General features: G+C 40.8%; 108 protein-coding genes (2 of these 108 only partly in view). 94 read left to right on the top strand and 14 right to left on the bottom strand.

Going from position 1 to position 115,343, the window contains the following annotated elements; translation table 11 throughout:
- The 20 genes from rfbH to FR7_RS04420 form a co-directional block, all read left to right on the top strand.
- Positions 1-364 carry the 3' end of a lipopolysaccharide biosynthesis protein RfbH gene (rfbH, locus tag FR7_RS04320; protein ID WP_007952266.1) on the top strand. It extends 986 nt beyond the left edge of the window, so only the last 364 of its 1,350 coding nucleotides appear in the window; its start codon lies off the left edge, out of view; the stop codon is at positions 362-364.
- A complete protein-coding gene (locus FR7_RS04325) occupies positions 361-1,251 on the top strand; it encodes an NAD-dependent epimerase/dehydratase family protein (protein WP_007952267.1) in 891 nt (296 codons plus the stop codon). The genes rfbH and FR7_RS04325 overlap by 4 nt, the downstream gene beginning before the upstream one ends.
- 101 nt (positions 1,252-1,352) lie before the next feature.
- Positions 1,353-2,552 carry a glycosyltransferase family 2 protein gene (locus FR7_RS04330; protein ID WP_007952268.1) on the top strand — a complete coding sequence of 400 codons (1,200 nt, stop codon included), beginning with the start codon at positions 1,353-1,355 and terminating at the stop codon, positions 2,550-2,552.
- 465 nt (positions 2,553-3,017) lie between these two features.
- Positions 3,018-4,154 (top strand): glycosyltransferase family 8 protein, encoded by a 1,137-nt coding sequence (locus FR7_RS04340; RefSeq protein WP_007952271.1) that lies wholly within the window; start codon positions 3,018-3,020, stop codon positions 4,152-4,154.
- A 53-nt stretch (positions 4,155-4,207) separates the two neighbouring features.
- Positions 4,208-5,287: a glycosyltransferase gene (locus FR7_RS04345; protein ID WP_007952272.1), complete on the top strand. Its 1,080-nt coding sequence runs from the start codon at positions 4,208-4,210 to the stop codon at positions 5,285-5,287.
- A gap of 78 nt (positions 5,288-5,365) precedes the next feature.
- Entirely contained in the window at positions 5,366-6,430 is a 1,065-nt protein-coding gene (locus FR7_RS04350; protein ID WP_007952274.1) for a glycosyltransferase family 2 protein, read from the top strand.
- 4 nt (positions 6,431-6,434) lie between these two features.
- Complete coding sequence (locus tag FR7_RS04355) at positions 6,435-8,378, top strand: radical SAM protein (RefSeq protein ID WP_007952275.1); 1,944 nt, start codon at positions 6,435-6,437, stop codon at positions 8,376-8,378.
- A 30-nt stretch (positions 8,379-8,408) separates the two neighbouring features.
- Entirely contained in the window at positions 8,409-9,731 is a 1,323-nt protein-coding gene (locus FR7_RS04360) for a UDP-glucose dehydrogenase family protein (RefSeq protein WP_007952276.1), read from the top strand.
- Positions 9,732-9,735: 4 nt separating this feature from the next.
- Positions 9,736-10,911 carry a glycosyltransferase family A protein gene (locus tag FR7_RS04365; RefSeq protein WP_007952278.1) on the top strand — a complete coding sequence of 392 codons (1,176 nt, stop codon included), beginning with the start codon at positions 9,736-9,738 and terminating at the stop codon, positions 10,909-10,911.
- A 17-nt stretch (positions 10,912-10,928) separates the two neighbouring features.
- A complete protein-coding gene (locus FR7_RS04370) occupies positions 10,929-11,867 on the top strand; it encodes a UDP-glucuronic acid decarboxylase family protein (RefSeq protein ID WP_007952280.1) in 939 nt (312 codons plus the stop codon).
- On the top strand, positions 11,868-12,164 hold the full coding sequence (locus FR7_RS04375) for a hypothetical protein (RefSeq protein WP_007952282.1): 297 nt from the start codon (positions 11,868-11,870) through the stop codon (positions 12,162-12,164).
- Positions 12,164-12,874, top strand: coding sequence for an SDR family NAD(P)-dependent oxidoreductase (locus FR7_RS04380; protein WP_007952284.1), 711 nt, complete (start codon positions 12,164-12,166; stop codon positions 12,872-12,874). Before FR7_RS04375 ends, FR7_RS04380 begins: the two co-directional genes overlap by 1 nt.
- Positions 12,875-14,215, top strand: coding sequence for an ANL family adenylate-forming protein (locus FR7_RS04385; protein ID WP_007952286.1), 1,341 nt, complete (start codon positions 12,875-12,877; stop codon positions 14,213-14,215).
- Positions 14,216-14,235: 20 nt separating this feature from the next.
- Positions 14,236-14,772 (top strand): UDP-4-amino-4,6-dideoxy-N-acetyl-beta-L-altrosamine N-acetyltransferase, encoded by a 537-nt coding sequence (gene pseH / locus FR7_RS04390; RefSeq protein ID WP_007952287.1) that lies wholly within the window; start codon positions 14,236-14,238, stop codon positions 14,770-14,772.
- A gap of 27 nt (positions 14,773-14,799) precedes the next feature.
- On the top strand, positions 14,800-15,492 hold the full coding sequence (locus FR7_RS04395; RefSeq protein ID WP_007952289.1) for a formyl transferase: 693 nt from the start codon (positions 14,800-14,802) through the stop codon (positions 15,490-15,492).
- A complete protein-coding gene (locus FR7_RS04400; RefSeq protein ID WP_007952290.1) occupies positions 15,485-16,168 on the top strand; it encodes a PIG-L deacetylase family protein in 684 nt (227 codons plus the stop codon). The genes FR7_RS04395 and FR7_RS04400 overlap by 8 nt, the downstream gene beginning before the upstream one ends.
- Position 16,169: 1 nt before the next feature.
- The gene (gene pseG, locus FR7_RS04405; RefSeq protein ID WP_007952292.1) at positions 16,170-17,267 is read left to right on the top strand and encodes a UDP-2,4-diacetamido-2,4,6-trideoxy-beta-L-altropyranose hydrolase; all 1,098 of its coding nucleotides are present in this window, start codon (positions 16,170-16,172) and stop codon (positions 17,265-17,267) included.
- Between the two features lie 258 nt (positions 17,268-17,525).
- Positions 17,526-18,770: a flagellin lysine-N-methylase gene (gene fliB, locus FR7_RS04410; protein WP_007952294.1), complete on the top strand. Its 1,245-nt coding sequence runs from the start codon at positions 17,526-17,528 to the stop codon at positions 18,768-18,770.
- Between the two features lie 133 nt (positions 18,771-18,903).
- Positions 18,904-19,953 (top strand): pseudaminic acid synthase, encoded by a 1,050-nt coding sequence (gene pseI, locus FR7_RS04415; RefSeq protein ID WP_007952296.1) that lies wholly within the window; start codon positions 18,904-18,906, stop codon positions 19,951-19,953.
- A gap of 366 nt (positions 19,954-20,319) precedes the next feature.
- Positions 20,320-20,613, top strand: coding sequence for a zinc-ribbon domain containing protein (locus FR7_RS04420; protein WP_007952297.1), 294 nt, complete (start codon positions 20,320-20,322; stop codon positions 20,611-20,613).
- Between the two features lie 173 nt (positions 20,614-20,786).
- Here the strand turns inward: FR7_RS04420 and FR7_RS23095 are convergent, their stop codons facing one another.
- The 4 genes from FR7_RS23095 to FR7_RS04435 all read right to left on the bottom strand — a co-directional run bounded on the left by FR7_RS23095 (position 20,787) and on the right by FR7_RS04435 (position 22,084).
- Positions 20,787-20,990, bottom strand: a complete 204-nt coding sequence (locus FR7_RS23095; protein WP_082918271.1) for a type II toxin-antitoxin system RelE family toxin — start codon at positions 20,988-20,990, stop codon at positions 20,787-20,789.
- Between the two features lie 45 nt (positions 20,991-21,035).
- The gene (locus tag FR7_RS04425) at positions 21,036-21,290 is read right to left on the bottom strand and encodes a hypothetical protein (protein WP_007952301.1); all 255 of its coding nucleotides are present in this window, start codon (positions 21,288-21,290) and stop codon (positions 21,036-21,038) included.
- A gap of 115 nt (positions 21,291-21,405) precedes the next feature.
- Entirely contained in the window at positions 21,406-21,699 is a 294-nt protein-coding gene (locus FR7_RS04430; protein WP_007930217.1) for a type II toxin-antitoxin system RelE/ParE family toxin, read from the bottom strand.
- A gap of 1 nt (position 21,700) precedes the next feature.
- A complete protein-coding gene (locus FR7_RS04435; protein ID WP_007952311.1) occupies positions 21,701-22,084 on the bottom strand; it encodes an AbrB/MazE/SpoVT family DNA-binding domain-containing protein in 384 nt (127 codons plus the stop codon).
- Between the two features lie 513 nt (positions 22,085-22,597).
- On the opposite strand from FR7_RS04435, the gene FR7_RS04440 reads away from it, so the two are divergent.
- From FR7_RS04440 to FR7_RS04470, 8 genes are all read left to right on the top strand, one after another.
- Positions 22,598-23,632 carry a Wadjet anti-phage system protein JetD domain-containing protein gene (locus FR7_RS04440; protein ID WP_007952313.1) on the top strand — a complete coding sequence of 345 codons (1,035 nt, stop codon included), beginning with the start codon at positions 22,598-22,600 and terminating at the stop codon, positions 23,630-23,632.
- Positions 23,617-25,095: a hypothetical protein gene (locus FR7_RS04445; RefSeq protein WP_007952315.1), complete on the top strand. Its 1,479-nt coding sequence runs from the start codon at positions 23,617-23,619 to the stop codon at positions 25,093-25,095. The genes FR7_RS04440 and FR7_RS04445 overlap by 16 nt, the downstream gene beginning before the upstream one ends.
- Positions 25,092-25,337 (top strand): DUF6063 family protein, encoded by a 246-nt coding sequence (locus FR7_RS04450; RefSeq protein ID WP_007952316.1) that lies wholly within the window; start codon positions 25,092-25,094, stop codon positions 25,335-25,337. Before FR7_RS04445 ends, FR7_RS04450 begins: the two co-directional genes overlap by 4 nt.
- 8 nt (positions 25,338-25,345) lie before the next feature.
- Complete coding sequence (locus tag FR7_RS04455) at positions 25,346-26,359, top strand: hypothetical protein (RefSeq protein WP_237769500.1); 1,014 nt, start codon at positions 25,346-25,348, stop codon at positions 26,357-26,359.
- A 27-nt stretch (positions 26,360-26,386) separates the two neighbouring features.
- Positions 26,387-26,626 (top strand): hypothetical protein, encoded by a 240-nt coding sequence (locus FR7_RS24110; RefSeq protein WP_237769501.1) that lies wholly within the window; start codon positions 26,387-26,389, stop codon positions 26,624-26,626.
- A gap of 180 nt (positions 26,627-26,806) precedes the next feature.
- Positions 26,807-27,580: a basic amino acid ABC transporter substrate-binding protein gene (locus FR7_RS04460; protein WP_007952318.1), complete on the top strand. Its 774-nt coding sequence runs from the start codon at positions 26,807-26,809 to the stop codon at positions 27,578-27,580.
- 154 nt (positions 27,581-27,734) lie between these two features.
- Positions 27,735-28,502 carry a basic amino acid ABC transporter substrate-binding protein gene (locus tag FR7_RS04465; RefSeq protein ID WP_007952319.1) on the top strand — a complete coding sequence of 256 codons (768 nt, stop codon included), beginning with the start codon at positions 27,735-27,737 and terminating at the stop codon, positions 28,500-28,502.
- 243 nt (positions 28,503-28,745) lie between these two features.
- Complete coding sequence (locus FR7_RS04470) at positions 28,746-29,525, top strand: transporter substrate-binding domain-containing protein (RefSeq protein ID WP_007930247.1); 780 nt, start codon at positions 28,746-28,748, stop codon at positions 29,523-29,525.
- Between the two features lie 49 nt (positions 29,526-29,574).
- On the opposite strand, the gene FR7_RS04475 is transcribed toward FR7_RS04470, so the two are convergent.
- A complete protein-coding gene (locus FR7_RS04475; protein ID WP_007952321.1) occupies positions 29,575-30,165 on the bottom strand; it encodes a hypothetical protein in 591 nt (196 codons plus the stop codon).
- 296 nt (positions 30,166-30,461) lie between these two features.
- On the opposite strand from FR7_RS04475, the gene FR7_RS04480 reads away from it, so the two are divergent.
- From FR7_RS04480 to nrfD, 7 genes are all read left to right on the top strand, one after another.
- Positions 30,462-31,127, top strand: a complete 666-nt coding sequence (locus FR7_RS04480) for an amino acid ABC transporter permease (RefSeq protein ID WP_007930249.1) — start codon at positions 30,462-30,464, stop codon at positions 31,125-31,127.
- Positions 31,114-31,833: an amino acid ABC transporter ATP-binding protein gene (locus FR7_RS04485; RefSeq protein ID WP_007930250.1), complete on the top strand. Its 720-nt coding sequence runs from the start codon at positions 31,114-31,116 to the stop codon at positions 31,831-31,833. Before FR7_RS04480 ends, FR7_RS04485 begins: the two co-directional genes overlap by 14 nt.
- Before the next feature lie 127 nt (positions 31,834-31,960).
- Positions 31,961-32,158 carry a cold shock domain-containing protein gene (locus tag FR7_RS04490; RefSeq protein ID WP_007930253.1) on the top strand — a complete coding sequence of 66 codons (198 nt, stop codon included), beginning with the start codon at positions 31,961-31,963 and terminating at the stop codon, positions 32,156-32,158.
- Positions 32,159-32,390: 232 nt separating this feature from the next.
- Positions 32,391-32,921 (top strand): ribosome hibernation-promoting factor, HPF/YfiA family, encoded by a 531-nt coding sequence (gene hpf, locus FR7_RS04495; protein ID WP_007952322.1) that lies wholly within the window; start codon positions 32,391-32,393, stop codon positions 32,919-32,921.
- A gap of 175 nt (positions 32,922-33,096) precedes the next feature.
- A complete protein-coding gene (locus FR7_RS04500) occupies positions 33,097-34,638 on the top strand; it encodes a [FeFe] hydrogenase, group A (RefSeq protein ID WP_007952324.1) in 1,542 nt (513 codons plus the stop codon).
- 73 nt (positions 34,639-34,711) lie between these two features.
- Complete coding sequence (locus tag FR7_RS04505) at positions 34,712-35,572, top strand: 4Fe-4S dicluster domain-containing protein (RefSeq protein WP_007952325.1); 861 nt, start codon at positions 34,712-34,714, stop codon at positions 35,570-35,572.
- Between the two features lie 110 nt (positions 35,573-35,682).
- The gene (gene nrfD / locus FR7_RS04510; RefSeq protein WP_007952326.1) at positions 35,683-36,834 is read left to right on the top strand and encodes an NrfD/PsrC family molybdoenzyme membrane anchor subunit; all 1,152 of its coding nucleotides are present in this window, start codon (positions 35,683-35,685) and stop codon (positions 36,832-36,834) included.
- A gap of 75 nt (positions 36,835-36,909) precedes the next feature.
- Here the strand turns inward: nrfD and FR7_RS04515 are convergent, their stop codons facing one another.
- Entirely contained in the window at positions 36,910-37,119 is a 210-nt protein-coding gene (locus FR7_RS04515) for a hypothetical protein (RefSeq protein ID WP_007952328.1), read from the bottom strand.
- Positions 37,120-37,556: 437 nt separating this feature from the next.
- Between FR7_RS04515 and secA the strand changes: the two genes are divergently transcribed.
- From secA to uvrA, 16 genes are all read left to right on the top strand, one after another.
- A complete protein-coding gene (gene secA / locus FR7_RS04520) occupies positions 37,557-40,073 on the top strand; it encodes a preprotein translocase subunit SecA (protein WP_007952330.1) in 2,517 nt (838 codons plus the stop codon).
- Between the two features lie 125 nt (positions 40,074-40,198).
- Positions 40,199-41,300, top strand: a protein-coding gene (prfB, locus tag FR7_RS04525; protein ID WP_338061445.1) for a peptide chain release factor 2 whose coding sequence is annotated in 2 segments (ribosomal slippage) — positions 40,199-40,270 and positions 40,272-41,300 — 1,101 coding nt in all. Because the reading frame shifts where the segments join, the coding sequence is not laid out codon by codon here.
- Positions 41,301-41,322: 22 nt separating this feature from the next.
- Positions 41,323-42,012, top strand: coding sequence for an LmeA family phospholipid-binding protein (locus FR7_RS04530; protein ID WP_007952334.1), 690 nt, complete (start codon positions 41,323-41,325; stop codon positions 42,010-42,012).
- Between the two features lie 402 nt (positions 42,013-42,414).
- Positions 42,415-44,466: a DUF5693 family protein gene (locus FR7_RS04535; protein ID WP_007952336.1), complete on the top strand. Its 2,052-nt coding sequence runs from the start codon at positions 42,415-42,417 to the stop codon at positions 44,464-44,466.
- Positions 44,459-45,592: a polysaccharide pyruvyl transferase CsaB gene (csaB, locus tag FR7_RS04540; RefSeq protein WP_007952338.1), complete on the top strand. Its 1,134-nt coding sequence runs from the start codon at positions 44,459-44,461 to the stop codon at positions 45,590-45,592. Before FR7_RS04535 ends, csaB begins: the two co-directional genes overlap by 8 nt.
- The gene (locus FR7_RS04545; RefSeq protein WP_007930276.1) at positions 45,570-46,415 is read left to right on the top strand and encodes a YitT family protein; all 846 of its coding nucleotides are present in this window, start codon (positions 45,570-45,572) and stop codon (positions 46,413-46,415) included. Before csaB ends, FR7_RS04545 begins: the two co-directional genes overlap by 23 nt.
- Positions 46,416-46,441: 26 nt before the next feature.
- Complete coding sequence (locus FR7_RS04550; protein WP_007952340.1) at positions 46,442-47,287, top strand: transketolase; 846 nt, start codon at positions 46,442-46,444, stop codon at positions 47,285-47,287.
- A gap of 55 nt (positions 47,288-47,342) precedes the next feature.
- Entirely contained in the window at positions 47,343-48,278 is a 936-nt protein-coding gene (locus FR7_RS04555) for a transketolase family protein (RefSeq protein ID WP_007930283.1), read from the top strand.
- 102 nt (positions 48,279-48,380) lie between these two features.
- Complete coding sequence (locus FR7_RS04560; protein WP_007930284.1) at positions 48,381-49,130, top strand: site-2 protease family protein; 750 nt, start codon at positions 48,381-48,383, stop codon at positions 49,128-49,130.
- 359 nt (positions 49,131-49,489) lie between these two features.
- Positions 49,490-50,176, top strand: coding sequence for a cell division ATP-binding protein FtsE (ftsE, locus tag FR7_RS04565; protein WP_007930287.1), 687 nt, complete (start codon positions 49,490-49,492; stop codon positions 50,174-50,176).
- Positions 50,166-51,053, top strand: a complete 888-nt coding sequence (gene ftsX, locus FR7_RS04570; RefSeq protein ID WP_007930290.1) for a permease-like cell division protein FtsX — start codon at positions 50,166-50,168, stop codon at positions 51,051-51,053. Before ftsE ends, ftsX begins: the two co-directional genes overlap by 11 nt.
- Positions 51,054-51,073: 20 nt before the next feature.
- Entirely contained in the window at positions 51,074-52,195 is a 1,122-nt protein-coding gene (locus tag FR7_RS04575; RefSeq protein WP_007952343.1) for a murein hydrolase activator EnvC family protein, read from the top strand.
- Positions 52,196-52,354: 159 nt separating this feature from the next.
- On the top strand, positions 52,355-53,497 hold the full coding sequence (locus FR7_RS04580; RefSeq protein ID WP_007930294.1) for a S41 family peptidase: 1,143 nt from the start codon (positions 52,355-52,357) through the stop codon (positions 53,495-53,497).
- A 191-nt stretch (positions 53,498-53,688) separates the two neighbouring features.
- Positions 53,689-54,933, top strand: a complete 1,245-nt coding sequence (locus FR7_RS04585) for a PDZ domain-containing protein (protein ID WP_007930296.1) — start codon at positions 53,689-53,691, stop codon at positions 54,931-54,933.
- Between the two features lie 148 nt (positions 54,934-55,081).
- On the top strand, positions 55,082-57,145 hold the full coding sequence (uvrB, locus tag FR7_RS04590) for an excinuclease ABC subunit UvrB (RefSeq protein ID WP_007930299.1): 2,064 nt from the start codon (positions 55,082-55,084) through the stop codon (positions 57,143-57,145).
- Positions 57,146-57,301: 156 nt separating this feature from the next.
- The gene (uvrA, locus tag FR7_RS04595) at positions 57,302-60,136 is read left to right on the top strand and encodes an excinuclease ABC subunit UvrA (protein WP_007930301.1); all 2,835 of its coding nucleotides are present in this window, start codon (positions 57,302-57,304) and stop codon (positions 60,134-60,136) included.
- Positions 60,137-60,378: 242 nt separating this feature from the next.
- Here the strand turns inward: uvrA and FR7_RS04600 are convergent, their stop codons facing one another.
- Complete coding sequence (locus FR7_RS04600; RefSeq protein WP_007952345.1) at positions 60,379-61,761, bottom strand: acetyl-CoA carboxylase biotin carboxylase subunit; 1,383 nt, start codon at positions 61,759-61,761, stop codon at positions 60,379-60,381.
- A 221-nt stretch (positions 61,762-61,982) separates the two neighbouring features.
- Between FR7_RS04600 and uvrC the strand changes: the two genes are divergently transcribed.
- From uvrC to rd, 4 genes are all read left to right on the top strand, one after another.
- Positions 61,983-63,785, top strand: a complete 1,803-nt coding sequence (gene uvrC / locus FR7_RS04605; RefSeq protein WP_007930307.1) for an excinuclease ABC subunit UvrC — start codon at positions 61,983-61,985, stop codon at positions 63,783-63,785.
- An 82-nt stretch (positions 63,786-63,867) separates the two neighbouring features.
- Positions 63,868-64,422, top strand: a complete 555-nt coding sequence (locus FR7_RS04610; protein WP_007930310.1) for a LemA family protein — start codon at positions 63,868-63,870, stop codon at positions 64,420-64,422.
- 209 nt (positions 64,423-64,631) lie between these two features.
- On the top strand, positions 64,632-65,393 hold the full coding sequence (locus FR7_RS04615; RefSeq protein WP_007930312.1) for a TPM domain-containing protein: 762 nt from the start codon (positions 64,632-64,634) through the stop codon (positions 65,391-65,393).
- 97 nt (positions 65,394-65,490) lie between these two features.
- On the top strand, positions 65,491-65,652 hold the full coding sequence (gene rd / locus FR7_RS04620; RefSeq protein ID WP_007930315.1) for a rubredoxin: 162 nt from the start codon (positions 65,491-65,493) through the stop codon (positions 65,650-65,652).
- 187 nt (positions 65,653-65,839) lie between these two features.
- Here the strand turns inward: rd and FR7_RS04625 are convergent, their stop codons facing one another.
- Complete coding sequence (locus FR7_RS04625; RefSeq protein WP_007930317.1) at positions 65,840-66,379, bottom strand: DUF3231 family protein; 540 nt, start codon at positions 66,377-66,379, stop codon at positions 65,840-65,842.
- Positions 66,380-66,691: 312 nt separating this feature from the next.
- On the opposite strand from FR7_RS04625, the gene FR7_RS04630 reads away from it, so the two are divergent.
- The 21 genes from FR7_RS04630 (at position 66,692) to FR7_RS04730 (ending at position 86,667) form a co-directional block, all read left to right on the top strand.
- On the top strand, positions 66,692-67,000 hold the full coding sequence (locus FR7_RS04630; protein WP_007930319.1) for a zinc-ribbon domain containing protein: 309 nt from the start codon (positions 66,692-66,694) through the stop codon (positions 66,998-67,000).
- Between the two features lie 330 nt (positions 67,001-67,330).
- On the top strand, positions 67,331-68,269 hold the full coding sequence (gene mdh / locus FR7_RS04635; RefSeq protein WP_007930321.1) for a malate dehydrogenase: 939 nt from the start codon (positions 67,331-67,333) through the stop codon (positions 68,267-68,269).
- A 126-nt stretch (positions 68,270-68,395) separates the two neighbouring features.
- Positions 68,396-68,977 (top strand): methylated-DNA--[protein]-cysteine S-methyltransferase, encoded by a 582-nt coding sequence (locus FR7_RS04640; RefSeq protein WP_007930322.1) that lies wholly within the window; start codon positions 68,396-68,398, stop codon positions 68,975-68,977.
- Positions 68,978-69,130: 153 nt separating this feature from the next.
- Positions 69,131-69,475 (top strand): phage holin family protein, encoded by a 345-nt coding sequence (locus FR7_RS04645; protein ID WP_007930324.1) that lies wholly within the window; start codon positions 69,131-69,133, stop codon positions 69,473-69,475.
- Between the two features lie 21 nt (positions 69,476-69,496).
- Positions 69,497-70,294 (top strand): Cof-type HAD-IIB family hydrolase, encoded by a 798-nt coding sequence (locus tag FR7_RS04650; RefSeq protein WP_007930326.1) that lies wholly within the window; start codon positions 69,497-69,499, stop codon positions 70,292-70,294.
- A 223-nt stretch (positions 70,295-70,517) separates the two neighbouring features.
- Positions 70,518-71,531 (top strand): NADPH dehydrogenase NamA, encoded by a 1,014-nt coding sequence (gene namA, locus FR7_RS04655; protein ID WP_007930327.1) that lies wholly within the window; start codon positions 70,518-70,520, stop codon positions 71,529-71,531.
- A 433-nt stretch (positions 71,532-71,964) separates the two neighbouring features.
- Positions 71,965-72,459 (top strand): hypothetical protein, encoded by a 495-nt coding sequence (locus FR7_RS04660; protein ID WP_007930329.1) that lies wholly within the window; start codon positions 71,965-71,967, stop codon positions 72,457-72,459.
- On the top strand, positions 72,443-73,192 hold the full coding sequence (locus FR7_RS04665) for a 6-carboxyhexanoate--CoA ligase (protein ID WP_007930331.1): 750 nt from the start codon (positions 72,443-72,445) through the stop codon (positions 73,190-73,192). The genes FR7_RS04660 and FR7_RS04665 overlap by 17 nt, the downstream gene beginning before the upstream one ends.
- 15 nt (positions 73,193-73,207) lie before the next feature.
- Entirely contained in the window at positions 73,208-74,377 is a 1,170-nt protein-coding gene (bioF, locus tag FR7_RS04670; RefSeq protein ID WP_007930334.1) for an 8-amino-7-oxononanoate synthase, read from the top strand.
- A gap of 177 nt (positions 74,378-74,554) precedes the next feature.
- Positions 74,555-75,295 carry a dethiobiotin synthase gene (gene bioD, locus FR7_RS04675; protein ID WP_007930339.1) on the top strand — a complete coding sequence of 247 codons (741 nt, stop codon included), beginning with the start codon at positions 74,555-74,557 and terminating at the stop codon, positions 75,293-75,295.
- Positions 75,292-76,677 carry an adenosylmethionine--8-amino-7-oxononanoate transaminase gene (gene bioA, locus FR7_RS04680; protein ID WP_007930340.1) on the top strand — a complete coding sequence of 462 codons (1,386 nt, stop codon included), beginning with the start codon at positions 75,292-75,294 and terminating at the stop codon, positions 76,675-76,677. The genes bioD and bioA overlap by 4 nt, the downstream gene beginning before the upstream one ends.
- A gap of 252 nt (positions 76,678-76,929) precedes the next feature.
- Positions 76,930-77,661 (top strand): phosphatase, encoded by a 732-nt coding sequence (locus FR7_RS04685; RefSeq protein ID WP_007952348.1) that lies wholly within the window; start codon positions 76,930-76,932, stop codon positions 77,659-77,661.
- A 19-nt stretch (positions 77,662-77,680) separates the two neighbouring features.
- Complete coding sequence (gene rapZ, locus FR7_RS04690; RefSeq protein WP_007930343.1) at positions 77,681-78,571, top strand: RNase adapter RapZ; 891 nt, start codon at positions 77,681-77,683, stop codon at positions 78,569-78,571.
- Between the two features lie 76 nt (positions 78,572-78,647).
- Entirely contained in the window at positions 78,648-80,012 is a 1,365-nt protein-coding gene (locus FR7_RS04695) for a gluconeogenesis factor YvcK family protein (RefSeq protein WP_007930345.1), read from the top strand.
- Positions 80,013-80,057: 45 nt separating this feature from the next.
- A complete protein-coding gene (gene whiA, locus FR7_RS04700) occupies positions 80,058-80,996 on the top strand; it encodes a DNA-binding protein WhiA (RefSeq protein WP_007930347.1) in 939 nt (312 codons plus the stop codon).
- Positions 80,989-81,741: a polysaccharide deacetylase family protein gene (locus FR7_RS04705; RefSeq protein ID WP_007930348.1), complete on the top strand. Its 753-nt coding sequence runs from the start codon at positions 80,989-80,991 to the stop codon at positions 81,739-81,741. Before whiA ends, FR7_RS04705 begins: the two co-directional genes overlap by 8 nt.
- A 95-nt stretch (positions 81,742-81,836) precedes the next feature.
- Positions 81,837-82,823 carry a cytochrome c biogenesis ResB family protein gene (locus FR7_RS04710; RefSeq protein ID WP_007952365.1) on the top strand — a complete coding sequence of 329 codons (987 nt, stop codon included), beginning with the start codon at positions 81,837-81,839 and terminating at the stop codon, positions 82,821-82,823.
- Positions 82,824-82,833: 10 nt separating this feature from the next.
- Positions 82,834-83,661: a c-type cytochrome biogenesis protein CcsB gene (ccsB, locus tag FR7_RS04715; protein WP_007952366.1), complete on the top strand. Its 828-nt coding sequence runs from the start codon at positions 82,834-82,836 to the stop codon at positions 83,659-83,661.
- 40 nt (positions 83,662-83,701) lie between these two features.
- Positions 83,702-84,184 (top strand): cytochrome c3 family protein, encoded by a 483-nt coding sequence (locus FR7_RS04720; protein ID WP_237714754.1) that lies wholly within the window; start codon positions 83,702-83,704, stop codon positions 84,182-84,184.
- A complete protein-coding gene (locus FR7_RS04725) occupies positions 84,177-85,460 on the top strand; it encodes an ammonia-forming cytochrome c nitrite reductase subunit c552 (protein ID WP_007930352.1) in 1,284 nt (427 codons plus the stop codon). Before FR7_RS04720 ends, FR7_RS04725 begins: the two co-directional genes overlap by 8 nt.
- Before the next feature lie 127 nt (positions 85,461-85,587).
- Positions 85,588-86,667: a hypothetical protein gene (locus tag FR7_RS04730; RefSeq protein WP_007930353.1), complete on the top strand. Its 1,080-nt coding sequence runs from the start codon at positions 85,588-85,590 to the stop codon at positions 86,665-86,667.
- Between the two features lie 153 nt (positions 86,668-86,820).
- Here FR7_RS04730 and FR7_RS04735 read toward each other — a convergent pair whose 3' ends face one another.
- Entirely contained in the window at positions 86,821-87,951 is a 1,131-nt protein-coding gene (locus tag FR7_RS04735) for a zinc-dependent alcohol dehydrogenase (protein WP_007930354.1), read from the bottom strand.
- Between the two features lie 142 nt (positions 87,952-88,093).
- Positions 88,094-88,804 carry a manganese catalase family protein gene (locus FR7_RS04740; protein WP_007930355.1) on the bottom strand — a complete coding sequence of 237 codons (711 nt, stop codon included), beginning with the start codon at positions 88,802-88,804 and terminating at the stop codon, positions 88,094-88,096.
- Positions 88,805-89,122: 318 nt separating this feature from the next.
- On the opposite strand from FR7_RS04740, the gene cooS reads away from it, so the two are divergent.
- A complete protein-coding gene (cooS, locus tag FR7_RS04745) occupies positions 89,123-91,243 on the top strand; it encodes an anaerobic carbon-monoxide dehydrogenase catalytic subunit (RefSeq protein WP_007952367.1) in 2,121 nt (706 codons plus the stop codon).
- 68 nt (positions 91,244-91,311) lie between these two features.
- Positions 91,312-91,485 carry a CDIF630_02480 family spore surface protein gene (locus FR7_RS23030; protein WP_007930360.1) on the top strand — a complete coding sequence of 58 codons (174 nt, stop codon included), beginning with the start codon at positions 91,312-91,314 and terminating at the stop codon, positions 91,483-91,485.
- Positions 91,486-91,539: 54 nt separating this feature from the next.
- Here FR7_RS23030 and nifJ read toward each other — a convergent pair whose 3' ends face one another.
- Positions 91,540-95,064 (bottom strand): pyruvate:ferredoxin (flavodoxin) oxidoreductase, encoded by a 3,525-nt coding sequence (gene nifJ, locus FR7_RS04750; protein ID WP_007952368.1) that lies wholly within the window; start codon positions 95,062-95,064, stop codon positions 91,540-91,542.
- A 243-nt stretch (positions 95,065-95,307) separates the two neighbouring features.
- Between nifJ and FR7_RS04755 the strand changes: the two genes are divergently transcribed.
- Both FR7_RS04755 and FR7_RS04760 read left to right on the top strand, forming a co-directional pair.
- Positions 95,308-95,658, top strand: coding sequence for an MBL fold metallo-hydrolase (locus FR7_RS04755; protein WP_007952370.1), 351 nt, complete (start codon positions 95,308-95,310; stop codon positions 95,656-95,658).
- 331 nt (positions 95,659-95,989) lie between these two features.
- A complete protein-coding gene (locus tag FR7_RS04760; protein ID WP_040543823.1) occupies positions 95,990-96,937 on the top strand; it encodes a Bug family tripartite tricarboxylate transporter substrate binding protein in 948 nt (315 codons plus the stop codon).
- A gap of 645 nt (positions 96,938-97,582) precedes the next feature.
- Here FR7_RS04760 and FR7_RS04770 read toward each other — a convergent pair.
- Entirely contained in the window at positions 97,583-97,831 is a 249-nt protein-coding gene (locus FR7_RS04770) for an alpha/beta-type small acid-soluble spore protein (protein ID WP_007930365.1), read from the bottom strand.
- A 145-nt stretch (positions 97,832-97,976) separates the two neighbouring features.
- The gene (locus FR7_RS04775; RefSeq protein ID WP_007930366.1) at positions 97,977-98,654 is read right to left on the bottom strand and encodes an N-acetylmuramoyl-L-alanine amidase family protein; all 678 of its coding nucleotides are present in this window, start codon (positions 98,652-98,654) and stop codon (positions 97,977-97,979) included.
- 269 nt (positions 98,655-98,923) lie between these two features.
- On the opposite strand from FR7_RS04775, the gene FR7_RS04780 reads away from it, so the two are divergent.
- The 7 genes from FR7_RS04780 to FR7_RS04810 all read left to right on the top strand — a co-directional run bounded on the left by FR7_RS04780 (position 98,924) and on the right by FR7_RS04810 (position 106,738).
- A complete protein-coding gene (locus tag FR7_RS04780; protein WP_007930367.1) occupies positions 98,924-100,279 on the top strand; it encodes a D-serine ammonia-lyase in 1,356 nt (451 codons plus the stop codon).
- Between the two features lie 74 nt (positions 100,280-100,353).
- The gene (locus tag FR7_RS04785; RefSeq protein WP_007930368.1) at positions 100,354-101,112 is read left to right on the top strand and encodes a transposase; all 759 of its coding nucleotides are present in this window, start codon (positions 100,354-100,356) and stop codon (positions 101,110-101,112) included.
- A complete protein-coding gene (locus tag FR7_RS04790; RefSeq protein WP_007952376.1) occupies positions 101,112-102,866 on the top strand; it encodes a PucR family transcriptional regulator in 1,755 nt (584 codons plus the stop codon). Before FR7_RS04785 ends, FR7_RS04790 begins: the two co-directional genes overlap by 1 nt.
- Positions 102,867-103,069: 203 nt before the next feature.
- A complete protein-coding gene (locus tag FR7_RS04795) occupies positions 103,070-104,989 on the top strand; it encodes an OPT family oligopeptide transporter (RefSeq protein ID WP_007930370.1) in 1,920 nt (639 codons plus the stop codon).
- A 46-nt stretch (positions 104,990-105,035) separates the two neighbouring features.
- Positions 105,036-105,368 (top strand): PqqD family protein, encoded by a 333-nt coding sequence (locus FR7_RS04800; protein WP_007952377.1) that lies wholly within the window; start codon positions 105,036-105,038, stop codon positions 105,366-105,368.
- Positions 105,369-105,386: 18 nt separating this feature from the next.
- Positions 105,387-105,752 (top strand): hypothetical protein, encoded by a 366-nt coding sequence (locus FR7_RS04805; RefSeq protein ID WP_007930372.1) that lies wholly within the window; start codon positions 105,387-105,389, stop codon positions 105,750-105,752.
- A gap of 23 nt (positions 105,753-105,775) precedes the next feature.
- Positions 105,776-106,738, top strand: coding sequence for an aminopeptidase (locus FR7_RS04810; protein ID WP_007952378.1), 963 nt, complete (start codon positions 105,776-105,778; stop codon positions 106,736-106,738).
- Between the two features lie 78 nt (positions 106,739-106,816).
- Here the strand turns inward: FR7_RS04810 and FR7_RS04815 are convergent, their stop codons facing one another.
- A complete protein-coding gene (locus FR7_RS04815; protein WP_007952379.1) occupies positions 106,817-107,710 on the bottom strand; it encodes a LysR family transcriptional regulator in 894 nt (297 codons plus the stop codon).
- A gap of 275 nt (positions 107,711-107,985) precedes the next feature.
- Between FR7_RS04815 and dcuC the strand changes: the two genes are divergently transcribed.
- The 7 genes from dcuC to pta form a co-directional block, all read left to right on the top strand.
- On the top strand, positions 107,986-109,335 hold the full coding sequence (gene dcuC / locus FR7_RS04820; RefSeq protein ID WP_007952385.1) for a C4-dicarboxylate transporter DcuC: 1,350 nt from the start codon (positions 107,986-107,988) through the stop codon (positions 109,333-109,335).
- Positions 109,336-109,362: 27 nt separating this feature from the next.
- Positions 109,363-110,508, top strand: a complete 1,146-nt coding sequence (locus FR7_RS04825) for a M20 family metallopeptidase (protein ID WP_007952386.1) — start codon at positions 109,363-109,365, stop codon at positions 110,506-110,508.
- 83 nt (positions 110,509-110,591) lie between these two features.
- Entirely contained in the window at positions 110,592-112,028 is a 1,437-nt protein-coding gene (locus FR7_RS04830; protein WP_007952388.1) for an alpha/beta hydrolase family protein, read from the top strand.
- 22 nt (positions 112,029-112,050) lie between these two features.
- Positions 112,051-113,178, top strand: a complete 1,128-nt coding sequence (locus FR7_RS04835; RefSeq protein ID WP_007952390.1) for a hypothetical protein — start codon at positions 112,051-112,053, stop codon at positions 113,176-113,178.
- Positions 113,179-113,258: 80 nt separating this feature from the next.
- Entirely contained in the window at positions 113,259-114,446 is a 1,188-nt protein-coding gene (locus FR7_RS04840; RefSeq protein ID WP_007952392.1) for a methyl-accepting chemotaxis protein, read from the top strand.
- Between the two features lie 107 nt (positions 114,447-114,553).
- Positions 114,554-114,910 (top strand): MGMT family protein, encoded by a 357-nt coding sequence (locus tag FR7_RS04845; RefSeq protein ID WP_007952393.1) that lies wholly within the window; start codon positions 114,554-114,556, stop codon positions 114,908-114,910.
- A 97-nt stretch (positions 114,911-115,007) separates the two neighbouring features.
- On the top strand, positions 115,008-115,343 hold the beginning of the coding sequence (gene pta, locus FR7_RS04850) for a phosphate acetyltransferase (RefSeq protein WP_007952394.1). Its footprint extends 654 nt past the window's final position; only the first 336 of its 990 coding nucleotides appear in the window; it begins with the start codon at positions 115,008-115,010; its stop codon lies off the right edge, out of view.

Genomic DNA, 115,343 nt, shown 5'->3' on the forward strand with positions numbered 1-115,343 from the left:
GCGAGAGGGGTTAGATGAATTACAAGATATGTTCATTCTGCCCGAAGCAACAGCTAAATCTCAGCCGAGCTGGTTTGGATTTTTACTAACCGTGAGAGAAGATGCAAATTTTACTCGTGATGAGATAGTAATATATTTAGAGAGAAGTGGTGTACAAACTAGAATGTTGTTTGCGGGCAATTTATTGAGACATCCGTGCTTTGATGAGATGAGAAAAACAAGTGAAGGATATAAAATTATTGGTGATTTAAAGAATACAGATACAATCATGAATCGGACTTTTTGGATAGGAGTCTATCCTGGAATGACAAATGATATGATCATTTATATACTGGAAAAGATAATGGGCTTTGTGAAGATATGAAGATTTTAGTTACAGGAGCAACAGGTTTCTTAGGGAGTAATCTTATAAAGGCATTGTTGAAAAATGGTCATGAGGTCTGTATTTTAAAACGCAGTTTTTCTGATGCTTGGCGAATAAATGAAGTATTATCACAAATTAGTACATATGATATTGATCTATGTGAATTGGAAAAACCATTTAAAGAGCAAGGAAAGATCGATGTAGTCATTCATACAGCAACTTGCTATGGGAGAAAAGGCGAAAATATTAAAAAAATAATTGAAACTAATATACTGTTTCCATTGATGCTGTTAGAAATAGCAAGTTCTTATGGTACAGATGTGTTTATTAATGTTGATACTTTTTTCAACATTAATAATGGTTTGTATAAGTACTTAAATGAGTATGTTTTATCTAAAAAGCACTTTCTGGAATGGGCTAAACAGTTTGCTAATACTGGAAAAATTTGCTTGGTAAATACAAGATTAGAGCATATTTATGGACCTCATGATGATGAGACTAAATTTACAAATTATGTAATAAAAAGTTGTTTAAGGAATGTTTCAGAATTGCAACTAACAGAGGGAGAACAAAAAAGGGATTTCATATATATAGATGATGTAGTTGATGCTTATATGTTATTGATAAAGCAGGAAGGAAATCAAGTTAAGCAATTTCAAGAATATGAAATAGGTAGTGGTCAATCAATTTCAATTCGGACTTTTGTTGAACTCGTTCATACTATCGCAAAATCAAATACTAGATTAAATTTTGGGGCTCTGCCTTATAGAGAAAATGAAATTATGATATCATGTGCCAACACTGGAAAGCTTAGTGGGTTAGGATGGAGAGCCAATGTATCATTAAAAGCTGGGATTAGTGCAATTATAAATGAGGAATTTTTATAATGAACAATTACTTGATCTTAGGTTAAAAAATATTATAAACATGATATTAACATTTTATCTACAGTGTACGTTGTGTAAATAATAAAAAGGGGATTTTCTAAATGCCTAAATTATCAATTTGTATTCCAACCTATAATCGAGCAATAGACTTAAGAAGGTGTCTTGAATCAGTGTTAAGTACTCAAGATAGGGATATTGAGGTTGTTGTGCAAGATAATTGTTCTCCTGATCAGACGGAACAGATTATTAGTTCATTTTGCGACACTAGAATCAAATATTATAAAAATGACAAAAATATTGGAATGGTTTTAAATATAATATCTATTATTGAGAAAGCAACTGGGGATTTTATCTTCTTTTTGACTGATGATGATTGTATGCTACCTGGGAGTATCGCTAAAGTTAAAGCCTTTATAGAGAAAGGGGTTGACTGTTTTACCACGGATGCAATTATGTACTTGGAAAAACAGAAACAAGCGAATACTTATAGTTATTTTAATAGTAATATTATTACTTGTCATGAAGATAAAGAAAAAATCACACAGATATTTTTGTCATCACATATATTATCTAGATGTTGTTTTAAAAGAAATCTAATTGATATTGAATTTTTAAAAGTACATGGTGATAATTGGTACCCTCACATGCTGATAGTACTTTTGTTTTATTTGCGTTCAGCAAGAATAGGATATCTTGCTGAACCAATAGTTATGCACACATGGGAAAATGAGACGTTTTGGGGTGTGTCGCCTTATAATTTTAAAGAGTTACATCAAGGTCAGGTTAATATCATTATGTCAGTGTATCCACAAATTGATGAAGAAATGTTTAATTGCCTAGTCTATAATTTTTCTATAATTAAGGGTTATATTCATGAAGATTTTAATGAAATTTTAACAGTTGAAAAAAAGAAGGAAATATTGTATGAACTAAAAAAGATAGAAATAAAAAAACAAAATAGTGAAGTAAACGCGAGTATATTGAAAATAGCTAATAAAAAAACGTTTATATGGGGTACAGGTAAGGCAGCACAATATTGTTATGATGTATTATTAAAGCGTGGTTTGGGCGAAATAGTCATTGGATTTATTGAGAATAATCCATTAAAGTGGAATAGTTGTTTCAATAAGAAGAAAATATATTCACCTAGTGCCTTGCATGACATAAAAGATACATGTATGGTACTTATAGGGTCAATGTATTATAGTGAAATTGGTATTGAGTTGGAGCAGTTAGGATTTGAGAAGGTAAATGATAAGGTCTTTTTATTAAGAAAGGAAACACGACATAACAATAAATAATAGATTGATTTTATTAATGATAATAACATATCGGCACTTATATGGAAGAACTTCTTAATTGATATAGATCAACTGGAATAAAGGAAGGGAGTGCTTTTTATTGCATGATTTATAAGAAATCGAAGTGAAAAGAAGTTAGTACTATTTGGTGCAAGTGGTTTCGATTGGGATGCATTTGAATGGCTAGCACAATGGATAATTGATGTGGACATTTTTTGTGATAATAATGCGAATAATTGGGATACTGAGGGGTGCTAAAAAAAATATTCAAAGTTATAAGCCCAAATTGGCTATTTGTATTTATCATAGACCAGAAGATATTTTTGAAATCCCACTATATATTAAATCTATTATGCCAGAGTATCAATTGTATTTAGGACATAAACGTTTCTACGATGAGACTGAAACTGTTTGTTATGCGATTTGATGGGGTGCGCATAAATAATGAGGGGGGATTGCTACTTTATGAACAATGATTACAAAAATGATTTTGGTGTAAAAAAAAAGTATCAAGGGGAAGTAATTCATGTTGCTATTTCTATCCACGATCCAATCGGTACATATGCTAAACATGCAGGGGCAACAATAGCCTCAATTTTTGCAAATACTTCAGTGTCAGTGTGCATACATATCCTACATGATGAAACGTTAACCCAAGAGAATAGAAAGAAATTCGAAAAACTATCAGAGAATTTTAATCAGGAAATAAGGTTTCATTTAGTAGTACTTCCCGAAAACATATTATCTTATAAATATGAACGAGTTACTCAAGGAGCATTATTTCGCCTATTACTGCCTGATATATTGACTGAGGAGAAAATAATTTATTTTGACTGTGATGTTATTGTAGATTTAGATATTAATATATTATGGGGTATTTGTATAAAAGGATATCCGCTTGCAGCTGTTAGAGATGGTGGAATATCATATTGGGACGATCAAAAAAAATATCTAACTAAAAAAAATGGTATGCAGATAGAGAAATATTTTAATTCAGGAGTATTGGTTTTAAATTTAAAATATATACGTGAAAATCATTGTCTTGCAAAAGAGGCTTTTGATTTCCTTGAGACACATCAAGAACGTGCATTTCAAGATCAAGATGCATTGAATTTTTTATTTCAAAAAAAATATTTGCCTTTACATGAGGATTTCAACAGTTTTGCAATGGTTAAGGGTGATAAATATGAAAGCGGAAAAATATGGCATTGGGCATGGAATAAACCTTGGGATAGATTTATAAGTATGGTTGATATACTTTATTGGAAATATTTATCACTTACGTCTTGGAGCAGTGATGCCTTTCATTTATTTTCCGTATTGCAATATAGTAATGATGCTGAAAGAAAAATTATTATATTTGGTGCTGGCAGTGCTGGTGAGAAGGTTTGTAGGAATTTGCCAGCGCAAATTGAATATTTTGTAGATAATGGTCAAGCTAAATGGGGTGACTATCTAAATGGAATTCCCATTCGTTCTCCAGAATGTTTGCTTAATGAAGATATAAAAAGTGTAATAATTATTGTTGCAAGTCAATATCACTCTGAAATATCAAAGCAACTTTTAAACATGGGATTTAAAAAATATGTAAACTTTTTGTAACTTAACATATAGAAGTTTTAATAATTAATTATTTAGATAGGAAGGTTTTTAAAATGGGTGATATTCCTTTAGTCTCGGTTATCATTGATAATTATAACTATGGTCGTTTTATCGGAGAAGCTATTGAGTCGGTATTAAGACAGACATTTACAAATTATGAATTAATAATCGTCGATGACGGTTCTAACGATAATTCACGAGGAATCATTGACAGTTATTATCATAAACATTCTGAAAAAATTGTGCTAGTATACAAAGAGAATGGTGGACAGGCTTCAGCATTTAATGCAGGTTTTAAAGTCGCTAAAGGGGATATTATAGCTTTTTTAGATAGTGATGACTATTGGTTTGAGGAAAAATTAGCAAAAGTTGTAGAAGCCCATAAGGAACATGCTATTGTACAGCATAATCTTATTAAAGGTGAAAAAAAATTCTATGATATTTTAGAAAGTCCTTATAGACAAGCGTGGTTTAGACAATATGGCTATTATGATAATTTTGTGCCAACTTCCGCTTTATCTTTTACACATAAGCTTTTAAATAAAATATTTCCTATTCCAGAAACGAATGCAGTAAAAATATGTGCGGATGCATATATAATCGGACATGCTTTATATCTTGACAATATATACTCAATAGAGGATTGCTTAGGTTTTTATCGTGTACATGGCAATAATCTTTTTTATTGTGCAGGTGATGATGAACGGTTAGGTAAAATTACTGTGGCATTAAATGAAACTTTTGTAGCAAAAGGCTTACGATCTGTTCCGTTTCATAAAACCCAGGCGGATGCCTTAGTAAGTGCTATAGAAATAAAGTCTGAGTTTACATATTTAATATATGGAACTGGGACAGCTGCTTTAAAACTTTATGATCGTATTATCGAAAATGGTGCTAAAGTATCTTACTTTAGTGATTCTAATCCGCAAAAATGGGGAAGCTTTATTGATAAAATTAAAGTTGTTGAACCAGAGAATATTAAAATGGAAAGAAATAAGTTTGATAAAATCGTAATAGGTAGTAGTTATATCGAAGATATTTTAGTAAAATTGAGCGAACTAGGATTTATACCACAACTTGATATAGTTTACCCTGGAATGACTACACTCAAGGGTAGCAACAGAGATGAATGAAATATTGTCTGATGAAGATTCAAATTGAAAAAACAATAATATCTATTGCTGTGAATTTAGACAAGAAAGGAATAAAAAATGAATGGTGATCATTTAGTCTCAGTCATTATTGATAATTATAACTATGGTCGTTTTATTGGAGAAGCTATTGAGTCGGTATTACGGCAGTCATATAGAAATTACGAATTAATAATCGTTGATGATGGATCTACGGATAATTCACGGGAAATCATTGATAGTTACTATCAACAGAATTCTGATAAAATTGTAGCGATATATAAAGAAAATGGTGGGCAGGCTTCGGCATTTAATGCAGGTTTTAAAATAGCAAAAGGAGAAGTTGTAGCCTTTTTAGATAGTGATGACTATTGGTCTGAAGATAAATTGGGAAAAATTGTTGAGATTCATAAGGAGCATGCCATTGTTCAGCATAATCTTATAAGAGGTGAAATGAAATTTGTTAATGTCTTAGAAACCGGTTCTATACAGTTACTATTTAAAAAATTTGGCTTTTTTGGTAAAGTTATGCCAACGTCTGCATTGTCTTTCAATTACGATGTTCTAAATAAAGTATTTCCCATACCTGAGGTTGATGCAGTGCGAATTTGTGCTGATGCTTATATTATAAGTCATGCATTATATTATAAAAATATTTACTCTCTTGATGAATGCTTGGGGACGTACCGTGTACACGGCAACAATCATTTTTATTGTGCAGGCGATGATATTGAACGAAGTGGTAAAATTGTTGCAACTTTGAATGAAACACTGCAAACAAAAGGGTTAGAGCCTGTGCCTTGCCATAAAACGCAAGCTGATGCTTTAGTAAGTGCAATGGCAGTAAAATCGGAATTGTCTTATCTAATATATGGTACCGGGACAGTAGCCTTAAAACTCTATGATTATATTATTGCTAACGGGGGAAAAGTCAATTACTTTAGTGATTCTAACCTGCAGAAGTGGGGGACTTTTATTAATGATGTGGAAGTAATAAATCCAGAGAAGATCAAACTTATTCGTGAAGACTTTGATAAAGTAGTAATAGGCAGTAGTTACATAGAAGATATTGTAAAGAATTTAGGCGATTTAGGATTAAGGCCGCAAGTGGACGTTGTCTTTCCTGGAATAGACTTGAAAGGATGATAAAATGAGATCACCTGCAAAGATGGAAACCATTCAAATAGAAGTGACAAATGCCTGTGTACATGCCTGTTCTAATTGTACACGATTATGTGGACATCATAAGAACCCATTTTTTATGAATTGGGAGACTTTTGAGAGGGCAGTAGCTTCGTTAGAAGGTTTTGATGGTATTATTGGTATAATGGGTGGAGAACCTACCTTGCATCCCGAATTTAAAAGGTTTGCACTTCATTTGCGAGAACAACATAGCATGAAGGATAATCTTAATGCAGCAAGGCAGCCATTAGAAGACTTTCTAAAGTATACGAGAAATAAACATAATGCTTACCGTGTACTTAATAAGGATAAAGGACCAGGATTATGGACTTCGATTACGAAGAAGTATTATGAGTATTTTGAGCTGATTCAGGATACTTTTGTTTTTCAATGTTTGAATGATCATAGAAATCCTAGCTATCATCAGCCGATTATGGTTACTAGAGGTGAGCTTGGTATACCTGATAAAGAATGGATAGCATTACGTGATAATTGCTGGATACAAAATAGCTGGAGCGCTAGTATTACACCCAAAGGTGCTTTTTTTTGTGAAGTAGCTGCGTCCTTGGATATGTTGTTTGATGGTCCTGGCGGCTGGCCGATTGAACCAGGCTGGTGGAAAAGAAAACCTGAAGATTTTGGTGATCAGCTTCATTGGTGTGAAATGTGTGGTGTGGCACTTGAGACGTTTAAGCGAAATGCTAATGAGGAAGTGGATGATGTATCACCTCTAATGTATGAAAAACTGCTGAAAATGGGTAGTCCTAAGCTTAAAAAAGGCGCAGTGGAGGTATATCAGCCTGGTACTGAAATTTTACGTGAAGGTTATGATGATTTTGTACGAGGACAGTATATTGCAGATGTTTCTCAAAAAATAGCTAGGGACAATGCTAATTTGTTTCCAAAGGCTCTAGAGGGTATTCTTTTTTGTGATGACCTGTCTATTGCTGATATAAATGATATTATAATTAAGAATATAAAATATTTTGATAGTATAGTCTTAGCAACGTCCTCTCAATTGCAAGCGGATAGTTTACAGCAAATTCTTATGAAGTTTTCTAATGTATTAGTGGTATGTTTAGAGAGCGCTCAATGGGGACAGTTATTAAACATGTCAATTGGTAGTTTACAACATCATGATTGGATTATGCTTTTATCACGTGGCATGATGTTACCAGAGGATTTTAGAGAAAGGCTCAATGGTTTGGTGTTTAATCCAGGAGTATTGTATAAAATGGGCTCAGTGCCTTTCTTTAATAAACGGGCTGAAGCATTGCTGCATCATGGTTATGATGGGATAGGGAAATGTTTTGAGTATGTCGAATTTGAGAAGTTTTGGGACATAGAAAAGGTTATTAATTTATCAGGGTTAACAGTGGGACAAGACGGTAAGGAAGAAGAAAACTGGCGAAATATAGTTGACGAAGATTTTTGCAATGATCAAGGGTTTCGTGTGCAGTTTGAGACAATAATGTTGCAGGCAGTTCCGACGAAAGGGAAGATCATTGTTACCCAATCTGCATCGTATTTTTTAACAAGGGCATTAATTCGATTGCTAAAAGAAACTGGTTTTGAACCACATGTTATTTCTCATGAGCGTTTTGCTCATACTTTTGAAGATGTCTTACCTAACATGAATACACATGTATTTAATAATATTGAGCATTTTGATTTTGTAGCGTTAAAAGAACATTGCGATAGTATTTTAAAGGAAATTACGTTTAGTGGTGCTGTTGTACCTTATAGTATTTTGAATAAAACGGCTAAACTGGATGATGGTTATCAGCAAATTGAAAAGGTAGCTGCCTATTTAGGTGGAAAAGTTGTAGCCAGAGTTAACATCAAAAGAAATTTTGTAGTAAATAATACTCCTAATATAGATTCTCCAATTATTAACGTTTGGAAATATTAATACTAGGATAGGAACAGAGGCGGCGGTATTATGAAAATTGCTATGATAGGTACAGGCTATGTTGGTCTTGTTTCGGGAACTTGTTTTGCTGAGATGGGAAATGATGTAATTTGCGTTGATAATAACGCTGAGAAAATAGCAATGTTATATGACAATAAGATACCCATTTATGAACCAGGATTGGAAGAGTTAGTAAGAAGCAATCAAGAAAGTGGCAGGCTTACCTTTACTACAGATATTAAAAATGCTATTGAAAATGCGCTAGTGATATTCATTGCAGTTGGTACCCCTACTGGTGATGATGGATCTGCCGACTTAAAGTATGTATATGAAGTTGCAGCTTCCATTGGCCAATATATCAATGGCTATAAAATAATCGTGGATAAATCAACAGTGCCCATCGGTACCGCAGATCAGGTAAAGAGAATTATTTGTGCTGAGCAAGTAAAAAAAGGGACGGAATTTGAATTCGATGTAGTATCCAACCCGGAATTCTTAAAAGAAGGCGCAGCTATTGTCGATTTTATGCGGCCTGATCGAGTGGTGATTGGGACTGATAATGTTAGGACTGCTGAGCTTATGAAAGAATTGTATGCACCATTTGTTAAGAATGGTCATCCAATACTCAGCATGGATATAAAATCAGCAGAAGTAACAAAGTATGCAGCCAATTGCATGCTGGCTGCTCGCATATCATTTATGAATGAGATAGGGAAAATGTGCGAGGCAACTGGTGCTGATGTAACTAAAGTACGGCAGGGTATTGGAATGGACAGCCGCATTGGTATGGCATTCTTATATGCTGGTCTGGGATATGGAGGCTCCTGCTTTCCCAAAGATGTGAAAGCCTTAATTAAGACTTTTGAGAGTATCGGCATTCCATCTGAATTATTATCGGCAATCGAAAATATTAATCTGAATCAGCGCAAGATATTCTTAGATAAAATCTATAAGCATTTTGAGAACTCTTTGCAAGGGAAAACCATTGCGATTTGGGGATTGGCATTTAAACCGAATACAGATGATGTACGTGAGGCACCTGCTATCACGATTATCGAAGAGTTGGTTAAAAGAGGCGTAAGGATTAAAGTCTATGATCCTCAGGCTTTTAAGACAGCAAAGCAGCTTTTAGGAATAGATAATGGCAACATACAATATGAAAAAAATCAATATGATGTATTAGCAGATGCAGATGCTTTGCTTATCATAACAGAATGGAATAGTTTCAAAAGACCAGATTTTGAAAAAATAAAATCACTGTTAAAAACGCCAGTCATTTTTGATGGCAGGAATTTATATGAACCATTATTGATGAAGAATAGTGGCTTTACATATTATTCAATAGGGAGATAAGGCTATGATAAAGATATCGGCAGTAATACCTGCGTATAATGCTGAAAAATATGTTGAAGAAACACTTAGCAGCTTGATAGGGCAAACCTATCGATTACACGAAATTCTTGTAATCGATGATAAAAGCAGTGATAATACAGTAACTATAGTAGAAAGATTAGGAGCAATGTCTAGCATCCCGATTAAACTCATTTGTCAAGAAAAAAACCAGGGGGTGTCTTCTGCGCGTAATCGTGGCATTATGGCATCAGAGGGTGATTGGATTCTTTTCATGGATGCGGATGACATTGCTGTGGCTGGGTTGGTGCAGGCGGAGGTAGCTTATTTACTAACGTTACAAAAACAATCGGCAGATCATTGGGTAGTGGTGTATCCTGCCTATTCTCAGATTAATGCAGGTGGAGAGGATATATCTGGCATTATGCGAGGTCAGCAGCTGACTTCTTGTAATTCCTTTGGCAGTGAATTAGTACGGAATCAGTTGATAACGCCATCTGGAGTTTTGGTAAATAAAGCGGCAATGCTGGAAGTGGGCAATTTTAAGATTGGTCTAAAACATCAAATAGAAGATTGGTATTTATGGCTGCAGCTTGCACAGCGAGGTGGCGGTTTTGCATATGTAGATGAGCCTTTAGTCAAGGTTAGAAGGCATAATGAGAATGCTACCAAAAGTATGTCCAAGGCATTAGGTGCTGAAATGGAAGTACTTGGATTTTACGAGTTAGCTGTTATAAAACAAGCTATTTTTTCCAGAGATTTATCTTCATTAAACAATTTAGTTGATTATGTAAGTATATTGTTTAAGCTAGGAGAATGGGATTTAGGGTATGAGGAATTAAGTAAGGCAGATGATGCCCAGTTTGCTTCCGTATTATTTCTACAGGGCTTATATTGTTTGAAGAAAAATCAAATCCTTCAGGCGAAGGATTATCTGGAAAGAGCAGTGAATGGGAACCGTCAAAATGGTGCTGCTTTAAATAACTTGGGAGTGGCACATGCCCTGCTGGGAAATATGGTTACTGCGCAAGAGTATTTAAAAGAAGCATTGCAAAAATTCCCTGGATATATTGATGCTAAGAAGAATTTGCAAGTTATAGATAGAAAAAGTAGTTATCAGTTACAGGATTTTAATATTACCTCGCGAGAGTTAAGACCCGTTTTATTGAGCTATTCTGAGTAAAATTGGAGATTAGGATAATGAAAAAAATATTAGTTACAGGTGGGGCGGGTTTTATTGGCTCCCATTTGTGCCGAAGATTAGTTAATGATGGATATGAGGTCATTTGTCTGGACAATTTTTTTACTGGCAGCAAGAGAAACATACAAGATTTAATAGAAAAGCCTAATTTTGATGTAATTCGGCAAGATGTTACCCAGCCAGTCAAGTTTAACGTAGATGAAATCTATAATCTTGCTTGTCCTGCCAGTCCTGTACACTATCAATACGATCCCATTGCCACTATGAAAACAAGTGTTTTAGGTGCAATAAATATGTTGGAGCTGGCTCAGGATAATGGTGCGAAAATATTACAAGCCTCTACCTCGGAAGTATATGGAGATCCTTTAGTACATCCCCAGTTAGAAACCTACTGGGGAAATGTAAACCCTATTGGCATTCGTAGCTGTTATGATGAGGGAAAACGTGCAGCAGAAACCTTATTTTTTGATTATCATCGTAAGTGTGCAATACCAATTAAAATAATACGTATTTTTAATACCTACGGAACCGCAATGCACCCCAACGATGGAAGAGTAGTAAGTAATTTTATTGTTCAAGCCTTAAGCGGTCAAGATTTAACCATATATGGCGATGGTCAGCAAACACGTTCTTTTTGTTATGTAGATGATTTGGTTGCTGGCATGATATTGATGATGAATAGCGATCCTGATTTCATTGGCCCAGTCAACTTAGGAAACCCAGGAGAGTTTACTATGCTGGAATTAGCTGAAATGGTAAAGGCGATGACACAGAGTCGGTCATCAATTATATTTAAACCACTCCCTGCAGATGATCCGAAGCAAAGAAAACCAGATATCACTTTGGCACAACAAAAACTTGGATGGATACCAAGGATATCATTAAAAGAAGGATTGACAAAAACGATACAGTATTTTAGTAACTTGGAGGGTCTTTAAATGAAGCAAAAAATCATTGATATCATTCTTCACGAAGTAAGTGAATTAAATGAACAGTTGGACAATAAAGTTGCTATAGAAAACGGTGAAAATGCAGGCTTATATGGCTTAACAGGCGTTCTTGATTCCTTGGGGCTTGTTACGTTAATTGTTGCTGTTGAGCAAGCGATAGAGGATGAATTAGGATTGGTCATCAGCTTGGCTGATGAAAAAGCGATGTCACAGAAAAATAGTCCTTTTCGTACGATTGGTACATTAGCTGATTATATAGTAAAGGTTAGTCAGGAGGAAGCGTGATGGACAAGCCAGTTACTTTAATTACGGGAACAAGCAAGGGAATCGGAAAAGCTCTGGTTGAACATTATGTCTCTCTTGGTCATCAAGTCATCGGCTGCAGCCGTAATGCTGTTGAGTGGAAAATCGAAGGCGCCCAGGGGAATTATCAACATTATATTGCTGATGTAAGCGATGAAATAGCTGTAAAAGCTATGTTTTCCGATATACGCAAACAGTATGGTCGTCTTGATCATTTGATGAATAATGCTGGAATTGCGTCCATGAACCATTCCATCCTTACGCCACTGAAAACAGTGCATCAGGTGCTAAATACGAATGTAGTTGGTACTTTCCTATTTTGCCGAGAAGCAGCAAAATTAATGCAAAAGAAACGTTATGGAAGAATTATAAATTTTGCTACGGTTGCCACTCCTTTAAAGCTGGAAGGAGAGGCAATTTATGCTGCCTCGAAGGCCGCAGTGATTACATTAACGCAAATATTGGCCAAGGAGTTTGGTGAGTATGGTATTACAGTGAATGCCATAGGGCCTACACCTGTACAAACAGATTTAATCAAGTCTGTGCCCAAAGATAAGATTGATAGCTTGCTGAACCGGCAAGCTATTAAGCGTTTTGGGCAATTTCACGATATTAGTAATGTCATTGATTTTTTCTTGAAAGTGGAAAGTGATTTTGTGACAGGACAAGTGATCTTTTTGGGAGGCATTTAAGTGGTTATTGATTTTTTACTAAAGGGATTTGCCGCGAATAAAGACAAGGAAGCAATTATTTGGCAAGATCAGTCCTTCAATTATGGATGGATCTTAGCTTCAACTAAAGCTAAACTAACGTTTTTGCAAGAACGTTTAAAGCCTAATTCTGTAGTTACATTGGAGGCTGATTTTTCTCCAAACGCTGTGGCCATTTTATTGGCTTTAATTGAGTGTGGCTGCATCATTGTGCCTTTGACGGATTCAGTAACGCATAAAAAAACGGAGTTTAGACAAATAGCAGAAGTTGAATTTGTTATTACGGTTGCGACAAATGATGAAATTGTAATAGAACATACAGGAATAAAGGTTGAACATGAATTTTTATTACATCTGAAGACGGAAAAGAGACCAGGACTTGTCTTGTTTTCTTCAGGGTCTACGGGTAAAAGTAAAGCAGCATTACATGATTTTGTACCATTGCTGGAAAAATTTAAAGTTCCTCGACATGGGATGAGAACCATTAGCTTTTTATTATTTGATCATATTGGCGGCGTAAATACTCTGTTATATACATTGTCCAACGGAGGATGTGTAGTTACTGTTAACGAACGTTCCCCGGAAGAGGTTTGCCGTTCTATTGAAAAGTATCATGTAGCAACATTACCTACGTCTCCAACTTTTATTAATTTATTATTATTAAGTGAAGCCTACAAGCTTTTTGACCTTAGTAGCTTAACGTTAGTAACCTATGGAACCGAAGTGATGCCGGAAAGTACCCTTTTACGATTTAATCAATTATTTCCAAATGTTCGTTTGCTGCAAACCTATGGTCTTTCGGAAATTGGTATTATGAGGTCTAAATCTAAATCATCGGAATCCTTATGGGTGAAGATTGGCGGTGAGGGTTTTGAAACTCGAATCGTTAACAATATTTTAGAAATTAAAGCAAATTCAGCCATGATGGGTTATCTTAATGCTCCCAGTCCATTTACTGCTGATGGGTGGTTTCATACAGGAGATGTAGTGGAAGTCGACGGTGAATACATGAAGATCTTAGGGCGAAAGTCTGAGATGATCAATGTTGGAGGGGAAAAGGTTTACCCTGCTGAAATAGAAAGTGTGCTGCAGTTGATGGATGGTGTGGAAGATGTAGCGATATCGGCCGAAAGGAATCCGATTACTGGTAACTTGGTAAAGGCGAGAGTAAAACTCAAGACAGAAGAGACCATTGGTGAATTCCGCAAAAGAATGCGTGAGTTTTGTAAAGGTAAGTTGGAAGGGTTTAAAGTTCCGCAAAAGGTGGTATTGGTTGATACAACGATGTATGGCGAACGCTTCAAAAAAATGCGTAAAGAGTAAAACAATGGCGGTGAAAAAGAATGCTGCGATTTGATCATATTAGGGAAGAAGATTTGGAACTGATTTTAAGCTGGCGGACTCATCCGAGCGTTACACAATATATGTACACAGATATTTCTAATGATATTGAGGGACAAAAAAAATGGCTTCAATGGATATCATCTGATTCAGCATGTTGTTACTGGCTGATACATTATCAGGAAAAGCCAATTGGTGTGATTGGACTTACTGATATTGATGCCAATAATAAACGCTGTTCATGGACGTATTATATTGGGGATGAGACATTTCGTGGGATCGGTGGTATCATCCCTCCTTATTTATATAATTATATTTTTAATGTTTTACAGTTTAAGAAAATCATTGCCGAAGTTATGGAGGGCAATGAGCGAATTATGAAACTTCACCAGCTCCATGGCTATCGGCAGGTTGGGATATACAAAGAACATATATATAAGTATGACAGGTATCATGATGTGACGGTTCTGGAACTCTTAGATACAGAGTGGCAGAGAATCGGCAAGAAATACAAGAAATGCATTGCTCATTTTGCATAGTAAAATATGATGAGATAGGTGTAAAAAATGAATATTGTTATTGCAACAATAAAGCCGTGGAATATTGAATATGCGAATCAATTTAAAAAAAAATATGGGGATCGTTATAATATCCATATTATAGCGAATCAAAAGGATTTAACGTATAACGTCTTAGAAAAAATACAACCCCTATATGTCTTTTTCCCCCATTGGTCGTGGATTATTCCTGAAAAAATACATCAAGACTTTGATTGCATTGTCTTTCATATGACGGATCTGCCATTTGGCAGAGGGGGAAGTCCGTTACAAAATCTCATTGTACGAGGTTTAGAGAATACAAAACTATCTGCATTAAAAGTAGACAGTGGTATGGATACTGGCGATATATATTTAAAAGAAGATTTAAATTTGAATGGAACTGCTGAAGAGATTTTCATAAGGGCAGCCGATCTTATTTTTACTAAAATGATTCCAGCTATTCTTGAGATACAGCCTATTGCGAAGAAGCAAACGGGGACGGTTACAAATTTTATTCGGAGAAAACCTGAGGAAAGTCAGTTATATCCTAATATGAAATTAACACAACTATATGATCAAATTCGTATGCTAGATGCAGATGGTTATCCTAAAGCATTTATTGAATTTGGTAAGTATAAGCTTGTATTATCCCGGGCTAGTTTAAAACATGGAAAAGTAATTGCGGATGTAGAAATTGTAGAGGAGGGACATGATGAGTAAGATTTTAGTAATTGTCGCTCATCCTGATGATGAACTACTTGGTATTGGCGGAACTGTAAGAAAATATCGTAATGCCAATCACGATCTAGAATGCATTATTCTTGGTGAAGGAATGACGTCCAGGGCAAATAAACGCGAAGATACTCCTAAGGGACTGATTGATGATTTACATGATCAGACAATTAAGGCCGCTCAGAAGATCGGCTATGCAAACGTGCACTTTTCTAATTTTCCAGACAACCGTTTTGATTCCGTTGATTTGTTAGATATTATAAAAGTGGTTGATAGCCACATACAGCGTTTTCAGCCAGAAATTGTTTATACACATCATTATGGTGATCTTAATATTGATCATCGAAAGACCTTTGAAGCTGTCATCACAGCTTGCCGGCCAGTCGGAACGTATTGTGTAAAAGAGATATACTCTTTTGAAACACCTTCTTCTACAGAATGGCAGTTTCAACATGGCGATAAAACCTTTAAAGCGAATGTTTTTGTTGATATAGAAGATACACTGCAGGTGAAGCTGGATGCAATGGCTTGTTATCAATCAGAATTAGGGGAGTATCCACATCCCAGGTCATTAGAAGCTTTAGAAATCATTGCAGCTAGATGGGGAACCGTAGTCGGTAAACGCTATGCGGAAGCTTTTGAATTAATCAGAAAGGTAGAATGAAATGGTAAGGATTGCAATAAGGGCTGACGGCGGAAAAGGTGTAGGCTTGGGTCACATTATGCGATGCTTGTCCTTAGCGAAGGCTTTTCGGAAGGTTGGGCATTTGGTTTATTTTCTTACGAAATACAACATGGGTATATCATTAATAGAAAAAGAAAAATTCGAAGTCATTCGAATACCTTCTGAAGAAAAAGAAAGAGAAGGTTTTTTTTACGGCAATTCCGAGCAGCTAGTATCTGAGGCACAGGTTATTCTTAAGCTTCTTCACCAATATAAAATAGATATATTAATAATAGATAGCTATAATATTACCAATCAATATTTTCTAACTTTAAAATCTTATGTAAGTTGTCTAGTCTATATTGACGATGAAAATAAATCGACGTATCCAGTGGATGTGGTGATTAATGGTAATATTACTGCTGCATATCTAGGATATCGAAAGTATAATAACAATCAAGTTTTGCTATTAGGACCACAATATAATATGATTCGTGACGAATTTAAAAATATTTCTCCTAGAGGGATTAGGGAAAATGTAGAAGAGATAATGATAACTACAGGTGGATCAGATCCTTATCATATGACTGAAAAACTACTGAATACTTTTTTAAATAATGATTACTTTAGCAAGGTCCGATTTAATGTGCTGGTAGGATCAGGCTTTACTACGAGCCAAGATTTAATTCATCTAAGTCAAGATCATGAGCGAGTAGTTTTGTATTCTAATGCGATAGCGGATACACCAGGTTTAATGAGGTATTCTACTATTTCTGAAATGATGCTACGTTCTGATATCGCACTATCAACTGGTGGCAGCACTCTATATGAATTTGCTGCGTGCGGCGTACCAGTCGTAGCATTTATTGTGGCTGAAAATCAAAGATTTCTTGTAGAAAAAATGGAGCATTTAGGTTATATAATCAATTTAGGGTGGCATAATCAAATTTGTGAGGAACAAATAGTAGATCGTACTAGGCGATTAATGAATGATTATGCCGCAAGAGCTAAGATGAGCAGCAAATGCCTGGAGCTAGTTGATAGTTTGGGAACAGAACGAATTGTTAAGGAGCTGACTAGGGAGTTTGTTAGTAGCTAGTAGTTTATTTAGATATTATCATAGTAAGGGATTTTGATGGACTTGCATAGGGTTTACGAGTGATTTTATGTTATGGAAAATTATGATTTTCCCTTAAAGACTGTGCACATAAAGGCCAAAGCAGAGGTACCTTAAAGCAAGTTTATAATTGGCTATAGATGATGATTTCATCGTACCTTTTGGAATATTATAACAAAATATGCGAGCTATTTTTTAGGGATACAAATGTATGCATTAGGTTGGGGAGGTTACTTATTTATGTTATCAGGGAAAAAGATGTTTATTCAGCCGCAATATTTTAGTAAATTTAGATGCATTGGTACAGAATGTGAGGATACTTGCTGTAGCGGATGGAAAGTCATCATTGATAAAAACACATATAAAAAATATCGTGAATGCTCAGATAAAGATTTGCGTAGACAAATGGATAAACAAATAACACGTAATCGTGGTGTTAATGCTAATGATGATTATTATGCTAAGATAAAAATGGATTCTGAAAGCAACTGCCCATTTTTAAATAACGAAAGGCTTTGTATTATCCAAAAGAAGATGGGTGAAGAATATTTATCAAAGATCTGTAATAGTTATCCTAGGGAGTTGCGGTGCATTGATGGTATAATCGAAAGGTCTCTTAAACTGTCATGTCCCGAGGTTACACGGTTAGCATTACTTGATTCTGGTTTGATGGAGTTTAATGAAGTGGAAGATCAGTTATCCATGCACAATAATATAGTAGTAACTATAGATACTACAGATGCTAAATATAATAAAAGTTTGGAAAAGTATTTTTGGGCCTTGCGTATTTTTACAATAATTACTTTGCAAAAGAGAGACTACTTATTGTGGGAGCGCTTGATTATTCTAGGTCTTTTTTATGATAATGTGAATAATGCTGTGAATGAAAATAAGCTAGATACGATTCCTCAGGTTATCAATAAATATGAAACTATGATAGAGCAGGGGTTCTTACACGAAGAATTAAAGCAAATTCCAGTAAATAATGCTGTTCAGATGAATTTGATAAAAACATTAGTAGATGCAAGATGTAGTTTTGGCGTAGATACGAGCTTTGCAGATTGGATATCAAAATTTTCACAAGGTATTCAATATAATTCTGAAGATGACATAGAAGTAAATGCTGCTAGATATGAAGAAATCTATCGAAAATATTATGAGCCATACATACAGCACAAGGAATACATATTAGAAAATTATATGGTGGACTATGTGTTTAAAACAATGTTTCCACTTAGTGGCAAGAAATGTTGTTTTGATAGTTATATAATGATGATTGTTCATTATGCGATAATAAAAATGTTGCTTATTGGCATAGCTGGGTTTTATAAAGAAAAGTTTGATAATAAACAAATTATAAAGTTGATTCAGTCCTTTGTTAAAACTGTTGAACATAATCCATTATATTTAAAAAATGTTTTAAACTGTTTTACTGAAAATAAATTTACTTCTATGGCATATATGGCTATTTTGATAAAGAATTAATAACTTATAATTAAAATGGTGATTATATTTTTATTGGTAAATTTTTACGATAGAACATACAGATAACACATCCTGCCTTGAGGGGTATCCCTCTCAAAAGGGGATTTTAAAAAAGACTTTTCGGAGGTTAATTATGCAGCCAATTAAAATGCAACAATTTGCGATAGGTAAAGAATATTGTCCCTTTGTCATAGCAGAAATGTCTGGAAATCACAATCAATCACTAGAACGAGCATTGGCAATTGTGGATGCGGCGGCAGATTGTGGCGTACAGGCTCTCAAGTTACAGACATACACAGCAGATACGATGACCATTGATATTGAGGATAAAGAATTTTTTATTGATGATTCTGAGAGCTTGTGGAAAGGCAAATCTCTTTACAATTTATATCAGGAAGCTTATACGCCTTGGGAATGGCATAAACCAATTTTTGATCGCTGCCGTGAGCGAGGGATGATTGGCTTTAGTACTCCCTTTGATGAAAGTGCTGTTGATTTTTTAGAATCTCTGAATGTATCTTGCTATAAAATAGCTTCTTTTGAAATGACAGATTTGCAGTTGATTCGAAAAGTGGCTGCTACCGGTAAGCCCATGATCATATCTACGGGGATGGCAACTGTGGCAGAGATTGATGAGACGGTACGGGCAGCCAGACAAGGGGGATGCCAGGATCTTATTTTGCTTACATGTACTAGTACATATCCCGCGACACCAGCCAATACCAACTTAATGAAGATTCCTCATATGAAGGATTTATTCTCCTGCCAGGTGGGCTTGTCTGATCATACCATGGGGATTGGCGCAGCGATTGCTAGTATCGCATTAGGAGCGACTGTTATCGAAAAACATTTTACGCTATCAAGAGCCGATGGTGGTGTAGATTCCGCTTTTTCGTTAGAACCTGCAGAAATGGCAGCATTGGTTACAGAAAGCGAACGGGCTTATCAGGCACTGGGGCAAGTTAGTTACGGCCCGAGTAAGGCAGAGCAAGCATCTTTACAACATCGAAGATCCTTATATGTAGTAGAAGATATTCAGGCGGGTGAATTGTTTACCAAGCATAATGTACGGGCCATTCGACCTGGATTAGGTCTGCCGACGAAATATTTAGATTTAGTCATTGGTCGAAAAGCAAAAGAGGATGTGGGGCGAGGTACACCTGTGAGTTGGGAAATACTGTGATGCTATGGTGTTGTTCAAGATGTTTTTAGTAAAGGAACGCATTATAGGAGTCTTTTTTCTTGCAATTTATTTCTAATAAGCTTATAATATAGGTTAAGAACCTATTGCTTAGGTCTGTGGTTGAAAGTCGAGGCCAGTCGCAGGCGAAACGATCCACATAAGGAGTCCAAAGCGGCTCTGAGCATGGTGCGGTTTAGGGGTAAGTCCTGCCGAGTTATTAGCTACGTCAGCTAGATTCGAGAGTGGCAGTAGTGAGGAGATTGATTTCTTATTAGCGAACCTTCCAGCAGGCGGGTGTGGGGGCAAAGACCAGGTCAGCTAAGCAGTGTGGTCCTTTAGAATTCATAAGGTGAGGGGATTTCTTTAATGGCTTTTCAGGACAAAACTCTAAAATGTAAGGACTGTGGCGTAGATTTTGTGTTTACAGCAGGAGAGCAGGAGTTTTACGCAGAAAAGGGATTTGAAAATGAGCCTGCACGTTGTCGCGAGTGTCGCGATGCGAAAAAACGCAGTCGCGAAGGTGGCGAACGTCAAACATCACAACGGGAAATGCATGAGGTGATTTGTGCTGGATGTGGTATTACTACACAAGTGCCATTTAAGCCTCGTAACGATAGACCGGTTTATTGCCGGGAATGCTTCACAGCGCAAAGGTCATAAGTACGCAGCACTCGGATGAGAAATCATCCGAGTTTTTTTGTTGTATAAAGTAAGTGAGAACTGCCATTGGTGTGAGGTCTTGCAGCTTCGTACATGAAGATTGGTCTTGTTAAAGAATAGACGTAAAAAAGAGCAGATCCGTAAAGGTTTGCTCTTTTATATTTTATGGCAGGCTATCGATATATTTCCCGTCGATGTCCTATATGCAAAGCTAAGATGATAGCTTCGCTTTTTACTATTTCCAGGATAATACGATAATCGCCAACTCTGAGCCGCCAAGTATTAGGTATGCCACTAAGTTTTTTTATATCCTTCCCAATTAAGGAAATTTCCAATTCTAAAAGTTCGGTAATAAATTCGTTTGCAGGTAAATGCATCTAATTTTTCTAAATCTTTTTCGGCTCTTTTGGTAATGACTACTTTCATGAATCCAAATCTCTTATAAAATCGGTCAGTGGTCTGACATTACCAGCCTTAATATCTTTTTTTGCTGCGGCAATAGCTGCTAGTGCATTATCAGAAAGTGGTTCGTCATCAAGAGGAACATGATTTAACGCTTGCAGGAAAACTTGATCAGCTTTTTCAATCAAAAATTCCAGGAAGCGTTTGGCAGCTTCAGTTTCGCCATCAGGTAACGCGTCAATCAGCTTGTATAGATCTTGTTTTGCGGTACTCATGTTGGTACCTCCTTGCTGAAAAATATTTTACTTATTGTTACTGTATCATACTCGACCGATAGTAGCAAGGTTAAGGAGAAGAGAGCTGGTGCTTATGAGAGCACCAGCCTTTTAGTCATTTTATATAGCGTTTTAGAGTGTCCCAGAAGTTTTCACGGGTTCCTGCCATAATGACGATTACTTTTCCGCCATCAGTGAGATTGTAAATTCGATATGCGATTTCATAGTTGGTTTTGTTATAGTAGATATCATAGCCATACATGCCAGATAAATCGCCACTTTTCTCTTCGCCGATATAGGGATCTTTTTGAATCTCTTCTAGTGCATTTTTATATTTTTGCTTCAGGTTCTTATCTTTAAGTTTTTTGAAATATTTTTCGGCTGGGGGTAAGAAAATAAGCTGATACATATTAATTATCTGTATTGAAGATTTCTTGGAATTTATCTTGGCTGTGGCTGGTCAAAGCAGTTTTATCTGCTTCGGTGATTAATAATTCGACAGCAGGACGAACCTTTTGGTTCATTTCTGTAAATTTAGTAAGTAATTGTTCGCCTGATAATCCTTGAGCGACAAGATCACTCAGAATTTCTACAGCAAATTCGCCTGTGAATTCAGGAGAGATGGGTTTTATGATTAACGCCCCATCTTTAATATAGCAATCGACTTCATTAGATATTCCTAACATTTCATGGAATTTAACAGGAATAGTAATCTGACGTTTGCGGGAAACGCTAATTCTCTTTCTGTCCATGGCTTCACGTCCCAGTATATTTTTAGTAAGGATTCTCGTCATTATTATATACCTCCGGTCAAAGAAAGATGCATGTCAAATTTTCTTTGTTTCTTTGATTTTTATTATACATGTTTTCAGGAGCGATGGTCAAGGGGCAAGTCTGGTAAGGCTAGGTAAGGGAGCTTGTGTGTGTACTGTTTAATGCCATCGTGCTTGAAATGCAAAACTGTAAGCGATCAAGTAAAATCTACCCAAAATGGGCACTAAAAAAGCTAGTATTGATGAGAGAGGGGGAAAAGTGAAATAAGACGGTTACAATACAGGTTATATTTTCGATTCGTTTTAGAAAGTCTCAGAATGTTTGTATTAGATAAGAGAAGATAATTTTGTGTAGCAGCAGGAATTTACTCTTGTACAATCGAAATAAAGCGACAGGTGTAGTATTATGACTGAATTACGGTAATAATGTGTATATATTTCTTATTACGTTGCTGGTAGCTTCCATGCACATCCAGTGGGCAGACTAAAGAGCAGAAAAGCCGTATATGGAGAATTGAAAAAGGATGAAGTGATATGAGAGTAGTAACAGAGGAGTTAGTGTTGCATTTTTTACAGAAGTATCCTCGTCGCACGATTTCTCTTGTGGAGATAGAAAATGTAATTCCAGGTGGGATCGAATATCGAGATTTTGCAGATAGTATGAAGAGGTTGATGGCAGATGGAGTCGTGGTTCCGATTTCCAGTCAAGGGACGAATCAAGCCCAGCCGCCATTGCCGATTCGATATCGCATCCATAAGCAGAAAATGCAGGCTGACTTTTTTGAAAGAATACGAAAACGTCAGCTTTCTTTGCATCCTGGCATCAATATAGAACATTATTTTAAAGGATCAGAAGCTAAGTGGAATAGGGAGCAGGTATGGCTGGATCAGCTGGATTCTTATCTGAAGGCTTTTGGTCTGCCAAAGACGGAGACTTCTGTATGGGAGCGTTCCTATGAGATTATGGGAGATGAGAAATGGATTCGGGATGGCGGCGGCGGTGCTTTTTTGCAGCAGGTTGGTGTATATGAGAAACTGCAAATGATGGAGCTTGCTGAGCCTCTCCGGTTTGCACTCAATCCCAGGCGTATTCAAGATGCGCAATGTTATCATTTAATTGTGGAAAATAAAACGACTTATGACGCTTTGGTGGACATTTTGCCTGAGACGGATCTTCTTACGCTGATTTATGGTGCGGGCAAAGGTTTTTTGAATAGTATCACCCAGTTGGAGAAACAGCTGCATCTGGAAGGTGCTTCGCATACGTTGTATTATTTTGGTGACCTGGATTTTGAAGGCATCACCATATGGCACTTATTGAATCAACGTCGCCCGGCCTCTTTGGCTCTGCCCTTTTACCAGGCTTTATTGGACAAGCCGTTTCATCAGGGAAAAGAAAATCAGCGTAAGGATCTTAGAGCCTATGAACAGTTTTTGCAGAGTTTTTTAGCTGCGGATCAGGAAAAAATCCAGAATCTTTTTGCCAAACAGGGCTATTATCCCCAGGAAGCCTTATCGATACAGGATTTGCAGCATATGGGGAGGACCACTCAATGGAAGAGTATTTAAAAGATACGACGAAAGGTTTTGGGGAACGCTTTAGACGGTTGGCTATTTTCACGCCTTTATTTTCCCTAAAAGGCAAGCGAAAAAGTGCGGTGCTGCCTTTTGACATTGATTGGTTTAGTTTAGGATTATTGACGTTGCTCTTTTTCTTTGAAAGCAAGCTGCATCGCCAAGGGAGAAAAGGCCGTCAGGAACTTGCTGATTATTTATATGAAGCAACCCAGGGGCAGATTGGTGCTACGCGCGCTCACTATGATCTGATCACGGAGACCATTATGGATACCTTTCGGGACCCGATGGGCAAGCGTCATAATGAAGTTTTTTTCAATTGGGAGACTGGTACTCAGGAGGTCGTTCAATTTTCCTTATTAAAGACGGATGCTTTTGATCAGGACAATAATCGGCAATATTTTACCTTGGATGAAGCAGGGTTAGAGCTGATCTTTGCGACGAAAGAATATTTTAGTGAGTTTCGGATCTCCATTGCCCAGCTTTTAATTCGCAAGCAGCTGGAAAAGGGTGAGTTCGCAAGTGCCTTGCATGAAATCCATGAAATGCGCATTGCCGTGCAATCTCTGCGGGATCATATTCAACGTTTGGGATTAGAGGTAACTCGCAATATTATTTCTGATGATACCTATGGGAAATATGCGAAGACCATCGAAAACGTGTACGAAAGGCTGACACGGGAAGATGAAGAGTTTCGTGAGCTGTATGGTTTTGTTAAGGAAACAACGGCAAAAATTCAATTTGAGAGCCAGGAACAAGTCGATGAGGAGGCTCGCCTTCAGATTGCTCAGGTGTCGATTGAATTGGGTGAGGTGCACCAACTGCATCATGGCTTATTGTATAATGTGATGCAGCTGAAGAACAAAGCTTTGGAAGCGGCTCGGCAGGCGCTTTTCTCAGCGGGGATTCAAAGCTTTAATTTTGATCAGGAGATTGTATCCAGGATTGTGTCTTCGCCCCTGCCGGAGGAAGCGGTAAAGGGATTGGTACATCCCTTTACCCGATTGCATCAGCAGACCAGTTGGTCTTTGCTGGCCCTTTTATTTCCCCAGCGGCTGCAGCGAAGCGACCAGGAGGAAGAAACGGCAGCTTATCCTGAGATGGAAGAGGAGGAATATCGTCAGCACACTCTGCAGCAGGAAGAAAATTTTAGCCGCATTATGGAGGAAGTGATTCAGGTCATGGATGGCAAGGATTCTATGGAATTAAAAGATATGGTATCAGGTTTGCCGGGAGAGCTTTTGCAGCATCGTTCTTTCTATGATTTTTGGCTGTTGCTCCATCAGCGGAGTCCTGTTGTAAAGGGCGTGGGGGAAGGCAAACATGTTTTGGATAAAGCCTTAGCCCTGTTAGGGGATGACATTCTGGAAGTTGGGGAAAAACCAGAACTTTTACAAATGACAGAGCAGTATACACTACAGAATATGTGCTTTACGAGGCGGAGGAAAGATGGATGAATTATGAACAGCAGGATATTGTAAAGGCTTTTCAACTCTATACTCGTCTGGCAGCCCAAGGGTTTATTGCTGAGGAAGATGTGGAATATTATCTCATGCACGAGGATGTACAGAGCTTATTAGAACAGTTTGTTCACTATGTAGATGCCATATTGGTTCAACTTGCTGCACCCGCAGGGAAGAGCGGGAACGGTTTTACCAGGAGAAGTTTGCTGCCCAGGTTCATGTTTTTACTGAATTAGTATCTGTGGTGAAAGAACAGTTGTCCTGCAATCGGACTAGGGTTGAGGAAGAATTGGCAATGACAGCAGGAAGTCATCAACAGTTGCAGCAGGAAATGGAAAAGTGGCAAAAACTGATTACCAAGATGGAAACTCGAAATGGGAAATTGGAATTTTTGACAGAAGCAGTTGTCGTTACGTCCTTAACAGGAGAAGAGGTTCAATCCTTTCCTTATGAAAGTATCGGGATGGTGGCTGCTTTATTGGAGGCTATGGAAGCTTCTTATGAAGAGCTGGCAGCCAGTAAACGGATCGTGGAGCAGGCTAAACTTCATTTTGAAAAGTTTTGTCATCATTCTAACTTTCAAAATGAAAAAATGCGGCAAAGTATTCTCAATGGTATCCGGCAAAAACAAAGCTATCAGCAATTAGTGATTTGGGAGAAGGAACTAAGACACCACATTCAAGGGGCCAATCGAGTGGCCGAGCAAAATATGCAGGCCTACAATGAAGATATTAAACATTTTATTAATCAGCTTCACTTGCATCTCATCAGTATTTGTGATGAAATGGGGCTGATTCAAAAGATGACAGGGGTAAAAGTTGAGGAGCATTATAAAACGATTTATGAAATAAAGACACCTGTATGGGAAGAAAGCGCTGCTAAAGAAAAATTGCTGGAGCATTTGGAATGGATGACCGAGCAATTGGCAGCAGATAGTTACAAGCAGGAAGATGGCATGGAGGATAGTAAAAAGATACGAAAAAATATTGAGAACTGGCTGAGTCCTTCTTATCTCTTTACCCGGATTAGTCCTAATAAGAATTTTACGGTAGGGGTACGCAAAGTGTCCAATGATAGCCGCATCAGCAACTATCCTGTGGATTGGGCTACGTCGAATAGTTGGTCGGGGGGAGAAAAGTGGAGCAAGAATATGGCTCTGTTTTTAGGGATTCAAAGTTATTTAGTGGAAAAACGCCAGCCCAGCAGGCAGAGTAAGGGTCATAGCCGCACAGTGGTGCTGGATAATCCCTTTGGATAAGCTTCCAGTGATCATGTACTAGAGCCGGTGTTCTTTATTGCTGAAAAATTGGGGTTCCAGGTCATTGCTCTTACGGCTCTGGCAGAGGGAAAGTTTCTGCGGGATTACTTCCCCATTATTTATAGCTGCCGACTGCGATCAGCAGTGGGTGGCGAGACATCCGTCATGAACAAAGAGCTCCATGTCAATCATGCCTTCTTCCAGGATAAATACCCTCAAACTCTAACACGCCTTGGGCAAGTCAAACAGATTGAGTTATTGAGCTAAATAAAAAAATGAAAACCAATGAACCGCGAAGATATGAAATAGGTATCCCTTTGTGTATTTCGCGTCTTTGCGGTTCAAAGTGTTTTCTTTTAAAAATACTCCTGCTATAATATTGACTAAATATGCATAAACAATGTATAATTATAAAGAAATTGAGAATGTAAGCAGGAGGGTTATTCTATGTCAAAGAAAATCATGTCATTATTAATTATCGTGGTGCTGATTGCATCATTTGGTTTGGCTGGGTGCAGTAAAGAGGGAGCATCCACTGCGAAAGTATTGAAAGTGGGTACGGATGCAGGTTTTGCTCCATTTGAGTTTCAAGATGAAAAATCAAAAGAATATGTGGGTTTTGATATGGATTTGATTAAAGCCTTAGGTAAGCAAATGGGTTATGAAGTACAAATTCAAAATATGAATTTTGATGGACTGATTCCTGGTTTAGAAGTGAATAGCATTGATGCAGTTGCTTCCGGTATGACTATTACAGAGGCTAGAAAGCAAAAAGTGAATTTTACCAAGCCTTATTATCAAGCTGGATTAACCATCGTAGTGAAAAATGACAATAATACGATTAAGAACTTTAAAGATTTAGAAGGCAAGAAGATTGCAGTGCAGATTGGTACGACTGGTGCTGCAGAGGCAAAGAAGATTAAAGATGCGCAGGTGCGTGAGTTTAATAATGCTCCCGAAGCCTTTATGGAATTAAAAGCTGGCGGTGTAGATGCCGTTGTGAATGATAAACCTGTGAATGAATATTATATTGCCCAATCAGGCAGCAAAGATGCCAAAGCTGTTGGCGAGCCTCTGCAAGCTGAAGAATATGGGATTGCCGTTGCCAAGAAGAATACAGAGCTGGCAGGTAAATTAGATAAAGCTCTTGATGAGCTGAAAAAAAATGGCGAGTATGAAAAAATATACGTAAAATGGTTTGGTAAAAAGCCAGGAATATAACCTGATAAAAGTATAATGTATACATTGCGGGACTGGGTGAAAACCGGGTCCCTTTTGCTATATTCTATAAAAAAAGTATTGACTAAATATCCAAGGCGTATGTATAATTATGAACATTACAAGATTACAAACAAATAGCGGGAGGAAAGAAAAAATGTCTAGAAAAATACTATCCTTGTTCATAATTGGAATATGTATCTTATCTTTAGGATTGGTAGGCTGTGGTAAGCAGGAAGCGAAACCGGCCAAAGTTTTGAAAGTCGGATCGGAAGCGGCTTTTGCTCCTTTTGAGTTTCAAGATGAGAGTACAAAAGAATATGTGGGTTTTGACATTGATTTAATTAAAGCCATTGGCAAGCAAATGGGTGCCGAAGTACAGATTCAGAACATGGGATTTGATGGATTGATTCCTGGTTTAGAGGCTAACAGTATTGATTTGGCTATTTCAGGAATGACGATTACAGAAGAACGAGCCAAGAAAGTAAGTTTTTCTAAGCCTTATTATAAATCTGGTTTGACGATGGTTGTAAAAACTGATAATACGAGCATTCAGTCTTTCAAAGATTTAGAAGGCAAAAAGATTGCTGTTCAATTAGGTACGACTGGCGCAGATGAAGCTAAAAAAGTAAAGGATGCACAAATTCGTGAGTTTAACAGTGCTCCAGAAGCCTTTTTAGAGCTTAAAGCTGGTGGTGTTGACGCTGTTGTAAATGATAAACCGGTAAATGAATATTATATTGCCAAAACCGGCAGTAAAGATGCTAAAATGGTCGGTGAACCTCTAACTGCTGAGGATTATGGTATTGCAGCTTCAGGTAAGAATAAAGAGCTGATTGACCAAGTTGACAAAGCATTGGAAGAATTAAAAAAGAACGGCGAATATGAAAAAATTTACGTAAAATGGTTTGGTAAAAAACCCTAATCCAATCATCGTACATAAAGACAAAAAGAACACACCCCGTCACTGCGTGCCACCCCTCTCAAGAGGGGATTTTTTTTACTCTTCGCATCTTCGCGTTTCAAAAGGGTTTATTTTTGTCACTCGAAGAGTGGACATTTAATAAAGTGTATTATTTTGATAATACAAAAAATGCTTGATGATTCAGAAAAAAGATGTAAAATAGTAGAAGGTAAACAAATAGAGTTGTTATGGGAGGTTATTTGATTGTCGAAAAAAATGCTGAGTTTGATGGTAGTCGGAATTTTGGTATTATCCTTGGGTTTAGTTGGCTGTGGTCAGAAGGCTGCAGATACGGACAAGGCCAAAGTACTTAAAATTGGTGCAGAGATGACATTTCCGCCTTTTGAGTTTCAGGAAGAGGGCAATAAAGAATATGTTGGCTTTGATATGGATTTGGCAAGAGCAGTGGCAAAGCAAATGGGCTACACTGCAGAAATTCAAAACATTGGTTTTGATGGTCTGATTCCTGCATTGGAAGCAGGCAATATTGATATGATCGTATCCGGTATGAGCATTACAGAAGAACGTAGTAAAAAAATAGCGTTCTCCAAACCTTACTATAAATCTGGTTTGTCCATTGTAGTTAAAGGGGACAATAATTCGGTTGCTAGCTTTAAAGATTTAGAAGGTAAAAGAATTGCTGTACAAATTGGCACCACAGGTGCTGAAGAAGCTAGAAAAATAAAAGATGCAAATGTACGGGAATACAATAGCAATTCCGAAGCATATATGGAACTAAAAGCTGGCGGTGTGGATGCAGTAGTGAATGATCTGCCAGTGAATGAATATTACTTAACAAAAAGCGGCGAGAAAAATGCCAAAATTGTTGGCGATATCGTCAATGCCGAGGAATATGGCATGGCTGTAACGAAGAAAAACACGGAGCTAGTGGAAAAAGTAAATAAGGCAATCGATGAGTTAAAGAAAAACGGCGAATACGAAAAAATTTATGTGAAATGGTTTGGTAAAAAACCACAACTATAAATAATGAAGAGGCTGCCTCAAACGCTTGAGGCAGCCTCTTCATTATTCCTTACCATATGAGAGGAAACTTATATTCTGAATCACCTTCATCATTTTCCCTGTTAATGCCTCCTATATCAAAGCGATAGGATAAGCCCCAATAAAAACCATCACATTTTTTATCGTTAAACTTTGAAATCCGGTATGTAAAATTGGTTTTTAAATCATCAGTCAGCTTATAGCTTAATCCCACCTGTGATTCGCGGAAATGACTGCCAACGACCTGGGACACATAGTAATCCCAGTCTTCATTGAGAAAACCGTTCGTTGCTCCTCCAAAAAAAGACTTATTATGAGAATCCATTGACACATTGCCAACTATGAATCGCGAATTGGGGCCAAAATTAAATTGGGCGTAAGTTTCATTTGTCTTGTAGCCAGCAGACCGCCAATTCGTTTTTTCGAACCCAACTGTCAGTGAATGTGTAATTTTATAGTCAAAGTTAAAATTACTCCCACTATCACTACTGTTATGAATCATGAAGTCTACATTAAGATCTCCAGTTTCCAAATTCTTAACTGGAGCAGCCAACGCGGTGCCAAGCATGAGATAGGTGCAAAAAAAAGATACTACAGCTATTTTTGTTCCTTTTTCCAACATGAGAAAATCCCTCCTAACGATTTTAATGAAACTTACAATTATATCAATTATCGTTGTTCTTCTTTGTTTTTTGCTTTGAAAATAAAAATGACAGCGTTCAACTCCTCTTCGTGTTCTTTGCATCTATTCGCGCCTTCGCGTTTCACGTTTTTTTGTTTATTTCTAAGTGACTTTAAAAACCATATTTTAAAGAGATCCACGTTTCAATAGGATTGACAGCATTGTCCTGTGTGTTTATAATCATAGTGTTGCGTTATTATACACGCATACATATTTTTGAATTAAGGGTGAAGACTATGAACTTTGATTTTGATTTAATTGTGCGTTCCTTTCCCCTTTTACTAGTCGGTGCAGGGGTAACGGTGCAAATTACAGCATTCAGTGTGAGTCTGGGTTTGCTAATTGGAATGTTTGTTGGAATTGCACGTTTATCCAATACTTGGATTATTAAAGCATTAGCTGCAGTGTATGTGGATTTTATTCGCGGCACACCGCTGTTAGTGCAGATTTTTCTTATTTATTTTGCACTGCCCATTATTGTAGGGCAGCGGATTGATCCTTTTATTGCTGCGATTACCGCTTGCAGTATTAACAGCGGTGCCTACGTGGCAGAGATCTTCCGCGGCGGAATTCAATCCATTGACAAAGGGCAGATGGAAGCAGGACGTTCTCTTGGTATGACTTGGGGACAGACCATGCGCCATATTATTTTGCCTCAGGCTTTCAAGCGCATTATCCCGCCTTTAGGAAATGAGTTTATTGCAATGATGAAAGATTCTTCTTTGGTATCGGTAATTGGTTTTGAAGAGCTTACGAGAAGAGGGCAGTTAATTATTGCCCGCACCTACGGGTCTTTTGAAATATGGTTATCTGTAGCATTTATTTATTTGATTATGACCTTCACAATTTCACGTTTGGTAGATTATTTGGAGCGGAGGTACAAAATCGATGATAAGCATTAAAAATGTTCATAAACATTTTGGCAAACTCCATGTTTTAAAAGGGATTAATGCTCATATTGCAGAGAAAGAAGTTGTCGTTATCATTGGACCCAGTGGTTCAGGTAAGAGTACATTACTCCGCTGCATTAATTACTTGGAAGAGCCAACAGAAGGCGAAATTATAGTGGATGGCATTCCTCTTACGAATGAAGCCAATATTAATAAAGTGCGGGAAGAAGTAGGGATGGTTTTTCAGCGCTTTAATTTATTTCCTCATAAATCAGTATTAGAAAATATCATCCTGGCGCCTATGACTGTGCGAAAAACACCAAAGTCTGAGGCGGTAAAAATTGCCCAGGATTTACTTGTAAAGGTTGGACTGGCTGACAAGGAACATGCCTATCCGGAGCAGCTGTCAGGTGGACAGCAGCAGCGGGTGGCGATTGCCAGAGCATTGGCTATGAAACCGAAAATCATGCTGTTTGATGAGCCCACTTCTGCCCTTGATCCGGAAATGGTTAAAGAAGTGCTGGATGTTATGAAATCCTTAGCTCATGAAGGAATGACAATGGCGATTGTTACTCATGAAATGGGCTTTGCCCGGGAAGTTGGGGATCGGGTTCTTTTCATGGATGAAGGACGCCTTGTGGAAGAAGGCACGCCAGAAGAGATTTTCTCTCATGCGAAAGAAGAGCGAACTAAATCCTTTTTATCTAAAATATTGTAAGAAAAAGGATGATTTCTTATAAATTCCAGGCTGTGCGATTTGACACACATATCCAGGAATGTTATACTTTAGATAGTGGTCACGTGGTTGGCCTCAGTTTATTGTTTATTTTAGGAGGAGTTTCATAATGATTGGTAAAGTAAAATGGTTTAGTTCTGAAAAAGGCTATGGTTTCCTTGAAAGAGAAGATGGCGGCGATGTATTCGTACATTTCTCAGCAATTCAAGATCAAGGCTTCAAAACTTTAACTGAAGGTCAACAAGTTGAGTTTGATATTGTTGATGGCGCACGTGGACCGCAAGCAGCTAACGTTGCTAAAGCTTAATAGATTTTGAGCAAATATACCCGGCTATTATAGCCGGGTTTTTTGATTATATATAACCCTTTGTGTACTTTGCGCCTTTGTGGTTCAATTCGTTTTATATCTTTTAGAGAACGTGTCGCATTCTCTTATAGTACTAATAGATATAATTATCGAAATAGTTAAAATTTATAAAGGACTTTAATATCTGTATGGAGAATGATACTTATAAGACACTGAAAGGAGATGGGCGATTATGGCAATCATAGTACGAGGCAAAAATATTGAGATTACACCAGCACTAAAGGAGTATGTAGTAAAACGCACTAGTAAGATTACGAAATACTTCGATACTCTAGGAGAGATTACAGCTATTTTGGCTGTAGAAAAAGGTCGCCATATAATTGAATTGACTGTGCCGGTTAATGGTATGATTCTCAGAGGCGAGGAAGCCACTGCTGATATGTATACTTCCATTGATCTAGTTGTAGACAAAATTGAAAAACAAATTGAAAAATATAAAACCAAAATTTCTCGCCGCATGAAAGCCGGTACCTTTAAAGGGGAATTAGTTGCTGCTACTGCCGCTCCAGAGGTAGAAGAACTCCATGTTGTGAAGACGAAACGATTTGCTGTTAAACCGATGGATATTGAAGAGGCTATTTTACAGATGAATCTTGTCAATCATGATTTTTATGTATTTAGCAATTCGGAAACAGAAGAGGTCAATGTAGTATATCGCCGTAAAGATGGAAGATATGGTTTGATTGAACCTGATTTTAACTAAGGAATAGATATGGCTCTAAGGTATAGTTAAAATGAAAAAATAAGTGCAGAGTTAAAAGAGTAAGCACAAGGTAACCACGTGAAACAATGTTTCATGTGTGTACTTTGTGCTTTTTTTATTCAATCACAAAAATCCCCTCTTCTGGCATGAGGAAGGGGGAAGGAGGAGCAATCATATGAGGATATTTACAAGGAAGGGCACTGTGCTGTCACGCCGAAAGTTCTTTAAGCTGCTTGGGGGCATGGGGCTGACGGGTGCGGTAGCGTCTATATCTGGATGCAGTACTGATGCGGTTGGAGGGAAAGGATGGATACCGGGGCAGTATCAAGTACCGGGAAATTGGCCAGTCAAGGTCAAGGGGCGTATCCCGATTGATCCGGCCAACCCTTCCATTGTGCGGGATGATCAGAAATGCATTTTGTGCGGTCAGTGTTTAGATGTTTGTGAGAAGGTACAAACAGTCTACGGATATTATGAATTACCAATAAAAAAAGATATTACTTGTGTGAATTGTGGACAGTGTGCCTTGTGGTGTCCAACGTCATCGATTCGGGAAAGGGAAGATCTTCAAAGTGTATTACGAGTATTGGAGGATCCTAACCTGCATATTGTCATTCAAACGGCACCGGCTACTCGTGTTTCCCTTGGGGAAGAGTTTGGTCTGCCAACTGGCAGCATCGTAGAAGGACAACAAGTTGCTGCTCTCAAACTGTTAGGTTTTGATGCTGTGTTTGACACTAACTTCAGCGCGGATGTAACGATTATGGAAGAGGCAACAGAGCTGCTCAAGCGCTTAGACAAAGGCAATGCCTTGCCGCAGTTTACCTCTTGCTGTCCAGGATGGGTAAAATTTTGTGAATACTATTATCCTGATTTACTGCCCCATCTATCTTCTGTTAAATCTCCCCAGCAAATTTTAGGGGTTCTGGCAAAGACCTATTACAGTGAAAGAGTAGGAATAGCACCTGAAAATATTGTGTCTGTGGCTGTGATGCCCTGTACTGCAAAGAAATTCGAATGTCAGCGGCCCGAAATGAATGCTGCTGGACGAAAAGCTGGCAATCCTCAAATCCGTGACGTGGATTTTATTTTAACTACTAGAGAATTAGCACGCTTAATGAAGTTACGAAAGATTGATCTCAGTGGTTTGGAAAGCGCAGCGTACGACCATTTGATGGGAGAAAGCAGCGGAGCGGGCGTCATTTTTGGTGCTACTGGAGGAGTAATGGAAGCAGCTGTCCGCTCTCTTTATTTTCTGGTCAGCAAACAACGCCCGCCTGAGCAACTACTTAAATTTGATGCTGTACGAGGCCTTGGTGGTGTCAAGGAGGCTGAAGTTATGATTCCCGGCAAGGGAAGCCTAAAAGTTGCAGTTTGTCATGGATTAAAGAATGCCAGAATGATCTTGGAAAAAGTTCGTGGGGACAATTCTCCCTGGAGCTTTATTGAGTTTATGGGCTGCGTAGGAGGATGTATCGGTGGTGGCGGTCAACCTCGTACTTCCTTAGCTTCTGCCGATGAGGTCAGACAAGCGCGCATTGCTGGTCTCTACAGCTTGGATGACAGGATTTATAGGAAAAGAGCTAGCTTTGAAAATCAGAAAGTTCAAACTTTATATAAAGAATATCTTGGTAATCCGGGAAGCGATCTTGCTGAAACATTATTACATACTCATTATGTCGATCGAGCCAAGGATGTAACGATACGAAAGAAATGATTTAAGGTGTAGTTTTTGCTAATAAACAGTTGTTTTTCAAGAGACTGTTTTTTATGAGCGGAGGAGGAATATGATGGCTAAAGGAGTTTTAGTCGATATACCAAAATGCATAGGTTGTGGCAGTTGTACGGTAGCTTGTAAGTTGTGGAATCAGGTGGGCTTTGACGAGAGGTATCCTTCCAGTGGGAAGGAAGCAGTCTTAAGTGATAAGAATTGGACAATTGTCGTATCTTGTGAAGTGGTGGATAAAGAGAATCGTCCCGCATGGCGTTTTACAAAACAGCAATGTTTGCACTGTCAGCAGCCTGCTTGTGTTTCTGCCTGCTTTTCTAAGGCATTACAGAAAAACAGTGATGGGGCAGTTGTATATTATCCTCATTTATGTGTGGGTTGTCGTTACTGTATGGTGGCTTGCCCTTTTGATATTCCTCGCTATGAATGGGATAAGACATTTCCCTTAGTAACAAAGTGTCAAATGTGTTCTACGCGAATTAGCCAGGGGGAAGCTCCGGTGTGTGTGCTGGTTTGTCCTACGGGTGCCATAGAATTTGATGAACGGGATTCCTTGCTGAAGAAGGCACACGCTAAGATTCATAAAGATAGCACTTATACAAGGAGTATATATGGGGAAAAGGAGGTTGGTGGAACAGGATGGCTCTATATCTCTGATGTTGCTTTTGACAAATTGGGATTTAAGACCAATCTGGGAAGTGATTCTCTACCGATTTATAGTCATAATTATCTAAAGTATATACCCGGTATAGCTGTCATTTGGGGGATGCTGCTAACAGGCCTGTATTACTATGGTAAACGGAAGAAAGATTTGTTAACTAAAAACCGGGAATCAGAAATCAGCAGTACTGATAAGAAACGGGAAAAGGAAGTCGTTTCTCGGAAAAACTCATCTAGAAAGTCAAAGGATGAGCATAATTAACGTTGGCCATGTTACAACCTACGTTTATCGTTAGCTCATCCTTTGCCTGCTTCATAGATATAGATACTGGTTTCTGAGAGACTTACAGGAAGGTATAGGAGGAAGAAGAAATGAAAAATGATTTTTTGCCTTGGCGGTTTACGATCACCAAACCTCGTATGATCTTACTGTTTTTAGCGGCAGTAAGTGCAGCAATTATTATTTTCCGCTTGATTACGGGGTTTGGCATGGTAACCAATCTAAATGACAATCATCCCTGGGGTTTTTGGATTGCCTTTGATGTTCTTGCTGGTGTTGCCTTGGCTGGAGGCGGATATTCTACTGCATTAATTGTTCACATTCTGCATCAAGAGCAATATATGTCTGTTGCAAGAAGCGCACTTTTAACATCTTTATTTGGATATATCTTAGTCATGTTTGGTTTATTTTTAGACATTGGTCAATGGTTTAATTTCTGGCGGCCTTTCGTATCTTGGGGGCATTCCTCAGTGCTTTTTGAAGTATTTTGGTGCCTTTCTATTTATACGACTATTCAAGTATTGGAATTTGGTGAAATTATTACGGAACGAATTGGCGTGAAGTTTCATGTCTGGCTGAAGAAACTATTGCCTATCTTACTGATTGTGGGAGTGATTTTTCCCACTTTACACCAAAGTTCTCTTGGGGGGTTATTCCTAATTACCGTATATAAGCTATACCCTTTATGGTGGTCGAGCTTTATCCCTATTTTCTTCTTATTATCTTCATTTTTTGTTGGTCCGGCGATGATTTGTGTAGAATCCATTATAGCCGGCAGAGCTTTTCACCACGATATCTCAACATCCGTATTACATGGATTAGCTAAGATTAGCAGCTGTGCAATGATCCTCTATTTCGTATTGAAAATATATGATCTTGCCGAAAGGGGAATCTTAGGGTTGATGTTTGCTGGAAATATGGAAGGTAATCTATTTTTAATTGAAATGATAGCTGGCATTCTTCTTCCTGTTGGTATTGTTTTCAGCAAAATGGGTACTACTAAAAAAGGCTTATTAGCATATGGGCTGCTGGTTAGCTGCGGTGTGGTTCTTAATCGTTTAAGTATTGTACTTATTGGCCTGTCTAAACCAGGGCAAGGCATTTATCTTCCTTCTGTATGGGAAGTATTTACTAGTATTGGTCTGGTGGCTATTGGCTGTTTGGCCTATTGTTTCATTGTAGAAAACTTTCGTATTTTTGGAGATGAGGATCGTCGGAAGATGTACTTCAAGCATTCAGCATAGAATGTTTACATGGGTTTTTTCCTATTTACCGATTAAGGTAGGGAGAAAACCCATTTCTTAGGTTTTGATAGAGGACTAGGATAAGAGCTCCAGACGACGATTCGTTACAAGTTCGCTAAGAGTTGTGGTATCCAGTTCTCTGGCCTTGTGTGCAAATTCTTCTCGGGTAAAGATCTTTTTATCAATAAGTAAATCAATTAAAACCGTGATTGCCAAAGTATTCTTATAATCCGTATCTTTTAAGTCTGCAATCTGTCCAATTACATTAATCGAGTTTAGTTGCAAGGTAATTCCTCCTTAAAATAAAAAAATATTGTATATTCTCAGGTATTCCCATTTTATGAGTAATTTATACTTAAAATAGGTTTTCTTGTAAGCTGAGAAAGTAATAAATAAAAATCTATAGAGCTATAAAAAAAGTAATGAACCGCGAAGATCACGAAGAAATGCAAAGAACGCGAAGGAGATAGTATCGTTAATTCATATTCTTCATAGTCTTTATATTCTTCGCATCTTCGCGGTTCAAAATGCTTTATTTTTTTGTCTCGTAGCATTTTTTCCTATTCTCCCATATAGGATTATTGCTTAATGTGAGGCCCAAGTTTTCTTTATTTACTTTGACTTATGTATTATCTTTTGATAAAATTTAGAATTAGGCATATACTGTAAACTAAGAGAAGTTTTTTCATGAAATGTGCTAACTTTTAAGGAGTTGATACCAGTTGTTTAAGTTTTTAAAAAATCTCTTTGGTGATGATAATGAAAAAGAAATAAAACGTATGATGAAATATGTGGAAGAAGTCAATACATTTGAACCTGCCATGCATAAATTAAGCGATATTTCACTGTCTGCTAAGACAGGTGAGTTTAGACGTCGTTTAGAACAAGGCGAGACATTGGATGATATTTTGCCAGAGGCTTTCGCTGTTGTACGGGAAGCTTCTCGCCGTGTATTGGGTATGAGGCATTTTGATGTTCAGCTGCTAGGCGGTATTACGCTGCATGAAGGCAATATTGCTGAGATGCGTACAGGGGAAGGTAAAACTCTCGTAGGTACTCTAGCTACATATCTGAACGCTCTGACTGGTAAAGGTGTTCACGTTGTTACCGTTAATGATTATTTAGCAAAACGTGATAGTGAATGGATGGGGAAAGTATATCGCTTTTTAGGTCTGACGGTAGGACTCATTGTACATGGCCTGGATTTTGTTGATCGTAAACAGGCGTATCATGCGGATATTACTTATGGCACGAATAATGAATTTGGTTTTGACTACCTGCGGGATAATATGGTTATTTATGCAGAGCAAATGGTGCAGCGTCCATTAAATTACGCTATTGTGGATGAAGTGGATAGTATTCTCATTGATGAAGCGCGCACACCTCTCATTATTTCCGGACCAGGGGAGAAATCAACCGAATTATATCATGTCTTAGCAAGAATTACTCCGAAACTAAAAGAAGGCGAAGACTATACCGTTGATGAAAAGACCCGCACCGTAGCACCAACGGAAAGTGGTATCGCCAAAGCAGAAAAACTGCTTGGAATTACCAATCTATATGATCATGCCAATATTGAGATGTCTCACCATTTTAATCAGGCCCTGAAAGCGAAGGGATTAATGAAACGGGATCGGGATTATGTGGTAAAAGACGGAGAAGTCGTCATTGTAGATGAATTTACGGGCCGCTTAATGTTTGGCCGCCGCTACTCTGATGGTCTGCATCAGTCCATTGAGGCAAAAGAAGGAGTAAAGGTAGAACGGGAAAGCCAAACCTTAGCTTCCATTACCTTCCAGAATTATTTCCGTATGTATAAGAAATTGTCCGGTATGACAGGTACTGCTAAAACAGAAGAGGCAGAATTCCGGAAAATTTATAAACTGGACGTTATTACGATTCCGACGAACAAAGAAGTAAGCCGTACGGATCTGCCGGATGTAATTTATAAAACCACCGGGGCAAAATATAGAGCTGTAGTCAATTCCATTGTAGAACGTCATGCAAAAGGACAGCCGGTGCTCGTAGGTACGACTTCCATTGTGCAGTCAGAACATTTGAGTGATATGTTAAAAAAGAAAGACGTGCCTCATAATGTACTAAATGCTAAGTATCATGAAATGGAAGCCCAAATTATAGCCCAGGCCGGGCAGCCGGGAGCTGTGACCATTGCTACGAATATGGCAGGCCGCGGTACGGATATCGTGTTAGGTGAAGGTGTGGCTGATCTGGGCGGACTGCATATTATTGGTACAGAACGGCATGAAAGTCGTCGTATCGATAATCAGCTGCGTGGTCGTGCCGGTCGTCAGGGGGACCCTGGATCTTCTCACTTCTTCTTATCCTTGGAAGATGACTTAATGCGTTTATTTGGTTCCGATAATATTGCGACAATCATGGATAAATTGGGCATGGAAGAAGATGAGCCCATTGAACATAGCTTAATTACGCGCTCCATTGAACAGGCCCAGAAGAAAGTCGAAGGCCGTAATTTTGACATGCGTAAGCATGTATTGGAATATGATGATGTAATGAACCAGCAGCGGGAAGTCATCTATGGACAGCGCCGCCAGATTTTGACAGGCGAAGATATGAAAGAAAACATTTTCCATATGATTGAAAAACTTATCAATCGGGGTATGGAACTGTTTGCTGACGAAAAATTATATCCAGAAGATTGGAATACCCAAGGCTTGGTTGAATACTGCGAAGATGTTTTTGCCCCAGAAGGTCAGTTAAAGGCAGAGGAACTTGGCAATTTAAGCCGTACAGAGCTGCAGGAAGAATTGCTTAAGGTAGCAACGGATTCTTATAATGCCCGGGAAGCCTTGTTTGGTTCTGATAATATGCGGGAGATGGAAAAGGTTGTTATGCTGAAAGTGGTCGATTCCAAATGGATGGAACATTTGGATGCCATGGATATGCTGCGTGAAGGCATTAGTCTGCGGTCCTACGGTCAGCGTGATCCATTGATTGAATATAAGATTGAAGCCTATGACATGTTCCAGCAGCTGATTGATATCATCCAGGAAGAGATTGTGAAATATATTTATCGGGTGAATATCGTTGCTCCTCCTGAAGATCGCTTGCAGCAGGCTCATGCCAGCCATGGAGAAGAAGAGGCAAAAGAGCCAAAAGCACAGCAGCCAATCGTCAATGCAGAGCAAATTGGCCGTAATGACTTATGCCCATGCGGTTCAGGTCAGAAATACAAAAAATGCTGCGGAGCTGCAAAGTAAAGAGATTTGAACCACAAAGGCACAAAGGACACAAAGTTTTAAATACTTTTTTGTGTTGCGCGTAAGCGCAATTGTGCCTTTGTGGTTAATGATTTTTAAAACTTAATTTATTGGAGTTGATACAGTTGTTGTTAGAAGATTTGCGAGTACAGATTGCTGCTTTTGAACAGAAATTAGTTGAAGTGAGGGCTTCTCTTTGACGTTGCCGGCAAAGAAGAACGTATTTCCTTATTAGAAGATACAATGGGGGGGCCAGGTTTTTGGGATGATCCTGATAAAGCGCAAAAAGTCGCCCAGGAGCTAAATGTCTTGAAAGATGGTGTAGCCCAATTTGAGCAGCTGTCCACAGCCTATGAGGATTTAAGTCTATTGTGGCAAATGGGAATGGAAGAAAAGGATGAAAGCATCTATCCGGAAGTCCTGGAAGCTGTTGATAAGATGACTAAGGATATTGAACGATTGGAAGTTGCTTTAATGCTGTCAGGAGAACATGATGGCAGCAATGCCATACTAACACTCCATGCCGGCGCTGGCGGTACGGAGGCTCAGGATTGGGCTCAAATGCTGCTGCGCATGTATGTGCGCTGGGCGGAGAAGAATGGTTATAAAGTAGAAACCATGGATTTTCTGGCGGGTGATGAAGCTGGAGTGAAAAGTGCTACGATTTTAGTTTCTGGTCTAAATGCTTATGGCTATTTAAAATCAGAAAAAGGGGTGCACCGCCTAGTGCGCATTTCTCCATTTGATGCCAGCGGTCGTCGTCACACTTCCTTTGCTGCTGTGGATGTTATGCCTGAAATTGATGATAATGTAGACATTGATATTAATATGGCTGATGTTCGTGTAGACACCTATCGTGCCAGTGGGGCGGGCGGTCAGCATATCAACAAAACGGATTCCGCCGTACGCATGACACATGTTCCAACGGGCGTTGTAGTACAGTGTCAGACCCAGCGTTCCCAGATCAAGAATCGTGAACAATGTATGAAAATGCTGCGGGCTAAATTATATGAATTAGAACGCCAGAAACAGGAAAATATAAAAAATGAGCTTGGCGGCGATTATCAGGCCATTGAGTGGGGCAGCCAGATTCGTTCGTATGTATTTCATCCTTATAATATGGTAAAAGATCATCGCACTAACGCGGAAACCGGCAATGTCCATGCCGCCATGGATGGAGACCTTGGCCTTTTTATCGAGGCATACTTAAAACAAGGAAAGAAGTAAGAGAAATAAGGAGGCGTATCCTGTGACAAAAGGCTTGCGTCTTGTGATTGTGATATTGTTGCTGGCAGTTGCCGGTGAGGTACTGCTGCCAATGATATTATCGGATATTGTAGCCAAAGGTATGAGGGGCTTGGTAGGTAGTGAGCAAGTGACAGCTACATTGACCAAACGCCCGGCTCTCCTCATGTTGGGTGGTAATTTTGATAATATTACCGTTAATGCCCGGCAGGCAAAAGTAGATAAACTAGTATTTGATGATATGAGTATTACATTAAAAGATGCCCAGTTAGATATAGGAGCGCTCATTACTCGCCGTTTGGTTGCCTTTCAGTCTATTGGTGATGTAGAGATTCGGGGCACAGTAACTCAAGATGAACTGGCGCGGTATTTAAACCAAACCGTTAAAGGAATAAAAAATGCCGTAGTAGATATACAATCTGACAAAATAAAGGCCAGCAGCAGCTTTTCCCTTGGAGGCTTCGCCAATGTGGCTGTAACTCTAGAGGGAAAGATTGTGGGTGACGGACAAAAGATCAAATTCGTTACGGATCAATTTTTGCTGAATAATCGAATGACTGGTAATTTAGGAGGCGCTCTTTTAACTGAGGTCTCTTTAGTGGATTTGAATAAATTGCCTTTCCATGTAAATGTCCGTGACATTGTAATGGAAAGCGGGAAAGTCATTTTATATCTAGATAACCGTCCACATTAGTACAGCGTCAACTCTAAAACAGCCCGACAATATCACGCCGATTAGGGTTGATGCTGCACGAGCCCTTATCAGGGCAATTTTTTTTGTAATAGTAAAAAATGAAATTGAACCACAAAGGCACAATGCCGCTGACGCGGCACACAAAGGAGTTCACAAAAAAATATAAATAGGTCCTTAGACCCTTTGTGTCCTTTGCGTTTTTGTGGTTCAATTCGTTTTATATGTTTTAATGGGCGTGTTGTGTTTTGTCTATGACGCACAGTTTTTATAAAAATTATCCTTAAAAAGCAGGATATTGGAGTGTTCTGCCAGAATATGATGAAGTTGCATAAAGTATTGCGACTAGGGGTTACAATATTGTTTATATGACCGTACTTGATAGATAAGGTGGGATAGATTGTTTTGAGAGATTTTAAATATAATAAGATATTATTACTGTGCATCGTCATCGGTCTAGCGGCAGCGTTAACCATTGTCTGGCAGCGCCATAAAATAGAAGAAAGCAGCACAACCATTGAGATGGTCATGGAGTATGAAGATGTTGTAGAACTGGCTCAGCTTGAGGGGGTTCCTGCCGAACATGTGATGCGGCGCATGAAAGAGGCTGGAATTACTTCTCTGGCAGTGTATGAGACCACGCTGGAGAAACTAAATAAAAGCGGTAAGGTAGCAGTTTTGTCGGGTGCCCAATTGCTGCAGCAGTATTATACAGGTATGCTAGGTGATGCAGTTTGGCGTAACTTAGTAGAAATAGGCCGTATTCAAGCAGAAGATGTCTATGTTGTTGGACGTGATCCGCAAGTTTTCGCTGAGGTGAAAGAGGATCTGATCGAAAGGTTGAGCCCCGAGAGGGTGGCAGTCCTTGACAGTCAGCGCCAGATTTTAGCTGTGAAAGCAAATTATGAAAAAGTACTAAAATGGAATCTTGGTTTGCCAACGGATGAAATGCGTTATGTGTCTGGTCAAGGATTTTATGTAGTAGCACGGCCTAGCAATTATACAAAAGTGGAAAAAGAGAATGTAGAAGGGGTATTTGCCCGCTTATCAGGTATTGAAAATGTTTCTGCACTGATATTTGTTGGTGATGAAGCCTTGGGGTATCCTGATCTATTGCCGTTGACTTTGGAGAAAGTCAAAAGCAAACAATTGACATTAGGCTTGATTGAACATCCTCTGCAATTACAGTTTTTTAAACAAGAGGGGCTTGTTCCCATGGCGATAGCCAATGATTACAAGGCAGCTCGTGTGTATGTGATTCCTAAAGATGAACAGCCTAAATTAAAATCAGCCGAAGCAGTTCAACGCTGGATTGTAACGGATCAAGAACGCAATATACGCATTAATTTGCTTCGAAAATATGATAAAGCCGAACCGGGCAAAACCCTTTTAGAAACCAATTTGGAGTATGTCGCCAATGTGAGAGATGGTTTAATTGCCAGTGGTTTTACCATCGGTAAGGCAGGACTTTTCCATCCCTATTTCCCACAAGTCTTCTTATTAGTGGCAATTACCATTGGAGCAGTGGCTGCGGGAGTATTATTTTTGACCTTAGTGCGTCCTTTTCCTGCCCGCTATCAATATGCACTATTGCTGCTGCTCTCTCTGGTTTTTGCATTTCCTTTGCTAAAAGGCAGCGGCAATGCAGTGCGCCAGGCAGTGGCATTATGCAGTGCTGTTATTTTCCCTGTTTTAGCTATGACGTGGCAGCTTGACCGCTGGAAAAAGCTGTCGATAGAAGGGCGGGGAAGTCTCGCCGGCATTATAAAAGATGGGATCGGCGGGTTAATCATCACCGTCATGCTGTCCATGGTTGGCGGTATGTATGTGGCAGCTGTACTGGGGGATGTACGTTTTTTTCTGGAAATGGAAATTTTCCGTGGTGTAAAGGTAACCTTTGTGGCTCCGCTGCTCCTTATTACGATCATTTATTTAGCTCGGTATAATTTATTTGAAAATGAACAAGAGGATGAAAAAGACATTTGGCAGCAGGTTATAAAATTGCTGAATTATCCTTTGTATATTAAAACCTTATTTGTATTTGCCCTGGCAGCAATTGGTGCTTGGATATTCATTGGCAGATCTGGTCATACAGCAGGTGTGCCTGTACCGGATATAGAACTAAAAATGCGGGCCTTTCTAGAAAGGGTTATGTATGCCAGACCGCGAGGCAAAGAATTTATGATTGGGCATCCTGCTTTTTTCTTAGCAGTTATGGCACTGTATCGTCAATGGCCTCGTGTGGTACACTATGCAATGATCGTAGCTGCAACTATTGCCCAGGGTTCCCTGGTTGAAACCTTTGCCCATTTGCGCACTCCAGTGCTCATGTCTTTTGTTCGGGGCATAGATGGCATGGTAGCAGGTATTGGTGTAGGTATAGTAGCAGTACTTGCTGTTCAAGTGCTTTGTTACTTGTCTGTTGTCCTAGGAAGGAGATCTGTTAAGAATGAGTGAGATTGTTATTTCAGGATACTATGGTTTTGGCAATGCCGGTGATGAAGCCATGCTGGCAGCCATGATCGAAGTATTGACTGAACTTGCATCCGATATTAAAATTACAGTGATCTCCGGTAACCCAGAGGATACCTGCAGACGTCACGGAGTAGCGGCTGTATATCGTTTAAACTTTCCTGAGATTATCAAAGTTTTGTCACGAAGCCAGCTGTTAATCAGCGGCGGAGGCAGTTTGCTCCAGGACGTCACCAGTGAACGCAGCTTATATTATTACTTAAGCATTATGATGTTCGCGAAAAAACTGGGCACTCCTGTTATGCTCTATGCCCAGGGAATTGGTCCAGTGCGCGGCACATTGGCTAGAAGTGCGATGCGCTATATTGGTAATATGGTGGATTTAATTACTGTCAGAGACGAAGGTTCTCTTGCAGAGTTAAAGCGTCTGGAAGTAGTAAAGCCGCCAATCCATGTTACTGCGGACCCTGTACTGGCAATGCATCAGGTGGATAAGCAAATTGGCCGCAGGATTTTGCGCAATGCCGGAGTGGAAGGCAATGTACCTCTCATTGGTATATCGGTGCGGGAATGGAAGGATTGGAAGCACTATAAAGAGGTTCTAGTGGAAGCCGCCAATCAATTGGCAGAAGAATTTGAGGCAAGAATTGTATTCTTGCCTATGCAATGGCCGGAGGATTGTGCCGTATCAAAAAGAATGGCTATTCGTACGAAATCCAAGGCGATTGTACTCACGGAAGAGTATACCACCAGTGAATTATTGTCCTTAGTGGGAAACTTTGATATGCTGATTGGCATCCGGCTCCATGCCTTAATCTTTGCCGCAGTAATGCATGTGCCAATGGTAGGGATTTCCTATGATCCTAAAATTGATCGTTTTTTAGAGTCTTTAGGAGAATGTCATGCTGGAGATTTACAAAATCTAGATGCCCAAAGTTTGGTAGAAAAAGTGCGCCAGCTATGGCCGACAAGCAAAGGGGCAAAACAATCCAAAGTTGAGCAGAGTACATATCTTAGGGATAAAGCATTTCAAAATGCAGAATTAGCGTTGGAACTCATTTCTCAAAGAAAGTGGGGGAAGGCAAATCATGAAAAAAATAATATGGCGTGATTACCTGGGAATTGCAGTAGGAGCTGCCATTACAGCGGTTAGCCTCAATATGTTTTTAATACCGAATAAGGTGGCAGCAGGTGGTGTCAGCGGTCTGGCGACGGTGCTACATCATTTATTGAATTGGCCGGTAGGGATTATTATGCTGGCATTTAATATTCCTTTATTTATCATTGGTCTTAAGGTCATGGGGGCGCGTTATGGTATTAATACCCTGTTTGGTGCTGCAATGCTTTCTATCGCCATTGATCTGATGGCTCCTTACACACCTGTGCTGACAGGTGATTTGCTGCTCAATTCCTTATATGGCGGTGTCATAGGCGGTATTGGTATGGGAATTGTCTTTCGCTATAAAGGCAATACTGCAGGGACAGCCTTAGCGGCTGTTATTTTAAATAAATTACTGAAGATTCGTGTAGGGCAAGCCATGATGGCTGCTGATTTTTTTGTAATCGTCTTTGCCGGTTTAGCCTTTAAAAGCGCTGAACTTTCATTATATGCGTTGATTTCGATCTTTGTAACAGGACAGATTGTTGATTTGGTACAAGAAGGTCCTAGTACGTCTAAGGCCTTTTTTGTTATGAGCAGTCAGCCAAAACAGGTAGCAGATGCCATTATTAAGGAAATGGATCGAGGCGTCACTGTGCTCCAAGCAAAGGGCGGCTATACGGGAGATCCTCGAGAGATGCTATTGTGTGTGGTAAGTACCAGTGAAGTGACACAGTTAAAGGAAGTCATTTATCATATTGATTCGAAGGCTTTTGTGATTGTGACCACTGCTCACGAGGTATTAGGTGAAGGTTTTACAGAAGTAAAAATATAAAGCTTGATTTTAAGGAGGTCATAGATATGGCTGAAAAACTGACGCAAGAACAAGTATCCCAATTGGAAAAATATGCACAGTCCATTCGCTATAGTATTGTGCAAATGGTTACGGAGGCTCAATCGGGTCATCCAGGTGGTTCCTTATCAGCGGCCGATATTCTCACAACATTATATTTTGCTGAGATGAATGTAAACCCTAACGATCCTCAGGCAGCGTCCAGAGATCGTTTTGTATTATCCAAAGGTCATGCAGCTCCTGTTTTGTATGCGACATTGGCAGAAAAAGGCTTTTTCCCAAAGGAAGAATTGCTCACGCTGCGTAGGATTGACAGTCGCTTGCAAGGACATCCCAGCATGAAGAACCTGCCAGGTATCGATATGTCTACCGGTTCATTAGGACAGGGTTTGAGCGCTGCTGCAGGATTGGCACTGGCTGCTCGTCTTGATAATAGTGCAAGCCGCGTTTACACTGTCCTGGGTGATGGCGAGCTGGAGGAAGGTATGGTATGGGAAGCTGCTATGTTTGCTGCCCATTACAAATTAGATAATTTGACTGCTTTTGTAGATTTTAATGGACTGCAAATTGATGGTCCTATTTCCGAAGTATTATCACCATTGCCGATTCCAGAGAAATGGGCTGCTTTCAACTGGCATGTGATTCAAATTGATGGACATGACATACAGGCGATTTATGATGCGATTCAAACTGCTAAAACAATAAAAGGCAAACCAACGATGATTGTTGCCCAAACGATAAAAGGCAAAGGCGTATGTGAAATGGAAAACATTGCTGATTGGCATGGCAAGGCTCCTACCCGTCAACAATGTGATTTGTTCCTGTCCCAATTAAATGAATTAGAAGCACAATAAAAAATAGGCAGGTTCAAACCGACGTTTTGAATCAGCCGCTAAAGAGGTGTAGAGAATGGGTTTAGCAACTCGTGAAGCATATGGAGAAATATTAAAAGAGCTTGGGGGAAAATATGAAAATATTGTTGTGCTAGATGCGGATTTATCCAAATCTACCAAGACAGCTGTATTTGCAAAAGCATTTCCTCAGCGTTTTTTTAACGTAGGAATTGCAGAACAAAATCTAATGGGCGTAGGAGCGGGTTTGGCTGCCGGCGGAAAGATACCTTTTGTATCTACTTTTGCCATGTTTGCTGCTGGCCGGGCTTTTGAACAAATCCGGAATTCGATTTGTTATCCAAAACTGAATGTTAAGATTGCTGCTACTCATGCTGGTTTAACAGTTGGTGAAGATGGAGCTTCCCATCAAGCCATTGAGGATATTTCTCTCATGCGCAGCATTCCGAATATGACAGTGATTGTGCCGGCAGATGCTGAAGAAACCCGGAAAGCGATTACTTTTGCAGCAGAATATGATGGCCCTGTTTATATTCGTCTAGGACGTATGGCAGTTCCCGATTTATTTGCTGCTGATTATACATTCGAGCATGGCAAGGCTGTACAACTTGCAGATGGTAAAGATGTTACTATTATTGCGACTGGCATTATGGTTGGTGCCGCAAATGAAGCTGCTAAGCAATTACAAGATGCAGGTATCAGCGCCAGAGTGCTGAATATCCATACCATTAAGCCAATTGACAAGGAAGCGATCATAAAGGCCGCTGCTGACACAGGCGCCATTGTCACTTGCGAGGAACACAGTATCATTGGCGGCTTAGGCAGTGCTGTTGCGGAAGTACTGGTAGAAAACAGTCCTGTTCCTATGGAACGCATCGGTGTATGTGATACCTTTGGTGAGTCCGGTATACCCAGCGCTCTGTTAAAGAAATACCACTTAACTGCAGAAGATATCGCTGCAGCTGCTAAGAAAGTAATTAGCCGTAAGAAATAAATACCAATACCAATAAAACGCCCCTCGCATGCATACACATGTAGAGGGGCGTTTTATTTTCTAGGGTGTGTCACCTTTTTTATTGTGTATGGAGGGGAAAGGATGAAGGCATGGCGGGTTGTCAGTTTAGGCAGGCGGGTGCTGAGTAAATTAGCCCTTTGTATGATGGGCTTTATTGCCATGCTGAAGATGGGGTCTACAGTAGCGATGGCGGTATCGATGATCATTTCCATTCTGGTATATGCGATGGCTTTTGGACTAAAATTTGCTGTTGGGTTTGTAATCCTACTGCTTTTGCATGAATGGGGGCATTTGGTGGCATCTAAGGTTGTTGGTTTGCCTGTTTCACGTCCTATTTTTATACCTTTTCTTGGTGCTGTTATACGTATTAAGAAATTGCCGTTAAATGCCAAGATGGAAGCCAATGTAGCCATCGGCGGACCTGCCATGGGGACCTTAAGTGCATTGCTCTGTCTGGTATTTTACTTATGGACGGACAGTTTACTAATGCTGGTGCTTTCGTATACAGCTTGTCTTTTAAATTTATTTAATCTGATTCCTTGCGATCCTCTGGATGGAGGACGCATTGCTGTTGCTGTAACCCACCGTCTTTGGTGGCTGGGAAGCCTGATTATTGGCATACTATTCTTGCAGACATATAGTTTTTTCTTATTTATATTCTTTTTGTTTTCCTTATACAGAACCTGGAAGAATGTCGATATTAAAGAGAATTATTCTTATTATCAGCTTACCATGAAACAGCGTTTAGCAGTGGGCTGGTGGTATTTTGGCCTGATTATCGTTCTAGGGGTCACGACGTTATATATTGGGGCAATCTTTCACGGCCAGTAGAGAGATAATAGGAAAATATCATTGAAATGTCATTGCTTCACTACCGTTTGCAAATGACCAAAAGAGCAAATAGAACGATTTAAACCGCAGAGACGCAGAGGACGCTGAGGGGGATTTTTAACCCTATCTATCTTTTCTCTGTGTTCTCTGCGTCTCTGCGGTTCGATTATCGGGCTTTTCTTGATAATGACAGATAGTGGAGCATATTCTTATTTGAGCAGCCTAATTTCTACAATTTACTACTTTGTAAAAGTTGGATGATGAAAATTAATAGCAAAAAAAAGGGATTTAGCTATTAACGTCAAAGATTTAATACTAGAATTGAAATTTTTCTGGTAGTGAGGGAGAGTGACGAAAGTTTGATTCATTTAGATGGTGTTTCTAAAATTTATGACAATGGTTGTGTCGCCCTCTCTGATATTACGCTTGACATTCCAAAAGGTGATTTTGTATTTGTGGTAGGTCCTAGTGGTGCAGGTAAGTCCACCTTTATAAAGTTGATTTTTCGGGAGGAACTTCCGACAAAAGGTAAATTAATTGTCAATGGTCGTAATGTTGGTGAGTTAGAGCCTTCAGAGATACCATATCTGAGGCGTAATTTAGGTATTGTGTTTCAGGATTATAGATTGCTGCCAAATAAAACCGTATATGAGAATGTGGCTTTTGCCATGCAGGTAATCGAGTCATCCCGCCGTGATATTCAAAAGCGGGTATCTCATGTATTGGACTTGGTGGGTTTACGTCATAAAGCTAAGAATTTTCCAGGTGAGTTGTCTGGTGGTGAGCAGCAGCGTATTGCCATTGCTAGGGCGATTGTCAATAATCCCGTGGTGGTCATTGCTGATGAACCTACAGGTAATCTTGATCCGGAGACCTCTTGGGACATTATGAGAATCTTTGAGCGCATTAATCGGGATGGGACAACCATTGTCATGGCTACGCATGATAAAAGCGTAGTGGATGCTATGAAAAAACGAGTTATTGCCATTGAAAAAAGCCGTATTGCTCGGGATCAGGTGAAAGGGGTATACGGCTATGAAGATTAGAACCATGGAATATTTTATTAAAGAAGCTCTTTCTTCTTTGAAACGCAACGGATTAATGAGCTTTGCATCCGTGACTACAGTAGCTTTATCCCTGCTCATTTTGGGGATGTTTCTGGTCATGGTACTTAACTTAAATAATATGGCTTCTGCATTAGAATCACAGGTGCAAATTTCTGTATATTTGCAGGATGGCTTAACGGATCTTGAAATGCGTGAGGTGGGAACCCGCATTACCAAGATTCCAGGCGTTGTGCAAGTGAATTTTGTAGGGAAAGAAGAGGCGATGAGTCGCTTTAAAGAGCGTCTAGGTGAGCAGCAGGGACTGCTGAATGCATTAGGCGAAGCAAACCCTTTACCGAATGCTTTTGAAGTAAAGGTGGACAAGACAGAACGTGTAAAAGCCGCCGCTCAGGCTATGATGCAGTTTAAAGGAGTAGAAAACGCTAAATTTGGTCAGGAAGTAGTCGAGCAGTTATTTGCTTTAACAAAAATGGTACGCATTTTTGGTTTGATTATCATTGTATTTTTGGCCCTGGCCGCTCTGTTTATTATTTCGAACACCATTCGAATTACGGTATTTGCCCGGCGTAAGGAGATTGGCATTATGAAATATGTAGGGGCTACCAATTGGTTTATTCGCTGGCCTTTCTTATTGGAAGGCATGATGTTAGGGTTTGGTGGAGCATTAGTTGCAGTCTTGTTTTTAAACGAAACCTATGGGGTTCTGATCCATCAGGTATATGAATCCTTAGCCTTTCTACCGCTAATTCCCCAATACCCGTTTATTACGAATATTAGTGTAGTGTTATTAGTGACAGGAACAGTAATTGGTGCTTTAGGCAGTACGATATCACTACGTCGCTATATGAGAGTATAGAGGGTAGCAGGAGGGATTGGATGTTTAAAAAGTATTTAGCCATGGGCTTAGCAGCTGTGGTAATGTGCGTGGCGATTGGCCCTGCATTAGCCAATGAGTTGGCAGAACAGCAGCAGCAGGTTCAGCAGCAGATGCAGATTCAGCAGGAGAAAGCTGCTGAGGCCAAACAGAAGGTCAATAGTGTTGCTGATCAATTACATAAAGTGCAGATCCAGCTGGATAACGCCCAGGGAGATTATAATGCGATTCAGGCAAAGCGAAATGCAACGGAAGAATTGATTGCTGTAAATACGGTTGTTTTAGAGAAAGCCGAAAAAAATCTATCTGAGCGCAGTTTAATATTGAATAAACGGATTCGCGATATTTACCAAAATGGTCAGTTAAGTTATTTGGATGTTTTATTTGGCGCCAATGATTTTAGCGATTTTACCACTCGTATGGATCTTTTGAAACGGATCATGGATAAAGATATTGAATTGATTGTAAAAGTGAAAGCAGAACGACAATTGGTGCTGCAAAAGAGAGCTGAATTAGAAAGTGATAAGGCTGCTATTTTACAATTAGAAAAAGCAGCCATTGAAAAGAAAAAAATCATTGAGTCCAGTAAGAAAGAAAGAGAAGCTGTTTTGGCAGCGGCTGTTAATGAACGGGATACAGCAGAACAGTCCTATCAGGAACTTTTAGAAACTTCCCGTAAAATTGAGCAGATGATAAGGCGCAGTCAAGGTGGAAAACAAGGACCTAGCGGCGGAACAGGGGCTCTGATGTGGCCTACAGATGTTACGGAAATTACTTCACCCTATGGCTGGCGTACGCACCCGATTTTTGGCACATCCCTTTATCACAGTGGTATTGATATTGGAGCTGATTATGGGGATTCCGTACGGGCTGCTGATAGTGGAGTGGTGATTTATGCAGATTGGATGGGTGGTTACGGTAAGGCCGTGATCATTGAACATGGAAATGGTATCTCTACGTTATATGGGCATAATTCGGAACTGCTCGTAGTAGAAGGGCAAAGAGTGCGTAAAGGAGAAGTGATTTCTCGCGTAGGTTCAACAGGGTATTCTACCGGACCTCATTTGCATTTTGAAGTCCGTGAAAATGGTTCACCTACCAACCCGATGGGTTATTTGCCCTAAATGTAAATAGCATCACCATAAGGGTACCCGCGGTGGGTGCCCTTATGGAATATTTCATGGAATTTCTACATATATTTAATTATGTGTGTTTTCATAGAGAAGAAAGTAGCGAAATTTGAAAGGGTATTCAAATTTCTAATTTGGAATTGGGGTGTATAGATGAGTCGTCGTAAGATTATCGTATCAGCCATTTTATTAGTTGTCTTTACCTTTACGGTAACAGCTGGCGGATTTTTATATCTGTTAAAGGGAAATTCTTCCGATGTTGTAAGTACCTTAAAGTTTTTCAGGGCCTTGCAGGTTGTGAAAGCCCGCTATGTAGAGCAAGTGGATACAGAGACCTTGGTAGCTGGGGCTGTCAAGGGAATGGTCAGCTCTTTAGGAGATCCCCATTCCATTTATATGGATGCCAAGATGTATAAGGACTTTATGGTAGAAACAGAAGGTTCTTTTGGCGGCGTGGGTATGGTTTTGGGAGTAAAAGATAAGACCTTGACGGTTGTTTCGCCGATTGAAGGCACGCCCAGTGATAAAGCTGGAATCAAAAGCGGAGATCAAATCCTTCAAATTGACGGTAAAGATACGAAAGATATGGCCTTAGATGAAGCCGTCAGTAAAATTCGCGGGCCTGAGGGGACTACTGTCAGTTTAGCCGTTCGTCATGAAAGTGAACCTGTAAAAGAGATTGCTTTGACCCGGTCTAACATCCAAATTAAAACCGTAGCAGGTAAAATGCTTCCCGATAAGATTGGTTATATCCGAATATCCATGTTTAATGACAACACAGGCAATGATTTTGCTCAGAAGTATAAAGAACTGGAAGCAGAAGGTATGAAAAGCATTATTCTTGATCTTCGGGATAATCCAGGCGGCTTATTAGAGGAAAGTGTTAAGGTTGCCAGTAAATTTGTGCCCAAAGGACCCGTTGTTTCTGTTGTTACCCGGGATGGGCATCGAGAGACTCATTCTTCTAATTTAGAGGCGGTTAAATATCCTGTAGCTGTGTTGGTTAACGGTGGCAGCGCCAGTGCCTCAGAGATTGTGTCTGGAGCAATTCAGGATACAGCATCTGGAACGTTAATTGGTACAAAGACATATGGTAAAGGGTCAGTGCAAACCGTGCTTCGCTTAGACAGCGGCGCCATTAAATTGACCATTGCCAAATACTTGACACCAAATGATCGCTCCATAAATGGCATTGGTATTGAACCGGATATAAAAGTGGAAATGGATAAGGATGCAAAGTCAGATGTACAATTAGACAAAGCCATTGACTTTGTAAAAGAAAAGATGGGAAAATAAAGGATCGCGGCTGGCTTTTGCTTAGCCGCTTTTTTCTAAGGGCCAAAAAAGTAATGAACCGCGAAGTCGCGAAGATACACGAAGAACGCGAAGAGGTATATATTTAGTCTTCGCGTCTTCGCGTTTCAAAATGTTTTATTTTTTAGGCCTCGTAATGTTCTTGTTATCAGAATTTGATTAGAGGTGAAGTTATGTTCCCGTGGCAGGAATTAATACGGCTTTCTGTTGGCGGTGTGGTAGCTGCTTTCTTTGAGCCAATATTTTGGATGATCATTGCCTTAGTTGGCTTTCAATACTGGAAACTGCAGAAAAGTCAGCAGCGTATGTTTGGTGTATGCGGCTTTTCTTTGACTCAGCAGATTGCCTTAGCCATTTCTCTGGGGAGTATCGGCGGCATTATGGGAACATTCCTGCTGACGCTGGTAGGCCTCAATGTAGATCAATTGGGCCTTGCGTATATTTGGCCGGTAGCGATACTGCTGATGATGGTCAATATGCGATTTCTATGTTTTGCTTATGCCGGAGGCGTGGTGGCTTTATCTAAAGTATTATTTGGCTGGCCCAATGTTGACGTATCCCAGGTATTAGTATTGGTAGCAGTTCTTCATATCACAGAAAGTATTTTAATCGCGATTAGTGGAATTTATGGCAGTATGCCGATTATTTTAAAGCGTAAAAATGGACAATTAGTCGGGGCCTTTAATCTGCAAAACTTTTGGCCTCTTCCTCTTTTATTAATGTCAGCAGTTGCAGTTCCAGAGTTGAAAGTACCTGAGGGTGTCTTAGACATGCCGGATTGGTGGCCCTTGCTGCCAGTCCAAGGAGTACTGCCGGAGGGACATATTTGGATGTATGCCATGGTATCAGTAGTGGCTGCTTTAGGATATACAGACATTGCAGTAGCCAGTTCACCACAAATGCGCCGCCGTAAATCCGCTTTGCATTTGGGACTTTATAGTATTGTACTGCTTGCCCTCGCTCTGTTGTCGGTTCATTATAAATGGCTGCAGGCAGTGGCGGCGATGGTGTCTTTCTTAGGTCATGAGATGCTGATTCAGATCGACAGCCGCCAGGAGTTAGAGGGACTTCCCCGTTATGTGCCTCCTGCCAAAGGTCTTATGGTATTAGATACGGTAGTGGATACACCTGCACAAAAGGCAGGGATAAAATCAGGCGATATTCTCCTGAAGCTGCATAATCTGACCATTGATACTAAGGAGCAGTTAGCAGAAGCTATTTATTTTGCTCCCCCTGTATTTATAATGGAAATCCTGCGTGACGACCGCAGGATCGAAAAAAAAGTGAAATTTACTCAAAATCATAAAATGTTAGGTGTAATCTTAGTGCCGGAGGGCAATGAATTATATTATGTTCAATTAGCAGAAGATAAATTTTGGCTATGGGAAAAAGCAAAAGGGATATGGGGAAAAAAATAACAAAAAAATGTAATGTTTATTATTAAAGAATTATTATATAATGAATTTACATTCAATCGATTTCATAGAAGTTTGACCGAACGTATGTACTGTGATAAAATTACAGTACATACGTTCTAATGAATATTTGTAAAGACTGGTGATGTTTATGGCAACGGTTCCTAAATTGAATACGGTATATCATGAAGGCGGAATTCCTTTTAAGGTGGAAGCTCCTTTCGTACCAATGGGGGATCAGCCGACTGCAATTCATAAGCTGAAAGATGGTATTGTAGCAGGGCAAAAGGCCCAGGTTCTACTGGGAGCGACGGGGACAGGTAAAACCTTTACCATTGCAAAATTGATTGAAGAAGTGCAAAAGCCGACCTTGGTAATTGCTCATAACAAGACCTTGGCAGCTCAGCTTGCCAGTGAGTTCAAAGAATTCTTTCCTCATAATGCTGTAGAATATTTTGTAAGTTATTATGATTATTATCAGCCAGAGGCGTATATTGCTCATACGGATACCTATATTGAAAAAGATTCTTCTATCAATGATGAAATCGATAAATTGCGTCACTCCGCGACCAGTTCTTTATTTGAGCGCCGTGATGTGATTATTGTAGCCAGCGTATCTTGTATTTATGGCTTAGGATCTCCTGATGAATATCATGGTCTCGTGCTATCTCTCCGCCAAGGACAAGCCAAAGACCGAGATGAAATCTTACGAAAATTAGTAGCGATTCAGTATGAACGCAATGATATTAATTTTGTTCGCGGGAAATTCAGGGTGCGAGGGGATGTAGTCGAAATCTTTCCTGCCGCCTATGGAGAAAGAGCCATACGAGTGGAATTATTTGGTGATGAAATTGAACGAATTTTAGAGATTGATACGCTTACAGGAGAAATCTTGGCAGAGCGCAAACATATTGCTATATATCCTGCATCTCACTATGTAACGTCACGAGAAAATATGCTGCGATCAGTAGCGGATATTGAGGCAGAACTGGAAGTACAGCTGGCGTCATTCAAGGCAAATGGGAAATTGGTAGAAGCCCAGCGATTGGAGCAGCGTACCAAGTATGATCTGGAAATGATGCAGGAAATGGGATATTGTTCGGGAATCGAAAATTATTCCAGACATTTGACGGGACGAAATCCAGGGGATTCCCCTTATACCTTAATTGATTACTTTCCTGAAGATTTTTTAATCGTGATTGACGAATCTCATGTAATGCTGCCCCAGCTTCGTGCCATGTATGCAGGAGATCGGGCTCGTAAAGCATCCTTAATCGAAAATGGCTTTCGTCTGCCATCAGCTTTTGATAATAGGCCCTTGACCTTCTTAGAGTTTACAGAGCGTATTAATCAGATTATCTATGTTTCAGCTACTCCAAGTGCTTATGAGCTGGGGGAAGCCAGCCAAGTCGCGCAGCAGGTGATTCGTCCTACGGGTCTCATCGATCCTGAAGTGGAAGTACGTCCTATTAAGGGGCAAATGGATGATTTGCTTGGTGAAATCAAATTACGGGCTGCTGCAAATGAGAGAGTACTGATTACGACTCTGACGAAAAAAATGGCAGAAAATCTTACAGAATTTCTAAAAGAAATGGGGATTCGCGTACGGTATCTGCATTCCGATATTGTGACCATTGAACGGGGCGAGATTATTCGTGACTTAAGAGCGGGTGTGTTTGATGTACTCATCGGCATCAATCTTTTGCGAGAAGGGTTGGATTTGCCGGAGGTTACATTAGTTGCCATTTTGGATGCGGATAAAGAGGGATTTTTGCGGTCTGATACTTCTTTGATTCAGACCATCGGCAGAGCAGCTCGTAATGTGAATGGCCGGGTTATTATGTATGCTGATGTGATTACCAAATCCATGGCACGAGCCATGGAAGAAACGGATCGCCGCCGAGATATCCAGATGGCGTATAACGAGGAATATGGCATTACTCCCACCACCATTCAAAAACGGGTTAAAGAGCTGATTGAAACGACAAAAGTGGCTGAAAGCCCTGAACTGTATCGAACAGACCGCTTAGGCAATATGAGCCAGAGTGAAATGTTAGATCTGATCGGCAATCTGGAAAAGGAAATGCGCCTCGCCTCCAAGCAACTGGAATTCGAACGCGCCGCCGAACTCAGAGATATGATCGTAGAACTAAAAGGCAGGGTAGGGAAGGTAGTAAAAGAGAAATCTCCAAAGAGCAAGAAGAGTAAAAAATGATTAAACGCGAAGACGCGAAACCGCTATCACGGTACACGAAGGGACACGAAAAGTTTTCATTAATATTATTTCTTCGTAAAATCTTCGTGCCTTCGTGTTTCAGCTTTTTTTACATCATATGGGACTTATAGATTAGAGTCAGAAAGGAATATACCAATGAAAGAAAAGATTGTTATTAAGGGTGCAAGGCAGCACAATTTGAAAAATATTGATATTGAGATTCCCCGTAATGAGCTGGTTGTCATTACAGGGTTAAGCGGGTCAGGTAAGTCTTCTTTGGCCTTTGATACCATTTATGCGGAAGGGCAGCGGCGTTATGTGGAATCCTTGTCTGCTTATGCCCGTCAGTTTTTGGGGCAGATGGACAAGCCGGATGTGGATTATATTGAGGGGCTGTCTCCTGCCATTTCCATTGATCAGAAAACAACCAGCCGTAATCCTCGTTCCACAGTTGGGACAGTAACAGAAATCTATGACTATTTGCGTCTGCTGTTTGCCAGAGCAGGCCGTCCTCATTGTCCGAAATGCGGTAAGCCCATTACCCAGCAAACCATCGAACAGATGGTTGATCAGTTGGTGGCTTTGCCTGAGGGGACTCGTCTGATGCTTATTGCCGGAGTCATACGAGGAAAAAAAGGCGAACATCAAAAAGTGCTGGAAGATATTCGTAAGAATGGATATGTCCGGGTACGAGTTGATGGGGAAATTCGTGATGTGGCAGATGAAATCAAGTTAGAAAAAAATAAAAAGCACACCATCGAAGTGGTAGTAGATCGGATTGTCCTGCGAGAAGGAATCAATCAGCGGCTGGCGGATTCTCTGGAGACAGCTCTCACCTTGGGAGAAGGCGTGGTAAATGTGGATGTCGTAGGAGATCAGGAACGAATCTTCAGCCAGAATTTTGCTTGTATCGAATGCGGTATTAGTCTGCCTGAAATTGCTCCCCGGATGTTTTCCTTCAATAGCCCTTTTGGTGCGTGCCCGGATTGTACCGGCTTAGGAAACAATATGGAAGTGGACCGCTCTTTAATTGTCCCTGATACTAGCAAGGCTCTTATTGATGGCGCCATCACTCCTTTGAGTAAAAACATAAATTCCTATTTTATGTGCCAGTTAGAAGCAGTACTGGATAAATATAATTACTCTTTACATGACACCTGGGAAAACTTATCTTCACAAGTGCAAGAAATTATTATGACAGGTTCAGGTGTAGAACAGTTTGATTTTGAATATGATAACATGTATGGGGAAACAAAAACCTATCACGCTGTTTTTGAAGGTGTGATCCCGTTATTAAATCGTCGGTACCGGGAAACGGTATCTGATTGGTCCCGGGAAGATATTGAAGAATATATGAGTTCTAAACCCTGCCCCACGTGTAAGGGAGCCAGATTAAAGCCCGAAACCTTGTCGGTTAAGGTTGGCGGTAAAAATATCTATGAGGTAACGGCGGGAACCATTGCAGAAACCCAGGATTTCTTTTCTAATTTAGATTTAACAAATAGGGAGAAAGCCATTGCTCACCAAATTCTAAAAGAGATTCACGCTCGTTTGGGATTTTTGCTGAATGTGGGATTAGATTATTTGACTCTCAGCCGGGCCGCAGGAACCTTATCAGGGGGAGAAGCCCAGCGCATACGGCTGGCTACTCAGATTGGCTCCGGGCTGGTAGGGGTACTGTATATACTGGATGAACCAAGCATTGGCTTGCATCAGCGGGATAACAACCGTCTGTTAACGACCTTAAAGCATTTACGGGATGTAGGCAATAGCCTGCTGGTAGTTGAGCATGATGAAGATACCATGTATGAAGCCGATCACATTATTGATATTGGTCCGGCTGCTGGCGCTCATGGCGGACAAGTGGTAGTTCAAGGAACCGTAGAAGAGATCAAGGCTTGCCCAGAGTCCATCACAGGTCAGTATTTGAAGGGGAGCAAGTATATCCCGGTACCTGCTGTGCGGCGTAAACCCAATGGAAAATGGCTGGAAGTAGTGGGAGCGAAAGAAAACAATCTGAAAAAATTAACAGTAAAATTTCCTTTAGGTGTGTTTACTGCTGTGACAGGTGTATCTGGCTCAGGCAAGAGTACTCTGGTAAATGAGATTTTATACAAAGGGCTGGCAGGACGGGTATATCGAGGTACAAAGACTCGGCCTGGTGCTCATGATGATATTCGTGGTGTAGAATATATTGATAAAATTATTGAGATCGATCAGTCGCCCATCGGTCGTACCCCTCGCTCCAATCCAGCTACGTACACAGGCTTGTTTGATGTTATTCGCGAAGTATTCAGCCAAACCCAGGAAGCAAAAATGCGGGGATATAAGCCTGGACGTTTCAGCTTTAATGTAAAAGGCGGACGATGCGAGGCCTGCCGCGGTGATGGGATTATTAAGATCGAAATGCATTTTTTACCTGACGTATATGTTCCTTGTGAAGTGTGTAAAGGGGCTCGCTATAATCGGGAAACCCTAGAGGTTCGTTATAAAGGGAAGAGTATTTCTCAGGTTCTGGATATGGTAGTGGACGAAGGAGTAGAATTCTTCCAAAACCTGCCTAAACTTCAGCGTAAACTGCAAATTCTGCAGGACGTTGGTTTAGGATATATTAAATTAGGACAACCTGCTACGACTCTTTCTGGAGGAGAAGCCCAGCGGATTAAATTGGCAACGGAATTGGCAAGACGCAGTACAGGTAAGACGCTCTATATTCTTGATGAGCCTACTACCGGTCTGCATACGGCTGATATTCACCGTCTGCTTATCGTGCTGCAGCGTTTGGTCGATGGAGGAGACACCGTTGTAGTGATTGAGCATAATCTGGATGTCATTAAGACTGCGGATTATGTAATTGACCTAGGACCAGAAGGCGGCAGCCGCGGTGGTACCATTGTTGCCAAAGGAACTCCGGAAGACATCGTAAAGGTCAAGGCTTCCTACACAGGACAATTTCTAGCGCCAATTCTGGAAAGAGGAATACGGGAGTAAGGTGTAAGAAAAAAACGCTCGTTTTTACGAGGAAAAGCAAAAACTTTTTGAAACGCGAAGATGCGAAGGTAATGAATATTACGAAATTTGTCATTGCGAGCATAGCGAAGCAATCCTTTACTTGTTAAGAGATTGCTTCACTCCGTTCGCAATGACAAAAGAAAAGTTAGTTATTCTTCGTGTCTTCGCGTTTCAATTGTTTTATTTTAATTTTTCAAATAAAAAAAGAGTAGGCATATTGCCTACCCTTGGGAATAGTATTTTTTATTTTCATTGTCAATTTCACATTCTGCTTCTTGAATGGGAGTCATACGTTTGTAAACAAATTGAGTATCAATATTGCCGCTGCAGAAATGAGGGTTATTTAAGATTTCCTGTTGAAAACTAATATTGGTTTTAATACCAGAAATGCGGTATTCCGCCAAGGCTCTGCGCATAATTTTAATGGCATCCCCTCTGGTGCGTCCATGGGCAATGACTTTTGCAACCATGGAATCATAATGGGGCTGCACTGTCATACCAGCGCATACACCGCTGTCTACTCGAACCCTTGGGCCGCCTGCTTCATGGTAAAAGTCAATGTGACCAGGGGAAGGAATAAAACACTGTTCTGGATCTTCGGCGTTAATACGGCATTCAATGGCATGACCGATAAACAAAATGTCTTCTTGCTTTTTGTTTAAAGGTTCACCTGCAGCAATCCGGATTTGTCGGCGGACTAAATCAATACCTGTAACCATTTCTGTTACAGCATGTTCTACTTGAATACGAGGATTAATTTCCATGAAATAGAACTTGCCTGTTTTCACGTCCAATAAGAATTCTACTGTTCCTACATTGGTATAATAAATGCTTTTGGCGGCACGGATAGCCATTGCTCCAACGGTGGTACGCATTTCAGGGGTTAAGGCACTGGATGGGGATTCTTCGAGTACCTTTTGATTGCGGCGCTGTATGGAACATTCCCGTTCACCTACGTGAAGGACATTGCCATAGGTATCCGCCATGATTTGTACTTCTATGTGTCGTGCTTCAGAAATATAAGTTTCCAGGTAAAACGGGCTGCGTGTTACATCAACCTTGTTTAAGGCACTGATCAGTTCTAATTGGTTGTTGGCAACATACATCGATTTGCCGCCGCCGCCAGATACTGGTTTTAAAATGACTGGATAGCCAATTTCACCGGCTAAATTACAGGCATGTTCATTATTGACAATCGGTTCACTACCTATTGTCATAGGCAGACCAGCTGCCTTCATAGCCGCACGAGCTGCATCTTTATTTCCCACCTGGCGGATGATTTCGGCACTAGGTCCGATAAAGATCAAGCCTGCTTTCGTAACTTTCTCAGCAAAATCAGCATTCTCTGACAAAAAGCCGTATCCTGGATGAATGGCTTCTGATTTTGAAGCTTTAGCGGCCATAATGATCGCATCCATATTTAGGTAACTTTTCATTGCATCTGCAGGTCCGATATTATACGCATAGTCGGCCAGTTGGACATGTAGGGCTTCGGCATCAACATCTGAATATACAGCGACTGTTTCAATATCTAGTTCCTGACAGGCTCGAATGATTCTAACGGCAATTTCACCACGATTGGCGATGAGTATTCTTTTGAACATTAATAGCGACCTCCCATTTGCAAATATCAAGAGAAATAGTTTGAACGTTAATGGACTTAATTATAGTATATAACATTTAAGTCGACAATGAGTTTATTGCATGTATACATTGAACCTTTAAAAAAGATTATTAGCTGGTACTAAAAGTATGTTACAATTATCTCATACTTATAGTCTTTTGGCAATGAGATATTATTTTCCAAAGGAGTATTTTTAGCAATATGAATGATGAATTAATCGAGAAGTTAAGCCATTTGCCGGATCAGCCAGGTGTTTACTTAATGAAGGATGCCCAGGAGCGTATTATTTATGTAGGCAAAGCCGTAGTACTGAAGAACCGTGTACGCTCTTATTTTCAATCCAGCCGCAATCATTCCCCGAAAGTGCAGTCCATGGTATCGCGGATTGTCAATCTGGAATATATCGTTACAGCATCGGAAATTGAGGCTTTAATCTTAGAATGCAATTTAATTAAAAAACATCGTCCAAAGTATAATATTAGTTTGCGTGATGACAAAACCTATCCTTATATAAAGGTAACGATGAATGAAGAATTTCCTCGTTTATATGCTACCCGAAGAGTACAAAAAGATGGTGCCCGCTATTTTGGTCCCTACACCAGTGCAGGAGCGGTTCATGAAACCATCAAGTTAATGCGTAAATTATTTCCTTTGCGCAGCTGCAGAATATTAGATGCCAGACGTCCCTGTTTAGAATATCATATTAAGCGATGCTTAGCGCCTTGTGCTGGCTTTGTAGATGCGGCAACGTATCAAGGTATGATAAAAGAAGTTTGTCTGCTGCTGGAAGGCCGCAGTGATACTGTAGTGCAAAGCCTGAAAAAGAAAATGGAGGCTGCAGCCGAAGAACTGGCCTTTGAACAAGCAGCAAAGCTCAGGGATCAATTGGCTGCCGTGGAAAAAGTCAGGGAAAAACAAAATATTGTTACAGGGGCAGGGGATCAGGATGCCATTGGTTTAGCTCGCTCTGCCCTGGGAACTTGCGCTCAGGTATTTTTTATCAGAAGCGGAAAGATGGTAGGGCGGGATCATTTCTTGTTAGCAGGCAGTGACCAGGAAGAGGATGAGGCAGTTCTAGCCGCTTTTCTCAAGCAGTATTATAGCCAAAGTACATTTATTCCGAAAGAAATCTTATTGCCGATGAACATTGAAGAGCAGTCCTTATTAGGGGAATGGTTAAGCCAGTTAAAGGGCAGTCGGGTGGCTGTGGAAACACCCAAACGAGGTACGAAAAAAGATATTGTCACCATGGCAGATGGCAATGCAGCCCTGGTGCTTCAAGAGCAAGAAGGAAAGATAAAGGCGCATTCTGAGCAAACAGAAGGAGCGTTAGCTGACCTGGGAAGATACTTAGGATTAGATGGTCCGCCAGAACGCATGGAGTGTTTTGATATTTCCCATATTCAAGGATCAGAGACGGTAGCATCGATGGTGGTCTTTGAAAGTGGTATGCCGAAGAAAGAAGAGTATCGTCGTTATAAATTGTTGACAGTGGAAGGAAAACCAGATGATTTTAAATCCATGCAGGAGGTAGTAAGCAGACGGTATGCCCAAGGAGGGCAGCCGCCTCCTGATTTAATCATCATTGATGGTGGTAAAGGACAATTAAGTTCTGCTTTAGAAATCATCCGCGGTGCTGGCTGGCTGCAGGTTCCTGTTATTGGCCTGGCAAAAGAATTTGAGCATATTTTCCGTGAAGGTGATAGTGAGCCTTTGATTTTGCCCCGGCATTCACAAGCTTTATATCTGATTCAACGGATTCGGGATGAAGCTCATCGCTTTGCTGTAACCTATCACCGAAAGCTCCGATCCAAGCGAAATATGGTGTCAGTTCTTGATCATGTTGCAGGGATTGGCGGGAAACGGCGTAAAGCATTATGGGATCATTTTGGCAGTTTAGCTAAAATGAAAGCAGCTACGGTTGAGGAAATGGCAGCAGTAAGCACTATGACTTTTCCAGCGGCACAAGCCGTATATAATTTTTTCCGCCAGCAAGGGCATTAGTAGTTGGAAAAAATTGTGCTGTTCATTTCCTGTAAAGTTGGATAGAATGTAAGTAACATAATGTTAAGGAGGACTCAATGATATGAACAAAACAGTATGGATTGTGCTTGCTCTGGTTGCTGTGCTGGTGATAGGCGCATTCTCTGGCTATAATGGTTTAGTTAATATGGACGAAGCAATAAATGGCAAGTGGAGCCAGGTAGAAAATCAGCTGCAGCGTCGGGCCGATTTAATTCCGAATTTAAATGCGACTGTATCAGGATATGCTCAGCATGAACAAGCAGCCATTAAGGCAGTGGCAGATGCAAGAGCAAAACTTGCCGGAAGTCAAGGGGTTGCTGCTAAAGCAGAAGCAAATAATGAATTAGGCGGTGCACTTTCCAGATTATTAGTCATCGCAGAAAACTATCCGAACCTTAAAGCGGATCAGAACTTTAGACAGCTGGCTGATGAATTGGCTGGTACTGAAAATCGCATTGCAGTAGCACGTAAAGATTACAATGATGCAGTGCAGATATACAACTCAAAAATCCGTACGTTCCCATCCAATATCTATGCAGGAATGTTAGGCTTTGGAGCAAAAGAATACTTCAAAGCAGCAGAAGGCGCACAGCAAGTACCGCAAGTGAAGTTTTAAATAAAGAGAGACGATTTAACACAGAGCACACAGAGAACCACAGAGTAATCCCCTCAGCGTTCTCTGCGCCTCTGCGGTTAAAATAGTCCTCTTTGTATCCTTCGTTCCGCGATAGCGGCTTTGCGTCTTCGCGTTTAAACGTTCTCTAATTTTAGAAGGAAGAGTCTAGTTTTCTTCCTATGTATTATCCGTATAAGCGAGGGAAGAATATGAAAAAGAGGCTAGCCTGGATTGTGTTTGTGGCATATCTGTTGATCGCTGCAGTAGCCTGGGCACAGCCGCAAGTACCGCCAGCTCCTACGAATAGCATTTACATTCAGGATTATGCTGGTGTAGTAAGTCCAGAAACAAAGTCCCGGATCAATAGCTTAGGAAGCCAGCTTGCTGCTAAAACAAAGGCCCAGATTGTGGTTATGACCACCAAAACACTAGAAGGAGCACCTTTGGAAGAGTATTCCTTAGAAGTTCTCAGGCAGTGGGGTGTGGGTGATAAAACCCTTAATAATGGAGTTCTTATTTTAGTAGCAGTAGACGATAAACAGTCCCGTATTGAAGTTGGCTATGGCCTGGAAGGTGCATTGCCAGATGCTAAGACTGGGCGCATTCAAGATAATTATATGATTCCTTATTTTCAACAGGGAGATTATGATAAAGGCATTTTAAATGGCTATCTGACGGTTGCCACGGAAGTTGCAAAAGAATATAATCTCGAACTTAAAACCGATGCAAAACCTGTACAGCGGGCACAAGCTGCCACGCAAGAAGGAGGGTGGGATACACTTCCTTGGTGGGCAAAAATTGCGATTGCTGTTGGGGTTATTCTACTGCTGATGATGGATTGGCTATTCTTTGGCGGAGCCATAACCTATATGCTGTTGTCCGTTTTATCCCGACGCGGTGGCGGCGGAGGAGGCGGTGGCGGTTTTGGCGGCGGCTCTGGCGGAGGCGGCGGTTCCAGCCGCAGGTGGTAAATGACACATGGATAATGGATAGTAGTTGCTAATTTTTATAAATATGGTAAAATGATAACAGATTAACTAAATTTACAAGAAAAAGGAGCGATTAAATATGGAAAAATGGGTTTGTGTAGTTTGTGGCTATGAATATGATGAAGAAGCTGGTGATCCAGATAGCGGTATCGCCCCTGGCACTAAATTTGAAGATATCCCCGAGGACTGGGTCTGTCCATTGTGTGGAGTTGGCAAAGACCAATTCGAAAAACAAGCATAATAAGAAAACGAATATAATAAAAAACCTTCCAGCATTTCTGGGAGGTTTTTTGTTCTAGAATGTATAAGTTTTAAGTGAAAAAATATAAAATATATGAACCACAAAGGCGCAATGCCGCTGGTGCGGCACACAAAGTAAGTTATAAGTAGAATCCTTTGTGTCCTTTGCGTCTTTGTGGTTCGATTGTTTAATGTTCGATTTTAGCCAGTCTGGGAAGCCAGCCGCGTTGTAACATAAGCTGCAATAGACGATAATCCCACTCGAGACCAGCATCCAGCATTCTGCGATACATTAATGCGACTTCTACTTGGTAAGATTGGTGCAGGGCGGCTAATAAGGCCATTTGCGCGGCTTTACCCATGGTGCCGACAGCGATGGCAACTTCGCCATCCGTTAGATGAGCATCTGTGGGAATGTTTAAAGAGTCTTTGTGCAAAGTGCGTTGACTGAAGGACAAAGTTGGGATTCGACCACCGCTTTCTTGGAGCAGATCTTCGGAATGCTCGATAATCACTTTGCTTTGTCTGTCAATTGCTTCCTTAATTAATGCTTTTAAATCACGATCTTGGGCATGATTATAAAGAACCTCAAGGGCAGCGACATTATAGCGGCCTTGGGCAATGATTCCATATAATCCAGCTGCTTCTAAATAGTTAAGAGGTTCTTTGTCAAAAAACATGTTGAAGATACCACGAGTCTCTGAACTTACTTTGTCTAGGATCGTCATGTAAATTAGCCTCCTATAGAAATTTTAGGTTATTGTAATCAAAAATAGTATGTACAGCTTTTTTCTGCTTCATGCATACTATTAAAATATAACTCCCAATATTTATCAAAAAAAGGAAATAATATAAAAAAATAGAGAAAATTTTATAGAAAAAACTTTACTTTTAAAAAAATAATAGTATACTTATAATAGAGCCCAAGTACATAGGTCTAGTGAGATTCCATTATATATCCTTCTCAAGTAGGTTTTTGGTAAGGACAGTAGTGAACCCTATACCATTTTGGGCCAGAAAATTTGAGGGGGACTATTACAATGGTTCAAGACAAAACTTTAGCATGCCGCGAATGTGGCGCAGAATTCGTGTTCTCAGCTTCAGAACAAGAATTCTATAACGAAAAAGGCTTCACTAACGAGCCTGGTCGTTGCCCACAATGTCGTGCAGCTCGTAAACAAAGAAATAATGGCGGTAGCAGCTTTAACCGTGGTGGCGCTCGTCCACAACGCGAAATGCATGATGTAACCTGTGCAGCTTGCGGTGTAGAAACACAAGTGCCTTTCCGTCCAAGCAGCGATCGTCCTGTATATTGCCGCGATTGCTTCAGCAAAAACAGCGGTCGTTAATATCCAAACAACAAATCAGCCCTTCTACAATTGTAGAAGGGTTTTTTTATAGTATATAAATCAAACCCTTTGTGTCCTTCGTGTCCTTTGTGGTTCGATTCTTTTATCGGTTTTAAAGAATGCATTGGTATTCTATTATCTGACAAATCGTTTTTCTTACTATTTTATTTCTTTATCTAGTTTCACAATATTGTATTATTTTTGTAATAGTATGTAATTTAATTCACTTGAGCTCTATACAAACCTATGAGAAGAGAGTTATAATTGTTAGTAGGGTTAACACATACTAAAAGCAAAAGAATGTACAAACTTTAGGAGGATGATGTCAGGATGAAAATTACAGTTGTTGGTGCTGGTAATGTAGGCGCAACCTGCGCAAACGTAATTGCACAAAGAGAATTAGCAAGCGAATTGGTATTATTGGATATCAAGGAAGGGGTTTCTGAAGGTAAAGCATTGGATATGATGCAAACTGCAACCTTGCTTGGTTTTGATACTAGGGTTACTGGTAGTACCAGTGACTATAGTAAAACTGCAGATTCCGATGTAGTTGTAATCACCTCTGGTATTCCTCGCAAACCTGGTATGACGCGTGAAGACTTGATCGGCACCAATGCAGGTATTGTTAAAGGTGTAGTTGATAATATTTTAAAATATTCCCCTAAGGCTATCTTTGTAATCATTAGTAATCCAATGGATACAATGACATATCTTGCATTAAAAGCAAGCGGTCTGCCTAAAAATCGCATCATTGGTATGGGCGGTATTTTGGATAGCTCTCGCTTCAAATGTTATTTGAGCCAAGCTATGAATGTTCCTGCTACTGACATTCACGGTGTAGTAGTTGGTGGTCATGGCGATACTACAATGATTCCTTTAACTCGCTTTGCTACATATATGGGTATTCCTGCTGCTGAATTATTAGATGCAGCAACGTTGGAAAAAGTAGCTGCTGATACAATGGTTGGCGGTGCTACGTTAACTGGTTTATTAGGTACTTCCGCTTGGTATGCTCCTGGCGCTGCAGGTGCTTTACTAGTTGAAGCAATCGTTCGTGATGAGAAGAAAGTATATCCATGTTGCGTGGCTTTAGACGGCGAATATGGACAAAAAGACATCTGCTTAGGCGTTCCAGTTGTAATCGGCAAAAATGGTTGGGAAAAAATTGTTGATTATAAATTAAATGCAGAAGAACAAGAAAAATTCAATAAGAGCGCTGAAGCTGTTCGTAAAATGAATGCAGTATTAGTGGATCTGAAAGTAGTATAATAATAAAATAGAAGACAAGCATACAAAAAATACCCCCTCTGCAAATTTCAGCAATGAAATAAGCAGAGGGGGTATTTTCCGTTTTAGCAACTGAAATGAAGCAGATTTAAAATAGAAGGATTCTATGTGCTGTCAGCCGAAAAGATAAAAAGCTGCTTTATTTTTTGTGTGTCTGTTAGTTACAATAGAATTTATTTACAAGAAGGATGTGTAATGATGCAACAAATGCATACAATACTAGATACGGATTGGGGTTACATGAACGCTGTCTGGACAGATATAGGACTGTGGCAGCTTGATTTTCCTTTTAAAATTAAACCTCAAGAAATAAAGAGTACTACTTCAGCAGATGTAGAGTTGTGGTCAGAGCAATTGAGAAAAGAGTTAAATATGTATTGGCGGGGCTTTGTTGTTGATTTTGGTGTACCCATTGATTGGCATGGTTATACTTCTTTTCAAAAAGCTGTACTTACTTATACTGCAACGATTCCCTATGGGCAAACCATTTCCTATGGAACACTAGCCAAAGAAATAGACAATCCTAAAGCTGTGCGGGCAGTAGGGGGAGCGTTACATATCAATCGTGTACCAATTGTAGTACCCTGTCACCGAGTGATCGGAGCTAACGGCAGCCTGACAGGATTTGGCGGGGGAGTGGAATTAAAACAAGCGTTGTTGATGCTGGAAAGTGGTATTGCTGAATCGTAAGGTTGCATTGTAGAATCAGGGGGGGTTAAGAAGTCTTGATACACAATGAACGATTTGATTATATGAAAAAAATATTGTCAATAATTTGTCCTACGGTATATAATAAAAGACAGTGTTATTTAATGATTCATAGATGATGAGGAGGGTCAAGGCGTGTGCGGTTTTCTGCTGCGTATGATTTTAAATGCTGTATTATTGTTTTTGCTTATCATAAAATTACCTGGGATCTTCGTTGATACCTTAGGCGGTGCATTACTGGGTGCTGTAGTTATTGGATTAGCCAATAGTGCTGTGAGACCCTTGCTTGCGTTAAAAACGAAACCCTTCAATTGGCTCACTTTAGGTGGATTGACTTTTTTTATGAATATATTGACTCCTATGTTAGTAATGAAAACCTTACCGGGTTATCAAATTTACAGCATGGCCGCACCTGTGACAGGTGTTTGCTTAATGACCCTTTGCAGTTGTACTTTATCGAAAGTAATCAAGGACCGATAACGAGATAGCGGAGGTTATTGCATGATAATTAAATTAGTGGCAGTAGATATGGATGACACATTGCTGGATGGAACTCTAAAAGTTTCCCCGCGAACTTGTGAAGCGATTCAGAAGGCTTATGAGCAAGGAGTTCTTGTAACAATCGCTACAGGCAGAATGTTCAGCTCAGCAGTGCCTTTTGCCCAAGAGCTTGCTATACGAACACCGATTATCACTTATAATGGTGGTATGATTCGGTCTGCTTTTACCAAGGAAATGTTATTCCATAAGACCATTTCTCCAGAAGTAGCCGGAAAAATTGTAGAATTTTTTCATGAAAAGGGCTGGTATCTGCAATCACATATAAATGATGAATTATATGTAGTAGAACGCAATGAAAAGGCGAAGCTTTATGAGTCGATAGCGGGTATTTCGGCAGTTCCTATTGGTGATACGTTTTATTCCATGCGGCATGAGCCTACTAAAATGCTGGCCATAGCTGAACCCCATGAAATAATTGAGATACAAAAGAAAATTAATAATGAGTTTGCTGGAGATATCTATGCCGCTTCTTCTAAATCGAATTATTTAGAAATGATGCATCCCAGCGTCAATAAAGGACATGGGTTAGAATTGCTGGCACAGAGCCTGAATATCACCCGTGGAGAAGTAATGGCGATTGGTGATTCGAATAATGACATTCCAATGCTTGAATATGCTGGTTTCGGTGTAGCTATGGGAAATGCAACTGATAAAATAAAAGCAGTTGCCCAAGCTGTTACTGGTCATCACAATGCCCACGGCGTAGCCGAGGCCATTGAAAAATATGTATTAAAGTAATAAAAAACTTCGTTCTTAGGGAAAATAAGAGCGAAGTTTTTTATTACTTAACAATCAGAGATACATGCATTATTAAAGTATGATTTTGGTAACTATAATACTAAAAAGTATGTACTTGTAAAATAGTAATCTATAGTATAGAATCAAGGCATGATTTGGTATAATTTTCAATACTTAGTATTGATGTATAACCTTATAAATAATAGATGAAAGGATGATATATATGTTATTTACTCCTATTTCTATTAAGAACCTGACCTTAAAGAATCGGATTGTCATGCCGCCCATGTGTATGTACAGTGCGGCAGATGATGGCATGGTGACGGACTGGCATGTTATTCATTATGCCACACGGGCCGCAGGGCAAGTGGGGCTGATTATTGTAGAAGCTACTGGTATTGAACCCCGTGGACGTATTTCCAATCAGGATTTAGGTATTTGGGATGATGCTCATATCCCAGGTCTTAAAAAGGTGGTTGATCAGGTTCATGCCCAAGGGGGAAAAATCGGTATTCAACTGGCTCATGCAGGCAGAAAGAGCGGCGTTGTTAACAGCACACCCGTAGCACCTTCCGCGATTGCTTTTAGCGAAGAATACGCCCTGCCTAAAGCGTTGACCTTGCAGGAAATCAAAGAAGTCGTTCAAAAGTTTGCCCAGGGAGCAAGGCGGGCAGTTGCTGCTGGTTTTGATATTCTTGAAATTCATGCTGCTCATGGATATTTGATCAATGAATTTTTATCACCGCTAACCAATACTCGTACTGATGAGTATGGAGGAAGCCTGGAAAAGAGAGTGCGTTTCTTAGATGAGGTTCTGCTTGCTGTCAAACAGGTCATCCCAGGGGAAATGCCAATCATTGTTCGGGTATCGGCAGATGACTACCATCCAGAAGGAAACACACCGGAACTTATTGCTGCTATGCTAAACCTGGTGAAACATCATGGTATTGATGTAGTCAATGTAAGCTCTGGTGCTGTTATATCGGCAATGCCACGTGCCTATGCTGGATATCAGGTTGCCATGGCACTTACGATTAAAGAGAAAACCCAGCTGCCTGTATTGGCAGGAGGACTCATTACAGAGCCTGCTCAAGTTCTGCAAATGCTTAAGGCTGGTATTGACTTAGTGTACACAGGCAGAGAATTGCTGCGAAATCCTTATTGGCCTTTGCAGGCTGCTCATGTTCTGCAGGAAGAAGTACAATGGCCCGAAGCCTATGTGCGAGCCAAATGGTAAAATAGAAAAAATGGAGGCTATCGTAAAGATAGTCTCTATTTTTTCTCAGTGTTCTCTGCGCCTCTGCGGTTCGCTTTACTTTCTATGTTTTAAAGGACGCGTAGCATTTTTCTTATCCGCAAATTTTTGCTGCAAAAGAATTTACATTTTGCAGCAAGAAGTGTATGATTATATTGTTAACCTTTATTGAATATTTGGTTTACCAATGTGGGTAACAGAATAAAGCAACATCGAGTTGTCATTGCGAGCAGCGCGAAGCAATCCCCTCTGGGTTAAGAGATTGCTTCACTTTGTTCGCAATGACAAAAAGCGAGAAATATTGCCTGCTAACAGAACTTCACTGGCTTCGTGCCTTCGCGGTTCAAAAAGCTTTTTTATTTAACCAATACGTTAACCTAAAAATATTATTAGTTAACAAAAGGAGGATTCCAGCATGTACAACACTCGAAGATTGACGGAGACTGCGCTGCTGACTACTTTGATTACCGTTTCTGGTGCGATTAAGCTGCCTGGCTTCATTCCAGGTACAGAGTTTCAATTATCAGCTCCTTTGGCGGTAGCGATCTGTGGGGTCTTTGGTTTCACTAAGTACATAACCGCAGGTATATTATCGAGTCTCATTGGACTTATATTGGGTACCCAGAATTTGCTGAATGTGGGGATTGCCATGATTTTTCGTTTAGTCGTAGGCATTTGTGTGACTGGTTTAGGGACATCATGGCCTGTGTTAGTGCTGGCAGGACCATTAGGATCCAGCGTGGCTCGCCTGGCTCTTGGAGGAATATTGGGTAAGGGAGCAATACCTCTTTTGCTGGCGGCAGTGCCAGGTATGATTTATACAGCACTGACTGCCTGGCCTCTTACCTTATTATTAAAGAAAGTGAAGCTGCAGACCGAAAGGGTGGTACAAAGTGGTGTACAGCGTTAGAATGCGGGCGGCCCAGGGAGGACGGCATGAAGAGGGCGGGCGTCATATTTCTGGTGCAGAGCGGATTGTTCCTTATGATAAAGTAGAGCAGACGGCTGCTGGAATGCTGGAAAGAGCCTTTACTCACAGTCGGGGACAGGCTGATTTTATTAATATTACGATAGAAACAGTACAGCCTAGCAGGATACAACAGGTACCTTTGCTGCCTGTTTATCCTTCTTCCTCCCTTACGAGAGAGGAAGGGCATAAGGCAGCAGAACATGCATTAGTTGCAGCCGGGGTAACGCCCAGTGGGGCAAAGCAGGGGATCTTAAGTTTGTCGTCTTTAGCTGACAGTATGCGTGGAGCCATGCTGTTATGTGCTGTTACGGGTCGGCGTCTTGATGATACAGAAGACAGAGGCATTCGGGTATCTCGTATGGATATTGAAAACGAAGAAGCATTGATTGAAAGACTGGTAAAGCAGGGGATTCACAATCTGCATGTGCAAGAAGCGCTGGTGCTGGCAAGTAAAGTAGCTGCTGGTCCTGGTGTAGTAGCTGAACTTTGCTGGTCTGATGATCCTGAATATACAATGGGATATGTTGCTTCTGCTAAAGGATACATTCGCATTCCTCATTGCAAACCCTTAGGAAATTCTGTGGGCGGGCGAATCTTTTTTGTAAATCCTGCTGCGGATAGATCCCTTTTGGAGAATTATTTACAACACCAGCCAGTGCTTGTAATACTATAAAGGACAAGGTATAATATGGAATTTTGTAAAACATATCTTTTAAAGGTTCAGGAGCAAAATTTATACCGAAAGCCAGTGAGCTACCGATTTTCAGATGCGGTTCACGTAGAGCTGGAAGGCAAAACCTATTTATCATTATCGACGAATAATTATTTAGGATTAACTCATTCTACTGCTGTACAGCAGGCTGCTGTAGATGCTATTTGTCAGTATGGCACAGGATCAGGAGGGGCCAGGCTGACAACGGGGAGTCATCCCCTATATCAAAAGCTGGAACAAGGACTGGCAGCCTTTAAGAAGACGGAAGCTGCTGTAGTTTTTAATACAGGTTATATGGCCAATGTAGGAGTGATTAGTGCTTTATCTGGTAAGGGTGATGTAATCTTCAGCGATGCACTCAATCATGCCAGCATCATTGATGGCTGCTGTTTGTCTAAAGCTCATAGGGTGGTATATCGTCATGGGGATATGGATGATTTGGCAGAGAAACTAAAAAATACGCCTTGCTCAGACCGGCGTCTCATTGTCACTGACGGGGTATTCAGTATGGATGGTGATATTGCACCTCTGGATGATATTGCTGCCTTAGGAGAAATCTATGGGGCTATGGTTATGGTGGATGATGCCCATGCAGTAGGGGTCCTAGGGAATGGGGGCTGCGGTACGGTGGATCATTTTGGTTTGCAGGGAAAGGTCGATATTCAAATGGGAACACTGAGCAAGTCGCTGGCATCCGAAGGTGGTTATGTGGCTGGCAGCCAAGCGCTGATTGCATACCTGATGAATAAAGCCCGCAGTTTTATTTTCTCTACTGCTTTATCGCCAGCGACAGTAGGGGCGGCTCATGGGGCATTGCTGGAGCTGCAGAATCACCCGGAGCTGGTTGAGACTGTATTACAGAATGCTCAATATGTACGAGAGGCACTAACCGCTGCCGACGTACCTGTAGAAGGAAATATGACTCCTATACTGCCGATTATGGTAGGAGAAGCAGCTCTTGCGATAAAAATGGTTGAGTTATTAAAAGAAGAAGGCTTACTCGTATCAGCCATCCGCCCGCCGACAGTACCCCCTGGCAGCAGCCGATTGCGCCTGACAATATCCGCTGCCCATGACAGGAAAGAATTAGCCCAAGCGGTGGAAAGCATCATTGCAGTGAGTAGGAAAGTGAAGTTAATAACCTAGGAAAGTTTTTTAAGGAGAGTGTTAAACGCAGAGGGCACAGAGATCCGCAGAGAACACAGAGAAGTGCTATTTCTCCCCTTTGTGTTCTTCGTGTCCGCGTAAGCGGCTTTGCGTCTTCGCGTTTCAAAATATTTTTTTTATGGTGAAGTCGCAAAAAAGATGTAAAGAGGTGAGAATATGGCCGGTTTATTTATTACAGCAACGGATACAGAGGTTGGCAAGACTGTGATTACAGGGGCCATTGCCGCAGCGCTTAGAGGGCGGGGCTGTGATGTGGGCGTTATGAAGCCGGTGGCTTCCGGCGGCGTAGCGGATCGAATGGGAAACCTTATGGCAGAAGATGCTGCTTTTTTGATGCAGGCAGCAGGTATTGAGCCAGAGGAAAGGCGATTGGTGAACCCTGTATGTTTGGCTCCTGCACTGACTCCTGCCGTAGCAGCTGCTATTAGTGGCGTAACAATCAATATACAGGATTTTATTACCTCCTTTCAGCAGTTAACCCAGCTTCATAACCCCGTTATTGTAGAAGGCGTAGGAGGGATCGTTGCTCCATTATGGAAAAACTACACAGTGACTGATTTGATGGCTGAATTAGCACTGCCAATCATTGTGGTTGCCAGGCCCAATCTTGGAACCATAAATCATACGGTATTGACAGTCGAATATGGACGCAGCCGCGGGTTACATATGGTTGGAATTATTATAAATGGCTGGAATCAGGACAAAGTGGGCATTTTAGAAACCTCTAATGAAGAGTATATAAAAGAAATGACGGGATTACCTATTTTGGGCAAGTTCCCTTATGCTCCTGGGATCAGTGTACCTAAGGGGGAAACCGCAGGTTTAGCGCAGTTAGCGGAAGAACATTTACAGATGGATGCAATTATCGAAGTAATAAGGGGGAGGAAAGAGTTATGAGCAGTATAGAAGAAAAGGATAAAGAATATATCTGGCATCCGTTCACGCAAATGCAGGAATGGGTGGCACAGCCTCAGATGGTGATTGAAGCAGCGGAAGGTATCAAGCTCATTGATGACCAGGGGAATCGCTATTATGATGGTGTATCTTCTTTATGGGTCAATCTTCATGGACATCGTCACCCTGTCATTGATCAGGCGATTATTGAGCAATTGGGGAAAGTCGCTCATACTACCATGTTAGGCTTGGTGAATGTGCCAGCAGCCCAGCTTGCAGAAGAATTAATGGCAGTTGTACCCCAGGGGTTAAAAAAGCTGTTTTACTCTGATGATGGTTCTACAGCTGTAGAGATTGGAATTAAAATGGCATTTCAATATTGGCAGCTAAAAGGTAAGCCTAAAAAACAAAAGTTTATTACCTTAGCCAATGCGTATCATGGTGATACGGTTGGTACCGTCAGCGTGGGAGGCATTGATTTATTTCATCGCATTTTTTCGGCTCTCTTGTTTGAAACCATCCAGGCTCCGGCTCCCTGCTGTTATCATTGCAAATTATCTTCCGGGACTGAACTGTGCGGTATGGCCTGTAGCAAGGAAGTTGAGAAAATACTGGAAGAAGGACATGAGGAAATTGCCGCCATTATTGTGGAGCCTTTGGTTCAGGCAGCAGCAGGTATGCTGACTCAGCCCCCTGGCTATTTGAAGCGGCTGCGAGAGATAACCGAAAAATATAATGTACTGCTGCTGGTGGATGAAGTCGCGACGGGCTTTGGACGTACCGGTAAAATGTTTGCGTGCGATAATGAAGAGGTATCCCCTGATTTTATGATGGTAGCAAAAGGCATCACAGGAGGATATTTACCCTTGGCGGCCACTTTTATGACAGATGAAATTTATAATGCCTTCTTAGGAGATTATGCGCAGCAGCGGACCTTTTACCATGGACATTCTTACACAGGAAATCCGTTATGCTGTGCCGCAGGGCTGGCCAATTTAAAAATATTTCGGGAAGAGAAAGTGCTGGAGAATCTTCAAGGGAAAATAGAAGCAGCTCGCAATAAACTAGCTGGCTTTACGTTGAAACATGTAGGGGATATCCGTCAGCGGGGTTTAATGATTGGCATCGAGCTCGTGGAAAATCCTCAAGAAAAGATTCCCTTCCCTTGGGAAATGGCGGTTGGGGCTAAGGTCTGCAAAAAAGCCCGTGAACATGGTTTAATCATTCGCCCCATTGGCAGCGTAGTAGTATTTATGCCGCCTTTGGCAAGTACAATCACCGAAATTGAGCATATGCTGGATATCATTTACCTGTCCATAAGAGAAATTACAGAAGATGAACCGCTGCAATATGATGCCAGAGATGTAGCTGCAGTTATGATATAAATATAAGAAAACGCTTCGCGTCCTTTAAAATAATAAAGTAAACCGAACCACAGAGGCACAGAGAACACTGAGAAAAGATAAATAGGGTAAAAAACCTCTGTGCTCTCTGCGAACTCTGTGTCCTCTGAGTTCAACGTTCCCCCTAAGCTTATAATTCTTAAAGAGTGCATAAATGTGATGCACTCTTTTTGCTTTTTTAGAGGATTTGCCATATAATTGAAAGATAATATAGGTAATAAGGAGGGCGAGAGTATGAAAATTGTCGCTGATTTACATATTCATACGGTAGCAAGCGGTCATGCCTATAGTACGATATTGGAAAATGTGACCGTAGCAGCAGAAAAAGGTCTTGAAATGATTGCAATTACGGACCACGGTCCAGATATGCCAGGAGGCCCCCATGCCTATCACTTTGGAAATTTAAAGGCAGTACCGTCTGAATTATTTGGTGTTCGCATTCTAAAAGGGGTAGAGGCGAATGTGATTGATCACGAAGGTAATTTAGATTTGGCAGAGGATCGGCTCACCAGCCTCGAGATTGTATTAGCTGGTTTGCATACTGTTTGCTCCCCCAATGGTTCTGTCGCTGAAAATACCCAAATGATGGTCAATGCTATGAAAAATCCTTGGGTGGATGCGATTGTTCATCCAGGTAATCCGGAATATTTGGTGGATGCTGAGACAATTGTAAAAGCGGCTGTAGAATATGATGTTGCCTTAGAGATTAATAATAGCTCTCTTAAGGTATCTCGGATAGGAAGCAAACCCTATTGTGAAAAGATTGCTGCCCTGTCAAAACAGTATGGGGCGAAAATTATCCTGGGGACAGACAGCCATTTTGCCCTGGCCATAGGAGATTTTAGTCAGGCTATTGAAATATTGGAGAAATATGATATTTCCTCTGATTTAGTGATCAATACATCGGTTGAAAGTGTGCTGCGCCATTTAAACCGTCGTTCTAACAGAAAAAGCAGCGTGAATTAGTGACTTGGAGGTGTAGATTATGGACGATGTTCGTTTGGTGATTATCACGGGCATGTCAGGTGCAGGTAAGACTCAGGTGGTGAGAACCATGGAAGATCTGGGATATTTTTGTGTGGATAATTTGCCTCCTATGCTGATTCCTAAATTTGCCGAACTTTGTACCCAATCGGCAGGGCGGGTAAATAAAGTCGGTTTAGTAGTGGATATTCGCGGGCGAGAGTTTTTTGATACCCTAATACAAGCCTTAGAAGATTTAGAAAAGCAGGGATATCGTTATGAAATGCTTTTCTTAGAAGCTTCGGATGAAACCCTAATCCGGCGTTATAAGGAAACCCGGCGTCGGCACCCTATGGCACCCCATGGCCGTATTATAGAAGGGATTAGCCGTGAACGAGAAAAGATTGACCATGTAAGAGGACGGGCTACGCAGATTATCGATACCTCGGAATTAAGCACTGCCAAGCTCAGGGAAAAAATTACGAGCCTCTTTACCAGTGAACATGAACAGCAGCGTATGAATATTACCATTGTCTCTTTTGGATTTAAATATGGCATTCCTTTAGATGCAGATATGGTTTTTGACGTACGCTTTTTGCCCAATCCTTTTTATGTCGAGTCTTTGCGCCGCAAAAGCGGAGCGGTAGCGGAAGTGGGCGACTATATTTGGAAATGGCCGATTACCCAGCAGTTTATGGAACATGTTTCCGGTTTTGTAGACTTTTTAGTGCCTAATTACATCAAAGAAGGAAAAAGTCAGCTTATCATTGCTATTGGTTGCACTGGCGGCATGCATCGCTCTGTATTTGTCGCTGGCAAAATCTACGAAGGTTTAAAGAACAAAGGCTATAAAGTAAATGTAGATCATCGGGATATTAAGCACAATGTGTTAGAAACGCCTGTTGAGGGGTAACCTAGTGTAGATGAAGATACATTGCTGAAAAAGCGGCGAGTAATAGTGGTGAGATAGAAATTGAGGTGTAATATATATGCACTTTTTAAAGTGGATGTACCCGGGCATCAAGGTGAAACGGTGGCTGTTATTATTTTCTATGGGCGTTATCATAGCCAGTATGGGGCTTGCTATCGTATTTAATTATAAATATGTAGGCAATTTTGAAGAGACAATTTTCAGAATGGTGTACCTGACGACAGGCAGGTATTATTATACGGTTACAACCATTGTAGGGATCTTTATTATTACAGGCGGCTTAATTCTGATGACACTGGCTACGAAGCAGATTATTGCTTCGGTGATCAGCGTACTCATTCCCGATGGGTCTGAGCGCTTGATCGAGCTTATTTTTCAGAAGCGTAAGCTCAATCGGGGACCAGCAGTGACGGTTATTGGCGGCGGTACGGGCTTATCCGTGCTTCTGCGGGGTATAAAGAGTGTAACCAGTAATATTACAGCAATCGTTACCGTTGCCGATGATGGCGGCTCTTCAGGACGATTGCGGGAAGATTTGGGTATGATTCCTCCAGGGGATTTGCGCAACTGCTTGGTGGCATTAGCAGATACTGAGCCACTGATGGAAAAACTTTTTCAACACCGGTTTGGCGGTACAGGGGGCCTGGCAGGACACAATTTCGGCAACTTATTCATCGCTGCGATGACAGAAGTTCTGGGAGATGTAGAGCAGGCTTTAAAGGAATCCAGTAAGGTTTTAGCGGTGCGGGGCCGAGTATTGCCGGCATCGACCCAAACTGTACGATTATGGGCTAAAATGACGGATGGCAGTATCGTGGAAGGCGAGTCTCAGATTCCTCTTGTCAACAAACGGATTGCAAGAGTGTATTTGCAGCCGGAAGAAACCATGCCTGTGGAAAGCTCGCTGGAAGCCATACGAGATGCAGATGCCATTATTTTAGGACCTGGCAGCTTATATACCAGCATTCTTCCGAATCTGTTGGTGCGGGGAGTGGCGGATACGCTGCGGAAAAGCCAGGCTGTCAAAATCTATATCTGCAATGTAATGACCCAGCCGGGAGAAACAGACGGCTATAGCGCGTCAGAGCATGTGCAGGCGATCTTAGACCATGTAGGCCCTGGAGTCATTGATTATGTTGTGATCAATAATCAGAATGTAGCAGAAGAATTGCAGCAAAAGTATGCGGATCAAGGGGCCTATCCTGTAAAAAACGATGCAGAGAAAGTGGAAGCAATGGGGATCAAAGTGACCCAGGCAGATGTAATTAATGAGACGAATTTAGTGCGGCATGACCCTCTTAAATTGTCTCGAACCATTGTTTCCATGATCTATAAGCTTAAGACTAACTCGGAGCGTATGCGATTATTGGATTATTATTTAATTGCGGAAAGTATCAAGGATCTTAAGAAAACGGAGCGCTGAGTTTTGCGGCGTTAAGGCAAAGCAGCTTGACGGGGGTGAAGGAGATTGGCTTCTTATTCTGCTGAAGTAAGAAATGAATTGGCTCGGATCGTAGAGGAACAAGAGTGCTGCAATATGGCAGAGCTGGCCTCTCTGATTCGTATGGGCGGTACCATGTTAATTGGCGGCAATAGTAATCTTGGTATTAATTTTACTACGGAAAATGCTGCCGTAGCGCGTAAAGCTCTTACCTTGATTAAAAGTGGCTTTCATTTAAAAACAGAAGTGGTTGTTACCCGTGGCCGTCGTTTAAAGAAAAACAATTCCTATTTGATCAAAGTCGTGCCATCACCCGTGGTGACGGAGTTGTTAGCAGCTTTAGGGATTATGCGGGGCGAAAATTTGAATGTTAGCAGTGATAGTGGTATTTTGCGAAAATCCTGCTGTCGCCGATCCTATTTGCGAGGTGCTTTTTTAGGCGGTGGCTCTGTAAACAAGCCAGAAGGGGATTATCATCTGGAATTGGTTACAGGTAATTTAGACTTTGCTAAAGCCCTCGTGCGTTTGATGAAGTTTTTTTCCTTACCTGTGGGAATGACAGAGCGTAAAAATGATTATATTGTTTATTTAAAAGATGGTGATGCCATTATTGATTTCCTGCGGCTGATTGGTGCTCATAATGCTCTTTTGACCTTTGAAAATGTTCGGGTAGTAAAAGGCATGCGCAATCAAGTCAACCGGCTGGTAAATTGTGAAACGGCTAACTTACAGAAAACGGTGAATGCAGCGGTGCGCCAAGTAAGATGTATTGAACTCATTGCCCGGCAAAAAGGTCTTGATAAACTGCCCCCGTCTCTGCTTGTCGTTGCTAAGCTGCGGCTTGCCCACCCGGAAGCTACCTTGCAGGAACTGGTAGATGCTATGGATGGCAGGGTAGGAAAATCGGGCATGAACCACCGGCTGCGAAAAATAGAACAGATTGCTATGGAGTTGGAACATGAATAAATTTTTGGCATGTGGTGTCCTTTTTATGTTAGCAACTTTAGGCTGGCTGTTTTGGCCCACGAATGCTGTACCGATCTTAGCTTACCACCAGGTAGGCGAAGTGGATGAGGAAATTTACAGCGTGACAGCCAGTCAGTTTGAAGAACAAATGAAATACTTAAAGGAAAATGGATACCATGCTATTTCTCTAGAAGACTTATTTAATTCTTATAGTGGAAAGACCGTCTTACCGGAAAAGCCCATTGTGATTACCTTTGATGATGGATATGCAGACAATTATCTGACTGCCCTGCCGATTATGGAACAGTACGGCATGTCAGCCACCGTCTTTGTTGTACCAAGCTTAATTGGTACAACAGACTATTTGTCCTGGCAGCAGGTAGCCTACATGCATGAAAGGCACACTGAAATAGGCTCCCACACCATGTCCCATGTGGGGATGAATGAAATTAATGCTGCAGAACAGCGGCGGGAAGCGGCGGAATCAAAAGTAGCTTTGGAAAGGCACATTGGTACACCTATTCAATTTTTTGCCTATCCCTATGGGCAGTTTTCCCCAGGTGCTCAGCAAATATTAAAAGAAACGGGATACCGAGGCGCTTGCTCCGGCCTTGCTGGATTAAATGATGCAAAGACCGATTCCTATGCATTAAAGCGGATTAATATGCCTCAGCCCAAATATGGCTTGTGGGAGTTTCGCCTGCGCCTCTTTAGAGCCCATTTATACAGCAAATTAGGATTATAAATAAGTCAGAACCATAATTGTTATGGTTCTGACTCATTTTTTTTACCAAATATGGAATACTAGCATGGTAACTCAAAGATAAGCGGGAGGGTAAGATGAACGAACAGGATGTAATCGTCCAGCAGACAATATATAGAAAAAAGGTTTTTCAGGTACTGCATTTCATTACGTCTATGAAGGTTGCAATGGCATTGCTCATGCTGCTGGCTGGGGCAGCGATGATAGGGACTGTCATTTCACCTCAGAGATATGATATCTATCATAGTATGGGCTTCCGCTTATTGCTAACCTTAATTTGCGGCAGCACTTTTATCTGCAGCATGAAGCAGCTTGCTGCTTTATGCCTTTCAAATAAATGGCGACATTTGGATCCTTGGGGGACATTTGCAGTGCACATGGCGATTGTCTTAATTGTCTTGGGAGCGTTATATGGGAATGTCTATGGATTTAGCGAGGAAATCAATCTTTCTGTTGGGAAGGATTATGAAATTACTCAGGAAAAATACAGGGGAATTGGTGAACCTTTTACATTACACCTGGAGAATTTTGAAACCCAATATTATGCTGATGGAACAGTTTCGGATTGGATCAGTCACATTCGTATTGAACATAATGGACAGAATGGATTTACTCAAGAGGTGAAAGTCAATCATCCTTTGATCTACCAGGGGGTAAGCATTTATCAATCTTCTTTTGGCATGGCAATACAAACCCAGTATTTAGATACTGCTGGCAAGGTGCTACGGGAAGCCAGCCTGGGTGAGGGACGAGGGATGATGCTTGAGGGAGATATGATGATTCTGCCAGTGCGGTATGTCGGGGGATTGAATCCTCAAATTATGTATATTGTCTATAAAGGCGGGCGAGAATATGATTGGGGAGCTGCACCTTTAGGCAGCAGCAGATTCATCGGCCCCCAAATGGGAATGGTGAAATTTATAGAGGCACAGCCTTTTTCGGGGCTGCTCATTAAACGAGACCCTGGAATACCCCTGGTATGGTTTGGGTTTCTTTTGCTTGCCTTTGGCTTTTTTGCCAGTCTTTATAAAAAAACAATTTTGGCGAGTAATCAAAAAGGATAGGTGAAATCGTGTGGGTGCTTTGGAAAAAGAGTTTTTTAATTCTGCTTTTGTCAGTTACTTTTTAGCAAGTTGTTTTAATATTGGACATCTTATTTGGCTGAAGGAAAGGCTTGGGCGCTGGGCAATTGCTTTGACGGTGATTGGTTTTGTAGTGAATACATTAGCCCTAACTTCCCGTACTCTGCAGGCTGGGCGCATCCCCTTTGCTAATATGTATGAATTTGGTATGGCTTTTGTCTGGGGACTGATTTTTTTCTATTTGTACATTGCTTATCGTTACAAGAATTACTCTCTGGGTGCCTTTGTATTGCCAGTAGCTTTTGTTTTAACAGGTATATTTTCCAGCTTTTATCAAGAGGTTCGTCCTCTCATGCCTGCTCTTAAAAGCAATTGGCTACTTATTCATGTCATCACAGCGGTTATTGCCTATGGGGCACTGGCGATTTCTTTCGCGTTGGCAATCATGTATTTGTGGCGGCAGCGTTTGGAAGAAGCGGGTGAACAAGGAACAATGATAAGCCTGCTGCCGTCATTAGCTATATTAGACACCTTAGTGAATCGGTGTATTCACTTTGCTGTTCCGTTTCTAACCCTGCTCATTGTAACAGGAGCCGTTTGGGCAGAGTATGCCTGGGGATCCTACTGGCGGTGGGACCCTAAAGAAACATGGTCACTGATTACATGGTTAATTTATGCAATGTATCTGCATGGTCGCGTAGCTTTAGGCTGGCGGGGCAAAAAGGCAATGAATTGGGCAGTAATTGGTTTCATTACCGTACTCTTTACTTTTATCGGCGTGAATGTATTATTGCCTGGTTTGCATAGCTATGCCTTGTAAATTTAGATTATATTCAGCAAGGATTAAAAAATAGAAAGGAGTGGGGTGGTTGGATTTAGGGAAATTCCTGGAGCGTAGTTCACTTAAATTAATTTTGCTGGGTATTGTGGTTGCGGTGGTGGGAATGGCATTGTCCGGTGCAGGGTTTGTATATTCCAGCGGTCCGAATTTTTGTGGCAGCTGCCATTCTATGAATCATGTATATTATACGTGGCAGGCATCAAATCATAAAACCGTAACCTGCAGTGACTGCCATGTTCCTCATGACAATATTCTTTCTATGATGTACGTAAAGGGTGAAAACGGCATGCGGGATGTATATCATGAATTTCTGCGTGACTATCCTGATACCTTATATTTTACGCCGAAAGGCAAGAGGATTACAGAGGGAAATTGTCTGCGCTGCCATTTTTCTACTGTGGAAAATACAGCCATGGCAGCAGGTGGACAAAGCTGCATAAAATGTCATCGTGGTATCGTTCATGGTCAAAATAGGAGTCCAGGAGGGGTTAACGTTGAATAGGGCGCAGAAATTTTTAGCCGTATTTTTAGGGATGATGATCGTTTTCTTTGGTGTTATTGTGGTTCGTGTATGGGCCGTTAAACCGCCGTCAACTATGAAATTATCATCGTTAGCTGCCGGGGAATATGATCCGGCTGTTTGGGGAAAAGCATATCCTTTGGAGTATGCCAGCTACCAAAAGAACTTAGAGATGGCAGCCTCACCAACGGGGTATGGAGGAAGCGTCAAAGTACCAAAAGCAGATATGCAGCCTGAAATTTACACTAATTTTAAAGGCAATCCCTTTAGCAAGGATTATACAGAAGATAGAGGACATTTGTATTCCATAGAAGATCTTAAGGAATCCAAACGTATTGGCCCTACTAGCAAAGGTGCATGCATTACCTGTAAAACACCCTATGTGGAACAATTTTATAAGGAATCGGGCTGGGGATTTGCCAATCAGCCTTTAACCGAGCTTCTTGATAAATCCAAGCACCCTGTCAGCTGCGCCAACTGTCATGATCCAGAGACTATGAATCTTAGGGTCATTAATCCTGCATTTATTGAAGCAATGGGGCGTCAGGGCATTGATGTAAATAAGGCGAGCCGGGAAGAAATGCGCAGCTATGTATGCGGACAATGCCATTCGGAATATTATTTTGAACCAGGTACATCACGGGTCATATTTCCTTGGGATCAAGGGACTACACCTCAGCAAATGTATCAATATTATGCTGCAAAACCCAATGGATTTCAGCAGGATTTTATACACCCGGATTCGAAAACACCCATATTAAAAGCCCAGCACGCTGATTTCGAAGAATGGCAAAATGGTGTCCATGCAAAATTCGGCGTATCTTGTGCAGATTGTCATATGCCCTATATTCGCGAAAATGGACAGAAATATAGTTCTCATTGGATGACAAGCCCTTTAAAAAATTTGGATGCGTCTTGTATGCCTTGCCATAAAGATGGCACAGACCAACTGTATAATCAAGTAAAAGCTACCCAGGATAATGTTTGGCAATTGCAGCATACTGCCGGACTAAACGTGGCTAAGGCCCATGAGATCATAGCCAAAGCCGGAAACATCCCCAATGCCAATCAGACGCAGCTGACCAATGCACGGGAATTATTGCGTCAGGCTCAATGGTACTGGGATTATGTAGCGGCATCGAACAGTATGGGTTTTCATAACTCTGTACAAGAACTGCATACTCTTGGACAATCCATTGATTTATCTCATCGGGCAATCGATGCTGCAAAGCAAGCTGCAGGTACTAATCAACTGTAAAATGCATAATAAGGCCCGTCAGATGATAAAATGTTACAAAAACTGACATAATGGTATTATTTTGTCATTTTACATAAGATTAAGGTATTGGTATAATGATGCTATGTCTTAACAAGGGGGTAGCATATTGTATTGGATTAAGTTTGGCATAGTGCCGCTGATTATGTTTGTGATGTTACATAGTACAGCATTGGCAGTCGATACCTATTCGACTGTTAAATTAAATGGTTTGACCTTATCAGAATGGCCCGTTACCGTATCATCTTCCAGCGGGAAATTATTACTTTCTGATAGCCCTGAAATGGTGCCCGATGATGGAATTATGTATCAAGATACAGTAAGTGGTGACATTCGTCTCTTCTTTCATCATGTAAATGCAACAGCGGAAGGCAAAAAAATTGTGGTATTGCTGGAAAATAACGGGGAAAAGACGGCTCATATCACAGTCACTAAAAATGGATTAGGCGGTCCAAGCCTTGATTATTTGCAAGTCGGCAAAGAGGTACAGCAGGAATACTTAGAAGGCGGTAACCTGTATCTGATAGAAGTTCCCTGCAAAGAATCAAAAAGCTTGATCTCTTCCCTGGATCACAGCGTCGTAGAAACGAATATGCTGGTAAATGGCATGTATGACTTAATAATTGATCATCCAGTTACCATAAAGGTAATGATGATGCCTTTAGATGCTGATGCTAAAGAATTTGCAGCACAAGCAAAAGTATTGCCTGCTGATCCGGGTGAACATCGTTTGCGAGGAACATTTGAAGGCAAAGATCGATTGCTTGTTGGCAAACAAACCTACGATAGCAAGAAAAGTGGTACCGTTGCTCTTACTCTGGCGGATAATTACCTTGACCAATATGTCAGAGGCATTGATGCTACGGACGGTACGCCAACGCTGAACTATGGAAATTATGGTATTGTATATAAAATATACCTGCCTTCCACTTCCGGTGATGAAATATCTTACTATTTGAATCCTCGCGGAGGGGACTATGCAGGATGGCTAGGCTTAGAATATCGTCATCAGGATGTACATACGATCCCGACCCCCGCCGATGCAATGTCTTTTGGCGCTAACAAAATCAGTGAAAGTGCTTATCTTGGCACCTATGAAAGCGGCAAGTCCCTATGGATGACATTCAGCCCCCCAGGAGCTTCCAATCTGCCCATTAAATTAATACTGGCACCTGAAAAAATAAAATAATGATGAAATCCCTCCAAGAACGGCTGAATGCTTAGCCGTTCTTGGAGGGATTCTTTTAGGACGATGCAATTGCATAAATTCTAAAATGGATATACGAAAGTAAAGCAAAAATATTCCTGTGTTTTCATGAGAAATGCAACCTATTCTTTAATTCTAGGGTTTTAATATAACTTTAATACAATTATCAAGCCGATTATCAAATAAGTCATAGGCTTTCTTACCATCAGTAAGCGGCATGCGGTGGGTGATGATATCGGTAGCATCAAACTTTTCTTCTTTTATTAATTTTAAAATGGGATCTACGTAAGCATGAGCAGGGCACTGACCCATTTTCAAAGTTATGTTTCGTGAAAAAAAGTCTCCAAAAGGAAAATTGTTGTAACGCATTCCATAAACGCCTACTACAGATACTGTTCCACATTTTCTTACAGCTTGGGATGCAATCTCAAGAGCAGACTTTGAGCCACCTTGTAGCATTAACATAGTTTCAATTTCTTCAATTTTGGACATCACACCATCCATGCCTACGCAATCAATTACTACATCTGCTCCGCCATGAGTTATTTCCTTAATCGTTTCCCCTGTATTATCATATTCATTGAAATTTATTGTTTCTACATGATTAAATTTCTTAGCATGAGCAAGTCGATAACCAATATTATCTACAGCTATAATTCGGTTTGCTCCCATATAAGCAGCCCATTTCTGTGCGAGTAGACCAACTGGTCCGCAGCCTAAAATTACTACTGTGTCACCATTTTTTACACCACCATTTTCGACCCCCCAATAGGATGTCGGGAGGATATCTGTCAGGAAAAGTACCTGCTCGTCCGTAAGTTCTTCGGGAATGACTCTAGGACCTACATTGGCATAAGGAACTCTAAGGTATTCAGCCTGGCCTCCGTCATAGCCTCCCATAAGATCGCTATAACCAAAGAGTGCACCGACCTCACCATGTTCGTTGGAATTATCACATTGACTCCATAAACCATGATTACAATAGGAGCAATGACCACAGGCTATAGGAAAAGGAACAATGACTCGATCACCCTTTTTAACCTTTTTGACATCTTTGCCAACTTCTTCAACAATACCCATAGCCTCATGGCCAATAACAAAACCCTTGGGTAATTTGGGAATTCTTCCACGAATGAGATGTAAATCAGAACCACAAATGGTGGTAGAGGTAACTTTTACGATAATATCATCATTTTTTTCAATCTTTGGATCGTCTACATTGTCGACTTGTATATCTCTAATTCCTTGGTAGGTAATGGCTTTCATTTTAGCGCTCCTTTAAGGTAAATTATATGATTAGTTTCTCAAGCCTATCGTAATCTATGTATTAAAAGACTCACTACATTCTATAAAGTGAATTTAAAAGTAACCAAGAGGGCAGTTGCCGTCTTGGTTACAATTTTGCTTATTACTGAATAAGAGGATTGGGAGATTTTGGAGGATTGGCATTAGGATCTGGATTTTGAAAAGCTGGTGGCTGAGGATTCTTAATATCAAAGTACTTTCCAGGGGTGGACAGATCAAAATAGAGTCGTGCATTTTCATCTACACCCCAGTCTTTAGTGGAACCGGTTCCCTGTATTTGATTAAATGCTTGTCGGAATAAGGTGTTATGAGCTTCTTCTCGATTAAGTAGAAAGTCAATGGTATTTCTGACATGTTGATCTTCAATTTGGCGATAAAGATATTCATAAACAACTTTAGCTCGCTGCTCTGCTGCAATATTTGATAACAGATCTGCTGCCAAATCTCCTGTGACATTTACATAGGCGGCAGTCCAAAGGTAACCTGAGGCATTTGCCATTAAGGGATTTAGTCCAGTTAGAACGTGACTTTGAATGTGCCCTGCTTGTACGCCTTCTGTATCCAAATCATGACCGTTCAATAAATTTATAGTTGTTGCTACCATTTCCATATGACTTAATTCCTCAGAAGCGATATCCATAAATAAGTCTTTTATGGCTACGTCTTTAATTCGAAAACTTTGAGCCATATATTGCATTGCTGCTTTCATTTCTCCTTGGGGACCACCTAATTGCTCCGTTAGCATGGCTGCATAAGTGGGGTTTGCTTTTTCTACTCGAACATTTTGTAGAAGCTGTTTATCATGTTTAAACATTGATGCATCTCCTTAGTTGTTATTATTTATTTAATAGTAGTATGACTAATAATTTCTTTAATAATACAATACGTTAATCGTAATTTGGAACCTAAATTAGAAGAGTAAATATAAATAGTGTGTGCAAAATTCCTTGAATATAAAATTACAATTTAGATGAATACTAGTAATAAAGTTATTTTCTACGTAAAGCTAGTGTTGTAAGCATATGGAAGGTAAAACACATTTCTACGGAGAGATCACAATTTAATCATTTAATATTCTTTCATCGAAGGTTAAATCCTTAATATTCATAAACATAAATAAGGGGGAATCGTAATGTCAAATGAAACGTTGATAAAAAGCACCGATCAGACGAGCCGTGGTGATGTAGAATCAATTGACGGAAAAGGTGATGCCAGCGGTACAAATGATCCCAATCGTCATTTTGATGTTCACCAGAATTCAAAAAAATACTATGATATTGAAAAATCACCTAAATCGATGGAGCAAGTACATGAGTGGCAGCGTCAGCATATTCAGACACATGATCAAGGTAAAGAGGGGTATCCGCTAAATGTTATTGTGGATCCTGCAATGCGCGAAATGTATCAGCACGTTCATGCGCAAGGACTGACGAATGTTTTTGATCGATTCGAACAGCAAGAACGGATTCGCTGTAATTTTTGTACATCGGGTTTATCCTGCCAATTATGTGCCAACGGCCCCTGCCGCATCAATGCAAAAACGCCGCGTGGTAATTGCGGTGTTGATGCAGATGTAATGGTTGCAAGAAACTTTGTTTATCGCCACGTAACAATTGGGACATCTGCCAATATTTTTCATGCACAACAAGCTGCTCGTACCTTGAAGGCAGCTGCTGAAAAGCCAGAGAGTGGCTTAAGAATTCGTGATAAAGAAAAGCTGCTTAAATATGCTGAGATGGCTGGCTTAGATAGTCACGAAGATGTTAGCAGAGTAGCAATTAATTTTGCCAACTGGGTACTTGAAGATATGGGCAGACCTTATTGGGAAGAGTCGTCAATGACAAAAGCTTTCGCTCCTCCAAAACGACAGGAATTATGGCGCAAATTAAAATTATTCCCTGGTGGTGGGTTTAGCGAAATTGCATTTGCCCAGACAAAATGTATGACAAATCTTAACGCTGACCCAGTTGATTTCTTACTTACTTCAGTACGTCTAGGTATTGCAAATGAATACCAAGGATTGTTCGCTCTTGATATACTGCAAGAAATATTAATGGGCACTCAAAAAATAAGAACTGCAAAGCAAAATATGGGACTACTCGATAAAAATATGGTAAATATTATTTCCAATGGGCACATGCCTCTTACAGCTCATATTGTTATTGAACTCGCTTCCACTCCGGAATGGCAAGAAAAGGCACGCAAGGCAGGGGCAACTGGTCTTCAAATACTCGGGCATGTTTGTGAAGGCCAACAGTTACTTAATTATGAGGATACAGGAAAAATGAGTGCATATGGTGGACAGGAAGGCGAATGGCTATCAGAAGAGTACTTGTTTGCAACTGGAGCCGTTGATTTATTCATGTTTGATTATAACTGTACGATTCCAACCCTCCCGCTGTATGCTAAACGATTTGGTACTACAATGGTTAGTACTCATGAAGTCATTCGTATGCCAGATACACAAGTGGTAGAGTTTAAGCCGGAAGAGATGCGTACACAGGCTGCAAAAATTCTGGATATGGCAATAGAAGCTTATTCGAAACGTAAAGCAGAAAATAGAGAAGTGTATATTCCGCCACATGTGTCTAATTGTATGATAGGATTTAGTACAGAGTCAGTGAAGGCAGCTCTGGGTGGTTCATGGAAGCCCCTTATTGATGCCATTGTCGAAGGGAAAATTCGAGGTATTGCTACGATAGTAGGCTGTACAACGGCTCGTTATGGGCAAGGTGGCAGTAATATATTCCGGATAACCAAAGGTCTTATTGAAAAAGATATTTTAGTATTATCTGGGGGCTGTACTTCATCTGTTATGCAGTATACTGGACTTGCTGATCCAAGCGCAGCAGAAGAAGCTGGATCTGGGTTAAAGGCAGTTTGTAAGGCATTAGGAATCCCGCCAGTGCTCTCCTATGGCGCATGTGTAGATATAGGGAAAATGACCCAGACCGCTAAGGAAATTGCTGATGCGTTAGATGTAGATACCAATATGTTGCCGATTGTCATTGGTGCACCAGAATACTTAGAGCAAAAAGCAGTTGCAGATGCTTGTACGGCTATTGCTCTTGGCTGGCTAGTCCACGTGGCACCTGTTCCCTCTGTAACAGGTAGTGACCTAGTAGTAAAAACATTAACAGAAACAACGGAAACATTAGGATTAGGAAAACTCACAGTGGAGACTAATGCAGACAAAACGGTGCAAATTTATGTAGATCATATAGAAAAAAAGCGTAAAGAACTTGGAATATAATTAGTATGAAAATTACCAAATTAAAAATTATAAAATACTAAGATGAGGACTAAAAGGAGGTATTTATTATGACTGAAAATCGTTCAAAAGAAAAGTTTCAAGCAAATCCCATTGAGCGGCATGAGACTGCGGCTTGGCGCGGACATATCGAAAAAACGAAGCCCGAGTCAAATGTTCCTGTTCCCAGCGAGGAGTCCGTGGCTGAGGCCAGGGAATGGGTAAATACGAATTCCTTATCCTAATTTCCTAAAGTGAATGCAGGGGTATCTCAAATATTGAGACACCCCTGCTTTTTTTTAATATTGCATTTCTGCGAGACGCTTTAAGGTAAGATATTTTTCCTGGGCATGTTTTTCTGCAGTTGCAAACATCCCATCCGCAATTTCCGGGAAAGTGGTCTTGAGTGAGGAGTAACGAATTTCTCCCTTTAAGAAATCTTGGAAGGAAGCGGTTGGTTCCTTGGAATCGAGTACGAAAGGATTTTTTCCTTGATCTTTAAGTCGGGGATCGTGACGCCAGAGATGCCAGTAGCCAGCTTCAACGGCTTTTTTCATCTCATGAATACTCGTGCCCATACCGGTTTTAATCCCATGGTTTACGCAAGAAGCATAAGCAATAATGAGGGACGGTCCTTTGTAACTTTCCGCTTCAGTAATTGCTTTAAGAGTTTGATTCATGTTGGCCCCTATGGCGATTTGGGCGACATAAACGTAGCCGTATGTTGTAGCCATAAGCCCGAGATCTTTTTTGCGAATTTTCTTCCCGGCGGCTGCGAACTTTGCAATGGCTGCTGTCGGTGTAGCCTTTGAGGCTTGGCCGCCTGTGTTAGAATAAACCTCTGTATCCATAATGAAAATGTTTACATCATCTCCACTGGCGATGACATGGTCCAATCCGTTATAACCAATATCGTAAGCAAAGCCATCCCCGCCAAGAATCCAGACGGAAGGTTTCACGAGATAATCTTTTCGGGCCATAATTTCGGATAGAATCGGATTGCCGGAGACGGTTTCCTTTTTCATCTCTTCAAGTACTTTGGCTGCAGCTTTTTTAGACCCCGCACCATCCTCCATATTGTCAAGCCATTCCTGGAAGGACTGCTTCAAGTTTTCGTTGATTGAACTCTTTAACCCCTGGTGCATGAGATCGGCAACTTTCTCGCGAATTTGGTTTGAACCAAGATACATGCCGTAGCCGAATTCGGCATTATCTTCAAATAGGGGATTCATCCAGGCTGGTCCTCTTCCGTCAGCATTCGTTGTATAAGGAATGGATGGGGAACTGCCGCCCCAAATCGAAGAACAGCCTGTAGCATTGGCAATCAGCATGCGATCGCCATATAATTGTGTGAGGAGTCTCACATATGGAGTCTCACCGCAGCCTGGGCAAGCTCCGTTAAATTCAAGAAGGGGCCTAGCAAGCTGGCTGCCAAAGAGAGTATTTTTTTCCATTAAATCTGATTTTTCCGTTACCCTCATAGCAAATTCCCAGTTTTCCGATTCCATCTCAATTTCATGGTCTGCTGGCTTCATAATAAGCGCTTTTCCCGGTGCCGGACATATATCGGCACAGTTGCCGCATCCGGTACAATCAAGAGGAGCAACTTGAATGCGGTAATGATATCCTTCGAGTTTTTTGTTTTTGGGTTCCTTCGTCTTAAAAGTCTCAGGAGCTTTTCCCTTTTCGTCATCATTTAAGAGGAAAGCTCGGATGGTCGCATGGGGACATACATAGGCACATTGATTACATTGAATACATTTATCAATTTGCCATTCAGGAAGATAAACGGCAATTCCTCTTTTCTCGTATTTTGTTGTACCAAGGGGATGCGTTCCATCCTCCATGCCAACAAAGGCGCTGACCGGAAGGTCGTCCCCGTCGTGGCTAGCCATGGGACGCTGAATGTTTTTAACGAAATCAGGTTCATCTTTTACGGGCAAATCTTCATCTTTAGCATTAGCCCAAGAAGCAGGAACTTTAACATGGTGCAATCCATCAACGCCACGGTCGACAGCCTTTTGGTTCATCGCAACAATATTAGCACCTTTTTTGCCGTACATTTTTTCGATGGAATCCTTTAGGTACTTAATGGATTCTTCGACGGGTATGACGTTCGCTAATTTAAAGAAAGCTGCCTGCATGACCATATTAATGCGGCCGCCGAGTCCAATTTCTTCCGCAATGGATATTGCATCTATAGTATAGAAGTTGATATTGTTTTTCGCGATATAGCGTTTGAAGAGGGCTGGTAGATGGTCTTCCAGTTCTTCTGACCCCCAAGGGCAGTTAAGTACAAAGTTACCATTCTTTTTAAGCCCTTTAAGCAGGTTGTAATGATAAAGAAATGATCGGTTATGGCAGGCAATATAGTCGGCATCGGATACTAAATAGGAGGATTTGATTGGTTTTTTACCAAAACGTAAATGAGATATTGTTGTACCGCCGGATTTCTTACTGTCGTATTCAAAGTATCCTTGTGCATAAAGGTCGGTATTGTCTCCGATAATTTTGATCGCTGTTTTATTGGCGCCAACAGTACCATCAGACCCAAGACCCCAGAATTTACAACTAATCGTGCCCTCAGGAGTAGTATCTACCGACTCTTTTATCGCCAGGGAGGTGTGGGTGACATCGTCGACAATTCCAACTGTGAAGTGATCTTTAGGTTGGCTTTGTTTCAGATTCTCATAAACAGCAAGGATGTGACTGGGTGTGGTATCTTTTGATCCAAGGCCGTATCTCCCGCCAACTATCACTGGTTTTATGGGTTCATGATTAAACATCTGGAGCACATCAAGATAGAGCGGTTCACCAGTTGCTCCAGGTTCTTTGGTGCGGTCAAGGACAGCAATTTTCTTCACAGACTTAGGCAAAATCGCAAAAAAATATTTCTTAGAAAACGGACGGTATAAGTGAACTTTGAGCAGTCCAACTTTTTCGCCTTTTGCTCGCATGTAATCGATGGTTTCTTCCGTTGTATTGCAAACTGAACCCATGGCCACGATTACGTTCTCAGCTTCGGTATCTCCGTAGTACTCGAAGGGGTGGTATTCGCGACCGGTAATCTTCTTAAATTCTTGGAAGTAGTTTTCCACAATGTCAGGAATCGCTTCGATAAAAGGATTAGAGGCCTCGCGATTTTGGAAATAAATATCGGGGTTTTCCGCAGTGCCCCTTAATACGGGGTGTTCAGGATTCAAGGCCCGATTTCTGAATTCTTCAATTGCTTTATGATCGACAAGTTTCGTAATCGCGTCAGCAGGTGTGACTTCAATTTTCTGGATTTCATGAGATGTTCTAAATCCGTCAAAGAAATGTAAGAATGGTACCCTGGACTTGATTGCAGAAAGATGCGCAATATAACCAAGATCCATAGCTTCTTGAACGTCGTTAGAGCAAAGCAAGGTAAAACCGGTTTGCCGGCAGGCGTTAATATCTTGGTGATCGCCGAAAATTGACAAAGCATGTGATGCTAGGGCACGGGCGGTTACGTGAAAAACTGCCGGTACCAGATTACCCGCCATTTTATACATCTCAGGAACCATCAAGAGTAACCCTTGGGAAGACGTATACGTTGTTGTGAGGGCTCCTGCCTGAAGTGAGCCATGAACTGCTGCTGAGGCACCTGACTCAGATTGCATCTCTACAACTTTTACAGGTTGGTCAAACAAGTTCTTCTTGCCGTGAGCTGATGCTTCATCAACCCCTTCGGCCATCGGTGATGAGGGTGTAATCGGAAAAATGATTGCAACCTCAGTAAGGGCGTAAGAGGCTTCAGCAGCCGCCTGATTGCCATCCATTGTTTTCATTGTTTTTGCCATACTAGAGCCACCTTTGCTACAAGAATATTTCCTGTTTAGTATTTGGAGTTTACTGATCTTCATACATTTGATTGCACTGGAGAAGAAGGATTCACAAAACTTAAAAAGTTATCCACAGCTATCCACATACTATTCACAGGTTTATCCACAGAAAAGCCATCTACCTCATTACGGTAGACGGCTTTTCTGGATAAGTAACTATTTATTCTTTAAAATTTTTTAATATAAGGTGATGTTATTGCTGTGGTACTGAAGAATAGCCATATTGGACTGGTATCATCTGTTGCTGTGCCATTGAAAATCCATATTGGCCGGTTCCCTTGCTGTGGCGGCATAGAAATTGTTGCTACTCCAGGACACATGCCAGGGCATATCTCCATTTATCTGGAAGAGAATAAAACACTAATAACGGGAGATGCATTAGTACTAGAAAATGGTGAGCTAATTGGTGCAAATCCTCAACACACTTTAGATATGGCAACTGCAAAAAAATCAATCAAGAAGTTATTAAATTATGAAATAGATAGGCTAATATGTTATCATGGTAGCGTATACGAAAAAGATGTTAAAGAATCCTTGAAAAAATTTATATAAATCAATGGGCAACTTCTCTTTTAGTTGACATATCGATAGAAAAACAAACAAACAAACAAACAAACAAGGAACCTGTCCCCTGTCCCATTTTATACTCTCAGCCTAGATTCGAAAGCCACTTTGCTTAATTAAATTGAGTGAGATGGCTTTTTTTGTTTGAATTAAAAGGAATTTTAAAACTTTTGGATAATAAAGACAATAAATGTAATATGTTATCTTTAAAGTAAAAAAATAACAATTTAATGAAGGGAGAGTTATGAAAAAGAAAGTATTGATTTCGTTATTAGCTTTATATTTATTACTTATTTCAATTATTATAGGAGGCTGCACCATGAGCGAGTCTAAAACGGTAGCAACAACTAAAAAATATCCAGATAGACCAATTACCATAATTGTTCCTACTAGCGCTGGGGGAGCTTATGATTTGATACCCCGAGCGTTAGAAAGAACTGCCAATCAACATTTGGGTCAACCCCTAATTGTTGTCAACAAGCCCGGAGGAGCAGGCAATATAGGGTGGAATGAATTGGCTGGTGCTACTCCGGATGGCTATACTATAGGGGTTACTGGAATTGAGATGATATTACAGCCTCTTTACAGCCCGGGCAAATATAATTATCCTACTGCCTTAGAACCACTTGTACAGGTTTCCTCTTTTCCAATGGTGCTTGCAGTACAGGCAAATCAACCATGGGAAAATCTTGATGATTTAGTTAAATACGCAGGGCAGCATCCCGGAGAAATAAAGATTGGTAACAGTGGTATGGGTTCATTCCCTCACGTACTTGGTGAAATGTTTACCCATACTGCAGGCATTTCCGTTAAGCACGTTCCCTTCCTAGGCGGATCAGATTCAATGGCAGCTTTGCTAGGAGGGCATATTCAAGGTGTTTTTACTACTCAAGCAATAACCAAAGAACATTTGAAAAAGGGTACTATAAAAGTGCTTGCAGTGACATCTGGACAACGCCTAGCTGATCCTGTATTTGCGTCAGTACCAACATTCAAAGAGCTAGGGATGGATATTGTATTAAATAATTGGGTAGGATTGGCTGCTCCTAAAGAAATGCCCATTGAGGTAAGAGCAAAGCTAGCTGAGGGCTTAAAAGCAATCATTATTGACCCTGAATATAAAAATGCTTTAGAGAATATTGGACTACAAGTTGATTATCTAAATCCTGAAGAATCTCAAAAAAAATGGTTAGATGATAATGAAAAATTATCTAAAGTAATCCAAGAAACTGGTATTTTAGACCGAATTAAAGAGCAAAGAAAATAACGATAAGGTAGCAGGTCGAAAGGTAAGCTGAAGATGGACGGGCAAGGGACAAGTTGTTTGCTCCAAGAGATGGAAGAGGTAAGAGGCTTGAACTACATTTTAATTAGGATAAAAGGAACTTTAGATTGATAAACAGGTTTTAGCATTATAAAGAGAGGCTATCCATAATAACTAGTTAGTAAATTTATGGGCAGTTTCTCTTTTAGTTGACATGCGATAGAAGACAATTTAGAACTTATCGGTTTTAATTTGGGACAAAGAACCTGTCCCCGTGTCCCATTCAATTTGGGACAAAGAACCTGTCCCCGTGTCCCATTCCAATTGCAGACCTGCCTTCAGGGTATACACTAACTCCGTTGTCTGTCGTTGCCGTTGCCTGTCGGATATTAAATGGAGATTTCCTGGTTGGGTATCAAACATCAGGCTCCGCTTATGGAGAAAATATCATAAGCGATATTCCTGATTCGCATATGATTGACTGTTGATCTTAAGCCAAGTTTGCCACCAGCGGGGAAAGCGTTCGAAGGGTTTACCCCTCACCTGAAGTGGGACAAGGGGACAGGTCCCTTGTCCCACCAACTTAGTGAAGATCGTGAATCTAATCATTAAAAAATACCATCCATAGGATGGTATTTTTGGGTTGAATTATTGTTTATGGTTGCTTGCTTCGGCAGCTTCTGCTGCTGAATTTTCTGCCATTTGTTCTTCAGCCATTTCGATCATCATTTTTACTTTTTGACCACCGATTCGGCCACCAATTTTACCAACTTGGCTAGTGGTTAATTCGCTATTATGACCTTGATCTAGTGGTATGCCCAGTTCCTCTGCTACTTCATGTTTATTAGGAAGGGCTGCATTCAGTTCCTGCATTGTATCAATTTTACCTTTGACCATAGTAATCACACTCCCGTTTTATAGATAGTTAATGGGATTAAAGCCTATTTAGTTCTGAATGATTGATCAATGATAGTATATCTATTCATTGCCTTAGTAATACATTGGTTTGATTCATCGGTCGTTATTTTTCATTGTGATGCTGCTAATAATAATTATAGATGCCTTTTGCAATTGCTTCTGCCAGTTTTCGCTGATGTTCCGGTGACTGTAGGAGGGAGCGTTCTTCTATATTCGTGATATAGCCAACTTCAATCAAGGCCGCAGGAATTTTGTTGCGGCGCAGCACAAAGTAGTTGCCGGGATTAGCGGTTGGAGCGGATTTTATGACTTTACTGAGTTCATTTTGTATCACATTTGCTAATGACTTGCTGGGTTCTGATTTCGCATAATAAAAAACCTCTGGACCTTGCCTTTTGGAATTTGAAGCAGCATTTGCGTGAAGACTAATAAATAAATCTGCATCCGATTCTTCGACCATTTCTACACGAGCAGCCAAGTCGCGATGGTAGCGTCCTTTGACTTTTTCGTTGTTGCACTCAGGGCTAAGTTCAATGTCCGCTTCACGGGAGAGAACTACTTTAGCATCATACTGATGAAGAACCTTTTTTAGCTCTAACGCTATAGCTAAGTTAATGTCTTTTTCAAGAACACCTGAGTGATTTGCACCAGTGTCAATGCCACCGTGGCCAGCATCCACGACAATGATTTTGCCGGAAAGTTTATGAGTCCTATCATCGTCTGCATATAGTGTACCAATTATCAGCAGCATAAATAACAAACATAAGATAATTTGTCTTTTGGCAATATATATAGTTTTCACACTGCAACCACCTCTTACAGCTACATATATGCAGAAAAAAGTTTTATCAGTAGATTTATTAGCCTGGATGATTTTGGAACTTATTTGTAAAAAATAAAATGTTGGAAAGGATCATTATGCGCTTATGTGAAGACAGGGACAGGTTCATTGTCCCAAAAATAAAAAGGTGTGATATACTGTAAATATGGTAAAAAATAGAAAGATATAAACAGTCATTTCTTTTTATTTTTTCAAAGTGCGGTAAAGGATATGTTTTGGGGGGATGTAGAGTGAAAAATCGTATTCAAGGAAAAAGCATGGATGAATGGAAGAGGGAACATCCACTATTGGAGCAGATTATTAGGACTCATGAAGTGTTTTGGACAAACCCTCAGTATGTAGGTTCTAGTGACAGAATCATAACCCCGATTTTAAGCGAAGTTGATATCCAAGATGCGGAAAAAAGGCTTCTTAGATTTGCTCCATATATTGCAAAGGTATTCCCGAAAACTAGCGAAACAAAGGGGATCATTGAATCGCCTCTTGTGAAGATTGATAAAATGAAAGAAGAGCTTAAGGCGTTATATAATCAAGAGATCAGTGGTTCCTTATATCTTAAGTGCGATAGTCATCTGCCCATTTCGGGGTCGGTTAAAGCACGAGGCGGTATTTATGAAGTATTGAAAATCGCCGAGGATATAGCAATTGAAAAAAGGATAGTAGTTGAAACTGATGACTATACGATTCTTGCTAGTGAAAAATGCAGAGAGCTATTTTCCGGATATTCAATTGTTGTAGGATCGACAGGAAATTTAGGTCTTAGCATTGGTATTATGGGTGCTATATTAGGGTTTAAAGTGATTGTTCACATGTCATCAGATGCCAAACAGTGGAAGAAGGATTTGCTCAGAGAAAAAGGTGTTACTGTATTGGAATATGATTCAGATTATGCTCAAGCCGTTGAGGCAGGTAGAATCCAAGCACAACAGGAAGAAAATAGTTACTTTATTGATGATGAAAACTCTCAGAATCTATTTTTAGGTTATGCTGTTGCAGGCAAAAGGCTTAAACAGCAGCTGGAGCATTTGCAGATTCTTGTTGACCAAGACCATCCATTGTTCGTTTATCTTCCTTGCGGCGTTGGTGGTGCACCTGGCGGTATTACCTTTGGTTTAAAGACCGTATTTGATGATCATGTTCATTGCTTTTTTGCAGAACCGACTCACTCTCCTGCCATGCTGCTGGGACTTATGACGAGGCTGCATGACAAAGTGTCGGTTCAAGAATTTGGAATTGACAATGTGACTGATGCCGATGGTCTTGCTGTTGGCAGACCATCGGGATTTGTAGGGAAGACTCTTGAGAAGGATATTAGCGGCGTCTTTACCATACAAGATCAAGAATTATATCGACTGCTCAGAAGGCTGGCGGATTCCGAAGGAATCTATCTTGAGCCATCTGCATTAGCAGGTTTCGCTGGCCCCGTTAAATTATTTGCAGAATCAAAAGGCAGGCAATATTTAGAACAAAGCAATCTTAGATCGAAAATGAAAAATGCCACGCATATTGTCTGGGCTACTGGGGGGAGTATGGTTCCTGAAGAAATGATGAGTCATTTTTATAATAAGGACAAAGCCGGGGAATAACCTGCTTGGGACGGGGGGACAGGTTCATTGTCCCAGAAAAATAAAGATGCTATACTATAAGTTGAGGTGATACCATGCCAAGGCAGGCTCGTGAGAGAAGCAGAAGTGGAATCTATCATTTAATTTTAAGAGGAATTAACAAGCAAACGATATTCGAAAATGATGAAGACCGACAGAAGTTTATTGAAACGTTAGGGTATTACAAAAGGGTTAGTAATTACATGCTGTATGGTTATTGTCTGATGGATAACCACATTCATTTACTGATACGAGAAAATGAGGAATCCATATCGCAAGTAATAAAACGAATCAGCAGCAGCTATGTATATTGGTATAATCAAAAATATGAACGATGCGGGCACTTGTTTCAGGAGCGTTTTAAAAGTGAAGTAATAGAAACAGATGCCTATTTTCTTATGGCATTGCGATATATTCATCAAAATCCGATGAAAGCAGGAATTGCGAAGGATATCAGAAAATACTTGTGGAGCAGCTATCATGAGTATACTGGCACTCCTACTATCGTCAATATTGACTTTGCATTAGATATGTTTTCAGAGGATAGAAGGAAAGCTGCGGAATTATTTAAAGGCCACACTAAGGAGAAAAATTCAGATGCATGCTTAGACTATGAGGAACGGCTGCATGTATCGGATACAGAGGTCGTGGAATATATGAAAGGATTAGGAATTGCTGCAATTAGTGAATTGCAACGACTGACAAGAGAACAGCGGGATGCTGTGATAAGAAAAATGAAAGAGCACAAGGGTGTCACCCTAAGACAATTGGCAAGGGTAACTGGGATCTCAAAGAGTGTGATTGACAGGACGTAGTGGGACAAGGAACCTGTCGTCCCCTTGTCCCGGGAGAATTTGAATGGACGGAGATGATGTATGTGGCTGTCCGGGTAGAGGATTTGTTAAAATTGCCAACCTTCAAGCTATCCCATACCTTGGCGGGTGTGCGGGGACTTATCCGGGAAGTGGAATATATTGATGTACTGGAACATCCTGATATTGATGTGCTGATTAAACCACGAGTCTTATATCTTACCAGTGGGTTTGCATTTCATGAAAATGAGCAGCTGCAGGAAACTTTGATTGCTCATATGGAAGATATCGGAGCAGCCGGACTTGTTGTTGAGCCTGGCCGCTATCTGACTCTGCTATCTTCCCGAATGATTGAAGAGGCGAATCGTCTGCAATTTCCCATTGTAGAATTGCCTCAGGGGGCTGTGTTTGCCAATATTATTAGAGAAGGTTTGGAACAGATTTTTTTGCAGCAAAGCGCAATCTTAAGACGTTCTCAGGAAATCCAAAGACAGCTTACGCAAGTAGCATTTTCCGGCGCGAATTTGCAGCAAATTTCACAAACCATTGCAAATTTGATGGGCAATACCATCATTGTAGCGGATCAGAATTTTTCATTGCTTTCGTTTGCCTTTTGGGAAAAGGAGCATAAAAATCACAAACGTAAGGCATATGTGGGAAGAACGCTGGATCAATATTTGTATAATCTGGAACGAACAGGCTTTATTGATAAGATACGCAAGACTAAGAAAGCGGACCGTGTGGAAGTCTTATTCAGTAAACAAGGTGAGCAGGCCTGGGTGGTGGTACCCGTTTTGGTCAATGATGAAATCCTTGGATACATCGCCGTATTGGAGGATTACCATCGAATGCGGGAAGAAGACTGGGGGGCATTGGTACAGGCTGCTACTGTAACGGGAATGGCCATTTATAAGCAGGTAGTGGAGGAAGAGGTTGCCCGCCGTCAGCGCAATGATTTTTTATTTCATGTATTGGAAGGGCAGCTGCCCCTGGATCAGGAAGTAGTGGAACAGGCAAAATCGCTGCAGATTTCTTTACATATGACGTGGAGTATAATTCAGATTGAATTGGTGAATTTAGAGGAATATCGGCGGAGACATTTTGCAGGCAGTGTTCAGGAAGAGGCAGCTAGTAAACAGCGGGATCTGGCAATACTAATCGATCAATTAATGGCAAAGCAAAAGGATTTACTGGTAGCTTGCAAACAGGAGTGGATCACGGTTCTTTGTCCAATGACGGTCAATAGCCACGCTAGGGAGCAGGCTATGCAGCGGGTAGAGATAATCAAGCAGGAATTACTGCGATTTGCTCCGGAGCTTGAAATTGCGGTAGGAGTGAGCCGGGTTTGCGAGGACTACAGGCAGCTGCCCTCAGCTTATCGTGAGGCCAGGGAGACTCTGGAGATCGGACGAATTTTAGACCCACTGGCAAGGGTATATTGCTTTTGGGATTTAGGAGTATATCAAATTCTTACAAAGCTAAAGGATATGCCGGAGTTGAAGGAATACTATGAGGCGATTTTAGGCCGGTTTGATCATTTGGATACCTTAACCCGAAGTGAATTTGTAAAAACCTTGGAGGCATATTTCAATGCCAATGGAAATATTTTCAAAGCCGCTCAACTTTTATATCTTCATCGCAACAGTATGACATATCGATTAAAGAGGATTCAGGATATATTGGGAGTGGATTTGGACGACTCGGAAGTCCGCTTTAATTTGCAATTGGCACTCAAGATACGAAAGGTTTTTCCTTGAAATAAAATATTGATCCATTTTAATTAAAAATAATATAAAACCAAAGTATGTATAATGAGCACGCTAAAAATATAGTACGTTGTAACTTTGTAACAAAGATACTTTGTTTTTCTTTGTGCCATTGTGACAATGACACAGATTCCCTGTAAGAAGTATGATTATTCTGCCAATATTTTCATACTAATTTAAGGGGGGGATAGTCGATGAGTAGTGAAGAACGAAGGTTAGATTATCTGAATGTGTCAGGGAAGGAGTATGTTCCTTACGTACCAGCAGACAAAGTCATTCCCGAGTTTACAGCAACAGCAATTATTATCGGTTTTATTTTAGCAATTGTGTTCGGTATGGCAAATGCGTATCTTGGTCTAAAGGCTGGGATGACCGTAAGCGCTACCATTCCGGCAGCAGTTATTTCTATGGGGATCTTGAAAGGAATATTAAAAAGAGGAACGATTTTGGAGAACACGGTAGCCCAGTCTATTGCTTCCTCGGGTGAGGCCGTGGCTGCAGGTATGATTTTTACTGTACCGGCCCTGTTCCTATGGGGATACGCACCTGATATGATGACAATGACATTGATGGCATTACTTGGTGGTTCTCTTGGCGTGTTGCTCATGATTCCGCTGCGTCGTTATTTGATTGTGGATGAGCATCATAATCTTCCATATCCGGAAGGTACTGCCTGTGCAGAAGTGCTGGTTGTAGGTGACCAAGGAGGCACTGGTGCGAAAACAGTATTTGCTGGAATTGGTATCGGTGCAGGATATAAATTTCTAATGGGGGCCATGGGTATTTGGAATGAAAACCCTGAGTGGCCGATTCCAGGTCTCAAGGGCGCGGCTATCGGATTTGATGTCCTGCCAGCTTTGCTGGGCGTAGGCTTTATTATCGGACCCCGGGCGGCTTTTACTATGTTTGCTGGCAGCTTTCTTAGCTGGATGGTCCTTATGCCGCTGATTGCTTATTTCGGCAGCGGTTTAACAGCACCGGTATTTCCAGCAACTACACCCATTTCCCAAATGGATCATTGGGATTTATGGAGTAAGTATATTCGTTATATTGGCGCAGGCGGCGTAGCTGTAGGCGGTATGTTTAGCCTGATTAAGTCTTTACCTACCATTTTTAGTTCTTTTAAGGCTTCTCTTGGGGGGCTGACAAAAGGCGGCGGTTCTGGTGACGAAAATCTTAGAACGCAAAAAGATATGCCGATGTCCATTATTTTAATTGGTGCAGTCGTTATCTTTCTTGCGTGTGCCTTCCTGCCTCAGCTTCATATGGGCGTAATCGGAGGGATTATGGTGGTGCTGTTCGGCTTTTTCTTCACCACGGTGTCTTCCCGTATCGTAGGTCTGATCGGTTCTTCCAGTAATCCGGTTTCCGGAATGACCATTGGCACTTTGATTATAGTAAGTGTACTGCTAAAAGCAATGGGTTTCACGGGTATTGAAGGTATGCTGGCAGCTCTTAGCATTGGAGCTCTAGTTTGTATCTCCATTGCAATGGCGGGGGATACTTCTCAGGATTTAAAAACAGCCTTTTTAGTTGGTGCCACTCCTTATCGCCAGCAATATGCTCTTTTAATTGGTGTTGTTGCATCCGCTGCTGTTATTGGCTGGACGCTGACGATGTTAAATAGCGCTTATGGTTTTGGCACGAAAGAATTGGCCGCACCACAGGCTACATTGATGTCACTGGTTGTCAAGGGTGTTATCGATGGTTCTTTGCCTTGGGCGTTAGTTGGTATCGGTGCCTCTGTGGCAGTTGTTGCTGAATTGCTGGGAATTTCTGTGTTGGCTTTTGCAGTAGGTATGTATCTGCCAATTCACCTAAATGCAGCGATTGCTACCGGTGGTCTGCTCAGCTTAATTATGACGAAGGTAATAAAAAATGCAGATCAATTGAAAAGACGTACAGAAGAAGGAATCTTACTTGCTTCTGGCTTAATTGCCGGTGATTCGTTAATGGGCGTTGTCCTGGCACTTATGGTGTACCAAGGAGTTGATATTTCTATGGATATGAAGTGGGGCGGTATGCTCAATGAAGTATCGATGGGGATTTTCGTGATATTGGCAATTGCCTTCCTGCGGCATTGCCTGACTTATAAGTTGGATAAAGAAAATTAGAAACATTGTATTTGGGGAAAGAAAAAAATCTTGAAGGAAATTGTTTATGAAACAGCGAAATAATTTATTGTTGAAACGCCCTATCGGCCGCCCCCATGTGGCGGCTGAGGTGGGCAATGAATCACGTTTGGTTGTTCACCATAATCATTGGATTAGTAAACTTTGCACCCGCTTTTTTCGGACACCGGCACAAACCTATTTTAATCTTGATTCCTATGGCTCCTTTGTCTGGTTTCACTGTAATGGTGAGTACACCGTAGGTGATATTGCCAGATTAATGAGTGAAGAGTTTGGTACGGAAGCGGAGCCTGTCATGGAGCGGCTGATTGTTTTTTTAAGAATTCTAATCGGCAGAAAACTAATTAACCTGCAGGATTAGAAAAGGAGGGGGATTGTATTGCCGATTGAAGGTTTTATAATGGGAACGTTAGGATTTGCTGTTATGGGCGCTATCTTGTATGTCTGGGGATATCGAAAGTCCCGCAGCACTCCGCGCCGTTTGCATGCGCAGATGGGGCAGGCAATCGAAGCTAGAATTCAGACCCTCCTTGCCAGTCAGATTCATGGTGCGACGCTGAAAGAAATTGCTAAATCGATTGGTGATCTTAGTGTGGGGGGACAATTGCAAGGCTATAAGCTGCAAGTGGAAGATGCCCGGGCCGCTACTGATGCCGTGCTGCGTCAGATGATTAGCCGTGGACTGGTTGTTAAGAACGACCAGGGAAAAACACCCAAGTATCTTTTGACAACCATAGAACGATAACTTGACATGAGGATGATGAGATTATGACAAAGCATTTGGAAAAAAGCGCAGAAATTGCAATCCGCCAATGTATGGCGGTTAAAAAGGGAGAAACCGTTCTTGTGGTTACTGATGAGCCAACCCGCAATGTTGGGAGAGCATTATGGGAAAAGGCTGTGGAAGCTGGAGCGGAGGCTCTATATATTGAAATGCTGCCACGTAAAAATGACGGTGTAGAGCCACCACCCGCTATTGCTGCGGCAATGTTACATGCTGATGTCATTTTAGGTGCCACCTCCTGCTCCTTCTCCCATACGAAAGCCCGGAAAGAGGCTAGTCAGAAGGGGGCGCGGATTGCTACTCTGCCTGGTATTACAGAAGATATCATGCAGCGTACGTTAAGTGCTGATTATCAGCATATTGCAGAGCTAAGCCAACGGTTTGCCAAGCTGCTTAGCGAGGGTAAAGCAGTACATATTTCTACATTGGCTGGTACTGATTTGACTTTATCCATCTCAGGCAGACAAGGTCATGCAGATACAGGTATCAATCATACAGCAGGTGATTTTAGCAATCTGCCAGCAGGTGAAGCTTATGTCGCCCCTGTAGAGGGAACGGCAGAAGGCATCATCATTATTGATGGCGCCATGGCAGGTATTGGTGTTCTGGAATCCCCCATTAAGCTTACGGTAGAAAAAGGTTATGTAACAAAAGTAGAAGGCGGCAAAGAGACTGAAAAGCTGGAAGCTATGCTGAACGAGTATGGCAAGTTGGCTTGTAATATTGCAGAGTTGGGCATTGGTACCAATGATCAGGCGATCCTGTCCGGGCGAGTTCTTGAAGATGAAAAGGTTATGGGAACGGTTCATATTGCTTTGGGTAATAATTTCGGATTTGGCGGTACCTGTCAGGTGCCGATGCATTTGGATGGCATCCTGCTGAGTCCTACCCTGACGATTGATGGTCAGGTAGTCATTAAGGATGGCAAGCATTTGATTACGGCATAATTGCCGTTCGTTATGGTGAAAGTCGAAAATAGAAGAACCATCTTCAAGCTCATGTTGAGCCTGAAAATGGTTCTTTTTTTATTTCCATTGCTGAATGTATTGCCAAAACATAAGCAATGACATGGAAGCTTTTTCTTGTTTGGTTCGGGCGAGGACGATGTGTTTGTAGAAGGGATCTACTAGGCGGACAGTGGAGAGACTGGCACTGTTGTTGTAGTACTGCAGACCGCTTAGGGAGATGAATGCGATGCCTAGACCAGCTTGGACGAGGTCAATTCTTCTACCGGGGCCATTACATTCACTTACGATTTTGGGCGTGAAGCCGGCTTTGCGGCATTCGGTGAAGAAAATGTCATAAGATACATTTTTCTTTGTCGGGAAAATAAAATTCTCGTTGGCGGTTTCGCTTAATTTAATCGTTTCTTTTTGGGAGAATGGATGATTCGCCGGTGTGATGAGAACGAACTCTTCCTTTTCTAAGGGATGAACTTCAAAATTGTAACTATCAATATCATGAGGTGCAGCAAAAAGTGCCAGATCAATATTGCCTTCGCAGAGCAGCTTGCAAAGTTCTTTGCTGAGTTCATTGGTGACGGCGAATTTGATGTTGGGATGTACGCTGTTAAAAGCGGTAAAGATACTGGCGATGTTGATATTGCCAAGTCCCGTAATGACACCGAGATGAATTGTTCGTTTTTCAACTGATAGGTGCTTTTGCAGATTCTGATGCATTTGTTCAACTTCGTGGGTGATTTTTTTTGCATATAGCATAAAGTCCTGTCCGGCGGGAGTCAATTGAATAGGGTGTTTGACGCGGTTGATAAGTTTCATGCCTAAGTCATTTTCTAATTTAGTAATTTGTTGGGATAAGGCCGACTGAGAGACGAAAAGCTGATCAGCGGCGCGAGTGAAATGTTTGCACTCGGCAACTGCGAGAAAATATTGTATTTGTTTTAACAGCAAGTAAATCACCCCAAAGGTTTAGCGTTAATTGATACCCTATTTTCAACTCATATTATAATTATGTCAATATATCATATCATTATTGTGGACTATGTTACAATTTTTTTTTCTAATGATGATAGTAGAAATACGAATTGTACTTTCGTGAAAGCACGCAGTATTATGAAGATAAGTTAACTGTTAAGGCCAGACAATAAATGGCTTAATGAAGAGTGTGCGCACACAAATTAATCTGAATATTTTAATAAATGATAAAATGTTCATGGAAAGAAAGGAGTAGTATTATGGTTGGAGTAATCGTTGCAACTTTAGTTATTCTACTGATTGCTTATCTGGTTTATAAAAAATATAAGCCTCAGACGGTAATTTTATTGGGTGGCATGATTCTTATTGCCAGTGCAATTATGATTGGTAATCCGATTATAGCAGCAAAGCAAAGTATGGGAAATCCATGGCTTGATATTTTTAAAGTTATTGAAGATTTAGCAAGTAATCGTGTCGCCGGTTTGGGATTGATGATCATGTCGGTTACCGGTTTTGTTAAATATATGGATTATATAGGTGCAAGCAGGGTATTTGTTCATATTGGTGTAAAACCGCTGCAGTTGATTCGTTCACCCTATGTAGTATTAGCTTTTGCTTATCTTATCGGGCAGATGATGAAAATGGCAATTACCAGCGCAGCAGGACTTGGTGTATTACTTATGGCGACGATGTTTCCAATCTTACTTAGCTTGGGTGTATCCCGGGGGGCGGCAGCAGCGGTTATTGTCAGTGCCTCCTGTATCGACTTGGGACCGGCAGCGGCAACGTCAAATTTAATGGCAAAGACAGCTGGCATTGACGTCGTTGATTATTTCATTACTTATCAATTGGTGGTTGCTATTCCGGTTATTCTTACGATCGCAGTATTGCATTCGATCGTACAGCGCTATTTTGACAAAAAGGAAAATACAGCCAGTGCTGAAAAAATGGAAGTGAACGAAGGCGAATTGCCGCCGAAAATTTACGCAATATTACCAATCTTGCCACTGCTAATGATCTTTATTTTCAGTCCAGTGGTTGGTTCAAAACTTAAAATGAGCTTAGTCAGCGCGATGTTCTTTGGCCTTTTTGTCTCAATGGTCTTTGAATTTTTTCGTACTCAGGATTTAAAAGAAGTATTTAAAGGCATACAAAAATTCTTTGACGGTATGGGCAGTGCCTTTGCCACGGTGGTTACCCTGGTTATAGCCGGGGAATTGTTCGCCAATGGCTTAAATGCCGTTGGTGCCGTAGACACGGTAATCAATGCTTCTAAAACTGCTGGTTTTGGCGAAGAGGCGATGACGATTCTATTACAGACAGTTATTGCCGGTGCGACGATCTTAACTGGTTCGGGGGATGCGGCGGTTTTCTCCTTTGCAGGGCTAGCACCTGTCATAGCAGCCCATCATGGGGTAAATCCAGTGGAAATGCTCATTCCGATGCAGTTTTCAGCAACGCTTGCCAGATCGATCTCCCCTATTTCAGCAGTTATGATTGCGGTTGCGGGTATTGCGATGGTTTCACCCTTTGATATTGCGAAAAGAACGATGATTCCCTTAGGTGCAGGGTTAATCGTGACAACGATAGCATCCTTGATGCTGATTTAATAAAAAAAGAAAAAGGGGGATTGTGTTATGGAAGTAAGAAAATTAGAAATATCCAGCTATTTAGAAGAACTTGAATACTTAGTGAATATTGATAGTGTATCTTCTGATGCAGCAGGTACAGCAAAAATCGCAGAATTTATGACAGCAAAATATCGCTCTTTAGGCTGGCAGGTTAAAGAACATCAGTTTAATAACACAATTGGCCCTTGTCTTGAAATTACCAATAAAGCGGCAGAACAGTATGAGGTGCTGATTTTGGCTCACATGGATACGGTATTTCCAATTGGTACTGCAAAAGAGAGACCATTTTTCATTAACGATGGACGCGCTTACGGGCCTGGTGTCGTTGACTGTAAAGCTGGTTTGCTCAGTGGCTTCTACGCTTTGGCCGCACTGGAAACGATGGGAAAACTGGAGGATCAGGCAGTTTGTGTTTTTTTAAACAGCGACCATGAGGGCATCAGCTCGAAGTATTCAAAATTCCATTCGGAAGAATTGGCAAAACAAAGTAAATGCACGTTGGTGATTGAAGCGGCACGTGCCAATGGAAATCTAGTGCATAAGCGAAAGGGGATTGGCCGTTATTATATTGAAGTCGACGGAGTTGCAGCTCATGCCGGCATAGATCATCAAAAGGGCCGCAATGCCATAGAAGAGATTGCGCATTGGGTTTTGGCTCTGCAAGGCAGAACGGATTATGCCAAGGAAACTACGCTGAATATCGGAAAAATTTCCGGTGGTACTTCGATTAGTACTGTACCGGATAAGGCAAAAGCAGAACTGGATATTCGATTCTATGATGAAAAAGCAGTGACAGTGATTGAGCAGTTGATGAAGGATTTGGCTGCGCAGCCACATGTGGCAGGAACGACAGCTAATGTTGTGGGCGGAATTACACGTCCATCAATGGTGCCAAGTGAAAAAACGGAAGAACTTGTTCATGCAATTGATGAAATCGGCAAGTCACTCCAGATAGATTTTGGCTGGACAGCAAGCGGCGGCGGCTCTGATGGAAGCTTTTCAGCAGCAGCGGGTACACCGACCATTGATGGCTTAGGTCCAGTTGGAGGAGGTGCGCACAGCTCGCAAGAGTACTTGGAAATTGATACGGTAGTGCCGCGTTATGAACTGCTATGTAAGATAATTGCCTATGTGGTCAATTGGAAAAAGTAAGTTGATCGTTGAACTGCTGCTCGGTTTTGTTCTTGAAAATCGGACAGCAGTTCAAAAAACAGGAAATTAGAGGGGGGTAAATAATGAGAAAATTTGCAAAAAACAATCTAATTAAAGAAATAATACTCATCTGTGCAGTGATTATGAGCGGATTTCTGATTACGCCGAATGTGCAGGCAATGTCGAATTTCATTGATGGTGCACATGATGTAAAAGTAGAGCATTTGGACGATATGACGACGAATAATCCAGCGCAGAATAAAGCTTTTGCCGAGTCATTAAAAAATGATGGCCGTAACTATAGTAACTGGGATGCTGCAGGTAAGCCGTCACGTCCGGACTGGACGGTAGCGAAAGGCATAGTGCCGGGAATTCAAATCAAAGGAATTATTGGTGATGCTCATTTTGTGATGCGTATTCCGGATAAATGGAATGGCAGACTCGTTGTTGGCGCTCCGGGTGGAACGGGCAGTGAATTGTCGGCAGATCAAAGATTAAGCGATTATATTCTAACCAAATTCGATGAAAATGGAAATTCATATGCCTATGCCTATACGGATAAAAGCGCCCGTGGTGAAATTATTCCTACTACTCAAGGTCAAATTAAAGAAGCTTGGCGTGGCAGAACTGCTTTTCTGCATCCAGAAGACGGCATTGCTACGTGGAATAAAAGAATGCATGAGCTTACAGTGGCAGCAAAAGATGCACTGAAAAAACTAAAAGGCGTTGGTCCTAAATATACCTACATCAACGGACAATCCAATGGCGGCTATGTTACCCGCTATGCACTGGAGAATGACGGAGGTCTCTATGATGGCGGCATTGACTGGATGGGCGTTCTTTGGACACCGGAAGTTAACAATATCAGCATCAAGATAGACCAATACAGAGATATAAATATCATTCGTGATCCTAAAGCAACGGCAGAAGAAAAAGCAGCGGCGAGAGCTCATTATGGACTGCCGGAACAATCGGATTTTTTAATCGATAAAACGATCAGAGGCGGCAAAGGTTTATTGGATGATTCTCTTCGGATGAAGTATGATCCGGAATGGAAATATCGTGACTGGTCGGAATATGGACAGCACCCGGAAGATTATGCGAATTATAATTGGCACAATCGTCCTCAAAAAGTTAAAAATAATATTAAACCTTTTGCGTTAACAGGTAATATTAAAAAGCCAATGATTACTTTACATGGTACTTGGGATGTCCAGATCAATCCAAACTATAATTCTGTTTACTATAGCAAAATGATTGCGGAAAAAGGGAAAGCTGCTATTCATCGTTTATACCTTATTGACCATGCTCATCATACAGATGCGATTGTCGGCGACCCCAAAGTCGATAAAAATCATTTAATGCAGCCAATTTTACCATACTCTCACCAAGCATTTGATATGTTGGTGGATTGGGTAGAAAAAGGCATTGAGCCGCCAATGAATCAAACCATTCCTGTACCACAGGATAAGCAAAAAGCAATTGATATCAAAACAGGTAATGAAATTGATATGTATTGAGAATTTTAAGGGGGATTTATTGATGAAAAAACATGTTCTTACTTGCGTCACCGCAGCGCTTATCATGGGACTTAGCGGCAGTGTATATGCTGCAGAACCGACACTTGAGGAACAACAAGCTGAACTAAGTGCGTTAAAAACGCGTTTAGCAGTAGTCGAAAAACAGTTAAAAACACAGGAGGTAAAACAGAAAAAAACGGAGGAAACCATTAAGAAAAGCAAGGACAATGAATTGAAATTCTATGGTGATGCAAGGGTACGGTCAGTAGATTCCGGGGATGGTTATAGTTTTGAACAGAGAGTTCGGCTAAACCTGGAAAAGCAAATCAATAAGAATGCTTTTTTCAGAGTTCGCGGGATTGTTATGAATGAAAATGAAATGGGTACGACTGGCAGTAAAGATATTTATAACAAAATTGACAATGCATATATGCAATTTAATAATCTTTATGGCGATAAGAATTCTTCCATAAAGCTGGGTCGCTTTGGACATAGCTTTGGTACAACGGGCTATTGGTCTTCGGCAGGCAGTCTTGGTATGTATGATGGTATCGAAGTCACGACAGGTAAAGTCGTAAAAATATCGACTGGCTTTGGTGATTGGGGCGGTGCAAAAGACAATAATAGTTCCACCGATGGGAAACGGACTACAGCCAATAAAATAGAAAAGAATGTATTTCTTAAATTGGGATACAAGCCCAGTAGAGCTACAGCGTTACAGGCATGGCATATCAGAGAAACAAATGCGGATGCCAGCCCGGTGGATTATGAAGTTACCGGTTTAGGCTTTAAGAGCGATATCGGCAAGAACTGGAGTTTAGCTGGTGATTACAGTAAAAACGTAGCGATTGATGATAAGCCAGTAGGGAAATTTTTCACCTTAAGTTATGGCAATGCAAATTATAGCAAAGAACATTCTTATGAAGCACGTTTGTATTATGCAGATGTTGATAAGGGAAATGTACCGGGTACATTAAATAAAAGTATTAATATCCCCTGTAATGACGTTAAGGGGCCGGGGCTGAGCTTGCATTATGTCGTAACGGAAAATGTTTTAGCAGAATTTTTAACCGGTTTTAATATGGAAAAGAAAAGCACCGGTAAAGATGCTGACAATTATTATCGTTTCCAAGTTAGTACGAAATTTTAATTTTTAAGAAGATGACAAACCTGTTCCACATAGTTCAGGTTTGTCATCTTTGAATTTTACGATGAAATGAGGAGAAAAAAATGCAGGAAAAGATTTTTTTTATTGGGACGGCGCGGGGGAAATTTAGTGCCCAAGAAGTACATGATGCGGTGGTTCGGGTGCTAGGTGAGAACGCGGTGGGGCATGTTTGCCTGACGACAGAATTACCGAGCAATTTGGATCATGTGGATTTAGTCGTTTGTGTGGCCACGATGAAGGAAAAAGTTGCTGAAAGAGTGCCACGGGAAAAAATTGTCGGCATTGATTTAGTGCCTACCACGGCTTTCTTTTCGCGGGTTGCACGGATACCGGCAGGGGAAACGGCGTATTTGTTCAGCGATTCGATTAACTATGCGAATTGGTTGATTATGCGCTGTAAGGAGAATTATATTGAGCACGTCAATATGGAAATTATCCAAACTGCGGCTTTGAGTGAGCAGGAAGTTGAAGAAAAATTAAAGGGTGCCAAATACATCATTGGAGTAGAAAATACCGTTGGTCAAAATGGTGTGATGCGGCGCAAATACGGGGCATATATTCGCAAAGATGCTGTGATTATTGGTGCACTTCGCACAGCTAGTCTTGAATCAGCCTGTGAGTTGATGCAATGGGCTGTATCGAAGGATCATCGCCAAATGCTGGAGAATTTCACTGATAAAATGCAGCAGTTATACGGAAATTTAAGTGAGATTACCAATATTTCCAATCATTTAAAAAAAGTATTCCGTCAAGAGTCGGAGCATTTTAGTCAGATTAATGAGGACATGAGCAATGAAAAAGAAAGATTGACGACGTTGAAAGACCTTGCACAAAATTTATTGGAAGCAACCCAAAATATCGGTGATGTGACGGGGGCAATTAAACATATTTCGGCACAGACTAATCTACTGGCGCTCAATGCGACAATCGAGGCGGCGAGGGTTGGTGAGCAAGGGCGTGGTTTTGCTGTAGTAGCGCGCGAAATCGGAAAATTAGCAGGTGAGAGCAAAACGTCAACAGAGAAAATCCATTCTTCCATTCAGGAAGTCATAGGATTTGTAAATAAAATTGCACCAACGTTAGAAGAATTGGCACAAGTCATTGATTATAATCAAAATGTATTTATGCAGGCGTCGAATAAATCAAAAGAAGAAGAAATGTCGATTGGAAAAATCCATTCCGCACTGGAAGCAATTAAAGATATGGGTGGTGAGCTCAATCAAGACATGAAGGCAATGGCGTATAAATAAGGCTTAATGTGTAGAAAAATCAACCTATTATGATCGATTGGAAATGTTTATTCTATAAGATGATGGCAAACAGGTTATTTGAAGATATAATGGAGTTATTATAGAATATGAAGGTGATTTTTATGGGGTTTAACAGCAAAGTTTATGAGATTGTCAGCCGTATCCCGGAAGGAAAGGTGGTTTCCTATGGCCAAGTTGCTTCAATGGCCGGAAGTTATCGGGCATCTCGCGCGGTAGGCTATGCCATGCACCGCAATCCTTATCATGGGGTATTACCTTGTCATAGAGTCGTTTTTCAAAATGGCAGTCTTACAGATGGGTTTGCCTTTGGCGGCAAAGATGTGCAGCGTCAGCTGCTTGAAGCAGAGGGCATTGCATTTACTAAAGATGGATGTGTAGATATGAAAAAACACCGATGGGATGGAAAATGTAGTATAAAGCATTCTAGTGTCGAAAAAGTATGATATAATAAAAAAAGGTTGTAACTCTATTTGCGTCAAGTTGTTTTTTTTGATGCTTTCGAATCAAAGTGATAATTGAGAAACGAGGAGAGGGTTAGTGATGAGTTTTATTGATAAGATGAAGCAAAAAGCAAAGCTCAGTAAAAAGAAAATCGTTTTACCGGAAGGGACTGACCTGCGGGTTTTGACTGCCGCCAGCGTTGCAGCAGCAGAGGGACTTGCCGAAATTATTTTGGTAGGAAGTAAAGAAGAGATCTTGAAAGCCGCTGGGAATATTGATTTATCTCAGGTTACCATTATTGATGTGGAAGCGGCAGAAAAACGCGAAGAATATGCCCAAGGTTTTTATGAATTAAGAAAGTCCAAAGGACTTACAATAGAAGAGGCAAGGGAGACAATGAAAGATCCTGTTTATTTTGGCAACATGATGATTAAA

Source organism: Pelosinus fermentans DSM 17108 (genome assembly GCF_000271485.2).
Taxonomy (GTDB): Bacteria; Bacillota; Negativicutes; order DSM-13327; family DSM-13327; genus Pelosinus; species Pelosinus fermentans.

Bases quoted from the DNA above. Each gene is read 5' to 3' on its own strand.
- FR7_RS04485 (WP_007930250.1), top strand. From the start codon at position 31,114: ATGATAAGCATTAAAAATGTTCATAAACATTTTGGCAAACTCCATGTT.
- FR7_RS04450 (WP_007952316.1), top strand. From the start codon at position 25,092: ATGAATTATGAACAGCAGGATATTGTAAAGGCTTTTCAACTCTATACT.
- FR7_RS04375 (WP_007952282.1), top strand. From the start codon at position 11,868: ATGAAGCAAAAAATCATTGATATCATTCTTCACGAAGTAAGTGAATTA.
- FR7_RS23030 (WP_007930360.1), top strand. From the start codon at position 91,312: ATGACTGAAAATCGTTCAAAAGAAAAGTTTCAAGCAAATCCCATTGAG.
- FR7_RS04480 (WP_007930249.1), top strand. From the start codon at position 30,462: ATGAACTTTGATTTTGATTTAATTGTGCGTTCCTTTCCCCTTTTACTA.
- FR7_RS04560 (WP_007930284.1), top strand. From the start codon at position 48,381: ATGAAGGCATGGCGGGTTGTCAGTTTAGGCAGGCGGGTGCTGAGTAAA.
- FR7_RS04420 (WP_007952297.1), top strand. From the start codon at position 20,320: ATGGCTTTTCAGGACAAAACTCTAAAATGTAAGGACTGTGGCGTAGAT.
- FR7_RS04695 (WP_007930345.1), top strand. From the start codon at position 78,648: ATGCACTTTTTAAAGTGGATGTACCCGGGCATCAAGGTGAAACGGTGG.
- ftsX (WP_007930290.1), top strand. From the start codon at position 50,166: ATGAAGATTAGAACCATGGAATATTTTATTAAAGAAGCTCTTTCTTCT.
- FR7_RS04630 (WP_007930319.1), top strand. From the start codon at position 66,692: ATGGTTCAAGACAAAACTTTAGCATGCCGCGAATGTGGCGCAGAATTC.
- FR7_RS04465 (WP_007952319.1), top strand. From the start codon at position 27,735: ATGTCTAGAAAAATACTATCCTTGTTCATAATTGGAATATGTATCTTA.
- FR7_RS04735 (WP_007930354.1), bottom strand. From the start codon at position 87,951: ATGAAAGCCATTACCTACCAAGGAATTAGAGATATACAAGTCGACAAT.
- csaB (WP_007952338.1), top strand. From the start codon at position 44,459: ATGAGTGAGATTGTTATTTCAGGATACTATGGTTTTGGCAATGCCGGT.
- FR7_RS04760 (WP_040543823.1), top strand. From the start codon at position 95,990: ATGAGCGAGTCTAAAACGGTAGCAACAACTAAAAAATATCCAGATAGA.
- FR7_RS04360 (WP_007952276.1), top strand. From the start codon at position 8,409: ATGAAAATTGCTATGATAGGTACAGGCTATGTTGGTCTTGTTTCGGGA.
- FR7_RS04795 (WP_007930370.1), top strand. From the start codon at position 103,070: ATGAGTAGTGAAGAACGAAGGTTAGATTATCTGAATGTGTCAGGGAAG.
- FR7_RS04625 (WP_007930317.1), bottom strand. From the start codon at position 66,379: ATGACGATCCTAGACAAAGTAAGTTCAGAGACTCGTGGTATCTTCAAC.
- FR7_RS04430 (WP_007930217.1), bottom strand. From the start codon at position 21,699: ATGTATCAGCTTATTTTCTTACCCCCAGCCGAAAAATATTTCAAAAAA.
- FR7_RS04365 (WP_007952278.1), top strand. From the start codon at position 9,736: ATGATAAAGATATCGGCAGTAATACCTGCGTATAATGCTGAAAAATAT.
- FR7_RS04845 (WP_007952393.1), top strand. From the start codon at position 114,554: ATGAAGGTGATTTTTATGGGGTTTAACAGCAAAGTTTATGAGATTGTC.
- FR7_RS23095 (WP_082918271.1), bottom strand. From the start codon at position 20,990: ATGCATTTACCTGCAAACGAATTTATTACCGAACTTTTAGAATTGGAA.
- FR7_RS04555 (WP_007930283.1), top strand. From the start codon at position 47,343: ATGGGTTTAGCAACTCGTGAAGCATATGGAGAAATATTAAAAGAGCTT.
- FR7_RS04840 (WP_007952392.1), top strand. From the start codon at position 113,259: ATGCAGGAAAAGATTTTTTTTATTGGGACGGCGCGGGGGAAATTTAGT.
- FR7_RS04340 (WP_007952271.1), top strand. From the start codon at position 3,018: ATGAACAATGATTACAAAAATGATTTTGGTGTAAAAAAAAAGTATCAA.
- FR7_RS04545 (WP_007930276.1), top strand. From the start codon at position 45,570: ATGAAAAAAATAATATGGCGTGATTACCTGGGAATTGCAGTAGGAGCT.
- FR7_RS04325 (WP_007952267.1), top strand. From the start codon at position 361: ATGAAGATTTTAGTTACAGGAGCAACAGGTTTCTTAGGGAGTAATCTT.
- namA (WP_007930327.1), top strand. From the start codon at position 70,518: ATGTTATTTACTCCTATTTCTATTAAGAACCTGACCTTAAAGAATCGG.
- FR7_RS04395 (WP_007952289.1), top strand. From the start codon at position 14,800: ATGAATATTGTTATTGCAACAATAAAGCCGTGGAATATTGAATATGCG.
- FR7_RS04575 (WP_007952343.1), top strand. From the start codon at position 51,074: ATGTTTAAAAAGTATTTAGCCATGGGCTTAGCAGCTGTGGTAATGTGC.
- uvrC (WP_007930307.1), top strand. From the start codon at position 61,983: ATGAATGATGAATTAATCGAGAAGTTAAGCCATTTGCCGGATCAGCCA.
- FR7_RS04425 (WP_007952301.1), bottom strand. From the start codon at position 21,290: ATGAGTACCGCAAAACAAGATCTATACAAGCTGATTGACGCGTTACCT.
- FR7_RS04585 (WP_007930296.1), top strand. From the start codon at position 53,689: ATGTTCCCGTGGCAGGAATTAATACGGCTTTCTGTTGGCGGTGTGGTA.
- FR7_RS04445 (WP_007952315.1), top strand. From the start codon at position 23,617: ATGGAAGAGTATTTAAAAGATACGACGAAAGGTTTTGGGGAACGCTTT.
- FR7_RS04835 (WP_007952390.1), top strand. From the start codon at position 112,051: ATGAAAAAACATGTTCTTACTTGCGTCACCGCAGCGCTTATCATGGGA.
- dcuC (WP_007952385.1), top strand. From the start codon at position 107,986: ATGGTTGGAGTAATCGTTGCAACTTTAGTTATTCTACTGATTGCTTAT.
- FR7_RS04440 (WP_007952313.1), top strand. From the start codon at position 22,598: ATGAGAGTAGTAACAGAGGAGTTAGTGTTGCATTTTTTACAGAAGTAT.
- FR7_RS04810 (WP_007952378.1), top strand. From the start codon at position 105,776: ATGACAAAGCATTTGGAAAAAAGCGCAGAAATTGCAATCCGCCAATGT.
- pseG (WP_007952292.1), top strand. From the start codon at position 16,170: ATGGTAAGGATTGCAATAAGGGCTGACGGCGGAAAAGGTGTAGGCTTG.
- FR7_RS04355 (WP_007952275.1), top strand. From the start codon at position 6,435: ATGAGATCACCTGCAAAGATGGAAACCATTCAAATAGAAGTGACAAAT.
- FR7_RS04505 (WP_007952325.1), top strand. From the start codon at position 34,712: ATGGCTAAAGGAGTTTTAGTCGATATACCAAAATGCATAGGTTGTGGC.
- cooS (WP_007952367.1), top strand. From the start codon at position 89,123: ATGTCAAATGAAACGTTGATAAAAAGCACCGATCAGACGAGCCGTGGT.
- FR7_RS04800 (WP_007952377.1), top strand. From the start codon at position 105,036: ATGAAACAGCGAAATAATTTATTGTTGAAACGCCCTATCGGCCGCCCC.
- FR7_RS04475 (WP_007952321.1), bottom strand. From the start codon at position 30,165: ATGTTGGAAAAAGGAACAAAAATAGCTGTAGTATCTTTTTTTTGCACC.
- bioF (WP_007930334.1), top strand. From the start codon at position 73,208: ATGGAATTTTGTAAAACATATCTTTTAAAGGTTCAGGAGCAAAATTTA.
- FR7_RS04460 (WP_007952318.1), top strand. From the start codon at position 26,807: ATGTCAAAGAAAATCATGTCATTATTAATTATCGTGGTGCTGATTGCA.
- FR7_RS04500 (WP_007952324.1), top strand. From the start codon at position 33,097: ATGAGGATATTTACAAGGAAGGGCACTGTGCTGTCACGCCGAAAGTTC.
- FR7_RS04370 (WP_007952280.1), top strand. From the start codon at position 10,929: ATGAAAAAAATATTAGTTACAGGTGGGGCGGGTTTTATTGGCTCCCAT.
- FR7_RS04650 (WP_007930326.1), top strand. From the start codon at position 69,497: ATGATAATTAAATTAGTGGCAGTAGATATGGATGACACATTGCTGGAT.
- FR7_RS04350 (WP_007952274.1), top strand. From the start codon at position 5,366: ATGAATGGTGATCATTTAGTCTCAGTCATTATTGATAATTATAACTAT.
- FR7_RS04380 (WP_007952284.1), top strand. From the start codon at position 12,164: ATGGACAAGCCAGTTACTTTAATTACGGGAACAAGCAAGGGAATCGGA.
- FR7_RS04550 (WP_007952340.1), top strand. From the start codon at position 46,442: ATGGCTGAAAAACTGACGCAAGAACAAGTATCCCAATTGGAAAAATAT.
- FR7_RS04330 (WP_007952268.1), top strand. From the start codon at position 1,353: ATGCCTAAATTATCAATTTGTATTCCAACCTATAATCGAGCAATAGAC.
- nifJ (WP_007952368.1), bottom strand. From the start codon at position 95,064: ATGGCAAAAACAATGAAAACAATGGATGGCAATCAGGCGGCTGCTGAA.
- FR7_RS04435 (WP_007952311.1), bottom strand. From the start codon at position 22,084: ATGACGAGAATCCTTACTAAAAATATACTGGGACGTGAAGCCATGGAC.
- FR7_RS04400 (WP_007952290.1), top strand. From the start codon at position 15,485: ATGAGTAAGATTTTAGTAATTGTCGCTCATCCTGATGATGAACTACTT.
- rd (WP_007930315.1), top strand. From the start codon at position 65,491: ATGGAAAAATGGGTTTGTGTAGTTTGTGGCTATGAATATGATGAAGAA.
- rapZ (WP_007930343.1), top strand. From the start codon at position 77,681: ATGGACGATGTTCGTTTGGTGATTATCACGGGCATGTCAGGTGCAGGT.
- FR7_RS04615 (WP_007930312.1), top strand. From the start codon at position 64,632: ATGAAAAAGAGGCTAGCCTGGATTGTGTTTGTGGCATATCTGTTGATC.
- FR7_RS04785 (WP_007930368.1), top strand. From the start codon at position 100,354: ATGCCAAGGCAGGCTCGTGAGAGAAGCAGAAGTGGAATCTATCATTTA.
- FR7_RS04610 (WP_007930310.1), top strand. From the start codon at position 63,868: ATGAACAAAACAGTATGGATTGTGCTTGCTCTGGTTGCTGTGCTGGTG.
- fliB (WP_007952294.1), top strand. From the start codon at position 17,526: ATGTTATCAGGGAAAAAGATGTTTATTCAGCCGCAATATTTTAGTAAA.
- FR7_RS04660 (WP_007930329.1), top strand. From the start codon at position 71,965: ATGTACAACACTCGAAGATTGACGGAGACTGCGCTGCTGACTACTTTG.
- uvrB (WP_007930299.1), top strand. From the start codon at position 55,082: ATGGCAACGGTTCCTAAATTGAATACGGTATATCATGAAGGCGGAATT.
- FR7_RS04685 (WP_007952348.1), top strand. From the start codon at position 76,930: ATGAAAATTGTCGCTGATTTACATATTCATACGGTAGCAAGCGGTCAT.
- pseI (WP_007952296.1), top strand. From the start codon at position 18,904: ATGCAGCCAATTAAAATGCAACAATTTGCGATAGGTAAAGAATATTGT.
- hpf (WP_007952322.1), top strand. From the start codon at position 32,391: ATGGCAATCATAGTACGAGGCAAAAATATTGAGATTACACCAGCACTA.
- FR7_RS04825 (WP_007952386.1), top strand. From the start codon at position 109,363: ATGGAAGTAAGAAAATTAGAAATATCCAGCTATTTAGAAGAACTTGAA.
- mdh (WP_007930321.1), top strand. From the start codon at position 67,331: ATGAAAATTACAGTTGTTGGTGCTGGTAATGTAGGCGCAACCTGCGCA.
- FR7_RS04580 (WP_007930294.1), top strand. From the start codon at position 52,355: ATGAGTCGTCGTAAGATTATCGTATCAGCCATTTTATTAGTTGTCTTT.
- FR7_RS04740 (WP_007930355.1), bottom strand. From the start codon at position 88,804: ATGTTTAAACATGATAAACAGCTTCTACAAAATGTTCGAGTAGAAAAA.
- FR7_RS04600 (WP_007952345.1), bottom strand. From the start codon at position 61,761: ATGTTCAAAAGAATACTCATCGCCAATCGTGGTGAAATTGCCGTTAGA.
- uvrA (WP_007930301.1), top strand. From the start codon at position 57,302: ATGAAAGAAAAGATTGTTATTAAGGGTGCAAGGCAGCACAATTTGAAA.
- FR7_RS04830 (WP_007952388.1), top strand. From the start codon at position 110,592: ATGAGAAAATTTGCAAAAAACAATCTAATTAAAGAAATAATACTCATC.
- pseH (WP_007952287.1), top strand. From the start codon at position 14,236: ATGCTGCGATTTGATCATATTAGGGAAGAAGATTTGGAACTGATTTTA.
- FR7_RS04490 (WP_007930253.1), top strand. From the start codon at position 31,961: ATGATTGGTAAAGTAAAATGGTTTAGTTCTGAAAAAGGCTATGGTTTC.
- FR7_RS04705 (WP_007930348.1), top strand. From the start codon at position 80,989: ATGAATAAATTTTTGGCATGTGGTGTCCTTTTTATGTTAGCAACTTTA.
- nrfD (WP_007952326.1), top strand. From the start codon at position 35,683: ATGAAAAATGATTTTTTGCCTTGGCGGTTTACGATCACCAAACCTCGT.
- FR7_RS04710 (WP_007952365.1), top strand. From the start codon at position 81,837: ATGAACGAACAGGATGTAATCGTCCAGCAGACAATATATAGAAAAAAG.
- FR7_RS04345 (WP_007952272.1), top strand. From the start codon at position 4,208: ATGGGTGATATTCCTTTAGTCTCGGTTATCATTGATAATTATAACTAT.
- bioD (WP_007930339.1), top strand. From the start codon at position 74,555: ATGGCCGGTTTATTTATTACAGCAACGGATACAGAGGTTGGCAAGACT.
- bioA (WP_007930340.1), top strand. From the start codon at position 75,292: ATGAGCAGTATAGAAGAAAAGGATAAAGAATATATCTGGCATCCGTTC.
- FR7_RS04770 (WP_007930365.1), bottom strand. From the start codon at position 97,831: ATGGTCAAAGGTAAAATTGATACAATGCAGGAACTGAATGCAGCCCTT.